Raw genomic sequence first — 115,343 nt, 5'->3', positions numbered from 1 at the left:
TTCGATCCAGCTCAGTATTCCGGTCCAGCCCGTCACTCGGAACTCGTTCGCCAGATGTCGCGAGTCCCGTGACGGACGCTTGGTCGGAGTGGGCCATGGCGTCAGTCACTGTTCACGACGTCGGCGAGCACGAGCGGCCGGGGTGCGGGAGCGGCCGCGCTGTAGGGCTCCAGTGCCTTGCGCAGCGAGGCGGGCACCTTGGCCGGACGGGTGTCGGTGTTGGGGCCGCGCATGCACGCGATCCGCTGCCGCCCCCGCGCGACCAGGTCCTCGAGCCCGTCGCGCAGTCGCACGTAGTCGAAGGCGAACCCGATCTGGGTCTGCGTGAGGTCCTCCAGGCGCATCCGGATCGACAGTTCGTCGAATGCGGTGATCTCCGCCAGGTACTCGCATTCGCACTTGAGAGTGAACAGCTTGAGATCGTCGCGGATCTCGTCGAGCACGTCGGGCGCGTGCTCGCGCAGGAACATCTCGCGGCACCGCCCCTGCCAGCTCAGGTAGTTGACGTAGTAGACGTTGCCGACGAGGTTGGTCTCCTCGAACCCGACGAGATGCCGGTATTCGTAGTACGGTCGCGTGATCATTTACCGCTCTCCTTCGACTCCGTCAGCATCGTGAAGACCACAGGTTGGGCGAGCCCGCGCAGCGTCGTGGGGAACGTCGCGATCCGGGCGGCACCCGAGCGCAGTACGACCCAACGGTCCGCCGTCGGCTCGGAGACCTCGACCAACCCGGCGCGCACGTGGCCGGTCTTGCGCAGGCATTCCTGCGCGCCCCAGATGCGCGTGGCGGCGATCGACAGGTCCTCGCCGCGCTCGCTGGCGACGAGTTCGGCCAGGGCGAATCCCTCCGCGCCGAGCAGGTCGGTCCACTCCTGCGCCGACCGCTCCACGGCCTCCTCGACGTCGCACCCGACTACCCGCTCCGCGGCCACCGCGAATGTCACGCCCGCACCGTGCGAGGAGGAGACCTCGATCCCTCCGTCGGCCTCGGGCCTGCCGTCCGGCCGGTAGCTGAGGGACGGCTCGCGGCCGAGCGCAAGGCCGAGCGCCCGTACGGTCCTCCCGCGCCGACCGGCCACGTCGCCGGTGGCCTCGCCGCCGTCCGGCCAGACGGCCGTGCGGAGCGCGGTCGGCAGCACCGTTGCGGACCGGCGCTCGAGGTACGGGCCCAGCAGCGCCGGCGTCCATGGTCCCGCGCCGTCCTGTTTGCGGACGGCCTGGAGCCGCAGTCCCTCCCAGCGTTCGACGAGCGCGCCCGCCGGGTCGCGGACGTCGAGGTCGTACACGTACGTGTCACCGTCGCGGGAGCGTTCGGCGGCGTGGAGCGTGACCCGATCGAGCGTGCGCATGCGGGCCGGATCGGCGAGGTGGAGGCGCTCTATGGCGGCGGGCAGCAAGGTCGCGTCGGGCACGCAGCACTGGATCGCGTGCATGAGCGCGTCGCGTGTGCCCGGGTCGGCGAGGACGAGGTTGGACGGCAGGAACCCGCCGAACCACGGCTTGGCCGCCGCGTTGGAGAGGTCGGCCACGCAGCGCTTCGCGGCCAGGTCTCGGTAGCCCAGGAGCCGCTGGAACCGGTCGCCCTGGAAGAGCACCGGGCCGTAGAGATCCTCCATCGGCGCTAGCGGCACCCGGACCGCCGCGGGCGCCGCCGGGGGCGCCGTGTCGTCCGGTGCTGGCACGTCGAAACGGAGGGTCGCCCGGAAGTGATCCGCCTGGAAGGTGGTCTCGTCGCTGCGGATCACCGCCTGCACGGTGCCCTCCTCGGTGACGAGTGCGGCGATCCGGATCGTGGTTTTCCCGTCGACGGGGACGACGATGGGACGGAGGAACTCAACATCCTCGAGCACCGGGGGGCCGGGTCGGCCGGTCAGCGCAGCGGCCGCCTCGGCCATGGCCTCCATGCCGAACACTGCCGGGAAGAGCAGATCGCCGTCGAGCAGGTGGTCGGCGAGGTAGAGGTCGTCGTCGGCGGAGAGGTCCGCGTCGACGACGAGCTCGACGCCGGGATAGTGCACGCGGGGCCGGTCGACGAAGCGCAGCAGCGGCAGCTCGCGCGGCTCGAGCGTGATGGTGGGCAGGCTCTCGGCGCGGCCCATGACCACGACCGAGGTGGGCGCATGCGGGTCGGCGAGCAGTCGCCGGAGGACGGCGACGCCTTCATCGGGCGGGATCGGCCGGATGCCCTCGCGCATCAGTGACTCCAGCACGCCGAGGCGCTCGCCCATGCCGGTGCCCGACCAGACTGACCACTCCAGTGCGAGGCAGCGGCAGTTCGGGTACTCGTCGCGGATCCGGTACGTGAGGTCGGTGAGCCAGTCGTTGGCCGTGGCGTAGTCCGCTTCACCGCGCAGTCCGGCTCGGCCGATGATGCTGCCGAAGGTGACCAGGAGCCGGAGCGTGGCCGGGTCCGTGGCGGCGAGCACGGTTTCCAACCCTGTGATCTTCGTCGCGAGTGTGCGCCGGAAGGAGGACTCGTCGAGGTTGGCGAGCGCGTGTGGCACGTTGCGGCCGGCGCCGTGCAGGATCGCCGTCACCGGCCCCAGCGTCCGGCGGACCTCATCGACCGCTGACTTGACCTCGTCCGCGGAGGTGATGTCGGCGCGCACGTACCGGTGACTCACGCCTGCGGCGGTCATGCGGGCCAGGTTCGCTGCGAGCTCCTGGTCGGCCTCCGGGGCGGAGCGGCCCATGAGCGCGATCGCCGTGCCGGTGGTACGCGCCAGGTCGAGCGCGCATTCGGCGGTGATGCCTTTGCCGCCGCCGGTCACCAGCAGCACGTCCTGCGCGCCGAGGGCGGGCGGCCCGCCGGGTCCGTGCCGCGCCGGCAGTGGGCGGAGCAGCGGGATGCGGCGTGTTCCGGCCTCGTCGTACACGGTCTCGCTGAAGCCCGCGGTCGCGGCGATGTCGGCGACGATGCGCGGCACGATCTGCGCCACACGCTCGGCCGGCATCGGCTCCGGCAGGGGCAGGGTGACCAGGGTCGTGGCGACGGTGGGGGCCTCGAGGTGGAGCGTCTTGGCGAGACCGGCCGCGCCCCGCCGGTCGCCGACGATGACGAAGCGTCCCGGCGCGCCGGGTGAGAGGGCGCCGCGCGCGGCGGCGAGCATCACTGGCACGTGGCTTTCGTCGCAGCCGTACGGCAGGCAGAGCAGCACCCCGCCACCGAGCCTGGCCTGCCGCAGCGCGGTGTGGAGGGCCGGCGCGAGGGGGTGCCTGTCGGCGGCGAACAGCTGCCAGTCACCGTCGGCCGGCGCAGTGACCGCCGGCCCGGGTTCGGCTGGGACGAGATCGACAGAGAACGCGCGCACCCAGGGGCCCGCGCCGGTGATGTCGGTCGTGGCGTGCTCGTCTCCGGCGCGCGCGGTCTCGCGCAGTTCATCGAGCATCTCGGCCAGTTGCGCCAGCGTCGACGTCGCGAACGCCGAGGTCGCCAGCGGCGTCGTCAGGCCGAGTTCCCGGGAGGCCTGGGTGACGATCTGCCCGACGGTGATCGAGCTGAGGTGGAGTTCGTCGATGGCGTTGCTCTGCGCGCTCACCGCCTCGAGAGGCAGCTCGGCCCGCTCAGCTGCGAGTCGCCGCAGGACGGCCAGCGTGTCGACGCCGTCTCCCGCTGTCGGCGCGTCGGGAACCTGCGCCACGGGAGCCTGCGCAGCGTCAGGTGCTGCGAGAACTGGCAGATCGAGACCCGGCAGATCGCTCTCCGGCGCCGATTCGCAGGGGCTGGCCAGGAAGCGCAACTTCTTGTCGAGCGGGAACGGCCGCGTGAAGCGGTCGCGGAAGAGCACATGGTGGCGGACGGGCGCGCCGAGCGCATACGCGATGCCCACCGCGTGCAGCAGTCCGGAGAGCGACATGCTGTCGGCCTCCAGCGACACCGCGGGCACACCGGGTGCGATCTCTCCGGCAAGGCTTCGCAGGATCCTGCCGGGCCCGACCTCGATGAGGAGGTCGACCTCTTCGGCCATCGCCCGGACCGCTTCAGTGAAACGCACCGGGTCGAGAACCTGACGGGTCAGCAGGGCGGATACTTCGGTCTCGGCCGGCAGGACGGCGCCGGTGACCGTGGAGACCACGGTCCGGGCGAGCGGTGCGAAGGACTCGCCCCGCAGATGGTCGCGGAACGCGGTGGCCGCCGGGGCGACGGCCTGTGAGTGGAACGCGTGGGAGACCGGAATCCCGGTTGCCGAGTAGCCCTGGCCGGCGGCGCGTTCGCAGACCCGCTTGACGGCGTCGGCCGGTCCGCTGACGACCGTCTGCCGGGGGCTGTTGTAACCGGCGATCACGACCGGCTCGCCGATGAGAAGTGGGACGACCGCCTCCGGTGGCGCGACGACGCTCGCCATGGCGCCGCCGCCGTCGCTCGCCTGCGCCATGATGCGGCCACGCGCCGCAGCCGCGCGGAGCAGGCCGGCCTCGTCCATCGCGCCCGCCCAGTGAAGTGCGGTCAGCTCGCCGAGGCTGTGGCCCGCGGCCGTGACGGCCTCGATGCCGAGGCTGGCCAGCACGCGCAGGCCCGCGACGGACGAGGTGACGATCCTCGGCTGGGCGTTCTCGGTGGCGACCAGGTCGGCGCTGGAGGGCATCGGCAGGGTGCGGTAGAGCTCGTCCACGTCGGCGAACCGCCGCCGCAGCGCTCCGCCGTCTCCGCGTCGGCCTGCTCCCTGCCCGGGGAAGAGGAATCCGATCCGCGGCGGCCGCGCGGAGGTGCCCAGGAAGACGCCGCGCGTGACGTCGAGGACGGATCGGGCCCCGTTGTCGAGCATCGTCAGCAGGGTGGCGAAGCGCTGGCCTGCCTCCTCGGGATCGCCGGCCACGATCGCGGCGCGGAGCGGACGGTCGCCCAGCTCGCGCTCGAGTGTGGCCGCGAGGTCGCCGAGTTCGGCGAAGGAGAGCCTGCCGCACAGCTCGGCCAGCTGCGCGACACGACCGCGCAGAGCCGAGAGATTCTCCGCGTCGACCAGGAGCAGCTCGACGTCCTGCCGGGACCGCGTCAGCGTCTCGACCGTCGGCCCGAGCCCGGCGTCGGGAGCGCGGTCGGCGTGCTCCACGACGACGTGTGCGTTGATGCCTCCGAACCCCATCGACGAGACGCCGGAGCGGACGGGGTAGCCGACCGGCCACGGCTCCGGCTCGAGCGGCACACGCAACGCGGGCCGCTCCCCCGTCAGCTCAGGGTGGGGGTCGAGGTGGCCGGTGGCCGGCGGGATGACCTCGTGGTGCACGGCGAGGATCGCCTTGATGAGGCCGGCGACGCCTGCAGCCGCCTTGGTGTGGCCGATGTTCCCCTTGATGGTGCTGATCGCCGCCGCCGGCGCCGCGGGGTCGGCGGCGCGGCGCGCCTCGCTGAACGCCCGCAGTTCGGTCGCGTCGCCGACGGCGGTGCCAGTGCCGTGGCCCTCGAGGTAGGCGACGGTCTCGATGCCGTATCCGGCGGCGTCGTAGGCGCGCCGCAGCGCGAGCCGGTGTCCGGCGGCTTCGGGCCGGGTGATGCCGCCCTTGCCGTCGGAGGAGTAGCCCCAGCCGGCGAGCGTGGCGTATCGGCGCAGGCCGCGCGCGACTGCGTCCTCGTCGCGCATGAGCACGAGCATGCCGCAGCCCTCGCCGGGCCAGAACCCGTTGGAGGCGCGGTCGTACACGCGCATCTCGCCGGTCGCCAGGGCGCCGGTCTTGGCGAAGCCGATGACCTCGAACGGGTCGATACTCAGGTCCACGCCGCCCGCGATGGCCACCTCAAGCTGGCCGGTCGCCAGGGCGTTGGCCGCGGTCGCCACCGAGAGCAGCGAGGAGGAGCAGGCGCCGTCGACGGTAAAGCCGCCGCCGTGGAGGTCAAAGTGGTTGCAGACGCGTCCCGCGATGGTGTTGGCGAGGCCGCCAGCCAGGGTGTCCTCATCGATAGGCGGGAAGGCGCTCTTGTAGCGCGTTTCGAGCCCGGCCAGGAACGTGCCGAGGGCGGCGTCGTCCCAGCCCTGCTCGCGCAGGGCGGCGCCGACCGTGCGGCGCACGTACGGCCAGCGCAGCCGCATGAGGTTGGCGCGGCTGAATTCACCGGTCAGGGTGTTGCCGATCACGACGCCGGTGGCCGACCGCGGCAGCCCTTCGGCGCCGGGGAAACCCGCGTCCTGCAGGGCGCGCGCCGCGGTGTCCAGTGCCAGCCAGTGGGTCATGTCCGTGGACCGGAAGGTGCTGCCTGCGACCCGGTACCGGATGCGGTCGAACTCGAAGCCCTCGAGGACGGCGGCCTTGCGCGTGTAGAAACGGTCGGGCGCCGCCGGGTCGGGTGAGTAGTAGTCGTCGAGGTTCATGCGCTCGTCCGGCAGCCGGCGGAACGCGCGCCGACCGGCGAGGACGTTCTGCCAGAGCTGCTCGGTCGAGTCCGCGTCGGGGTATCTACAGGCGATGCCGACCACGGCAATCCGGTGACCGCTCATGCCCGCATCGCCCCCGTCGTCTCCGGCACCCGAGCCGGCACCTCCCCGTTCACCGTCGTGGCGTCGGGCTTACGCCTGGACCGCAGGCGCTGGACGAAGGAGGCACCCCACCAGCCGAGGCCGCGGGCGGCGCAGACGATCGTGAGCGCGATGAAGAGGGTGTAGGTGATGTCGAGTTCCATCAGGATCCCGTAAACGAACGCGACGGAGCCGCCGAACATGAACTGGGCGCGCCCTGACATCGGCGTCGTGCCCGGGTCGGTGATCATGTAGTTGGTGAAGAGGACGAACGCGACGCCCGTCATCGAGCCCAGTGCGGAGAACAGCGCGACATCCCAGATGCCGTGCCGCACGAAGGCCTGGATGGCAAAGCCGCCCATCCAGCCGACGATCAGCGGCACCTTGCGGGTGAGCATGGTGTTGAGGACGGTGCCGGCCGTGGCGATGATGAGCGCGATCATCACCCGGAAGAACGTGTTCGCGTTCTCAGTGAATTGGTACGGCGGCGCAATGCTGACCCAGCTGAAGCAGACCAGGACCATCGTGATGCCGAAGTTGGACGGGTTCATGAAGTGCCGCATCCGCCCGTTGATGGGCGCCTGGAACGCGTGCTTGCCTGCGACGCCCACGAACACGCCGAAGATGACAGGCAGGATCTGGTTGTTGGCGTAGAGCAGCATATTGACGGCGAGGGCGGTGATGTGCGCCGGTAGGAGGAACTCGTACAGACCGCGCACTCCCCCGCCGAGGAACCGCGGACGCCGCTGGTACGCCCACGCGCTGATCAATTCGAACGTGATCTCGGTCGCGTAGCCCGTCAGCAGGGCGAAGACCGGCCACAGGTAGGGCTGCTCGAAGCCGAGCAGGGTGTAGCCGAACACGTTGAAGACGGTGATCGACATAGCGAAGTTGCGCAGCGCGAGATACCGCGGATCAGGCTTCGGCTTTACGGGCTTGGCCGTCGCGCTCGACGGAGCGGTGTCGGCCTGAGAGGGGTGCGCGACAGCGGTCATCGGCTCGAAACCTCCTGGGCGGTGTCGGTGAGCATGAGGGTGTGGACGCCGGGCTTGAGCTTCAGCGCCTGCTGGTGGAGGCCTCCGTCGACGTCACGCCACTGGAGGTCGACGGACACGGGGCCGCTGTACGAACCGATCCCGAAGTGGACATCGAAGCTGCGGAAACCGACGTGGCCGCCGCCGCCGTCGAGCTGGGAGATCTGGGTGCCCTGCGGCGTCGTGATCTTGACCTGGGCGCCGTACGCGGGCGTGCCGATGGCCGCGAGGCCCTTGCCGGCCTTGGCCGGATCGGTAGACGGACGGTAGAGCTTGAGCTCGAGCGAGTTGCCGCGCTCCGGCGCCCGGTTGGCGTAGAACGCCGGCGGTCCCCACTGCCGGGCCACGGCGAAGTCCAGGGTGCCGGTGCCGGTCGTGTCGCCGGTGGCGACAGCGCGGGTCGGGGTCGGCACCGCAAGGCCCAGCTCGGAACTGATGTTCACGTAGGTGCCGCTGGAGTTCTTGGCGTAGAAGGCGAGGGCCTCGTGGCCCGAGACATCGTCGCCGGGCTGGAAGTTGGGCCACATCGCCGGGTTGCTCAGCAGGACGTCGTTCTCGGTGGCCGCCTCCTGCAGCCAGTTCCACCGATTCTCGGTGCCTTTGATGAAGCCGGTTGTCTGGATCACGTCCTGTTCGCCGTCGTTTCGGAAGTCACCCGTCTTGACGTCCCAGCACCAGCCGGTCCACGCCAGGCCGTGCTGCTGGGCCTCCTGCGTGAACGGGGCGACGCCCTTGCTGAGCTGCTGCCTCATGTCGGCGTCGTTCGCGGCCTTGTTGATGAAGAGCAGGTTGCTCTCCTGCAGGCCCCAGGCGACGTTGATGTTGGGGACGTAGAAGTCGAACCTGGCATCGCCGTTCAAGTCGGCGAAGTCGACGCCCATGCCCTTGAAGGAGCCGTCTCCGACCACGAACGACTTGGGAGTCGTCCCCGTGCGCCGGCCCTTGGCCTCGCTGAATTTGATGTGGCCCGGGGTCGATTCGTTGTACAGGAGGTGGCCGTGGCCAAAGTCGTTGGCGATATAAGGTTCCGGCAGGCCGTCACCGGTGAGATCCGCCCCGGAGATCGCGAGCGTCCAGCCCGTCGATATCTCGAACGGGATCGCACCCTCCTCCTTGACGTAGTCGACGGTCGGGTGGGGGCCCGAGGTCGCGCCGTTCCAGCGCAGCACGTGGTCACCGCCGGCGTTGTCCCCGGACGAGAGGCTGTTGGTCATCGAAACGTTCTTCAGGCCGTTCGGGTCCAGCACGTCCGAATCGGGGAAGTAGTTGCCGATGATGATCGAGGGGTGCCCGCTGCCGTCGAGGTCCGCGACGTAAGCGGCGTCGGTGTTCCAGCGCGGGCCGTGGTACTTGCCGTCGGACGACTGCGAGGGCACGAGCTCCTGCCGCACGTACGCGCTCGGCGAGGGCGTCGTGGCGGTCGACTTCGGCAGGAACAGGATCGGGGTCCGTCCCCAGTACGTCACGAGGAAGCCGATACGGCCGTCGCCCGTAAAGTCGCCGGCCGCGCAGCCGGTCGGCGCCATCGTGTTGTCGTACGGCAGCGGCGCCGGGTTCAGCGTGAACGGCGTGAACCGGTCGGCCGCCGGCGCGGTGGGCGTGTACGTCACGATCACCGAGTTCGTCCGGGTGTCTACGATGCACATGCCGTTCGCGCGGCCGTGGCCGGTGACGTCGTTGATAGCGACGCTCGCCCCGACCGCCGAGATCCAGGAACGGATCTTCTGGTACGCCGGGTTCACCTCCCGGATCGTGTTCATGGGCTGGTCGTTGTAACCGGGCGGCAGCGCGATGGGCAGTTCCTGGAACTTGTACTGCGCGGCGGTCTGCGGACCGCCGGACACCGTGACCGCATTGCTTGCGCCGAAAAACAGCGACACGCCGACAACAAAGGCCAGCACTCCCGGCACCAGCCGACGAAGACGCTTACTCAGCCTCACTGCGCTCTCCTCTCGAAACAACGGTCATAAGGTGCGGGGCGTCTCCTCGGATGGGCAGCCGGACACGTGGCCCGAACACCACGCAGTCGGATAAGGCTGGGTGTGAGGCCTCGAATGTGTTCCGTCGCACGCGGTCCACGCCCGGCACGGCCCGCTCAGCCGATCCCGGTCGGCGAGGCCGCGCTCCGGGGGGCCTCGACGCCGTCGAGCTCGGCCGGTTCGTCCACGGAGGGCACGAGCGCCGGAACCGGCGTCACGAGCTCTCGGTGCGCATCGAGTGCCGGCGCGGCGTGGCGCCAGTCACTGTTGTCGGCGAAGAAGACGTCGCGCAGGGCGGAGAAGCTGCGCCGCCACCCTTCGCGCGCCTCGCCCAGCACGAAGGCCGCACCGTCACGTGCGTACGTCATCAGCGGGAAGGTGCAGTTGTCCCGGTACACCGGGTCGCCGTGCATCCGGTACCACGTGACGTGGCGGGCACCGGGGATCAGCGTGAACGTCGCCGTGGCGGTCTTCTTGGGGTCGCCGAAGCCCATGTAAGGCGGCAGGAAGTCGATCGCGCGGAACCGGGCGAAGATGCGCTCGCTCGCCTCCCGGTGGGTGATCTGGCCTGCGATCGCGGCGTCCATGTCTGCGCGCGAGGCCCGCGCCATGTCGACGACGCCCGGCAGGTGGCTGCCAAGCACGCCCATGCGGCTCGGCTCGGTGGTCTTCTCCAGGTACGAGCGGTCCTTCGTCTTGTGGTAGCGCATCAGCAGCGACAGCGGACCGAACGTGCCGAGGAGGCTCCCCATCACCCAGTTGCGGTTCCACGCGTTCCAGGTGTCGTAGCTCGCGAACGAGTCGTACGACCCTGACACGATCGTGTCGTAGTGGTCGAACCCGCGGTTGACCACGTCCTCCATGAACTTGAACCGTTCGACCGCGTAGTCGTTCTCCTCGACGGCTTTGAGCAGCGACTCGGCGATCAGGTCGACCGCAGCGATGAGCACCGACATGCCGCTCGAGTAGAGCGGGTCGATGAACGCGGCCGCGTGCGGGAGTTGGATCAGGCGGGGCGCGATCAGGTGCGGCGAGGAGTACTGGATGCGGCCCGACCTGACCCACGGCCGTGCGGCGTTCGCCTCGGCGAAGTGCCGTGCAATCGTCGGGTAGGCGGAGATGATCCGGCGGAACTCCTCCTCCGGCGTCCCCTGCGGCTCAGGGTGCTTGCGCCGGTCGAGCATCAGGCCCACGCTGGTCAGCGGGTTAGTGGCGTCGCGGTGGTTGCTGAACGGGATGACCCACATCCAGCCGCCGTCAAAGACGTGATGCATGGTGGACTGACCGAGCGGCGAGATCAGGCCGCGCCGACCCTTGGGGTCCAACAGCAGATCCGCGCTCTTGACGCCCATCATGTGGGTGTAGATGGTGCGTGTGTCAGTACGGAAGCGCGGCACTTCGTCGCGCATGCCGAGCTGGTCGGAGACCATCGACCGCATGCCCGAGGCGTCGATCAGGAGCTTGGCGCGGTACGTCTCGCCGGAGGCCGCGCGCAGTTCGACCTCGTCGTCCCCGAAGGTGATGTCGGAGATGCGCGTCTGGGAGCGGAACGTCGCCCCGTACTTGACCGAGAGCGCCGCGAGGAAGGCATCGGTGTCCTGGCGGAACAGATGCGAGTCAGGGCCGACGGGCGGTGTCAGCGTCCCGAACTGGTTGATCTCCTCGGGGCGGTTCTCCTCGCCGTCACGGTGATACATGAAGCCGAAGGAGCGCTTCACCCCGCAATTACTGCTCACGTGTTTGCGCAGCTTGTGGAACGTGCCGATCCACCCGATCTCCGGGACGCCGTATTTGTTGGCGACGATACGCAGGCGTAGGCCGGTCTCCGGAATCAATGACTCGCCGATGGTGAACCTCGGATGGCTCGCTCCCTCAAGCAGGAGAGTCGAGACTCCGTGCCGGGCGAGGATGCACGCGAGCATCGAGCCGCCGATTCCCGACCCGAGGATTGCCACTTCATATCGCTGAGTGCCCATGGGTTCCCCATAATCGCGGTGTCCGTGGATGAGTATCCGTGAGAGCGCCTGCCCGCCGTCACCAGGATGGCCCCCGGACCTGCGTGGGGGCTTCTCTTGCCTTGCCGTCGCTAAGGCCGCCGGCGCCGAAACAGCGCAATCCTGAAGATGCCGAGCCTCGCAAAACCGGTCGAGGGCAGGAACGGAGAAGCAGACCTTGCGAATGCGTTTGATATTCGCCATTGACGACCGCGCCGCGCGGTCGCTATGCGTCGTTCCAGGAAGAACACATGCCCAATGCCGTCACCGAACCCTCGGTGATTCCCGGCCCGGAACATCTCCGTTCGTTAACCCCGATCATGCATGAGGGCCCGTCAGTTTGCTGATGAGCCCTTTCGTTGAGAGCGGAGATTTCGGCTCGTGGGCAGGTTGATGGCCCGGCTCTCGTGCCGGGTGGGCGCCGGTTTCACAGCCCCGGGGTGATGTTGTGCTCGTAGCACGCCGGCACGGATCGGCACGCGGAACGGCCCGGCGCCCTCAGACGTCGGGGCGTTCGGCTACCGGCTTTCGGTGAGCGGGCCAAGCGGCGTCGGTGGCCAGCAGCTCGCCGGTGATCTCCTCCAGACTGCGGCGCTTGGTCGCGAGTCCCATCCACAGGACCAGGCAGCCGCCAGGAGCAGCGGCACCGCGCCGACGACCGCGGTCACCGCGATCGAGGGAACGGTCGTGGCAACGACGGTCGCGATGATCAGCACCCTCGCCGAGTTTGGTCATGCTGGCCGCGAGGCCCGAACCGCGCGAGCGCAGCGCGACGAATGACAGCGTCGCCGGCTTCATGACGTCGATCGTGATCGCGATGGCGCGGACCACGAGCGGCGCGACGTGTTGAGCGCGTATCGGGGCGTCGTCGACGGCTGTGACACGGATACGCCGCGCCGACTTCTTGATTCTCGTCCCCGCGCGGGCAACACGCCGTACAGCACCGCGACCAGTCCGACGGCGATGAGCACCAATTCTGTGATCACGGCGGCGTTTCCGGCTGCATCCCGGACATGTGGTTCTGCATGTCGCGCGCCGAAGTTCATCGGCAGGTGCAGCGCGGCACCCGCTGTGCACGCGAGCACGCCGAACCAGAACACCGCAGGGTGCTCGAACTCCCCCCGGGCACGCCCGAGCACCCTCAGCGCCATGAGCATTCCTCACTGCCAGTCGAACACTTCTGAGCAGACTAAGGACCGCGGCGGCCCGCGCCTTCTTCCAAATTGACCCGATCGCGAAAAGGAGCCGCGGTGTCCGTCAGTCCGCGATCCACGCCGCGTGCAGACCGTGCGGCACTCGCACCGGCAGACGCACGACCGCTGCCGGCTCTCCAGTGAAGTCGGCCGTGTCCAGAACCACCAGTTCGCTGCGGTCGTCCGCCGCGTCGTAAACGAAGCTCAGCAGCCAGCCGTCCGCCTCGGCGGCGTCGGGACGGCGCGGTACGAACACCGCCTCGCCTGTTTCGTGGCCCGGCCCGAACCGGTGGGTCTCCGTACGGCCGCCAATGAGGTCGTGACGGAGGAGTCCGGGGCCGGCGAGGTACCCGCCGCTCTCGCACGGGGACATGGCGACAGCGAAGCCGTACCGATTGTGTGAGCCCTTATATCTGTCGTCGATCCTGGGGAACTCCTCGACGTACTCTTCGAGCTGTTCCTCGACGACCGTGCCGCTGCGCGGGTCGACCGTCCACCGCCAGAGCGTGGGAGCCGACTCGCCCGGCCGGAGCGGCTCGCGGTCGAAGACCCGCGCGTGGCGGACGAGGTGGATGACAATCCGGTTCGCGCGCTCGTAGGCGTTGACCGGATGGAAGACGTAGCAGGGATCGACATTCATCCAGAGCACATCGGGCGCATCGGCCTCGCGCGGCAGCACACCGATCCTGGCCTCGTGATCCGGTCGCCACCTGTACGGGACGCGCGAGCCGCCGGCTGCGGCGGCCGGATCATAGGCGACGGGGAGGTCGTAGAAGATCGCGTAGCGTTCGGTCAGCGAGAAGGCGTGCATCATCGGCGGACTCTTCACCGCGATCGGCAGCGTTCTGCGTACCGTGCCGTCCGCGCCGATGACGAGGTAGAGGACGTACGGCGGCTCGTGATAGTAGGCGACCGCGAACATCTCCCCAGTGAGCGGATCGATCTCCGGGTGGGCGGAGAACCCGGCCGAGAGCGTCCCGTCGAAGTCGACGCGGGCCGCGGTGGCCAGATCGGGGTCGATCTGGATCGGCAGCACACCCCCGTCGCCCAGCGCGAGGATTCGGCCCGCGTGCCGGACGAGGTTGCCCCCGGCGTCGTCAGACAGGCCGTGGCGCGGTCCCGGCGCGGGCAGCTCTCCCAGATGGGCGCAGACCCGGTCGGTCCGGAGCCATCTGTTTCGGTACCACTCCGCGCGTCCGTCCCGGATACGGATCGCGTGCACCATGGGCGCCCCCTCGAACGCGTGGCGACGCGCGTCGGGCACACCCAGAGGATTCGGTCCGATGCGGGCGAACGTGCCGTTCAGCTCGGGCGGCAGTGTGCCCATCACCTCCGGCTGGAACACGGTGGCCTCACGGGAGACCGGCCGGTAGCCGCCTACCTGGGTATACGGTGCGCCGCCCATCCCGCCTCCGTTACACATCGGCGTTACGTAACATTGTTACACTCACCCTTCTGTGCGACCATGTCAAGAGTGAGCCCTCGACAAGCCGACCCTGAAGTGAGCGCGAACCTGATCCTGGCCGCGGCTCGCCTGCTGAGCGAGGAGGGACCGAGCGCACTGTCCACCCGGCGGCTCGCCGCTGCCGTGGGCACCTCCACCACCGCGGTGTACACCCACTTCGGCGGCATGGACGATCTGGTCAGGGCCATGGTGCACGAAGGCTTCCGGCGTCTGAACGACCGGATGACCGAGGTCGCGCAGACCGACGACCCCGTCGCCGACGTCGCGGCGCTCGGATACGCGTACCGCGCCAACGCGATCGAGCATCAGTACCTGTACTCGATCATGTTCGGCGGAGCGAGCCTCGGCGGCTTCGCACTCTCGGACGACGAACGACAGCACGGCCGCTACACGCTGCAGACGCTGGTGGGTGCCGTGGACAGATGCATGGCGGCGGGCCGGTTCTGCGCCGACGACCCGACTCGCGTGGCGCACCATATGTGGATCGGGGTCCACGGGCTCGTCACGCTGGAACTCGGCGGATACCTCATCGAGCCCTACGACGCCGACGCCTGCTTCCAGACAGTGGTATGCAGCATGCTCGTGGGCGCCGGCGACGACGGCGACAAAGCGGCGGCGTCGATGAAAGCCGCTGGCGCGCGCCGTGGTTGAGCGGTGCGCTCAGCCCGGTCGGTTGCCGTGCTTGCACTCGACTAGGCCGACGCACGTGCCGCGCAGAAACCGAAGTGTGCGGGCCGAGGCCCCCGGGTCCCGACCGGGTCGATGACGTCGCCAACCAGCCCGCGCACCGCCGCCTAGGGCAGGCCTGTTAACGGTTCGGGAGTCCCGCAGTGTGCCCCTACCTGCGGCAGCATGAAGTCCAGGTCCTCACAACATGCGTCCAGCACCGCGCCGTGCCGGCCTGCGGGCCACTACCTCGACCTGGGCGGAAGACGACGCTGTGTGGACACCTCGCCCATTCCTGAGATGCGATCCGCGGCGCCGAGCAGTTGCCGGTGTCTTCCAGCCGGGCAGTGGGAATCGGGCAAGCTCCCATTCCAGCTAGTAACTGGAGGGGCGGGGACGACGGTCGAGAGCAAAGAGCAGATCCAGCAGAAAGCCGGATGCTGCCGGCGGCGCGGAGACGGGCCGCGAGCGAAGGCCCGTCGCGGTCGTTCTTGACCGAGCAGTAGAGGGAGTTGGCGGAGGCATCGAGCCACTCGCCCGTCTCGTGGAAGGCTTCATCGGCACCGAGCCGCGCCTTGCCGGCCAGGATCTGCCCGATGCCTCCGCCGAGCCGGTCGAGCACGATCCGGGCGCAGGCGAGGACGTACCGTTCGAAACCAGGCATTCCGGCGGTGCGAAAAACACGGGGCGGCTCCGGACGTAGAGGTCGTGCAGCGCCCGCAGGATTACACGGCGGGGAGGGACGTACAGCTGGACGAAGCGGTGACGCTGACGCTGGAAGCACTGGAGATGACGGTCGGTAACCTCGCCGTCCCCACAGCGCACGCGGCCGCGTATTTCGCGCCAGGTGTATACGGATCTCGGCCGGACGGCCGTTCCGGCTCGCCGTCGGTGGCGTTCACTCTGCCTCCCTGCCACGACTGAACGAGCCCGAGTAATGGGTTCACCAAACGGAATCACTCCCTCTCCCTTTCCTCACCGAAGGCGTCGGCACCGTGGCTTGTGAAGGCAGCCCTGATTTCCTCACCGGAATCACATATTCGGATTGCCCGGCCACGCCATTAGCCACTTGCCATTTGCGGTGATCGAATTGGACAGCGGCCCGATACGACTGCCCGCCGGGGTGGACAACCGGTCGCGGGCGCAAAGGAAGAGGGCTCGCCACCACCGCCCGCCTCCGGCATCGAGGCCTCGGTCGGCCTCTCCAAGCGCAGCGGCGCTTGCACGCCGCTACGCGCATCCGGGGACGCTGCGCGCCGCACGGGGCGCAGCTCGCACAACGGCACCGCACACCGGCGGCCCGGGGCACCCCGACAGGTCTCCCGCTTCCCGGAGACCACCTTCGTCTCTCATGAAGTGGCTCCGGAGCCAGCTCGGCGAACCGCGCGTCCTGATCCAAGCGCGCCACGAGCCCGGCAGCAACTCGCGGTGCTCGCAAAACAATCTGACCAAATGTCACATAGGACACTCCGGTAAATCGCTTCACAAGAACCACCTGAATACCCCGACGGTGCAAATCCGATACAGGCAACTTCAAAGAAGTGTTGTCGCGCGTGACATGCGCATCATCGAACCGCATCTCAGAGGCTGCCCTGGATGGGATCAGCGGCCGATCACGGGGTAGCCGCATCGAGACAACGGGGGCTCCATATGGAGGTATCGAGACTGGCGGTCGAACGCGCGATAACGACGATGTGGGATCACTACAGTGAACCACTGTCCTTAGACGAGATTGCCGACACCGCCGTATTAAGCAAGTTCTACTTTTCGCGGGTTTTCCGCTCTCTCACGGGCACGTCGCCGGGGCGCTTCCTGACCGCGATCCGCCTCTACAGCGCGAAGAACTTGCTGCTGGAGACGTCGCAGAGCGTAACTGACATCTCCTATCAGGTGGGCTACAACAGCCTAGGAACGTTCACCACCCGGTTCACTCGGAGCGTCGGTGTCTCGCCGACCCGCTTCCGGTCGCTGTCACACAGCGGCCTGCCGCCACTTCCGCGCTTCGAGACGGACGCGGGCCGCCGATCCGGCGCGGTGCAGGGCACGGTGGTGCTGCCACCGAGCAGCACGCCGCTGCGCGTCTATGTCGGCGCATTCGGCAGCCCCATCGTCGAGGGGATGCCAGTCTCCTGCGACATCCTCGAGAGCCCCGCCTACGGCTGCCGAGTGCTGAAGTACCAACTGAGCGGAGTGCCCGTCGGTCAGTGGTACGTGCGCGCGGCCGCGGTGGCGGTGCGCTGGGTCGACGTCGACCCGCGCCCGTGGGCCCGCTATCCCCTCTTAGTGGGCGCGGGCAAGCCGATCGCCGTGCGGGCCGACCAGAACGTCAATCTCCGCATCCCGATGCGCGCCGTGGACAAGACCGACCTGCCGATCCTGCTGGCGTTACCAGAGCTCGACAACCGGCTCCTTCCCGAGCCGAACCCGGCGCCTCAGCGGGCCCCGGAGACCGCAGCGCGTTGACGCGGCGTCATGACGGCAACCAGAGAGTAGGCGCGCCAACCGGCGGGTTGACACGATCCCACTCAGATCTCCAGGTATCGATCCGCCCAGAGGAGAGAACGATGGCCAGTGGTTGGCGAGCGCTCAGAAGGCGGGTTCTGACGCCGAGCACGTCGGAGGCGAGTCTTTCGGTCCGTGGCTTCCACGTAAAGAGCCCGCCCGCGCGGCAGATGCTGGAGACGGTCGGCGAGACCTTCCTCACCGGGTACGCGTATGCCGCCGAGGCGCGCGTGCCGGCGGAGGCCGAGGAGCGTCTCGAGGAGTTGCCGTGGCAGTTCCGCGGTTTCGCCTACGAGGGCGCAGGCATGGGCTTCGCGATACGCGACGGCCTCCCGTTCGGAGGCCGCAACGTGAGCCGGTTCCTTGAGGGCAGGGCCAGGGACCATGTGTACATGGTCTACGTCGGGGTGGGCTGGGCCATGGCCCGACTGCCGCGGTTCCGATGGGCGAAGGTGTCCGCAGCCGCCGCTGATCCGCTGCTGCGCTGGCTCGTCCTCGACGGGTATGGATTCCACCAGGCCTACTTCCACACCGACCGGTACGTGCGCCGGCAGTATCAGGAGCCGAACTTCCCCTGGCCGGCGGGCGGCCCGTCCTCGTACGCGAGCCGGGTGATCGACCAGGGCATAGGGCGGGCGATCTGGTTTGTCGGCGGAGCCGACCCTGAGATGGCCGCCGACCTGATCGACGCGTTCGACGAAACCCGGCGGGCCGACCTCTACAGTGGCGCCGGCCTCGCCGCGACGTACGCGGGTGGGGTGGACAAGGAGGAACTGCAGGCCTTCATGCGGCGCGCCGGAAACCACATGCCGCAGGTCGCGCAGGGTGCTGTGTTCGCCGCAACCGCCCGGCTCCAGGCCGGCCTTGTGACGGCGAACACCAGGCTGGCGACCGACCTGCTCTGCGGCGTCACGCCGGCTCAAGCGGCCGACCTGGCCGACACCAGCCGCACCGAGCCTTTCGGCGACTCCGACGTCCCCACCTACGAACTCTGGCGGCAGCGCATCACCTTGGGGCTCGCCGAGCTCCGGCGGGCCGTTTCGTGACGACCATGAGGCCTGCGGTCAGGCGGGCCGGCCGTCGGATCCCGGGGCCGCCGCGTGCCTCCACACTCCCCATCCTCGCCAGGATGGTGCGGAGCCGTCTCGATGTCATGGCGTGGGCCGCCGCCGAGTACGGCGATGCTGTTCGTCTGCCTCTGGGCCCCAAGACGCTCTACTTCTTCAACCACCCCGACCACGCCAAGCACGTCCTGGCCGACAACGCCGAGAACTACACCAAGGGTCTCGGCATGATCCACGCCCGGCGCGCCCTCGGGGACGGCCTACTCACCAGCGACGGCGAGGTCTGGCGCGGGCAACGCAAGACGATCCAGCCGGTCTTCCAACCGAAACGGATTGCCGGCCAGCTCGGCGCCATCAGCGACGAGGCAGAGCGGCTGGCCGCGCGGCTCAGCACGCAGGTCGGCCAGGGCCCGGTGGACATGCGCGCCGAGATGACCGCGTTCACCCTCGGCGTGCTGGGGCGCACACTGATCGACGCTGACCTCGGCGAATTCGAGTCGCTCGGCGACTCGTTCGAGGCCGTCCAAAACCAGGCGATGTTCGACGCCATCACGCTGGGCACGGTGCCGCTGTGGCTTCCGCTGCCCCTGCAGATGCGCTTCCGGCGGGCGAGACGGGATTTGCAGCGCGTTGTCGACCGGCTGGCCGCCGATCGCGCCGCACGGCCCGCAGGCGACGATGTCGTCTCTCGGCTGATCGAGTCGGTCCGCCATGAACCCGACCGACGCGTCGGACGGGTACGTATGCGCGACGAGCTGGTCACCCTGCTGCTCGCCGGCCACGAGACCACGGCCAGCACACTGAGCTGGGCGTTCCATTTGCTCGACGAGCACCCGGAGGTGTGGGAGCGCCTGCACAACGAGGCCGTCGCGGTGTTCGGACACGGGCCGTTGACCATCGAGAGCATGCACGGGCTCACGTATACGACGCAGGTTCTCGACGAGGTCATCCGCCTCTATCCCCCGGTCTGGCTGCTGCCGCGCATCGCCCGCGCGGATGACGAGATCGGCGGATTCCCCGTCGGCGCCGGCTCCGACGTGCTGCTCTGCCCGTACCTGCTCCACCGGCACCCGTCGTTCTGGACGCAACCCACGCGCTTCGATCCGGAGCGGTTCACCCCCGCCGCGTCGGCGGGCAGGAACCGCTACTCCTACATCCCGTTCGGCGCGGGACCGAGGTTCTGCGTCGGCAACAGCCTCGGCATGATGGAGGCCACCGTCGTACTCGCCACGGTTGCACGCGATCTGCGTCTGACGAAGGTACCCGGATACCGGGTGGCCGGTGAGGCGATGCTGACCCTGCGCATCCGCGGCGGCTTGCCGATGACGGTGCGCGCGGTGACCTGACGGGGCTTCGCAGACACGGAACCGGCCGGAGCGGATCATCCGCTGCGGCCGGTTCGTGCCGTGCGGCTACGCGCGCAGCCAGTCCGCCGTACGCTCGCCGATCATGATCGAGGTGAGGTTTGTGTTCGCGCGGACGGTGTTGGGCATCACCGAGGCGTCGCAGACATACAGGGACTGGAGCCCATGCACCGCGCACCGCTCGTCGACGACGGTCGAGGGATCCTCCGCCGGCCCCATGCGCACCGTCCCCACCGGGTGGTAGGCGCTGTCGATGCTCGTCTTGACGTACTGCCGGATCATGTCGTCGTTGTCGATCACCGCCTCGCGCAGGACGACGAAGCCTTGCGCCAGCCCGCGGATGCCCGGATGGTTGGCCAGGCGCCACGAGGTGCGCACGCCCTCTACGAGCAGGTCGAGCTCCCGGCCGCCGTCTGCAAGGAAGTTCAGCTCGATCCGCGGCGGTGCCAGCGGGTCCGTGGAGGTCAGCGCGAGTGTTCCGCGGGAACGCGGCCGCTGCGACACGACCATGACGCCGAGGATCATCGTCGTTCCCGAGAGCATCTGGAGCTCAGGGAAGTGCGCCAGGTCGAAGTGGTTCACCATGTAGTACTGCAGGTCGTTCGTCTCGTCGGAGCCCGTCGCGGTGGTGCGCAGGATCTCCTGTAGGAACGGGCCCGACGGGTCGCAGACTCCGGGGCGCGGCGCGAGGAACGCGCCGGTCCGCTGGTGGTCGACGAGGTTCGCGCCGACGCCCGGCAGGTCGGCGCGGCTGTCGATGCCAAGCCGTCGCAGCTCCGCGGCGGGACCGATGCCGGATCGCATGAGGATCATCGGCGAGGCCACGGCGCCGGCCGCAAGGATCACACGCCGCGCGCTGATCGTCTCGTACGCGCTGCCGGCCACCGAGGCCGTGACGCCGACCGCGCGCGCCCCCTCGAACACGATCCGGTCGACGACCGTATGGGCCCTGATGTCCAGGTTGGGGCGGCCCCGTGCTGGCGTCAGGTAGGCCATCGCGGTGGTGACCCTGTCCACCCGGTCACGTCGGTTCGATGGGATCGGGCCGACGCCGGTCGCCTCGGGATGGTTGTGGTCCTTGGCCTCGGGGAAGCCCGCTTCGAGGCAGGCCTCGACGAAGGCGACCTGCCCCGGCACCAGCTCGTCCGCGCGCCAGCGGCGGATCGGGTAGGGGCCGCCCTGGCCGTGGTACTCGCCGCCGAAGTCGAGGTCGTCCTCCAGGCGTCGGAAGTACGGGAGCACCTCGCGCCAGGACCACGCCGGGTTTCCGGCCCGCGCCCACTCGTCGTAGTCCGCGGGAACACCGCGCAGCGCGACTGTGGCGCCGACGGCCGAGGAGCCGCCGGTCACCTTCCCGCGCGGAAAGCGGATCCTGCGCCCTTCGTGGATGTCCGCCTTGAACTCCCAGTCGTGGTCCTGAAAGGACATCGCGTTGCCGGTGCGGATGTCGTCAGGTGTCTCCTGCGACGTCAGATAGTCGGGGCCGGCCTCGATGAGAAGCACACGGCGCGACGCGTCCTCACTCAGTCGCGCGGCGAGCACGGCGCCAGCCGACCCGGCGCCGACGACGATGTCATCGTATTGAGGCGTCATTCATGATCCTCGCTGACATGGGCTGCGGGAAGCGCGACGCGACACGGGCACACGTCGCCAGGGACGCAGGTTCTGAATCCCTCTCGTCAAGCGTCGCGTCGGCGGCCTCGGCGGACTACTCCGGAGTTGCCCGGCACTGTTCGCCCGCGGGGCACGGAGCGAGAAGCGCCGGCGTGCCCGCGGCGTCACTCTGGTCTCGACAACGCCGCGAGCTCCGGTGCCGTGGCTCGAAGGAGGCTGCAGCATGTCAGAGAACCCATCGACGGCAACACGTCTTGAGGAGGCGCCGGTCGGGGTGAACGCCATGATCCCCAATACGGCGCGGATCATGGACTACCTGCTCGGCGGGACCGCGAACTTCGCGTCTGACCGCGCCGTCGGCGACAACGCGTTCGTCAACTGGCCGGGTGAGCCCGGCGGTGTCGAAGGAGTGCGCATCGACCTCCACGCGGCGCGCAACGCCCTCGGGCGCATCGTCGGATACCTCGCGGGCGAGTGCGGGATACGGCAGTTCCTTGACTTGGCCACCGGGCTGCCGACCATGGGCAACACGCACGAGGCCGCGCGCGCGGTCGCGCCCGGCTGCCGCGTCGTCTACGTCGACAACGAGCCCTCTGTGGCGTCCCACGGGCAACACCTGCTTGCCTCCGACCCGGACACCGTCTTCCTCGACGCGGACTTCCGCGATCCACAGGACATCCTGCGCAGGGCCGCCGCGACGCTCGACTTCTCCCAGCCCGTCGGGCTCATTCTGTTCGGCGTGCTCCATTTCATCGACGACGCCGACGGGCCCGAGCGGATCCTGGCCGAGCTGCTCGCCGCCGTTCCCTCCGGCAGCTATCTGGCGCTCTCCCACTTCGCCAAGGACGACGAGGACACGGCGTTGAACGCGATGCTGACTGAAATGGACAAGCAGACGGGCGATTCCGTGGTGCGCCGGACCCGATCCGATGTCTCGCGGTTCTTCGACGGCATGGATGTCGTGCCGCCCGGAGTGGTGGAGACGGAGCTCTGGCGGCCGCCGCAGGGCGCCTCGGGGCCCAAGCCGCTGCCCATGTGGTGCGGCCTCGCCCGCAAGCGGTGAGGGGCGGGCATGTCGGCACCGGAGATCTATGACGACATCATCGTGGGGGCAGGCAGTGCCGGCGCCGTGCTGGCCGCCCGCCTCAGCGAGGACCCCGGCCGGCGGGTGCTGCTGGTCGAGGCCGGGCGGCACTACGCCACGCAGGCGAGGACCCCGGACGACATCCTGGACGCCAACGCGATGTCGCTCGTGAAGCACAGCTGGGGGTTCACTACTCAGCTCACGCGCAACCGCCGCGTCATGTTTCCGCTCGGGAAGGTCACCGGCGGCTCCTCGGCCGTGGGCAATACGGTCGTGATCAGGGGAACGCCGCAGGACTACGACGAGTGGGCGCAGCACGGCAACCCGCTGTGGGGCTGGGAGCACGTACTCCCGGTTTTCCGCGCGCTCGAGGACGATCTGGACTTCGGCGACCGTGACGTCCACGGCCGCGGCGGGCCGGTGCCCGTCAGGAGGTGGCGCCCCGAGGAACTGACGGACGTTCAGCAGGCGTTCCTCGAGGTCTGTCTCGCTGCCGGCCACCCGTGGGCCGAGGACCACAACCACCCCGAGTCGACCGGCGTCGGACCGATCCCGTCGAATCGGCGCGATCCGCGGATCCGCGTGTCGACGGCGATGTCGTACCTCTGGCCGGCGAGCACGCGGGAGAATCTCACGATCCTGCCCCACGCCCTCGTCGACCGGGTCCTGTTCGAGGGAGAGCGCGCGGCGGGCGTGGTCCTGTTCGCAGACGGCGGCCCGTATCAGACGATCCGTGCGCGGAGGGTGATCCTGGCGGCCGGGGCGGTCGCATCGCCGGCGATCCTGCTCCGCTCGGGGATCGGGCCCGCGGAGGACCTGCGCGCGCTGGGCGTGCCCGTGCGGGCGGACCTGGCCGGCGTGGGTGCGGGGCTGACTGACCAGCCGCGCATCGGCGTGTTCATGACGCCCAAGCCGGGCTACGAGAACGAGGGCAAGTCGACCGGGCAGATCGTGACCCGCACGACCGACGACCGGTTCAACGACCAGTACTACGCGATGGTCAACCGCTTCGATCTCACGCTCCACTTTCCCGAATTGCGGCGGGTCGCCGGGGCCAGGGCGGTGTTCGGCGTGATGGTCGTGCTCCGTCGGCAGCACTCGCGCGGCCGGGTCACCCTCGCGTCGTCGAGCCCGTACGCTGCTCCCCGCGTCGACCTGGGGTATCTCTCCGACGAGCGCGACTACCGTCTGCTCGCGGAGGGCGTCAGGGGCTGCTGGGAGTTGGCGCGCTCACCGAAGATCTTCAACAAGGGTGAGCAGCTGGTCGGGCTGGACGAGCGCGTCATGGACGACGACGAGGCCCTGCGCGACTACATCGAGAGGGCTGTGGACAGCGCCTACAACCCGGTGGGCACCGTGCGCATGGGGCCGGCTGACGACCCGGGGGCGGTTGTCGATCAGCGCTGTGCGGTGTACGGGGTCGAGAACCTCCATGTTGTGGACGCGTCGATCATGCCCAGCATGGTTTGCGCCAACACGCACCTGAGCGTCGTCATGATCGGTGAACGGGCGGCCGCACTGTTGCGCGGCTCCGCGTGATTCGAAGCAGGACCGAACCTTTTGATTGCCACAGGAGGCGGGCAGATGTGCGGAATTACCGGCTGGGTGGCGTTCGACCGCGACCTCACGCGCGAGCGCAAGGTCCTGGATGCGATGACCGAGACCATGGAGTGCCGGGGTCCTGACGCCTGCGGCACGTGGGTCGACCGGCACGCCGCTCTCGGCCACCGGAGGCTGGCCGTGATCGATCTGGCCGGCGGGGTGCAGCCGATGACCGCACACACCGAACAGGGCGATGTGACGCTCGTCTACAGCGGCGAGGTCTACAACTTCGTCGAACTGCGCGAGGAGCTGACCCGGCAGGGAGAGCGCTTCACCACTTCCAGCGACACAGAAGTGGTCCTGCGCGGCTACCTGCGCTGGGGAGCGGCGCTGGCCGATCGGATCAACGGTATGTATGCGTTCGCCATCTGGGACGCGCGGGACCAGAAGCTCGTGATGATCCGCGACCGCATGGGGATCAAACCGTTCTACTACTACCGAACGCCCGACGGCGTCATCTTCGGTTCGGAGCAGAAGGCCATCCTGGCCAACCCGCTCGCCAAACGCGTGGTGGACGCAGATGGGCTGCGCGAGACACTGTCATACGCCTTTACGCCGGGACACGCGATCTGGACGGACATACGGCAAGTGGAGCCCGGCACCATGGTCACCGTCGACGACGCCGGCGTGCACGAGCGCACCTATTGGCGGATGGAGACCCGGCCGCACACCGACGACGTGGACACCTCCGTCGGTCGGGTTCGCGAACTCCTGGACGACATTGTGCGGCGGCAGCTCGTCGCCGACGTGCCACGCTGCGTGCTGCTGTCCGGCGGGCTCGACTCCGGCACGCTCACCGCGCTGGCCGCGGCCCATCTCGGCGGCGAGCGGGTGTCGACATTCGCGGTCGACTTCATGGGTCAGGCAGAGAACTTCAAGCCGGACGACCTGCGCGACACCCCGGACACACCGTTCATCCGCGACGTCGCCGAACATGTCGGCTCGGAGCACACCGACATCGTGCTCGACCCGAAGGCGCTGGCCGACCCCGACGTCCGCAAGGCCGCGCTCATCGCGCGGGACACGCCGATGGGGGTCGGCGACATGGACTTCTCGCTGTACCTGCTCTTCAAGTCGATTCGTGAGAAATCGACCGTCGCCCTGTCCGGCGAGGCGGCGGACGAGATATTCGGCGGGTACAAGCACATGCATATCCCCGCCATCCAGAGCGCACGCGCGTTTCCGTGGATAGCCGTCAGCGTGGGCCCGTTCGACAAGGACGCCACCGGGCTGAACCCGCAACTGGTGTCGCAACTGAAACTCGAAGAGTATCGGCTGGACAGGTACGAAAGCGCCGTCGGGGAAGTCGGGCGGCTCGACTCCGAGGACGACTTCGAGTACCGCATGCGGGTCATGATCTATCTGCACCTGACCCGCTTTATGCGGTACATGCTCGACCGCAAGGACCGAATGAGCATGGCAGTCGGACTGGAGGTCCGGGTGCCGTTCTGCGACTATCGGCTCGTCGAATACGTCTACAACGCGCCCTGGTCGTTGAAGACCTACGACGGCAGGGAGAAGAGCCTGCTGCGTGGAGCGATTAAAGAGATGCTTCCGGAGTCGGTCGCTTGGCGGCCGAAGAGCCCGTATCCGTCGACTCAGGATCCCTATTACAGCCGGGAGCTCCAGCTACAGGGCAAGGAATTGCTGACGCGCCGCGATCACGAAGTGTTCGAGTTGGTGGACCGGGGCTGGCTCAAGGCTGCGACGGAGCGCGACCCGGCCGCGATGGACCGGCTGACGCGGCTGGGCCTGGAGCGGGCCCTCGACCTCGACGTGTGGCTGGACGTCTACCACCCCGAACTCAGGCTTCCATAACGCCGGTCGACGCGATCGGCGAGGCGACCAGGGATGCTGCGCCGCGTCCGGAACCCGCCCCGGTCTTTGCGTAGCCGGCCCGCGACGGTCACCGGCCTGGAGTGCCCGGCAGGATGCCGATGACGGTGCGGTCAGTCGCGTGCGGGAAAGAAGCGAGCCCGGTGCAGCCGCCCGGTAGCCGGACGGCTGCACGGTCATGCGGATACCAGGCTCCGAGGAGACAGCGGAATCCTCGATACAAGCACAGCAGGGGCAGTGCGGGCTCGTTGGATTTCTGCGCCCGTTGTCCAGCACCGAGCACGCAGGCTGCGGTAGCCGAGGCCGCCGTACAGCGGCAGACCGTCATCAACCGGTTACGAACGGCTCACCACTCAAGTATGAGCACCAGCCCGCCAGGAGGCTCTGGCCGCAAGGAGAGCCTCCATGAGACCCGGGACTTGCATGTCCTGCGCTGTGCCCGGCAGCCCGAGCTGAGGAGATCGCGGTGTACCAGCAACATCTGCTTCCCTTCGCGGGCTCTCTCGGCTGGAGCGCTCTCATCGCCGCAATGCCGATCATCACGCTCCTTCTCTTGCTCGGCGTCTTCCGCACCAGAGCGTGGGTAGCCACGTTCAGTGGGCTCTCAGTGAGCCTGGCCATCGCATTGTTCGTGTACACCATGCCAGTCGGACAGACCGCCTTGGCGGCGAGCCAGGGCGTCGCCTTCGCGCTGTTCCCGCTGGCTTGGACCTTCACCACGGCGATCTGGATTTACCAGATGACCGTTGACAGCGGACACTTCCAGGTGCAGTGGCGTGCCCTCGTCCGGATCACTGATGACCGTAGGATCCAGGCCTTGCTTATCGCGTTCTGTTTCGGGTCGCTGCTGGAAGCACTCGCGGGACAGGGCACACCCGTTGCGATCACTACGGTGATGCTGCTGGCTGTCGGATTCAGCCCATTCCGGGCGGCGAGTACCGCACTGGTGGCCAACACGGTTCCGGCGGCCTTCGGGCCGCTGGGCCTGCCCATCACCACCCTTGCAAAAGTCACCGGACTGCCTGTGGACGACCTGGGCTCGATGGCTGGACGGCAGGTCCCCGTCATCGCACTCTTCGTTCCGCTGCTGTTAGTGGGCATCGTCGACGGGCGCCGGGGACTGGGCGAACGCTGGTGGCCCGCACTGGCCTGCGGACTAGCCTTCGCGCTCGCGCAGTTCGTCGCCTCGAATTACGTCTCGATGCCCCTGGCCGACATCGCCGCCGCACTGGCCGGCGCTGGCGCTGTGATCGTGACCGCCCGGATCAAAGTGACCTCCCCCGCATCGGTGCCGGTCATCGCCGGAGGAGCGGTCGACCTTCCACCCCCAGCGTTCACGGAGAGGCAGCGGCCGCCCCACGATCGCACGGCCGCTCTGCGCGCCTTCGCACCGTATCTGATCATCGTGATGACATTCACGCTGTCACAACTCCCGCCAGTAAAACGGGCGCTGGAGTTCGCCACCGTCGCGATCGACTGGCCGGGCCTGCACCTGCGCACCGCCTCGGGCGCCCCTTCCACCCTGTCGGTATTCAAGCTCAACTGGCTCTCCGCTCCGGGGAGCCTGCTCCTGGTGTCCGGCCTGCTGACCATGATGGTGCTCCGCATCCACCCGCGGGCGGCTTGCTCCGCCTATGTCCGTACCTTGGGCCAGTTGCGCGAGGCAGTCCTCTGCGTAACCGGGCTACTTGGGCTCTCCTTCGTCATGAACGCCAGCGGGCAAGCCGCCACACTGGGCACGTGGATGTCCGGTGCCGGCCCGTTCTTCGCGGTACTCGCACCGGTCCTGGGGTGGCTCGGCGTTGCCCTCACCGGCTCCGACACCTCATCCAACTCACTCTTCGGCGCACTTCAGGCCACCGCTGCACAGAACACCGGGCTCTCGCCAGTCCTGGTCACGGCCGCCAACGCCTCCGGAGGAGTGATCGGCAAGATGATCTCACTGCAGAACCTGACCATCGCTGCCGGCGCCGCAGGGCTGACCGGACGCGAAGGCGACCTGTTTCGCAAGATGCTGGGCTGGAGCGCTCTGCTGCTTATCGGAATGTGCCTACTCGTCGGTCTGCAATCCACAACCCTCCTGTCCTGGATGGTGCCGTGACCCTCGACGCGCCTGCGGCCCACAGCCACCGGCTGCCTTGACTACGGAGTGGAGGGACGCCGCGCCCGCTGGGCACCGACAGGCACAAGGTCGTTCTGCCGGACGTGACGGCCTACAGGAACGAACTCTTCGCGCGTTCCCGGCTGACTCCGACCTGCCAAGCGGCACGGCGTGGAGGCGTCTCTGACCGAGGACTGGGACGCGGCGCTCCGCAAGGCCGGCTTTGACTCGTCGGCGTCGACGGCGTGGCTCATCGAAGGGCTGCTCTGCTTCCTCACCGAGCAGGCCGGGGACGAGCTGCTGGCCACGGTCACCGCCGGTCCGCACCCGGCAGCCGGATGTTCCTGGACCACCTGCCGTAGAAGGCCCGGGAACTCCTCGAGGCTGTGGTGGCTTCGGGCGCGCAGTGGCTGTCAGTGCGGGACGACCTCGGTCTGTGGCTGGCCGGATCCGGCTGGCAGACGCGGGTGTACGCCGGCCGCGACCCACAGACCGGGTACGGCAGGCCCGTGGCCGAACCCCGGCTGCCGGCTGGTCTCGGGCGAACTGACCTGACCCGCGGCGGCCTGATCCGCCGGAAAACGCTGTGCCCCGTCCCGGTCGGCCGGGACGGGGCACAGTCATATCAGCCCGTGATTACGACTGGCCGGGCCCGACCGACGGGCTGTTGCTGTAGGCCGCGAGCAGCCACTTGCCGTCCTTCTTGGCAAGCACCCAGGTCGCGTACACCGTCCGCTCGGGCGGGGCCTCGCTCTCGCCGGGGATCAGAATGCCTGTTTCGCTGATGACCACGGCCGCGTCGTCGTTCAGGAGCCGGACGTCCAGCACCTTGTCGGACGACCGCGTGCCCTTCAGCGGCCCGTTGAAGGAGAACGCCATGGCGTCGCGGATGCCTTGGCGCGACTTCAGGTACGAGCCGGGCAGGACCGCAGTGGCGTCCTCGAAGTACTCGGCGACGAAGGCGTCCGGGTCGGCGTTGTTCCAGGCCTCGTAGACGCCCTTGACGACGTCGAGGATGGCGGCCTCTTCCAGCTTCTGCTCTTGCGTAGTCAAGATCCTTGCCTCGCTTCGTTCGTGTGTGCTTACGGATCACCGCGGTCGACGGCTCAGAGAACCGATCGCGGCCGGCCACGTGGAACGGGATCGTGTGCACCGGCGCTCTGTGGGAGAGGATTCGCGTCGCCGGTAGAGGAAGGCGCAGGCCTCGTCTCCTTTCTGCGTGAATCAGTCGTTGACCGCCGGAACGGCCGATTCCACAGGCTGGACGGCCGGGGCGGGGGCTGGGGTGAGAGCGCGGTGGCTCGGGTACGCCAGCGACGCGAAGATGCCGACCGCCGAGAACGCCGCACACAGCCCGAGCGCATGGCTGAAGTTGGTGATGAAGGTCTGTTGGGAGGTGTAGTTGCCCGTGTGGGCGAAGACAGTTGCGGTGAACGCGACCCCGAAGACGCCGCCCAGCTCGCGCAGCGTCGCGCTGGTACCCGAGGCGATGCCGGTCTCGTTCGGACCCACCGAGGTCATTACTCCGTTCGCAACGGTCGGGAAGACGATGCCGATGCCCACGCCGGCGACGAGCAGCCCTCCGATGACCTCGCCGAAGCTCACGCCGGGCTCGGCGACCATCGCCACCCATCCGAACCCGATCGCCTGCAGGGCCATGCCCACGGCCATGAACGGGCGGTTGCCGTACTTGTCGGCCATGGGGCCGACGACCGGGGCGATGAACATCGACACACCCGTCCAGGCGAGCAAGTGCAGGCCCGCCTCGAGCGGGGTGTCGCCGAGCCCGACCTGGAGGAACTGCGCCATCAGGAACAGCGCGCCGAACAGTGCCGCGTACATGAAGAAGGTGACCCAGCTCGCCGCGTTGAAGGCACGGTTGCGGAACAGGTCGAGGCGCACCATCGGCATGCGCCTGCGGCTCTCGACCACCAGGAACACTGCCACGACGGCCGCTCCGGCGATCAGCGAAAGGATGACCTGCGCGCTGCCCCAGCCGACGCTGCTGACCCGCACCAGCCCCCAGGCCAGGAGGAAGAAGCCGACGCAGGCCAGGGCCAGCCCGTAGAGGTCGAGGGGCTGGCGCGGACCGTAACTCTCTTTCAGCCGCGACAGCGAGAGCAGGCCTGCCGCCACACCGATGGGGACGTTGAACCAGAAGATCCAGTGCCAGCTGAGCCCGTTGACGACCGCACCGCCGAAGACCGGCCCGATGGCGACCGCGAAGCCCGAGACCGCGCCCCACATGCCGATAGCCGCGCCCCGTTTCTCGACCGGGAAGGCGTCGCTGATCAGCGTGAGCGAGATGGGCATGATGATGGCGGCGCCCAGCCCTTCGCCGGCGCGGGCCGCGATCAGCACGCCGACGTTCGGGGCGAGCGCTGCCATCGCCGACGTCAGCGCAAAGACGACGAGGCCGACTGCGAACACCCGAACGCGCCCGAAGCGGTCCGCCAGCGCGGCCGCGGGCAGTAGGAGGCAGGCGAAGGTGAGGACGTAGGCGTTGATGGTCCATGTGAGGTCGCCGAGGTTCGCGTTGAGGCTGGTGCGTAACGCCGGCAGGGCGGTGGTCACGACGAGGGCGTCCAGGGCGGCCATGAAGACGCCCACCGAGCTGAGGGCCAGCGTCCAGCCTTTGTGGGGTGCTGCTGCCCCGGATTCGGCGGATTGCATGGGTGTGCTCACTCCTTTTGGAGGCTCTGCGGCCTGCGGCGACAGCTATCAACCACACTACTTATTTGGATCAGCTGATTCAATTTTTGAACCGCCAGCCTAGGGGTGCCCCGGAGCGCGCACAACCTGTTCCACCCGACTGCAGCATGGAGAGGTGGAGCTTCACCTGCTGTTCAGCACCGAAATCTGCAGGCTTTGCTACTTGATCAGGGATCTGATCAAGCGCTCGTCGCCGCCGAGCGTCACACGCCCCGCGTCGACGGCGTCGTCGAGCGTTTCGTCACCGGTGATCAGCATCTTGAGGGTGCGGACGTCGGTCTGGACGACCGCGTCGGGCTCGTAGGCGGCGGCGCGGGCGACGTCCAACCCGGCGTCGCTGAAGCGCAGGATGAACCGATCGTCCCCGACGCGCATGTCGCAGGTGCCGGTCACCGGCGCCCCGGCAGCAAAGATGAACTTGGCCTGGGAGCGCAGGGACAGCAGGAGCGAATCCAGGGTCGAAGGGGCATGCCGATCCCAGAAGGGCGACTCCACCGCCCAGTTGCCCAGCGCGAACAGAACGGGCTCCAGGGACCGGCCCCAGTCGGTCAGCTCATACACGGGGCCGCTCACCGGGGCACCCGCGCGGTACTTGCGCAGCACACCGATTTCCTCAAGGTCGCGAAGTCGGATCGTGAGGATGTTCGAACTGGCGCCGCAGAGGGCGGTCCTGAGGTCGCTGAAGCGCTTCGGCCCGAGCAGCAGCTCACGCACCACCAGAAGGGCCCACCGCTCCCCCACGAGGTCCAGCGCGTGGGAAACCGGGCACCCTTCGCCGTAACTGCGCTTCTTGTTCATGCTTATACCATAACTCCGTTACGTTTTCGGGCCTTGGGGCGATCGGACCGGCGGCGGGAGTCTCCCCTCGTCACAGATCCCGCTGCTCGTGCACCAGTGATGCCCATGTCTCAGTGGGCTGATCCGGCCGCGGCGCCGACGACCTCGGCGAGGTAAGCGGCGGCCTTGTCGGGGTCCGTGAACCACTCGAGGAAGTCGTTGGGGTCGTCGAAGGCCTCGGTGTAGCGGTTCGCGATCGCGGGGAACTGGCTTGCGGCCCCTAGGAGCTCGAGCATGTGCGGGGGCGGCGGCTGGAGCATGATGTTCGTCCACTCGGTGGTCGCGCGCCCGTGCTGCGTCCAGAACGTCTCGAAGGCGCGCTCCATGAACGCGCCGTCGAAGGGCCGGTCTCCGTGCTCCAGGATGGCGTCGAGGTAGACGGCAGCGAACTTGGCGGCCATGTTCGACCCCTGCCCCGTGATGGGGTCGTTGGCCACGACGACGTCTCCGATGCCCAGCACGCGGCGGCCGGAGGGCAGCGTCGCGACCGGATGACGGACAACGGGGGCGAACCCGCCGCGCAGCGTGGCGCCCGCGTCGGTGAGTTCCAGTTTGCTGTACTGCTCGCGCGTCCACGGCACGTGCAGCTCGAGCAGCTCGACGAAGCGCTCCAGGTGCTGCTGGGGCGACTGGACGTCGCCGAACACGTCCAGCGGCCCGCCGGGTATGGCCTCGAAGAACAGGATGTGGCAGGGACCTGAGACGGTCAGCGCCGGCATCACGATCATCTCGCCCTTGCCCGGCAGCATGTGGAACTCCACTGTGTGGTCACCGGGATCGGCCGGATCGGGCTGGTAGCCGTTGACGTAGACGACCGAGAGCATCCGCTGCGGCGCCGCATACGGCGATCGGGACGCGTCGCGCTCGAACTGTTCGGCCAGTCCGTCCTTGCCGGCGGCGACGATGACGAGGTCGTACACGCCCGCCCACGTGTCGAGGTCCGCGGCAGTGGCGGTTTTGATGATCAGGTTGCCGCCGTTCTCCACGAACAGCCGCAGCCAGCGCGACATCTTGAGCCGCTGGTCGATGTCGGCGCCGGGCTTCTTCAGCGGGCTGGTCCAGTCGACGACCGGCGTGGGTCCCTCGGCGCCCACCATAAAGCGGGTGAAGGGGGTTCGGGGCGCCTGTCCGTCCCAGAAGTAAATTCCGAGATCGCGCTCGAACTTGAGCGTGCTGTCGAACTGAAACTGCGACGACATAATGTTGCCGTGCTCGATCTCGTCAGCCGTGCGCGCCGACATCACGGTCACGTCGTAGTCGTGCCGCTGCAGTCCGAGGGCGAGTTGCAGCCCAGACTGCCCGGCGCCGACGATCAGGACTTTGCGCATACCGAGCCACCCTCTCTCTTCTCGCGGTGACGCAAGGGTTCCTATTGGCGGTTCGTGTTCGTCTCAAGTGTCCTCATGCCGGGCGCAGCCGCCTTCTCTCGTTTTGCCCACAAGGGCCGCGACGGGAATTCGGTTATTCCGACGCGTGTCGGCTAGGGCGTCGGAAAGAACGTGCGGACGAACTTCTCCCAGGCCCGCTCCCCGAAGATCACGCGCTGTGGCCGCAGCAGCCGCACCGGTATGCCGAGGCGGTAGCGGATCCGCGGACGGCGCACAGTGATCGCCTTCTCGACGAGGGCGGCGACGTCGCCTGAGCGCAGCGACAGGCGGCCGCGGCCCTTCGGATGCTCGACCTCCCGGTAGGCGCCGTGCCAGACGACGAAGCGCTCCCAGAAATCGCCGTACGGATCATTGTCCGTGGAACCGGGAGCGAGCCCGAGGTCACCCACGGTGGTCGGGACGAACGCGCCAAGGATGGGCGAGGGCTCGATGACCACGACCTTGATGCCGAAGCGGCGCACCTCCAACCGGAGCGAGTCGCCGATCGCCTCGAGGGCGTGCTTGGTGGCCTCGTAGTAGCCGCGCCCTGGGGTCGCGAAAAGCCCGAAGATCGAGGACATGATGACGATGCGGCCCGATCCCTGCTCCCGCATGCCCGGCAGAACCAGTTGCGTCATCCGGGAGAGCCCGAAAACGTTCGTCTCGAACTGGCGGCGGACCTCCTCCATCGGGGTCTGCTCGATCGTGCCGTTGAGGCTGTACGCGGCGTTGTTGATCAGCACGCCGACCGCGCCGTGCTCGGCGGTGATCCGGTCGACGGCCGCGATCATCGACTCCTCGTCGGTCACGTCGACCCGCAGGGTGGTGATGCCCTCCTGCGCCAGGTCCTTGAGACCCTCCAGGCTCCGGCCGCTTGCGTAGACCGGCCATCCTGCACGGTGCAGCCGGAGCGCGAGGGCCCTGCCGGTACCCGACGAGAGCCCGCTCAGCGAGGAGACGCCGGTGATCAGAACCGCGCGGGACGGATTCATGGTCGGCCCCGCCTCAGTCGGCCGCGGCGGCCGCGGCCGATTCGGAGTCGTGCGGCAGTTCCTGCTGGGATATGCGGCTTCTGGTCACCGTGGTGCCGAGCCCGAGACCGTCCACCAGGCGGGTGATGAAGTTGAACAGCGCCGCGCAGAAGAACGCCTCGAGCAGTTCGTCGGTGGTCCAGCCGGCGTCCAACGCCACCTGCCAGTCCTTGTCGGTGATCCGGTAAGCGCTGTGGCTGAGCTTGGTCAGCAGGTGCAGCAGCACCCGGGTGCGCTCGTCCACCGGAAGGTCGTCGGGCGAGTCCGCGGCCTCGATCGCATGGGCCAGTTCCTCGCTACCACCGAAGACCTGCAGGAAGAAGTTGTGCGTGCCGACACAGTACGGGCACTGGTTCACTTTCGACGTCCAGGCGGAGATCAATTCCCTGGTCTGCCGGGGCAGCTTGCCGTGGTTGAAGACGCCGTCGTAGCCGGCGAGCATGGTCTCGAGCAGTTCCGGCTTGGACGAGACCAGCCGGAACATGTCGGGCACGAAGTCCAGCGAGGTGACTTCCTTGGCACGCTCGTAGAGCTCTGCCAGACGTCCGGTCGCGTCCGCCTCGTCGATCAGCGGAACGCGGACTCCCGAATTCCCATCCATCTGCACACCTTCCTTCTTATGAGCCAACCGAAGTGCGTGGCATGTTCCTTCGGCGGAGCACGGGCATCGCCTCCGCCTGGAAGTCGAGTTCCGGATCGAGGCCCTGCACGATTCCCTCGACCACCAGAAGCGAGAGCAGCGGGAACGCGAACTCGGGCACCGGATACAGTCCGAAACGCCGCTGGAGATCGAAGAGCCGTCCGGCGAACTTCGCCAGATTGAATTCACCGGACCGGGCCCCGGACGACTCTGTGACGAGTTCGGTGAGGCCCGCACGGAATCCGTCGAGATCGCAGCCCTCGGCGATACTCGCCGCGCTCTCGATGATGATCTCGGCGCAGAGCGGGCCGTTGCCCATGGCCATGTTGATGAAGAAGTCCGCGAACGAGGCGCGTACCGGGCCCGACAGCTTGATCACAAAACCAGCGTCGACGATGACCAGGGAGCCGTCGTTGTTGATGTAGAGGTTTCCTGGGATCAGGTCGCAGTGCACCAGTCCGTCCACGAAAAGCATCTCGTAGACCACCGACATGACCCGGCGCGCGGCGACCTTGCGTGCGTCCGCGGAGAGCGACTCCGGCGCCGTACGGGCCAGCCCTTCCACGTACTCCATCACCAGCACGTCCTCGGAACACAGCTCAGGCAGCGGTGCCGGGATCCGAATCCACTCGAACTCGCTCAGGTTCGCGCGCAGGTCGCCGAGTGCCACGCGCTCCGCCGTGAAGTCCAACTGGCGCAGGATCGCACCGCCCACCTGCGCGTGCATGACCTTGAAGGGCATTGACCGCAACTCTGGCAGCTGTTGCATGGCGCCCATGGCCAGCGCGGTCAGCCGGAAGTCCCGCCACATCACGCGGCTGATACCCGGCCTGCGCACCTTCACCGCCACCTGCCGGCCGTCGAGGGTGACGGCGCGGTGGACCGTCGCGATGCTCCCGGTGGCCACCGGCGTCGAGCTGAATTCGGCGAACGGCCATTCCCGACCCTGGTACGCACGGCGCAGAACGCCCTGCAGGCGGGCCCACCGAGGCGGAGGCGTCGCGTCCGCCAGCCGACCCAATTCCGCGCACACGTGCTCCGGCAGAAGATCTCGTCGCGTGCTGAGCAACTGGCCGATCTTGATGTACGACGGCCCGAGCGAGGTCAACAACGACGAGAGACGCTCGCCCGCTCGCGCCCACTGGCGCCGCCGCAGGCGCGCGCCGAGTGCAGCGGGCCCGAAGACCACGGCATAGCCGAACACGGTGCCACCGACCCGGACAACGCGAAGCGCCGTGCCAGGTAGTTCCGCGAGAAATCCAGCCGATCTCGCCATGTCTGTCCCTCCCGCCCACGCGATGGGCAACGTAAGCCGCACGGACAAGCGCGGCCCATCACGATCGCTGACGTAGGAAATCGTCGGCGTGCGAGGAGGTGAGCGACTACTCCGAGCGTGCCCTGCCCAGCACGCTCGTCGGCCCGTCCGCCGGTTTCGCGGCACGGCCGTAGCGCACGACGTCGGCGGCACATTCGAAGAACTGCGCCGCCTGCCGCCGCGCCACACTGGACCTCACGAACTGGCGGGCTTCACGCGACGGGAGGGCGGGAGGGTGATGGGAACGCGGTATCAGACACACCGGGCCATCGGGGCGACGAGGATCACGCCCGAAAAGTGGCGCGCGGCGCGCGCCGCGGTCGAGGACGTCGCCGACCGCTTCAGCGCCTTGGTCGAGTACGCGGATCCGCAGGCCATGGCGACGGCCGACTGGACCGTGATGGATACCGCGGCCCACGTCGCCGCCATCTCCTGGCTCAACACCTCCGCAGTGGTGTCTGATGACACGCCATTCCCGATGCCGGGAATGCGAAAGCAGATCGCCGCGACCACGGTCGACAACATCCACGCCGGCCTGAACTCGGCGCTCTTCCGCGCTTACCCGGAACGCGATCCCGGCGAGGTCGTGGGCAGGCTCCGTTCCTCGATCGACGAGATCCTGCGTCTGACCGCCACCGCGGACCCCACCAGGACCATAAGCTGGCTCGGCGGTTCGAAAGTCCCCCTCGCCGGCTTGGTGGCCCACCTGACCAACGAGCTGCTCCTGCACGGTCGCGACATCGCCCGCGCCGTCGACCTGCCTTGGCGTATTCCGCATGAGTACGCGGCGCAGTTCTTTGAGCTCTTTCTCATCGAGATCGCCCGCAACGGCGCCGGCCACATCCTGGACGACGACAGACCGGTGCACCAGGGTCGCATTGCAGTGGAATTCCGCTCTGACTACACAACTCCCGTCACGATGGTTCTGGATACCGGTGCAGTCTGGATCGAAGAGCCGAGCCGCGACAACGACGTGCGCGTCTACTTCAAGCCCGCCGCCCTGAGCCTCATGCTCTTCCACCGCATCCCCCGCGCCAAAGCAGCGATGACCGGCTCACTGCGTGTCTGGGGGCGGCGCCCCTGGCTCCTCGCCCCATTCCTCCGCAAGGTCCGCCTCCCGTAGGCCGTACTTGAGTAGCTGTTGTCGTGCCGGACTTGAGCGGTGTCTGTCGAGCGAGGGTTCCCGGTTGGGTGATCTTGCCGTGGCGGCGGCATGAGGGCAGGGTCTGCTGCGTAGCTCGTGGGTGTCGAATCCATGGAGTGTCAGGCAGCCCTGTTGTCTCCGTCTTCTGTGCTGGTGTCCGGGGGTCCAACTCGGCCGTTCTGTTGTGTGATTGCCTTGCGCACGTGTACGGCAGCGCTGGCCGACCGGCCCGACAGACGGCGGGCCGGTATCCGTCGGAACTGACCGACGCCGAAGGGGCCGGGCCGCGGAGCCGACCGCCGGGGGAATCGACTCGCGGCCGGTCAAAGCGGACGCCGTCGTCGGAGCGGACAGCCGCAGGTTAACGGCGGCAAGCAGTTCAGATCTCCGCGTGATCCTGTCGGGCAGAGGGGCCCGAGCCAGTGGAACCGGCCGGGCGGTGCAGGAGGTCGACGCGGTTCGAGGTGTGACGGCGAGGCCGGGACGGAGGCATGAGGTGCCGCTTGGCGAACAGGGCCAGCAGGCCGTAGCCCGCAAGTAGCAGCACAACAGTGAGAATCCATTCCTGGGACCCCCCTGGGCGGAAAACCCGGCCGGGAGTTCCCATGTCTACGGCCTTGACCTGCTGGCCGTTGTAGAGCGATCCGCGTCCGCTGCTGGAGAGGGTTACCCTCGTGTGCCAGACGGCGCCGTCGCGCGACCGGAACGTTCCCGACCAGCCGCAGCTCTCATGCCCGGGGTGGCTGACGCATTCGAGTCGGACCGCGGTGAAGGTTCCTGGTTTGCCGTCGGCCGTAGCGGCGAAGAGGGCCTTGCCAAGATTCGGTAGCGAAACGTACAGCAGCAGGCAGCCGGCCGCCAGGATCGCGAGGGAGGTGACCCGCGAAGGCCTTCGGCGGGTTGCAGTGGCGGCCACGGCTCGCTATGCCGGTTCCGCAGCGCAGGTGCAGCGCGGAGCAGAGGCTGCCTCCTTCGCCGGCCTACTGTGCAGGATCATGGCAACCAGCATCGGCATCGTCACCACCGCGTTATAGAACAGGTGAAGCTCCACTCGGGGTGCCACCAGTTGGATGATGCTCGTCGGGACCGCCCGCCCCGCCAGATACGCGCCTGTGAGTGCCTGGATCAGCAGCAACAGATGCTCGATGTGATGCCAGAACTGCACTCCGAGCGTGATGTTCCACCATGTGCGGGCGGTGCCGGTAAATCCAGGCCGTAGCAGCACGAAGCCAGCCAGCATGATCAGTGCGTAGCCATAGTGCATCCACTCCGAAGTGACCAGCCACGGAAAGGGAATGCCCAGCACACCGCGGGCTTGCGGTGCCGACCAGCCCCAGATGTAGATCTGGACCGCCTGGGCGACGTGCTCCGCCCAGTGGACGAGAACGATGATCAGGAACACACGCAATCCGGTGCGGTGAAGTCTGCTGTTGAGGGCACCGAAAGTGCGTGCCTGGTGGGCATGCGCGCTGGCCGTCATGCGTGATCCTCCAGTTCTGAGTCTGGGACGAAGCCATCACAGCAGCACCACGCAGGCAGGGGCTTCTTCGTGGGTGCGCAGTCGACTTCGGCGACCGTCGCTGGCCACGAGGAAAGATCGTCAACTTGCCTGGCACCGGGGCGACTTGTGTGGCAGGCAGACGCAAACAAGCGGCCGGCCGTCGCTCACCAGCTGCCCGCCCAACGTTTCACCAACGGGATGCTGCGACAGTTGCATCCCGATCACCCCGTCAGGCGGGACGCCGCTGCTGTCGTTCTGCCGGCACCGGAGTCGTGGTCGACACCTACGTTGCCCGAACCGGTGTTGCGGATGACCTCCACCCGCCCGGCCACAGGCGGCCGCCCGATCTGCTCTCGCTTCTTCGCATCCACGCTGATCGCCGGCTCACCGTCGGCATGGCGGTGCTGCTTGACCTGCTCGTTGATGTAACGGAACTGGGCATCTCCGTCGGGATGCTGGCTGCCCTCGACGGTCTTGACGTTCGCCTGCGGACTGAAGCCTTCCTGCCCGAGCAGCCAGCCCACCGTCGATACGGACACCGGTGCCCGAACACGACCGCAGAGCAACGGCCCGGCGCCCGCCTCGAGTTCTGCCACACCCCGGCGCCCGGTGGTCTCGCTGACCGCGGCAACTGCGTACGTACGCAGGTCGCCGTGCTCGAGCAGCCGGACCTCCGTCGCCAGAGGCAGACGTCTCTGCCACTCGTTCAGGTGCTGCAACAACACCGAACCCGCACCGGAGCTGGGAACAGGTCTCCTTCGGGGCCGTCATACTCCCCCGCGGCACGGCGCGGTCGCGGTTTTGATTGCCCCTGCCTGCCGCACGCCGCACCGTTCCGTGCGGCCCGGCGCCGCGAAGCAATGACCGGCACCCCCTTCAGGACTGGCAATTGCTCCCTGACGGCGAGGGCCGCCCAGTCGGGGGCAACCCCCATCCCCGGACGAGCGGCGCGTCTTCAGCAGGCCAGCGTGTGTCGCCGAGGACGTCGCGGCCGCTGGCATTCGGCTGCCGGACATTGTGGTCCTCGGCGACGTCGTGGGTTCGCGCTCAGCCGAACGACGCGATGAGCTCCAGCGTCCGCGCGTTCTCCTCGTCGGTTCCGAAGAGCGTCGCCATGAACTCGGTGGCGCCCGCGTCGGCGTACCGCCGCAGCTCGCGTTCCACGGTCGCCTCGTCGCCGGCGATCGCGACGTCGACCGCCGTGGCGACACCCTCGCGGTCGAGCATCGCCCGGTAACTCGGCTCGCCACCGGTGCCCACGGCCGCGTAGATGGTGCCCAGCAACTCGCGCCGCGCTGACGGGTCGTCGGACACGCAGACCGCCAGGCCGACCACGACGCGCGGCGCCGGACGTCCGGCCTCGCCAGCAGCACGGGTGATCGTCGGCACCACATGGTCGGCGATGGTGCGCGGCCCAGTGAATTGCGTGACGGTGCCGTCCGCCAGCTCGCCCGCCAGCCGCAACATCGCCGGACCGAGCGCAGCTACCATCAGCGACGGCGGCGTCGCAACGGGCACGTCGAGCGCACCGACGGCCGTCAGTGTCTCGCCGCGGTACTCGACGGGCTCACCGCGGAGCAGCGGCGCCAGGGCCGTGACGTACTCGCGCACGTGCCGCACCGGCTGGGCGTAGGAGTATCCGTAGATCCCCTCGATGGTCGCACGGTGGCTCGGACCGATGCCTAGCGTCAGCCGCCCGCCCGTCGCGCCCTGCACTGTGAGTGCCTGCCCTGCCAGCGCCAGCGGGTGCCGAGGGTAGGTCGGCACGACGGCGGTGCCCAGCTTGATGCCCGGCACCTCACGACCGGTGACGGCAAGCGTGGTCAGCGCGTCGCCCCCGAAGACCTGGGGCAGCCACGCCGTGCTCACGCCCGCCTTCACCGCCGCCCTGACCTGTCCGACCACGCCGTCAAGCGTCAGCCCGTGCGTGGTGACAAGCACACCACTCCGCATATCAGCGCTCCTATTCATCCCCAACTGCCGCTTCGGCTCACGCACTCCGCCTGCGATGCGTCAGATGTGTCGACGCAGTCCGGTCATGCACGTCGGCAGGATCCACCGACGGCCCTCGCTCACCGCACAGCGTGCGCGTCTGGGTGCTGGTTTTTTGCACTACATAGGAGCCTAGGCGCTCCATCGAGATAAGACTTCGTCGAGATTTCCGCATTCCACGTGGCGCTCGGCAGCACTGATGGGCTGGGATGGAGCTTCTTCGGCAGCCGATGCTTACCACCGAGGAGAGAATATTGCGTTGGTTTACTCAGGTTGAATTCGCAGTGTCCGGCGGGCATTGCCATCGCCAGATCAGCGGCTTCATGCTTCAGTTTCACCCCTGTAAGAGCGGCTACCGGTAGTTCGTCAAATCTGGGTGTTCCTCTCGGTGTCCCAGCAGAAGATGGTGCTGAAGATGGTCAAGGCCTTGGCTGCCTGGGCCCGAGGGGCGACGAGCTCTGAGGCCAAGCCAAACAAGGTGAAGTCGTGCATGGCGAAGCCCCAGGTACCGATGCCTGCGAGGTGATAGGAACCAGCACCATGTCCCAGGCCGCAGCCGGGTCGAAGCATCGACGTCGTCGACGAGGCGAGGGGTAGCGCCAGCGGTTTGGTTGAGAGCGACATGCGGCGACCAGATCAGCACCGCGAGCTGCACTTCGCCGTGACATAGGCCGTCTGGCTCCGGGCGGCCGGGCTCACGGTGCCTCTGATCAGCGCCCCACGCATTCCCTGCCTCACGCCCTCCCCAAAGTCGTAAACTGACGCATCGTCGCTTGATCGGGGGCCAGTCAGTCGTGGGTACTCAAGCTGTGGGGCCAAACTTGGTTGGGCGCACATACGTCCTAAAGGTAAGCGCTACCGACATACAGGAGCGCTCCACTACCTGCGGGATGGGCGGGGCCCTGAAAGTACGTCCGGACGTTGTCAGCCCAGAGTGGCAACGTCGAGGAGACTACAGCCGTCCTTTCCTTGGGCGGGTAGTTCGCGAGATCGCGTGCGCCTTGCACGGCGATCCACGAGTCGATACTTGGGAGGGAACACAAACCGCCATCCATGAAAAGCTGGCGGCTGTGGCCTTGCATCCCGCGACGCGCCCGTACGTCGAACACGCCATCGCGAATTACCTCGAAGCGCACGATGTCTTGGCGTCCGAAACTCCCAACCTGGAGTTTCGTTGTTTCGACCCAAAAGTCTTTCCCGAGCCCAACGGAACACTCACCGCTTGGGCCCCCCTGTACGAATCCCCAAACGGCGTAAGAGAAGTTCGGAAGCTCCGCCTAGGTAGTATCAGGGAGAAGCCACGGAGCCCGGACCGTTGGACTCTCGTAGCTGCGCACGTAGCTGGGCTCCTCCCTCCCCAAGGGGCAGTGTCGCGCATCCGAGTCGTAGAGATTGGGCTGAGTGACGCCTCACACCAAGTTCTTTTCGAAGCCACTCCTGAGGTAGTTCGGTCCCGCTTCACAGAACTCGCACTGCCTCACCTACTGAAGATCATCAGCGCTAACACCACACACCCCGGCACCTTCTGCAAGGACTGCAAAATTGCTGGCTGCTGCGGAGCGCTAGATAAGTGGGACGGCTTTTTGGGGCAAGCGACCCCCGGAGCAGCGACTCGATCCGTAAGTGCTAGGGATATTGAGGTCTACGAAACTTGCCCCACCCAATGGTTCCTTACACATTCGCAATTCTTGCCACGGGAGCCCACTTCCGGCCCCGCATCAAATCGCGGACGACTTGTTCATGAATGGATCGCGAGCGCGCACTCTAGAGCAAAAAAGTGCACCCCCGAAGAAGCTGGAGAGTTCCGCGACTCCAACACTTTCACTGGCAGCATGTCAGAGGAGGAGTACGGGGAAATTCAGCCCTTCCTCGCGCAACATGTACAGAACTGTCCCGTCGAAACGGGGAGTCAAATCATCTCGATCGAGGCACCGCTATACGGGTATGACGCTTCAGCCGATGTAGTGATCGCCAGCACACCTGACATGGTGTTCGTCGACGCTGACGGCTCTCTGGTAATTCGGGAAAGTAAGACGACTAACCGAGATATTCCCGAGGACGACGCCGAAGCATTTGATCGATTTTTCGCATCTGCTTGGCTTCTTAACCTTTTCGCCAGTGGATATAGAGGGCCTTACCAGAGCACCTCGGCCCGCCTCGAACTAGAGGTGATCTCAGCAGATGATGGCAAAGTCTTCACGTGGGACCTGAACGATTCAGGTGTTCTCCGCATGGCCAAGAAGGAGGTTCGCCAACGGGCCAAGGATTGGCACAGAGACACCACTTGGGAAGCCACTCCGGGAAAGCACTGCGCCTGGTGCCCAGTTAAGCGCTGGTGCCCAGAAGCCGACAGCGAAAACGTGGAGGAAGCCGATACATTGGAGTGAGTACCATAAAGTGAGGCACTCCGTGTTGGGCACCTCCACGGAGACGGGTGCGAAGGCTGCCTGGCGAGGCTACGCTTGTCCGGATACTCCCGTGCATGTGCGGGACGCAACGGGACAGCGAGGAGGGGGAGTTGGACGATCTGGAGCGCCCCTCCCCCAAGGCGATGGCCCATCGTCGACCGAACCTCCAGCCGCGGTCGAAGGTTCAGCCGTCGCGCCGCGAGGCGATAGAAAACCGTCCGAAGCGCTACGCTCCCGTGACCCTGGCCTGGTGCGACACCGGCACCCTGCTGTCTCTTGGCCGGCAGCCAGACACGCTCAACAAGGTGCGAGGGCTCTACGGTTCCACGCTGGTCGTCACCTACGCCGTGGCCCGGGAGATTCGGGCCATGGCGAATATTCGTGGTGCCCGGCGAACCCATGAGAACCGTGAGCGGTGCGAGAGCGCCGACTCGATCGCCGCGATGCTGGACGCCGGAGACATCCCGGAGCACCCCCTCCTCCTCACCGAGGAGACCGTCCGGATGATCGACCGCGTGCTCGGCCAGCTGGACGCATTCGAGGAGCGACAGAACTCCATCTTCGGCCGAACCGACGACGCGGTGCGTTCTTCTCAGAAACATACTGGCGAGGCGCACAGCATCGTGAGTGCCATGCTCACGGTCGGCCACGGCGCAAGCACCGTCCTTCTCACGAACGACAACGGCGCGATGCGCGTGGCGGAGCAAAATAACGTTGCTTGGAAGCACACGGGCCAGCTACTTGCGGAACTCGGGTGTCAAGACCCGCTCTTGACACCCGGAGAACTGCTTGCGGACTTCAACTACATGACGTCAAGCTTCGCGACTGTTCCCGCAGAGGTGCGACCGAGCAACGCCGAGTTCTTCACCTGTCACCGAGATGGCGACAGGTGCCCTCGCTGCGACGTCCAGCCTTAGGTGCCGACCAAGTCCCATCCGGCTGATCGCAGCTGATCCATCGCCGCTGCCTGGTCCCCATCAGCAATCACATCGGCTACTGCCCTCAGGGGGATCAACCCCGCAGCATAAGCATTCAGGGCTTGCTGTGTAAGACGGTCAGACGGGAAAGGATTTCCCTGGTTACCTTTGACCTCGAACCAGTTTTTCTCGTTACCAGAGATGCGCATTAGATCGGAGACTCTAGCTTCCCTGCAGGCCACAAAAGCAGGACTGATTGAAATGTCCTTAATGGTCTCCTGCAATGCATACATCGAGGCATCGCGACTGACGCCGTATGTAAGCATAAGATTGGTTACGAGTGAAGCCATCTGCTCAAATTGGGAGACTTTTCCACTTCTGCTGTAAGCGCACTGCACCGCTTCTTCAGGGAGCAGGAAGTTTCGCGCGAAGGAATCAGCAATGCGCTCAGCGCGCCTATCGTCATCTAGAACGGCACGGTCAATGACGATGTGCCCCGAGTCCCTTTGCAGAATGTGGCTCAGCTCGTGAGCGAGAGTGAATCGCTGCCGCGCCCAATTATCCTCGCAGTTGATGAGGACAACCCATGCCGAGAAACCATCCCAATCCTCAGGAACTGAGATGCCATGCACGTCTGTCGGGAGAGGACGATACTCCACGGGATAACCCAAGCTCTCAACGAGGGCCGTAAGGTCCTCGACCGGCTCCAGGTCGTCTATATCGAGGAAAGCCCGCAGGCGAGATGCGGTTTTTTCACCAGCTTCTCGATAGCTCCAAGATTTCGACGGAGCGAACTTAGGTAGAGGTATAACAGGTTCTTCGTGGCCCCAATCACGTGTCAGACGATCGACGGAAAGGAGCTTCGCGGCATGTGCAACATCGCTGCTGACATCGCGAATTCCCTCTAGTTGACCCAATCTGAAGCTAACTCCCATGGAAGGAGACTTTGCTTGCAGCAACGTGCTGGGCGGCACTTTGAAGAACGCACCAAGAGCGGTTGCCTCGTACAGGGAAGGCAACCGCGAACCTGTTACGAGGTCGTCCAAATCAGCCTTCGATCCGAGAAGCTCGATCAGTTGCGCAAGAGGTGCCTTCGCTTCGGAAATTAGGGACTGAAAAGTCGCGGCGAAGCGCTGTTCGAGCGTCTCACCCACTTTCATCACCGCCCCTTCTCATGTGCTGGCAACTCCCTGCGCAAGGCTCAGACATGGCCCATCTACCACTACCCAGTGTGGCAGATGTCTTGCGATCACACAGCGAGAGCAGCAGGACTGCCGCCCTTCGCCCCGTGCAAAGAACACTATCGCCAATCACTGACAGTCACTCTCTGTAACTTTTGTTGATGTGCATACATCGGTCGTGGCTGGCAGCACGTGCCAACTGCGTCGCTTCCCGGAGCGATGGTTAAGGCTCATTGCCATGGCTGCGTTGAGTAATCGTCCGTGAGGCTCACCCGCCCATGGCGGGCTCGCTGGCACTGAACCGCTCCGGGTCTGTTGGAGGCTCGATTCCCTGAGAGGATCGATGGCACGTCCGTCCCCCTACCCGCCCGAGCTTCGTGAGCGCGCAGTGCGCATGGTCGCGGAGATCCGCCCGAGCTACCCCACCGAGTGGGCCGCGATGAAAGCAGTCGCAACCAAGCTGGGGATCGGTGCGGCTGAGACGGTGCGGACATGGGTCCGCAAGGCCGAAGTCGACGCCGGGCAGCGGCCTGGCGTCACGTCCGAGGAGGCCGCGGAGATCAAGCGGCTGCGGGCCGAGAACGCCGCACTCCTGGCCACGCCTCCTGAGCCCGCTGCTGTGGCTGGTTGACATTGGCTGGGCGGGTGGTGGCCGTCGGATGACAAAGTCCTCGTCGTCAGGCTTGAGCAGGCGGGGACGGCCGCCCGCCCACTAGGGTCCAGACAGGTCAGGCCGATCTCGTTGAACCGGTGGATCACATCGCGGACGGTGTCTTCATCGGCCTGCACCAGCTGGGCGATCACCGGCCCCCGGTTCCCGCCGGCCGAAGCCAGCAGCATCATCGCCCGTCGGTAGCGCACCGAGTTGGTACTGCCCCGGCGCACTGTCTACTGCAGCTTCTGCCCCTCCTGGTCGGTCAGTCTGCGCACACAGACAGACTCGGCCACCGCGCCTCCAGCAGTCGGATCCGACATCCCCGCACATCCAACCGCCACGACCACCAACCCGGCGAACCAACGCGGTCACAGCACTAGCAAGCGGGCCAAGCTCGTCCTCGACGCCCTCGACATGGCGCTGTGGCGCGGCGACCGGGCCTGAACCCCCGCTGGACCGGGGCTGGTTCATCATTCGGACGCGGGCAGCCAGTACACGTCTTTCGCGTTCACCGCGCATCTCCTGGAGGCCGGCATCGACGCCTCGATCGGCACCGTCGGCGATGCTCTGGACAACGCGCTCATGGAATCCCAGATCGGCCTCTACAAGACAGAGCCGCCCGCTGGGCCTGCAGCGAAGCGCCAGCCCCACCGTGTATCTGATGGCTGTCTAGCTTAGAGATCTCGTCCGCGAGTCGTGCGTAGGACAGCAGGGTCTGCCACTCGATATCCACGCCCAGCTCAGCCAGGGCGTCCAGGATGTCGCCGAGATCCTTGGCGGCCGGTGCAGCGCGCGGCACGCACCACCCCATCTCCGCGATGAGGCTTCGGGCGTCTGTGAGACCGTTTGTGTCCCGCTTCGCGGGCGTCGCGGCCCCCTCCGCCTGTTTGTGCTCCTGGACAGCGGAACCTGCGTTCAGCACCTTCGCGATGACGTGATCGGGGTCATTCTGCTCCACGGTAATGGCGTCAAGGATCTCCTTGGTGGCACTGACAGATAGGCGACCAACGCCAATGAGCGCACGGATCAACCGGAGCCGGTGCAGATGGTGTTCGCCGTAGTCGGCCCAGGTGGCTGTGATCCGTTCGCCGGGAAGGAGGAGTCCGCTGCGCAGGTAGTACTTGATGGTCGCGATGGATACCGTGCTTCGCCGACTGAGCTCGGCCAGCCTCATGGCACCCACTCCATTCTCATTGGCCCGCCCACCGACGGTGCAAGACCATCACCGCATGCTCGGCTCGGTCCACGATGCAAGGACCTGTTGCAGGAGACGCTGCTGCGGGCGTGGCGGGCCTTGACGACCGGTACGAGGAGCAGGCGGCCGACTTGCAGACTCGGCTCTACCGGATCGCGACGAGCATCTGCCTCAACGCGCTCGGCACACGCGGCCCCACGCCGTTCCCATCCGGCCTGTCGCCCTCAGCGACGACCCCGGCGCCCCTGTCCACGGCGCCGTCAACGGGCAGCCTGCGCTCGCCGCCGCCTAGGTACGTGATGAGGACGGCGCGCCCCACCTGGCCACCCTGCAGGTGTCTACCGTGACCGCCGGGGGGCATCAGCACTGGGCACGATTTGACGCCTGTGACACCCATCTCTCCTTCTACGCATCCAGCCGGCCCTTAAGCTGCGCCGACGGATAGATGCCCTCCCAGACCTGGTGTTCGGAGGTAAACCCCATGGCCACCAGGCAGTTGATGAGCATCCCGTGCGCCATGAACGTCGTCGTCTCGTCGATGTCGGCGCCGAGCGGCAGATGCACCGTGTGCCACAGCCGCATCCATCCGCTGCGCACCGCCTCGCCGAGCTCGCGATCTCCGGCCTGCTCAGCAGCGGCCACGGTGACGTACGTCTGCATCTGCACCAGCAGCCGCTCGGGCTGCTCCGCGATGACCGTGGTGTACGCGTTTGCCATGGCGTGCAGGGCCTCTTCTCCCTCCAGCCCTCCGGCGGCCTCCTCGAGCGTGCGGATGGTGTCCTCCATGCACCGCTTGGCGGCCGCCAGAAAGATTGCCTTCGCGGATGACACTTTCGCGCCTCTCCTCTGCACTCATCCTGACCATGTGGCTTCGCTCTGACTGCCGCCGCTCGCGCCCGCTTCCTGCGCCTGCTCCATGAATTCATCCGCGCGGTGGGACAGGGCGGCTAACCGCGGCGCGTGATGATCGTTGGCCATGTCTTGAGGCGGGTCGGAACATTTCCGAATCCAACCTCCTGCTACATCCAGCATCTCGCCGCCGGTAATTTCACCCTGCGACTCCCCTACTGCGGATCCGGTCATCCGTTGCAACTTGCGTGCATGCTGTCGCCGGAGCCGGTTAGGTGCGACGCCGAACATTGCCGAGAATCGGGTCGTAAACGTAGTTACGCTACCATACCCCACCTGGTGAGTTATTTCTGTGACACTCAGCGTTGAGGACTCAAGCAGATATTTGGCCCGCTGCATACGCACAAGGGACAGAAATTTTATGGGAGACATCCCTACTTGACGCTGGAATACGCGACAGAAATGATAACTGCTCAACCCGGCGATTTCTGCGAGATATGCGAGTGAGAGTTTCTCTCCATAACGCTGCCGAATCACAACAAGTGCTCGCCCAATCGGCTCATCAATCTGATCCTTGAATGCGAATCCAAATACTTGCCCATTCGACCCCTCCCCCTCTCGACTTAAGCACTCAAGCCATGAGGCATCATCCGACATGGCCTGCCGCCCGCCTGGAAACTCGCTTAGTCGAGCTGGCAATTTTTCGTGGTCTCGATCGAGAGGCGGTTTCATGAGCGCTCCGCGCCGGCGACACATTCGATGGCTCGGCGTAGGGCATGCGTTCGCGCTGTTCCGGGCGGTGTCGCCATTGCTCCTCCAGACGCCAGCTACCGCGCCGAATACCGCGACGCGGTGGGCGCGCCGGCTGGGCGTGGTCACGCCCGGCCGGATGTGCCGAAGGTCCTGGCCCACCGCGCAGGTTGCGCCCCCTCAGGCCGGTCTCTTCGCTAACGGAAGCCTAGGCGCTTCATCGAGATACGGCTTCTTCGATATTGCCGTGCACCGCGATTACCTAGAACCTGGCGTGCATCGAGGTGAGGTCCCGCGCTGGCCTCCTGAGGGCACTCACCTAGTGTTACCCAGCCTGGTGCCGAAGACCAGCGGCTCGATAACGCACGCGCTGAACGCCTTTCGAGCGCGCGTTAGCCACCAGCGCACCGTCTTCTCTTTCCTTGCCCATCCCCGTGGGCGGCCAGAGGCGGCGCCTTAAGCCTGGCAAGGCAGGAGAAGGCATCGGGTCGCATGGTTGTCATAATGCAGAGACAGACCGTGTCAGTAATGGAATCTATAGTTCTAGCGGAATAGGCGGCTCCCAGGATACCTCCCGAAGCAGATAGATGACGGCCAGCGGCCGCAGGGAGTCCTGGTTCGGAAGAAGACTTTCCAGGAATCCTATGGGGCAACACGCGAGAAGTGCGAATAGGGCACCGCCCACCACTGTGGGAGCCAATGTGAGCCGCGGTCGGCGAGCCCACTTGTGTGAAGCAGGGGAAATCATGGCCGTTGCAGAAGACCGGGCCAGCACCGGTGCCCACTGGGATTCGAGCACCCGCTGGCCTTCTCGGGCAGTGCGTTCACGTGCACCTTCGGCGTGCCGGTACATCTGCCGATGCACCCGGCCGGCGCGGCAATGAGGTACTACCTCGACGGCATGGAGCCGGACCTGCCGATGACCCTCGGCACGGTACTGATCGGCGCAGGTCTGCTCGTGCTGCTGTACTGCCTTGTGCCCGCGCGGGAGCAAAGAGATCACCGCCGGGTCGACGGCTGTCCCGTCGACTGCCGTCTCCGCGGCCATCGCCGCAGCCCCGCTGCCGTTGGCGGCAGTAGCACTCCTGTGTGCCGGCTCGGAGACCAAGGCGCGTCGCCTCGAGGACATCAGCCACGACTTGAGGGCCAGCCGGTCCTCGGCTGCGACGCCAACACGACCCACGCTCGGTTCCACGAAGGGGTGATCGATGCTGATCTGCGTAACTGGTGGCACCGGCTTCGTCGGCGCCCACTCCGTCGCGGCCATTGCCCGCACCGGCGCACGGATGCGGCTGCTGGTCCGCAACCCGTCCACAGTGGACCAGGCGCTGCGCCCGCTGGGCGTGACCCCAGCCAGCCTGGAGGTGGTGGTCGGTGACGTCACCGACCGGATCGCTGTCGCCAAGGCAGTGGACGGAGTTGACGCGGTGCTGCATGCGGCAGCGGTGTACTCCTTCGACAGCAGGCGGCGTGCCGAGATACGCAGGACCAATGTGCGTGGCACGCAGCTAGTGCTGGGCTCCGCCCAGCGCGCCGGGGTGGACCCGATCGTCTATGTGTCCACCGTCGGCGCAATGTTCCCCACCGCCGACAGCGTGATCCGGGCAGACTCCCCGCTCGGCATGCCACGCGAGGCATACCTCGCAAGCAAGTCGGTTGCCGAGGCAATCGCCCGCCTGCACCAGGAAGAGGGAGCACCAGTGGTGATCACCTACCCGCCAGCGCTGCTCGGCCCACACGATCCGCGCCTGGGCGACCAGAACACCCGGCTGCAAAACGCCCTGCGCGGCTTGCTGCCCATCTGGCCAGGCGGCGGCTTTCCCGTGGGCGATGTCCGGGACACCGCCGAAGTTCTTGCTGCCCTGCTTGCCAAGCCGGCCGGGGTGCGGGAGCGGCACTTCGGCCCAAACCGCTATGTGACCACCCGTCAATATGTTCAGGCTCTCCGGCAGGCAACGGGCCGTGCACTCCCGGCGAAGTTCCTGCCGGCTCGCCCGATGCTGCCGTTCGGGATGCTCACCGACCTGCTGCAGCGAATCTGGCCCTGGCACATCCCTGCTGAGTACGGCGCCCTCTATACCTGTGCACACGCCACGCCCGTTGACGCGAATGCATCCACGTACGGCATCGCCCCACGGCCGATCGCCGACACCGTAGCCGACAGCGTTCGCTGGCTGTACGAGTCGGGGCATGTGTCGGCCCGACAGGCCGGCCTGGCGAGCAAAATCCTTGAGGAGCCCTAGGCATGACGGCGAATCAGCATCCCGACCCCTTCTTCAGCCTCGCCTACCGCTCCTGCCGCGAGAACATAGCCCGGCTGGCACGAGCACATCCCGAGAAATCGGAATGGCCGGTGCCCGCCTGCCCCGACTGGAGCGTGCGGGACGTGGTCGCACACCTGCTCCAGAACTGCCGGAGGGTCGTCGCAGAAGTGCCCGGTGACATCAGTCCACCTGTGGCTCCGCAGCCGAACACTCCTCTCGTGCACCTGCTCACCGCCTGGGAGGAGTTGGACGGGGTACTGGCCCAGGTACTGGAGCGCACCCCCTGGCTACGCCGCGGCATGCTGCTGCTGGATGCGTTCTCTCATGAGCTCGACATCCGCGGCGCCCTGGGCATACCCGTGCCTGACGACCATCCCGCTTTGGCTGACGCACTGGAACTGGCCACGATGGGCTTCACGATGTCGGTGAATGCGCATCGCCTCCCGGCGCTGCGCATCGAGACGCCCGACCAGAGATGGCTCGTCGGCGCGGGCGACCCTGCCGCGACTGTGCGCGGAGAGAGCCTGGAGGTGTTCCGTTCCCTTACCGGGAGGCGCACCATCCCGCAGATCCGCGGTCTTTCCTGGAGCTCGGCGCCCGAATCCTGGCTGCCTGCCTTCACATGGGGTCCCTTCACTCCACCGACTCAACCGATCGAGGCCAGTGCGGGAGCAGTGGAGCAAGGGCCTTGGTTCCTGCCGCCGTCCCTGAGCCTAAGAGGCGTTCTCTAGCGTGCAGCGAGGCCCCCGGATGCACCAGATTGCTTTGCCACCGCATTCCGGCCGAAGTGCCGCTCACGCCCCCTAGCACCGTCCACATAGGCAACGCTGGGGACGTGAGCAGCATCGTGGCCGGTCATAAGAACGTGCGCCATGCGCAGGGCGGGATCCGGAGCCGAATCACCGTGCTTATGAGGAGAGCGCAGGATCAGGCAGTACCCACGGGTCGAGACGTACACCCTGCGCGGCGACAACATGCCCCGGCTAGACCGCAGATGCCCGCCGATCCTCTTGTCTCTTCGCTGGAAGCCTTGCTCCAGAGGGGCAATTGCCCGGCTAGCAGAAGGAGAGGGTGCTGGCATGAACAGAATTGCCATCGTTGGCATGGCCTGCCGCTATCCGGATGCGGCATCTCCCCAGGAGCTGTGGGAGATTGCCGTCGACGGACCTCGTGCCTCCCGCTGGCTCCCCGATGTGCGTATGGGCCATTGGGACTGCATCAGCTCCGATCCGGCACTGCCAGACCCCTTCTACGCCCACGATGCGGCCGCTCTCGAAGGTTTCGCGTCCAACCGCACCCCCCACACGCCGGCAACCACCGCGTACCGGTCACCCGACTCCGCCTTCTGGCTCGCCCGCGACGCCCTGGGCCGCGCGTTTCTCGATGCGGACCTCCCAGCGGGCGAGGCGCTCGCGCGCAAGACCATCAGCGTGGTGATCGGCAGCACGCACAACGGCGAACCTTCCCGCGCCAACGAAGTGCGGCATCCTTGGCCCTACGCGCGACGGCTAGTGGTCGGCGCCCTCGAGGAGATGGGCTGGGACAACGTTCGCATCGCGGAATTCACAGCGCGCCTGGAGGCGCACTACCACAGGCGCTTCCCGCCCACCGGCCAGGACACCGTGGCCAGCGGCCTGTCCAACGCCGTCGCCGGACGCATCTGTAGCTACTACAACTTCAACGGCGGCGACTACAGCGTCGGTGAGGCCTGCTCCCCGTCCCTGATTCCCGTCACCACAGCTGGGTCCGTCCTGCTGAGCGGGGTCGCCGACGTGGTCGTTGCGGGCGGTATCAATCTGTCCATCGACCCTTTGGAGATCATCGAGTTCGCCAGGGCTGGGGCGCTCGTCAAGAACGAGATGCGCCTGTACGACCGCTACTCAAACGGGCTGTGGCGGGGCGAAGGCTGCGGCATGGTAGTCCTCATGCGTGAGGAGGACGCGATCGCCGCCGGCAACCGAATCTACGCGAGCATCGCGGGCTGGGGGATTTCTTACGACGACCAAGGCGACATCACCCGACCCGAGGTCAGCGGTCACCACCGCACATTGCAACATGCCTATGAGCAGGCGGGGTTCGGCATCGAAACCGTGCCTCTCTTCGAGGTCGACGGCACCGGGACCAGTGTCGGCGACAGCACCGAGTTGACGGCGCTGTCGCAGTCGCGGGCCGCCGCGGGAGCACACACGCCGTCCGCCGCCATCAGCTCCATCAAGGGAACGATCGGCCACACCAAGGCTGCGGCCGGGATCGCTGGTCTGATCAAGGCGGCCATGGCACTGGACGCACAAATACTTCCACCGGCCATGGGTTTTACGAATCCGGGCGAGCTGCTCACCGGCAAGCGGGCCAATTTGAGGGCGCTGCACGGAGCCGAGGCTTGGCCTGCCAAGGCACCGTTGCGAGCGGGAGTTTCCGCCATGGGTCTTGGCGGGATCAAGACGCACGTTGTACTTGAGAAGACCGAACCCAGGTAGCGCATGGCCCTCAGTCGAGGGTCCGGGGCGACCAGAGACATCCTCGGACCCACCGGGTGCTGCATCGCCGCCTGGACAGGGGCTGCGGAGTCGCAGGTGCCGGACGGTTTGCGGGGGGTGTTGTCAGTGGTGGCAGGCAGGATGACCGGCATGACGACACCAGCTGCAGTGATCGTGGATGCCGCCGCTTACGCGCAGGCGGTCGAGGACGCGGTGAAAGCGTCGGCCGCCTACTACCTGGGCGGTACCTCGGTGCTGGACGACGACGCCTACGACCGGCTGGTACGCGGCATCGCCGCCTGGGAGGCCGACCATGCCGACCAGGTGCTGCCCGGCTCGCCGATCGGGAAGGTCGCTGGCGGCGCCGTGGAGGGCGATGTCCCGCACACGGTGGCTATGCTGAGCCTGGACAACGTGTTCTCCCGGGAGGAGTTCACCGCCTGGACCGCCTCGCTGGCCCGCCGGATCGGCCATGACGTGGCGCAGTTCAGTGTCGAGCCGAAGCTGGACGGGCTCGCGATCGCCGCCCGCTACACCCACGGCCGGCGACGGGATGGCCGGGGAGGACGTCTCACACGCCATCGGCACGATCGTCGGCCTGCCGCAGGAGCTGGCGGATTCGGTCACGGTAGAGGTGCGCGGCGAAGTCTTGATGACCACCGCCCAGTTCGAGCACGCCAATGAGGTTCGTACCGCGCACGGCGGCCTGGTGTTCTCCAACCCGCGCAGCGCTGCGGCGGGCAGTCTGCGTGCCAGGGACCGCGCCTACACCGTACCGATGACGTTCTTCGGCACGGCCTGCAGAAGGCACGCGCCGCCGCGGTCCCTTGTAGCCGTCTGCCGGGCGTTGCCGGCATGCGCAGCCGAGTTCAGTCGACCGGGTCCGGCAGCCACTCACCTTTGCGCATCACCGTGCGGCCAGGAAACTCGTGAAATCCGTTCCATACCTGAATGCGGCGAGGGAGCAGCCGGATGTAGAGGTAGCCCGGCATCTTCCGTGGGTCATGAGAGACAGCGGCGTAGCGGTCGGCGACGTCCGTGTCGACCTCTGGAACCGGCACGAGACCATCGAGAACGGTATCGACCATCACCACATCGGACGTGGTGCCCACTGCCATGCGTGCCCACCCGGTCTCCCGGAGGTTTCGGACGGTTTTGCTGCTCGCGCCGGTTGCCGTGACAATGGCGTCGTTGTCGCCGACGAACGCCACCGGGATCAGATGCGGTCTGCGGCGCCCACATGTTGACAGCCACATCTGGGACTCCTGCTGAAGCCGCAGGCGGGCGGCAGCGAGGCGTTCGTCATGAGTACGGGGCGTTGGCATAACGGGGTTTCCTCCTGCGCAGCGGCCTGGCCGGCAGGCATGCGCCTTCTTTGCGTTGGGCGGTGGGCGGGGAGAGCGCCGCCGTGACCAACGAGCACCCCGACATCACGTCACCGGGCCTCCGGCCCCAGGAGGTGCCGTCGCAGACGCTGATCAAAGGCCCGGCCACCGTCCGGTCCGGCGCAATGCCGGACAGTTCGCGGGCGGCAGGTCTGCGTCACGCGGATGCGCGCGTACGTCACCGACGCCGAGGCTGGCACCGGCAACGGGGTTCGGGCGGCAGCCGAATCCCCCTATGCCTTGCGCAGGGTGTGTCCCCCGATCTGGCGACGTTGCCGCTGCTGCGTCGTGCCGGTCAGATCCGCCAGGAGCGGATGCGGTCGGCGGCATCGTACCCGTCGGCGCGGCCGGCGTCGATGTCGCGGGCGAGGTCGATCAGGGCGCCGTAGGGCGCATCGATGGCTTCGGCAGCGGCGTCCATATACGCCACGACGATCGCGGCGCCGTACAGGGCGTTGCGGGCGGGGAGCGGGCGCAGCCGGATGATGGCGTGCATGAGGGCGGCTGCGCGCCAGGCGTTGTCCACGGTGACGCCGACTTGTGGGGTGTTGACGCGGTGGCGGGCGCTGGCGGCCACGAGGTTGGAGAAATCGTGGACCTCGGGGTGCTTGGGCAGCACTTCCGCCTGGCGTTCCAGGAGCCAGCGGATGTCGATGTGGAGTTCCACGTCAGGCGGCCCGCTCCTGGTGTCCGGAGGCGTCCAGCCGGGCTGGGGTGTCGTCGGGGAAGGCGGCGTCGAATGCGTCCGCGTTGGCGGCGACGAAGGTGCGGAACACCGCTGCGGCGCGGTCCAGGCGGGGGTCGCGGACTGCGTTTCGCGCGGCCTCGGTGATGAGGGCGGTTACGGTGGTTCCCTCGGCTTCGGCCTGTTCTTGCAGCTGGGCGTGGAGCTCTTCAGGGACCCGGATTGTCACTGACTTCGACATACGCTGAGCGTACAGCAAGTTGTACAGCAGAGCAGGTGGATCAGGTGGAACCGGCTCCCGACCAGGTGGTGGTCGGTGGTTGTTCTCACTCGGTTTGGCAACCTCACTGGCCGCCAATCACACCTTTCTCGTGGAGCCCTTGAGGCGGCGCGCCATGGCGTGGGCCCGTTCGGTGGGGCGCTCCAGGAGGGGGCCGCACAAGGCATGGCATGGGGGTGCCGACGCATTCCAGGTCGATGGCGGTGCGGAACCGGGGTGCGCCGTGAGCAGCGCATGCTCGAACTGTGTCAGGGCGCCCGCGGTCGCGCCGAGGGCGAGCAGCGCGTCCGCCCCCTCGCCCGCGTCCTGACGGGACGCGGGCGCTGCCGGGGTCGGCCCCGGGGGTCCGGCATAGCGTTCACTTCCATTCATTGCAATGAATGAAGCAGGCGCTGTTGCATTAGGTTCAGAGTTGTTGCAACGATTTCTAGGCTTTTACCTGCACTGATTGCGAATGTGCGCAACTATTATGTTGCCTGATTATTGAATGCAACGTAGCGTTTCCTTCGTCAGAAACTGCGAGCCGAAGGATCACTCCATGAAGCAGTACGCCACCTCCGGCCCCGTCTCCGTTGTCCTCGACATCCCCGCCGGGCACATCCGCCTCGTCGCGGCGGAGCGGACCGAGGTCGGCTACGGCGACGGCGTCCTGCGGGTCAAGGCCGCGGCGGCGAAGAACCGCCTCCTCGGACCGTCCGGCTCCCTCGAGGTGACCATCCGCTGCCCGCCGGCTCCCACGGCGAGGCGAAGGCGTCCGGCGCCGAGTTCCGCGGCGCCGGACGCCTCGGCGACGTCGCCTTCGAGGGCGCTCGCCTCACCCTCCAAGCCGGCGGCATCACCGTCGGCGCCGGCTTCACCCTCCACGCCACCACCCAGCACGGCGACATCACGGCCCGCAGCCTGTAAGGCCCCTGACGCCCCGCCGGAAAGGAGCACGCCCATGACGTCGCCACGCGCGCGCCGGCCCGGGCCGGCGACGCCGGCCGGTCCCGGACCCCTCGCCTCGTTCCTGCGGTTCACGCTCTTCGGGGGCGGCGTCGGAGTCCTCTGCAGCTTCGCGGTACCGCTGCTGGCCCTGGCTATGCCCTGGGCGGTCTCGAACGCGGTCATCACCGCCGCCTCCACCCTGCTGTGCACCGAACTCCACGCCCGCTACACCTTCGCCCAAGGGCGCGGCGCCGGCTGGCGGGAGCACGGGCAGTCGGCGGGCTCGGCCGCCGCCGCCTACCTGGCGACCAGCATGGCCGTGTACGTCCTGCATCTGGTGCAGCCCTCCCCCGGCCTGCTGACCGAGCAGATCGTCTACCTCGGCGCCTCGGGCCTGGCCGGCACGGCCCGCTTCGCCGTCCTGCGCCTGTACGTCTTCGCCGCCCGCCGCGGCCGGACCACGCGGCGGCCCCTGACGCGGCAGGGGCCGGTGGCCGCGCCCGTCCTCGCGGCATAGGCCGTCCCCCCGGTGTGCGACAAGACGGTGACACAAGCCGCCAGGCCGATCGAACCGCCCACTGCAGCGAGTTGAGAACACTGGCGGCCCTGGCCATGATCCAGCGCGCGCCGGCGGGCTCGCCGTCCGCCCGGAGCCGAGCGGGATCTGCGCGGGAGGCAACCACGGGCCGCACAGCGTGAGTTCACCCGGCTCACCGGTCCGTGAGAGGCGGGTCCGCAGTCCGGGAGAGCGGCCGCAGCCGCGCGCCGGTGCGGGCCATGGGCTGCCCTCGGGAACTGGGCCACCGGCCCCGGCTCACCGGCCGTACAGGCATCGCCGACGGCTGAAAGCTGCGTCTGGCGCGACGTCACACCGCGCTGGGAACATGCCGGCAGGTCAGAGTCGTTGATCTCAGGTCCCGCTGCTGAAGACCGCGAACCGAGGAGTGCCTTGCCCGACACGTCATCCACCGCCGCCGTGTCCCCTCTCCCGCCGCTCACCGCCCAGGCAGAGCACCTGATCGAGCTCGGGGTGCACGAGCTCGCGGGGATACCCGCCGACGCACTGCGTACGTTCACCAAGGACGCCGGCAGTGCCGGCAGCGATGCCCTGCTCGCCGTCCACCCGGACCGCGCCCCCGCCTCCGTCCTCGCACCGCTGCTCCGCCACGACGGCAAGCCCGGCTTCGTCGTCACCGACATGCCCGACGTCGACCGCTTCGCCCCCCACGCCGTCGAGCTGCCCGACGCTCCCCTCTACCTCGTCACCGGCCTCGACCGCGGCGACCACCTGGCCAACTGGAGCCCCGACGAGGCCCTGCCCGCCCTGTCCAAGGAGGACCGCACCCCGCTGCTGCTCACCGAAGGCATCCACTGGGTGCTCCAGCAGCCGGCCGTCCTCGAACGCAACCGCTGCTTCATGACCATCGGCTCCCGGCTGCGCAAGGCGAACGGCACCCTGGACGCCCGCACCCCGGCGATCTGGATCAGCAACGGCACAGGGCGGGACGGATCGAAGCGGCGTAACGCCCCGAAGGTCGGCTGGTGCTGGTGGGGCAACCGCCACACCTGGCTGGGCTTCGCCTCCGCCACGAGCCGCAGGCACTAGCTTCCCCACCAGCAGGCGGCCCGCAGCCTGACGCCGCATCCGTCGGCGCCCCTCGCTTCGCTCGGCGAGCGGTCCGCGTTCGAAGCGGGCGTCAGGAGCCGTCGGCTGGATTGCGGTGTCCTCAGCGGACGCGGGGGGACGTGCGGCGGCTCAGCGGGCCTGGTTCGCCTCGCGGATGATCGCGTAGGCCTCGGCCACGGGATCCGGGCGCCCGGGCTCGTCGGGATTGACGACGAAGTGGATCTCTTTGACCCGTCCTTCGAAGACGTCGAGTGCCAGGGCGTTGAGGATCTTGCCGTTGCGGTCGCGGAAGACCGCACCGGGCCGGCCGTTGACCAGGCGCTCTTCCAGCGTGACGCCGACGTGCAGCAGCGCAGGAACGATCGCCGCGAGCAGCCGGGCCACGTTGTGGGCGCCGGCGGTGCAGGTGGGCCAGGGCAGTGGCTCGCGGCCACCGTCGCTGGCCAGGGCGATCGCGGCGACGAGCTGGCGGCAGGCGGCCTGCGAGCACCCTAGGGCCGATGCGATCTCGCGGATGCTGCACCCGAACGCCTCCCGCAGCACGAAGACCGCGCGCTCGAGCGGGGAGAGCCGCTCGAGCACCAGCAGGGCCGCCGTCAGCAACGAGTCGGCCAGCTCCACCGGCCGCTCGGGGTCCTGGCGAAAGCCACCCGGCAGCGGCTCGGCGGGCCATGGCCCGCCGTGCCCCTCCCGGCGCAGGCGGGCCGAGCGCAGGGCATCGGTACAGATCCGGGTGACCTCGGCCGCGAGATGGCCCTCGGTCGACGCGGGCCGCGTCGGGGTGGCGGCCCAGCGCAGCCAGGTCGCCTGGACGGCGTCGTCCGCCTCGCGCGCACTGCCCAGGATCCGGTGGGCGATCGCGAACAGCAGCGGCCGCAGCTCCTCGAACTCCTCGGTCCGTCTCACACCGGCTCCTCCTTGACATTCCTGCGGGCTCCCGCTCGCTCCCGGCCGCCGCTGGCGGCCGCAGTCATCCGGTCTGTGCCGGCCGCGCGGAAGGGGCTGCGCCGTCGCCCGGGCATCGCGCCCGCCCCCGGGGGGAGGCGGTCCGGACGGCTGTCCCACGCGGTGCGCAGGCAGTGGGGAAACGGGTCGTGGACGGCCGTCGCCCCGGTGCTCAAGGCGGGCGTGCCCGCCGTCGGGGGATGAGAGCGACGGGCACGCCCAGGGGGGACTTGCGGGCTCCACCCTAGGAGCGGCAGGCCGGCAAGTCCCGTACGTGCTGCGGAACTTCGAGCTCAGTTGCGGCACGGTTCCAGACCGGGCGGCCGCGTACCTGGGTGAGCAGGGTGTGCGGGCAGGCTGGGCCGACTGCGTGCGGGGTCAGTGGCTGCGTGGGGCGACCAGGCCGGATTCGTAGGCGTGGGCCACGAGTTGGGTGCGGCCGCGGGCGCGGAGTTTGGACTTGGCCCGTTCGATATGGGACTTCGCGGTCAGCGGGCTGATCACCATGTGGTCGGCGATCTGGCGGGTGGAAAGCCCCTGCGCGACCAGGGTGACGGCCTCGCGTTCCCGCCCGGTCAACTCGGCCAGGCCGGTTGCGGCGGGGATGCGGTGCGGCTGGGCGAAGAGCCGGTTGATCACTGTGCGGGTGACGCAGGGGGCGAGCAGGGCGTCGCCGCGCGCGATGACGCGTACGGCGTGCACGAGGTCGTCGGGCGCGATGTCCTTGACGAGGAATCCGGCGGCGCCGGCGCTCAGCGCGTCGAAGACGTCGTCGTCGAGGCCGTAGCTGGTCAGGATGACGACACGGACCCGGGCCAGGGCCGGGTCGGCGGCGATGCGGCGGGCCGCCTCGATGCCGTCGAGGACGGGCATCTGGATGTCGGTGAGGACGATGTCGGGCAGGTGCCTGCGTGCGAGTTCCAGGGTCTGCTGCCCGTGGGTGGCCTCGGCCACCACCTCGATGTCGTCCTCGGCGTCCAGGAGCGCGCCCAATCCGCTGCGCAGGAGCGGCTGATCGTCGGCGAGCAGGATGCGGATCATGCCGCGCAGTCCAGAGGCAGTCGGGCCCGGAGCAGTTCGGCCTCGAGGCCGGTGATGCGCTCGCCCGCACACCGAAGGCCGCAGCGGGCTGTCCCCGGCCGCTGCTCGAGGTCATGCCGGGTGCGTCTGAGTTCCTGCCCGGCTTTTTGCTCGCGCCCGGTCGCTTCGAGCAGGTCGTGCCGCTGCTCTTCGGCGTCGTGATGGCCGTGGCTGCCTGCGACCGCGTCCGTCACCCGTGCGCGGGTGTCGCTGTCCTGGCAGGGGAACGCGGTGAACACCGCCCGTTCGGCGATCGCCCTGACGTTCAGCCGGCCGTGTTCGCGGCGGAGTCGACTGATCGTCGTCCCGGCCTGGGCGGCCGTCCGGACCTGGCGTCCAGGGGCAGCGCTGTGCGCCGCGGGGGCACTGGTCGTCATGCTGCTTCACCTTCCGTCGTTGATGTGGCCGGCTCCTGGGCCCCCAGTGCGGTGGCCCTGTCCGACGCACATGCGGCGGGCCGCCCGGACGGGCAGTGGTGCGCAGTGGTGCCGGGGGTCAGATGGCGCCGGGGGCGTGTGCCGCCGGACCGCGGGGAGCGCGGGGGCGGCTCACCCAGCGGATCGTCTGGATCTGGCCGTCGAGGAAGTCGAACGCCAGGGCGCTGAGGACCGTGCCGTGGCGGTCGCGGAAGACTGCGCCGGGGCCGTGGTGCACCTGCTGCGGCTCCATGGTGACGCCGATACGGACCAGCGCGGGGGTCATCGCGGCCAGCACCCGGGCCACATACTCCGCGCCGACGATGAGCCCCGGCCAGCGCAGAGCCCTGCCGCCGCCGTCGCCCGCCCGCGACACGGTGGCGGCGAGCTGGTCGCAGGCCGCCTCCGAGCACCCCAGGGCTGATGCGATCTGCGACAGGTCGCACCCGAAGACTTCCCGCAGGACGAAGACCGCCCGCTCGAGCGGGGGCAGACGTTCCAGCAGCAGCACGGCCACCGCCGACAGCGACTGGGCCGGCTCCACCGGCTGATCCGGGTCCTGGCCGGCGCCGCTCATCAGCGGCTCGAACGGCCGCGGCCCGGCGGACGTGTCCCGCTGGACGCGGGCCGAGCCCAGCAAGCCGGCCGAGATCCGGGTGACCTCGCCCGACAGGAACGCCTTGCCCGGCACGGGCAGCGTGAGGGCAGCCTCGTAGCGCAGCCAGGCCTCGTGCACCGCGTCGTCGGCCGCGGCCTGGCTGCCCAGGATCCGGTGGGCGATCGAGAACAGCAGGGGCCGCAGCTCCTTGAACTCCTCATTCCGGCTCACCCACGCCCCTCCTTGAATCCAGGCCGCCGCGACGGACACCGCACCTCCCGGCAAGCGCTCCGGTCCGCCGTGCACGCCGCCGCCCGCGGCCGGCCGCACCAGGGCCTGTCCGGCCCGCCGCGGGGTATCCGCCTCGGCCACCACTCCCCCGCCCACGCATGCACCAGCCGGCCACGGCTTCGCGCGGCCGGCGCGCGGCGTACGGGAGCGAAGCCCGACAGGACGGGAACTTAGGCATGGGCAGGCAATGACGCCCGCCCGTCTCCCGGAGGGGGTGTGGGGCGAGCGAGCGCAGCATCGTGCAGAACCACCCTAGGGGCGGCACCACACCCCCTCCCGCAGCTCCTACGGAACCTCGAGTTCCCTCGGAGCGGAACTCGAGTTCACGCCGCCGACGGTTTGTTCGTCCGCATCCTCAACGGCCCCGTCAACGCGGCGTGGCCCGACCGTGTGGGAGCCGGTGAAAGACGGCGGGCGGCTTGCGAGGGGAGAAAGGGCTGCGTACAGATCGGTCTCCGCATCCGCAAAGACCGCGCATGACGCGGCAAAAAGCCGCTCACCACTGGCCGATGGCCGGCGCGCCTGTCTCGTGCTGCCGCCACATCCCGGTGAGGCGGGCAAGCCGCTGCGCGACGGCGAAGCCGTGCAGCGCCGCCACCCTTGCCGTCGCTGATCTCGAACGCCGTGGCGCCCACGATCCGGCCCCCGGGCACGACGAGCACGGCGGGCCGGCCGTTGACCTGCCCGAGGCGGATCGCGGGCGAGCCGCCGGCCAGGCGCCGCTTCGCGGGCGTAGGCCTAAAAGCGGACCGCATCATGGTGGCGGCCCGCTCGGAGCTCTCGTAGCGCCACAGCGTCCTGGACAGGCCCGCGCCGTCAAAGACCGCGGTCCCGTCGTCGGTGAGGAGCGCCACCAGAGGTTCGGTACGCCCCGAGGACGCGGCGGCAAGGAACTCCTCGAGGACCGTGCGCGCGGACGCCGGGTCCACCTCACCGCCGCCGCGGCGCGCGGCGGCGATCCGGCGCCGGGCCCGGGGGACGTACGGCCGGCTCGCCCACTGCGAGATGTCGAGGATTGCCCGTTCCACCGGGGAGAGCCGCTCCACCAGGGTCGAGGCCGCGAGCGTCACCGATGCGCGCTACTCGAAGGTGTCGGCCGGGCCGGGCATCGGATCGCCGTCGACAAGCGGCTCGGCATCCAGGCGCCGGCCGCGCGTTCCCGGCGCACCGGCGCCGAGCGGAGCCGGTCCAGGCACAGGGTGGTGACGGCTTGGGGCAGCCACGCCTGCGGCACCTTGATCCGTTCCCGGTCGGCGGCGTGCCGGTGCAGGGACGCGTCCCGTCTGCCCGGCTCGACGGCGTCGGCCGCCGAGCCGGGCAGACGGGACGCGAGCGAGGCCGGCCGCGGCCGGCCTCGAAGCGGTCAGCGACGGCGCTGTCCCTGCGGACGGCCTTATGCGGCGGCATTCCCGGGCGCGGCGGCAGCGGCCGGGGTGGCGGCGGCCGTCGTGGCGGCGGTCAGGCGGCGCTTGCGCTTGGGCATGCCGAAGGTCGGGTGCGCAACGCCCCACAGGCTGGCCTTGAGGACGCCCGTCTTGAACCGCGCGGCCTTGCGGCCGCCCATGAACCAGGACTTCGCCCGTACGTCGCCGTCGACCATCTGGAAAATCGCGTCGTGCCGGCCGAGGCTGATCTGGTTGCCGATGTAGGTCTTCTTGACGCTCGGAACCCGGCGTCCGGTCAGCCGTGCCACGATCGCGTCCGTCGCCTGCATGTTGGTATGTCCCGCCGAGGCGCAGGACATCGGCAGCGGCCGGCCGTTCGCGCCGATCGCGTACGCGCTGTCGCCCGCGGCGTAGACGTCCGGGTGCGACAGCGAGCGCATGGTGTCGTCGACGATGATCCGGCCGTCCTCGGTGACCTCAAGACCGGCGGCGGCCGCGAGGGGGTCGACGGCGAACCCGGCCGTCCACACGGTCGCGTCGGCCGGGAAGGAGGTGCCGTCGCCGCCGACCGCGTACCGCGCCTGGACGGCTTCGATGGTGGTGTGCTCGTGGACGGTGATGCCGAGGCGGTCGAAGGCTTCGTGCAGGTGGCGCCGGGCCCCCGGGCAGAGCCAGGCTCCCGGCTCGCCACGGGCGGCGAGCGCCACGCACAGACCGGGACGCGACTCGGCGATCTCGGTGGCGGTCTCGATGCCGGTCAGGCCCTCGCCGACGACCAGCACGGTGCCGCCGGGGCCCAGACTGTCCAGGCGGGCCCGCAGCCGCAGCGCGGAGGCCCGTCCCGCGACGTCGAAGGCGTGCTCGGCCACCCCGGGGACACCGTGGTCGGCGACCCGGCTGCCGAGCGTGTACAGCAGCGTGTCGTAGCCGAGCTCGCCGTCACCGTCCTCGCCGGTCACGGCGACGGTCCTGCGCTGCGGGTCCACCGCCCTGACGCGCGCCACGCGCAGCCGTACCCCGGTGCCCGCGAACACGTCGGCGAGCGGCACGGTCGCATGGTCCCGGCCCGCCGCGAGCTGGTGCAGGCGCATCCGCTCGACGAAGACCGGCGCAGCGTTGACGACGGTGATCTCCGTGTCGGCCGGCGAGAGGCGGCGGGCCAGGCTCCCGGCGGCGAAAGCCCCGGCGTAGCCGGCGCCGAGGACGAGGATGCGGTGCTTCATGGTGAGGCTCCTGTCTGAATCGCTTGCCCCCTTGAGCGGGACAGCGCAGCGATTCCTGACAGGAGCCGGGTATGAGGTGGGTCACACGGGCCGGTGCGGGTGGGGTTGGGAACTGCTGCCGGTGTACTGAGCGGGAGTGACTTTTGGTGAATGTGAGTGAGTGCCGGGGCCGGATGTGGCTGGCTGCCGCCCGGCGCCTGCGCGGGGACGGTCTTCCTTGCCTCGGGGTGCGTTCTCGGTCTCCGTTCGTCGGGAGGGGAACTGGAGTTCCTGGGTCGAATGGGTGACCTTTGCGGGTGGTGCTCGTTGACTGCCGTGACGGATCTTCGACCGGGCAGGGGTGAACGGGTGGGCGGGCTGCGGGAGCTGGCGGCGTCGTTCGTGGCGCCCGGTCCGGCCGGGGTGGCCATCCGGGACCGGCTGCGGGTGAGCGAGTCGGATGCGGCGGTGCTGGCCGAGGTCGGTGTCTTCCTTGGTTCGCTGGCTGCGGGTGATCTCGCGGAGCGGTCCCGGCAGGGGCTGGCGCACGATGCGGCCGGGTGGGCGGTGCGCAAGCGGGAGCTGACGGGGAAGTCATCGGCGCGCTGGGCGGGCAGCATCACCAGGGCCAGCCACGACCAGTGGGCGCTGGCGAGGCGCGGCCAGGCCGCCCACCTGACCTGGCTGCGCGGGCAGATCGCCGCCATCGAGGCCCGGCTGGCCCGCCCGCTGGGCGCCAAGGCGGACAAGCGGGAAGGGCTGGCCCGCGGGTATGCCTCCCGTGCCGAGTGGCATGCCAAGTCCCGCCGCCTGCACGCTTTGCAGGACCGGCTGGCGGTAGCGGAAGGGGACTGGGCGGCGAGCCGGGTGCGCGTGGTGCGCGGCGGCAAGCAACTCGCGAACACCCGTCACCACCTGCAGGCGGCGGGGCTGAGCGAACAGGACTGGCGGGCACGCTGGCAGGCGGCGCGGATGTTCCTGGCCGCGGACGGGGAGTCCGGCAAGCGGTTCGGCAACGAAACAATCCGCGTCACCGACACCGGACAGCTCTCCCTCAAGCTCCCAGTCGAGCTGGCCCACCGGGCCAACGCCCCGCACGGCCGGTACGTGCTCGACGCGACCGTACGGTTCCAGCATCGCGGGCAGGAGTGGCGCGACCGGATCACCGCGAACCGGGCGGTGGCCTACCGCCTCCACCACGACGTTCTCCGTGGCCGCTGGTATGTGACCGCCTCCTGGCAGCGCGCCGCCACCCCGGTCCTGCCGCTGCAGGCGGCGCTGGCCCGCGGGGTGGTGGGAGTGGACATGAACGACGACCACCTGGCCGCCTGGCACCTCGATGGGCACGGCAACCCGGTCGGGGAGCCACAGCGCTTCTTCTACGACCTCTCGGGCAGCGCGGACCACCGGGACGCCCAGATCCGGCATGCGCTGACCCGGCTGCTGCACCACACCCAACGCTGCGGGGCCACCGCGATCGCCATCGAGGACCTCGACTTCGCGACGGAGAAGGGCCGGGAGAAGCACGGCCGCAACAAGCGCTTCCGCCGCCTGCTCTCCCGCCTCCCCACCGCCAGACTCAAGGCCCGGCTGATCTCGATGGCCGCCGAACAGGACATCGCCGTCGTCGCGGTGGATCCGGCGTACACCAGTCGGTGGGGTGCCCAGCACTGGCAGAAACCCCTGACCACTCCAACGCGACAGATTTCCCGGCACGATGCGGCAAGCATCGCGGTCGGGCGACGCGCCCTCGGGCATCCGATCCGGCGACGGACGGCACCGCCCCACCCCGACCGGAGTGATCGCGGTGGGCATCGGACCGTCCAGGCCCGACCGGAGACCCGAAGGCGTGAGGAACCCCGCCCCCACCTGCCCGGACCACCCACCGGATGCGCGCCGCCCGGCGGTGGAGCGAAAGCGGGGAACCAGGGTGCCCAGCACCGTTCGGGGCACCCGGCTGAGCATGAGTCCTGGCACCAGGACTCACTCCCACTCAGTCTTTAGGAACGGTCCCCCGCGGGCGCGCCTGAGCCGTCCGGAAACAGGCAGCGGCATCACCCGCACGGTGAAGCGGACATCCGAACCAGGTCTTCGACCTGCACACACACCGATGATCCGGCGCGGATCCGGCCACGGTCCGGCCACCGGGAACGGCCGTCCGCGACCGTCGTTTCGGACCCGGCAACCGCCGGCCGGCGACCGGACCGGGAGAGCCCGGGCCCGCCAGGCTCCGGCCCGCACCTGCGGCAGCGCACACCCCGGGCCCGGTTTCGCGGCGCCCCGGGGTGCTGTTGCGGCCGGCTAGGCGGCCGGCCGTATGGCGAGCGCTGCCCCGCTCACCAACAGGCGGTGCCTGCCCCTTCGCTCCCGGCCCGGCGCCGGCCGGGAGCAGGGCGCGGACGGTGACCGGGGGTGTCCGCCGCTGCGGCGGGCGGGCCGTGTGCCGGCGCCCGCCCGCCGCAGTACGGTCAGTTCTTGACCTCGCCCTTGACGTGCCGCTGCACGAATTCGTAGGCCAGGTCGCCGAACTGCTCACCGAATTCGACGGACCGCTCGACCGTCTTGCGGAAGTGCACTCCGCCCCACACCCGGCTCGCGGCGCAGTCCTTGACGAACTCGGTCCAGGTGGGCCAGTAGATTTCGAGGTCGCGGGCGGGAGAGAGCCCCGGCTCCACCAGCGTCGAGCCGGCCTTGACGGTGAATCGCCAGTCCAGCTCGTCATCGCCGAAGAAGCGCCGCGCCGCCTGCGCCTCGGCGGAGCAGATGGTCGTGGAGCCGGACGGGTACTCGGCGTGGTCCCCCACGTTCAGGTAGGGCATCCACTCGTTGGCGGGAATGTCGTTGACCGTCCCCTGGCCGGGGCCGCCCCAGGCCGTCACCCGGCGGTTGCCGTACACGTGCCGGACCGCGCTGATCGGCCGCACGGCGTCGTACTTGATCTTCTGGTGCCAGGCGACGATCAGCGGTTCGAACGTCGACAGCAGGTGGGTGAGGAAGAAGTGAGCCCAGCCGTGCACGCCCAGCTCGCGGTTGTGGCGCCGCGCTATGAAGATCGTCGAGTGGCCGATGCCCCACACCTTGTTGTCCATGATCTCCGCCATCACCTTCTGCTCGTCGGTGAGATTGGCGGAGGCCTCCAGGATCTCGTCCACCGACTGCTTGTAGGCGCGGGGCCGGGTGTGGTCGATGTGCAGCGGCGGGGCGAGCTCGAACCGGCTCGGGTCCTTGAAGGAGTAGGGCTTGACCTTGCGTATCTGCGGGGTGATGAAGTTCTGGACGGTGAAGATGCCCATGTCACCCAAGCCCGCACCGAGGCGGCGGCGATGAGTGGTCACCTGCGGCTGCCAGCGTGAGGGGTTGACCAGTTCGAAGGCGGTGTTCACGGGCCGGTAGCCGGTGTAGTCCGCGTAGGGCCTGGGGTTGTACCGGCGGCCGCCCTCGGTGCCCAGCATGTTCATGCCGTCCCGCTTACGGGCCGCGATGACGCCCTTGCCGGCGAGGTTGCCGATGCCGACCGGACTGGTCGGGTTCTCCGACTCGTCGTCGGGGTTCAGGCCGAGCGTGGTCATCAGCTGCCGGATGGCCGGCACCCGCTCCGCCACCACGGCTTTGGCCACTTGGTACGTGGCGTGGATGAGGGCGATGTTCATGTTCCGGTTGGTGGCGGACTCGCTGGAGGGACGGCGGCCGACCCGGGTGTACACGCCGACGGCGGTCGGGTGGTACGGCGCCACCGCGTCGAACCAGGCGATCGTCGTCAGGTGGTTGACCCAGAGGAACATGGTCACGTCCATCGGGGCGAACACGGCCGCTGCGGGCGACTGGCCGGCGTTCTCGTCGCTGGGCTGGAAGAATTCGATGTAGTTGCCGGTATCGAAGTCGAAGTCGACGGGCGCCGCCGCCGCGGTGGACGAGCCGGCGGCTGCCGATGCGGTGGAACCCACGGTGGCCAGCGCCGCGACCGAGGCACCACCGATCAGCAGCGACCTGCGCTGCGGCGAGAAGCCGGGGACGGAAGAACGTCCGGACGTCGTCATGCGTTGTGTCCTTTTCTTCAAGAAGGAGAGGTCTACACGTCCAAGGCGAGGCCGCTGAGAACGGACCATGCCCTGGAGATCAAGCCGGGCCCCTTGCTGTCCCGGGCACCCCTCACCACATCGAGACAAGGCGGCCCCGAAGCGGCTGAGAGCACTGCGTCTTGCACCACACAGCGTTGATCAGGCCCGCTGCACGCGGACCCCGGACCGACTAGCTCCCTGCGACGTACTGATCCACGGCGTTCTGCGCTCTTCCTGAACCGGCCGGTGAACCGAAACCCACCAGCCGGCCACGTGCTCCCGCACCACTCGCAAGACCATACGAACCACGCGATGAACGACCAGCACACGGCACCGCGGGCGCCACACAGACGACGCTCCCCCTGCCGTCCGAGATGGCCAGCACCTCGACGTTCACGCGAACTCCCCCTGTCTCGTGCCCGAGCGGTCCGGTCACTCCGCAGGCGTCAACGGATGCCAGTCCGGCGGCCACAACACTAAAAACAGGACAGCCGGTCTGTCAATACCAAACCGCACGCCCCGTATTTATCGCCCCAGAGGCCGGGAGCATCACCGGCCACCGGGCACCAACACCCCTTGCCTTCCAGCAGAGTTCAAGTCAGTCGGAAGACGTCCTGCACGGAACGAGACCGGGGGGCACCGGGGCTGCCGGGCAGGTACCGGCTTGCCGGGTCCGGGGCGGCACTGTCCACCCGTGCCCGCTCGCCTCGCCCGGCTTCACGGCCTCGCCCTCACGGGCCCCGCCGCCACGATGACGCCGCCCCCGGCGTCCTCGAGCACACGTCCAGCGATCACATCGGCCGGCCCTGCCGCCCCCTGGACCGGGCATCCGGCACGCCCAGGCCCCAGCCACGGCCCTCGACGCCTTGGCCCACCAGGCCAGCTGCTCCTCCCACCGTCCCCCCGGCGCGTCCGGCTGCGTGGAGGGTGACCACGGCGGCCGGGCAAGCCCTGGGCGAGGGAGGGATACGCCGGGGAAGCCGCCCAGCACAGCCAGGCCTCCCGGACCGCTTCCTGCGCCTCGCTCTCGCTGCCCGGTATCCGGTGGACGCTCGCGATCAGCGGCGGACGCAGTTCCCCGGACTCCCCGGCCCGGCTCACACCGGCTCTCCTCCCTTGACATCCCGGTGCATCCCGGTGCATCCCGGTGCCGCAACGAAGCCACGCAGTTCCCCGCCGGACTCCTCCAGTCCCGCCAGGTCACGGGGGCACCCGCATCGGCCGCTGCCCGGCGCACACAGCCGGACCACGGCAACCACCCCGACGGCCCGCACACGTCGACGCACCCCGGGGGATGAGGGCGGGCGGGTGCGGATGCGGACGCGGAGAGGACACCCGAAGGCTCCATCCCCGGCAGGGGTGAGCCACATGTCCCGTACGGGCCAGGGGACTTGTGGCCGCCGGGCAGTCGCGGTCCAGCTCACACCGCCGCACCGGGGCTTTGCACGTCCTGCTGTTCCTGCTGGGCGGCGTACACCGCGAGGAAGACGGCCAGCCCCCGCACCCCGCCACCGCCCGGCCCCCACCCGGTGACCGGGACACTGCGCCCCCACCCCGTCGACAGCGCGCCGTGCGTGCGCAGCGCGGCAGCGGCCAACTCGCCGGCCGGGCTGTGGCAGTGGCCTGGATCGGCGCAGGTCATGGCAAGGGCCTCGGCCCAGGCCGCGGAGGCCATCTCGGCGTTGCACACGGGCAGCTTCGGGTTCGGCACGGCGGGACTCCTCGGCTTCATCGCCCGGTCGGCTCCGGTGATTTCCTGGTGCGGCAGTGGTGCAGGCGGTGCCGTGTGCGGCAGTGCCGCCTCACACCGGGGAAGCGGTTAATCGGCGCTGACGAAGGGGACCGGCTGCGGACGGAAGGGATCAGCGCCGGTGTCTGACGCAAGGCCCTGCGTCTGCGGGCCTGCTCGTCGGGGACCGGGCGCCGGCGCGCCGGGACAACGGCGAAGGGGTGGTGGCCGTCCGCCGTGACGGTCTGGCCGGGTTCACGGCGATCAGGTACGGCTATTTCTCCACCTGCCCCACATCCAGCGGGCGGCGTGACTCGGCCCGGTGGACGGGCACCGGCTGAAGCTGCCGGCCGGCCGGCAACATGCCGGTGGCGCGGGGGGCGGCCACCCCCAGGAGCGGACTTTCCGGCCCAGACGCCTTGCCGATCCGTGACTTCGAGTGGCCGATAACCACAAGCGCAGCCGCGATGAGCACCAGGTTCTTCAGAATGTACTGCCCCTCAACCGTGCCGATGGCATACCCCTTCCAGGTATGTTCCGGGAAGATGAACAGCGGAGTGAATGTTCCCGCCATATGCCCGAGCAGCACCACGATCGTCGGCCTGAGCGCCTTCCCGCTTATGAGCAGTATCCCGATAATCGATTCCAGCCCGCCGGTCAGAAGGGAAGCGGCTCCTCCTTCGATGATTCCGAACGTCAGCCGCTCTACGGTCTCCTCGACCAGTGATTCCGCTGGACTCATTCCCGGGAAAAGCTTAGGAGCTCCGAACCAAAGGAAGATAACCCCTATGGAGATCCGCAATGCAGCGATCCCGAACGAGGCGCCAAACCTCTCGAGAGAGCATACAATAATTCCATAGATGCGCATAACACCAGGCCTCCTTTCGCATGTATTCTGATTGACGCCCCCTGGGCGTGATCTGAACTGTTCGGTCGAAGATGCTGGATTTCTTCTGGGGAGAATCTGCGCAACGTCTGCGCTGTGGCACGGCAGGACGCGCCACGCGCCCGCTGGGGCGTGGCGCGTCCTGCCGTGCGCCCTATCCGGTGGTGCCGGCGGGTGCCCCGGCGTCCGCTCCGGGGTCGGATGCGAGCAGGAAATGCTGTACGCCGGGCTGCCACTGGTAGTACGACTGCAGTTTGTGGTACTCGCCGTTCGGCGACGCCGTGATGGCGTAGACGAACTGACGGTCGGCGGTGCTGTACGGGGCCTTTTCCACGAACTGCTTGATTTCTGGTTCGATCTGAACGGGGAGTGTCATCGGATCCGTCGTCATGGCGGCGTACGTGATCCGTTCGATCTTCGGGGAATCCCAGCTCAGAGTGGTGTAGATTCCGAACCCCTGCCCGCCGAGCTGCAGCATCCGCTCGCTCGGATCCGGCATTCCGATCTCGCGGAGAATCGACCGCATCCCGTCCGGCTCGAAGCATTCAGCGGGTATCCTGCCGAAGTACAGATTCACCGATCGGTGCGAGTAGTCGATCCCGATCAAGGTGACGATGTCGGCCAGGCCGTGCCTCGTGAAGAAGTCGAGGTTCTCGGACAGGCTGCGCGGCATCGACGGGAGGCCGGCAAGCTCGGACAGCGACTGAACGCCACCCGTAGGGAAGAAGGACCACGTCTTCTTGAATCCGCCGACGACACCGAAGTCAATACCGCAGCTGCCGATGGGGAAGTTCCGGTGGATTTCTCCCAGGAGAGATCCTACGGGGTGGCCCGTCTCCGCGATGAGACCGTTCGACAGGGCGACCGCATACGGGTCGAGCTCCTTGGGGAGCATCGTGAAGCGGCACTCGAAATCTCCTGCATTGCGTGCGCCGGTCGCTACCCTGAAAGCAATCACGGACTGCGCGAGCATATCCCCGTACGCGGTCATGATGGGCCAGACCTTGTCGCTCGAGCAGGTTACGTTCGCCAATCGAGCTGATTCCTCGATGACCGAGTAAAGGTCTGCCAACTCGGCGGATTCCGACATTCGTCCTCCACTATCGATCCGACGCCTGTTTTTGAATGGTGTTCTCTCGGGCCGGGGCCGATTCCTGCGGGCACCCGAGCCGTGCCGACGGCGCCCCCGGCCTGAGGCCGGGGGGCGCGGATTGAGGCCTGCGCGGGCGCAGCCGGTATCCGGGGCCTTCGCCGGTGTCCTGGTCCGCTGCGGCTGGACCCGATTTGGGCCGGGTACGGCGCACCGGGTTACGGGAAGGGTTTTTCACCAGTTCCTGCTCATGGCACGGCCGGGCGGGACAGTGCCACATGCCGCGGCTCCCGGGCGGTCTGGGCGAAAACGCCACCGCACGAGGATGTTGAACAAGGAAGAGAATCTGTGCCATACGCGGCACGGCTTCGGTCTCGCCGGTACAAGCCGGCGGCTACGGGCTCAATCCATGCCGCACAGAATTTGGGCAGGGAGAACTTGCTGAAATAGTGACATGGGTGACGCCTCCATGCCAAGAGCCCTCAAAGTGACCTGGGTCACTCGTCAAGCTCAAGCAGGGAGGCGCCTGAGAGCGACTCCGCCGGACCACGGCGGTTCGGCACGTCACAGCGTCATGCCGCGCTCCAGCACTGCCAGTGCCCGTTCGACGGTCTCCAGCAGGTCTCCCTCCTGGCCCCGGTTGACCCAGTCCAGCATCACTTGGGCGAGTGCGCCGACCATCGCGCCGACCACGACCCTGAGCTCCAGGTCGTCCTCCGACCGCCCGGTCCGCTCCGCCAGCGCCCGGCAAAGACGCTCGACGTTGTGGTCCATGCCCTCGTGCATCTGCGCCCGCAGCGCCGGAACCTGGCCGATGAGCTGCAGCCGCCGCAGCAGCAGCTCATCGGTGAGTTCCTGGGACAGCATGCGCATCGAGCCGACGATCGCCTCCCGCAGGGAGACCAGGGGCGGCTCCGCCGCCGGGCGCTCACGAAGGGTCTGGTCCAGCACCAGGGCGTCGGCCATGAGGACGATGTCCTCCTTGGTGGCGAAGTACCGGAAGACGGTACTCGGGGAGACCTCCGCGCCCTCCGCGATCTGCTCGACGGTGGTGCTGTCGTAGCCCTGCTCCGCGATGAGCCGGTAGGCCGACTCGCGGATGGCCTGGCGCGTGCGCACCTTCTTGCGTTCGCGCAGGCCGAGGCCGGCCTCGTCGGCTGCGGCTCCCCGCCCCTGGCCGGGGGCGGGATTCTTCGGGGACCGGGCGGCGCGGCGAGTTGCTGGGGAGGACATGGGCGCCATTGTCATCCACTGCTGTCCGCGGGGGCCAACTCCGCGGCGTCCGGCATCTCGTCCTCCTTCTTCTGCTGCGGCTGCTTGTGTTCCGGGAGCCGGGCCGCGACGAGCACGGCGATCAGCAGCGCTGCGATGCCGCAGATGAGCAGCACCGTGTTCATCCCGGAGACGTAGGCCTCGTTCGCCGACTCCGTCAGCTGGGGCAGGCTCAGCTGGTCGGCGACACCGTGCGCGGCGACCACCGACTCTTCGGCCCGGTCGGCGGCCGCCGCGGGCAGCCCGTCGGTGTCGATCCCGTCGATGAACCTGGTGCTCAGCACGCTGCCGAGGACCGCGACACCGATGGCACCGCCGACCTGGCGCAGGGTGGAGAGCAGCCCGGTGCCGCTGCCCGCACGGTCCTGGGGCAGCGCGCCGATCGCGCCGTCCATGGCCGGCACCATCGCGAAGCCGAAGCCGAAGCCGGTGATGGTGAGCCACAGGGCGGTGTAGCCGTAGCCGTCGGAGACGTCGGTGCGGCTGCCGAGCAGCATGGCGACGGCGAACAGCACCATGCCCAGGGTGATCAAGGGCCGGGAGCCGAACCGCTCCATCAGCTTCGGCGCCTGCTTCCCGACCACGATCAGCCCGATCATCAGCGGGGCGATCCGCAGCCCGGTGCCGAACGGGTCGTTGCCCATCACCGCCTGCAGGTACTGCGGCGTCACGAACAGCAGGCCGGTGACCACGAGGGTGGCCAGGACGGCCACGAGCGTGTTCCAGCCGAAGGCGCGGTCGCCCAGCAGACGAAGGTCGAGCATCGGGCGCTCGGCCCGGCGCTCGCGCAGCACCAGCCCGACGAGGAGCACCACGGAGCCGACCAGCGTCGCCACGACCAGCGCGTCACCCCAGCCCCGGGAGGGTGCCTCGATGACGCCGAACACCAGCGCGCCGAGGCCGAGGACACCCAGCGCCGTGCTGAACACGTCGACGCGCGGGGCCGACGGATCCCGGGTGTCGGGGATCAGCATGCAGACCGCGATACCGATGGCGACCAGCGGGATGTTGAGCACGAAGATCGAGCCCCACCAGAAGTTGTCGAGCAGCCAGCCGCCCAGCAGCGGACCGAGCGGCATGCCGATCGACGCCCCCGCCGTGACCGCGCCGATCGCCTTCGTCCGCTCCGCGCCCTCAAAGAGCGAGGGAATGACGGCGAGCGACAGCGGCATGATCAGCGCACCGCCGGCGCCCATCACCGTACGGGCAGCGATGACCATGGCCGAGCTGTCGGCGAACACGCCCATGCAACTGCCGATCATGAAGATCACCAGTCCGGTGACCAGCAGCTTGCGCCGGCCGAAACGGTCGCCTAACAGGCCCGCGGGAAGCATGCAGGCGGCAAAGACCACCGCGTACGAATCCACGATCCACTGCAGTTCACCCGTGCTCGCCCCGAGGTCCGCCGCCATCGTCGGCAGCGCGACGTTCATGATCGTCAGATCGAACCCCAGGACGAGCACGCTGACGACGATGCCGACGAGGGCCCACCGCTTCGCCTTCTGCGAATCCACCATCACCCCTCCAGAGAGAGTGTCTATCTTTAGGGAGTCGCCTACTTTTAGATAGGCGGCACTCTTTCGGTAGTGACTGTCACAATAGCGGCTGCGGCACCCGGGCGCCACCCTTCGTCACCTCTTCGCGGCCAAGGTCCGAGGGCTCCGGCACGCTGTGTGCAACGCGGCTGGCGGCAGCCGGTACGGGGTGCGGTGCTCGAAGGGCGTGCCTCGCGGAGCGTCGCCGGCCGCACGCCGGTCCCCAAGCACGCGACGGGGCGGCGGGCCGTATACCGGCACCCGCCGCCCCGACAAGGAGCCTCAGTGCTTGACGTCGCCCTTGATCTGCTTCTGCACGAACTCGTAGGCCAGATCGCCGAACTGCTCGCCGAAGACGACGGACCTCTCGATCGTCTTCTTGAAGTGCACGCCGCCCCACACCCGGCTGATGGCACAGTCCTTGACGAAATCGGTCCAGGTGGACCAGTACAGCTCCACGTCCTTGGCCGGGGAGATCCCCCGCTCCACCTCCGTCGAGCCGGCGGGAGCGACATGCCTCCAGTCCAGGACGTCGTCGTCGAAGAAGCGCCGTGTCGCCTGCGCCTCGGCGGAGCAGAGCGTCGTGGAGCCGGACGGGTACTCGGGGTGGTCCCCCACGTTCAGGTAGGGCATCCACTCGCTGCCGGGCATGTTGCGGACCGTTCCCACACCGGGTCCGCCCCAGGCGGTCAGCTTGCTGCGGCCGTACACGTGCCGGACCGCGCTGGACGGCCGCACGACGTCGTACTTGTTCTTCTGGTACCACGCGGCGATCAGCGCGTCGTAGATCGCCGTCGAGTTCGTCGCGAACAGGTGGACCCAGCCGTCCAGGTCCAGCTCGTGCGCGCTGGCCGCCGCCTTCCCCGACTGGCCGATGCCCAGCAGCTTGTTGTCGAAGAACTCCGCCTTCACCTTCTGCTCGTCGGTGAGATTGGCCTGCGCCTCCACGACCTCGTCCACCGAGCGCTTGTAGGCGCGCATGTTGGTGTGGTCGATGTGGTTGGGCGGGGCGAGCCGGTACTTGCCCGGGTCCTGGTAGGAGTGGGGCTTGACCAGTCTCATCTGCGGGGTGACGAACTGCTGGACGATGAACACGCCCTTGTCGCCCGCGCCCTCGCGCAGGTTGCGGCGGCGGTGGGGCCCGCTCTGCGGCTGCCAGCGGGAGGGGTGGACCAGCTTGTAGGCAGAGTTCACGGGCGCGTAGCCGGTGTAGTCCTCGTAGGGCCGGCCGTGGTACTCGCGGCCCTCGTCGCCGAGCATGTTCATGCCGTCGCGCTGGAAGTGCGCGACGACGGCCTTGCCGGCGAGGTTGCCGATGCCGACCGGGCTGGTCTTGTCCTGCGACTCGTCGCCGGGGTTCAGGCCGACCGCCTCGAACAGGGTCTGGAACTCCGGAAGCCGGTCCGGGATCAGGCCCTTGACCACCTGGTAGGTGGCGTGCAGGCCGGCGATGTTCTTGTTCCTGTTGGTGGCGGCCTCGCCGGCAGGACGGCGGCCGAGCCGGGAGTAGAAACCCACCGCGGTCGGGTGGTACGGCGCCACCGCGTCGAACCACCCGACCGACGTCGCATGGGTGAACCGCATCAGCAGGGTCACGTCCATGGGGGCGACGAGTTCCTCGAAGGTGTTCCGGTCGGACCTGGCGATCAGGTCCCGGATGAAGTTGCCGGACTCGAGGTCGAAGTCGATGGGCGCCGCTGCCGAGGCGGCGGACGCGCCGGCGGCTGCCGTTGCGGTGGAACCCACGGTGGCCAGCGCCGCGACCGAGGCACCACCGATCAGCAGCGACCTGCGCTGCGGCGAGAAGCCTGAGACGGAAGAACGTCCGGACGTCGTCATGCGTTGTGTCCTTGTCTTCAAGAAGGGGCGGTCTGCACGTCCAAGGCGACGCCGCTGAGGCAGGACATGCCTTGGAGATCGAGCCGGGTCCTTGCTGCCCCGGGCACCGGTCACCGCGTCGAGACACGCGGCCTCGAAGCGGTGGTCGGCGCTGTGGCCGCTCGTGCGCCACACACGTTGATCAGGCCCGCTGCACACGGGCCCCGGACCGGCTAGCTCCCCGCGGCGTACTGATCCACGGCGTCATGCCCGCGTCCCGTACCGGCCGGGAATTGGAAACCCCCGGCCGGGCCGCTCACTCCCGCACCCCCCGCAGGACAACGCGACGCACGCGGCGAACGACCTGCACACGGCACAACAGACGCCACGGAGACGACGCTCCCCCTGCCGTCCAAGGTGCCCAGTGCCCCGACGTCCACGCGAACTCCCCTGCCCTGTATCCGAGTTGGCCCGGTCATTCCGCGGCACATCAGCGGATGCCAGTCCGGCGGCGACAACACTAAAAACAGCGCAAGCGGTCTGTCAATACAAAACCGCGCGCCCCGTATTTCTCCGCCGTGGAAACCAGGCACAACACCAGGCCACCGGCCCCCCACACCCCGCGCTCCCAGCAATATTCGAGCGTTCCCGGAGCCGTCCTCCACAGATCCCGGGACCGGGCGAGAGGCAGTAATGCCGTCGCGCAGGGGTCAATAAACAGGGCCTCGGTCGGTTTTAATTCGGGCCCGCCCGCCATCCGCCCCGGGCCGTGCCGGCAGGTCCGGGGGCGGCCGCGCCGCCGGATCCCGGTCCGCCCCAACGGTCCGGGACCCCGAGAAGGTCCGGGGTGCCGCCCCGGACTCAGACACTCATCGGCCGGCGAGCCCTCTAGAACTCCTGCTTGTGGATCGCCGACAGAACCTTCCGGTGCAGTGGCGAGAGCTGGTAGTACGACGCGACATCAAGGCATTCTCCATCGGGCGTCCATTTGACACCCAGGAGGTTCACCCGACCGCCCGGGTAGGTATACGGGGCGTTCTTTGCGAACTTCTGGATTCCCGGCTCGACGTGCACGGGAAGTGTCGACGGGTCCACGCCGCGGGCCGGCGGCGGGGCGAAGCAGAACCGCACGATCCTCGAAGAATCCCAGCCGAGGGTCACATTGACCCTGAACGCACCCCGAGCGAACTCCAGCATCCGTTCGTCCGGATCCGGCAGGCCGGTTTCACGAAGCATCGACAGGATGTTCTGCGGTCCGCGGCATTCATCCGAGAGCCGGGTGAAGTACAGATTGATGGTGTTGCGCCGGTAGTCGAACGCGATCATCGCCACGTCATTCAGTCCATGACGGGCGAAGAAACCGAGATTGCCGGCCACGGCGGGCGGCATGGACGGGATGTCGGCAAGTTTTGACACCGCCTGCAGGTCATGAGGAAAGTGCGCATAGATCTTCTTGAAGCCGCCGGCGACTCCACAGTCGATCATGAACTCGTTGACAGGGCACCGCTGCTGGACTTCCGAGAGCAGGGCCCCCACGGGATGGCCGGTCTCCGCGACAAAGCCCTTCGCCAGAGCGAGGGCGTACGGATCGCCGACCTCTGCAGGCACGTTGATGGTGTAGTCGAGCTCCCCTGCGTGGCGCTCGCCGGTCTGCACGGTGAGCGCCACCCCGGCCTGCGCCAGTGCCTCCCCGTCAGGAAAGTACGCGGTCAGGATCGGCACGACCTTCTCCCGTGAGCAGGCGGCCCCCACCAGCCGGGCTGATTCCTCGATGGCCGAGTACACCTCGTCGACCACGGTGACTGCAGACATTCGTCCTCCAAGTGTCGATCCAACGCTCTGCTGCTGAACTCAGCCGGCACAGGGCCTTCGCACGTGCCGTGTGACCGCGGGTTCCGGCGGGGCCCGGCAGGGGTGAGGCCGCGTCGCCGGTCATCGACGACGGGTGGGTGAACGGTCCGCGCCGGCTGATGCGTCGGGGCCGGCCGGCGGCCCACCGCAGACGCCGCCGGACGCGGTGTCCGCCGGCGATGCCCCAGCGCTGGTCCGGGGGCGCTCATTGGGCTGCCGCACGGCGGTCTCGGGTCGGGCCAGGCGTGCGGAAACAGTGACACGGTGGCCATCTCGCGCCAAGGGCACCGGAGGTGCGGCCCCTTCACGCGCGAGGGAACGTCGAGCCCGCCTCCAGCGGCAATCCGCCCGGCTCCTGCCGGGCGGCATACCCCGCGCTGCGGCCGAGGCGAAAGCCGTGGGCGGTCCCTTTTCGGTGTCCTGGAGAACTACCGCGGCTGAGGGACCATGAGAAGCCGGCGGGGATGAAGCGTGGTCTCCGCCGCTTTACGGATCCGGCTGCCGGCCTCGACGGTCAGCTGCCATTCCTGCACCACCGCACCCAGGAGGATTTCAAGTTCTTTCCAGGCGAACGATTCCCCGATGCACCCTTTCGCACCCGTCCCGAAAGGGATGTACGAGGCTTCGTCCGCGGCCGGCCGCGTCGAGAGCCACCGGTCGGGATCGAACCGGTGCGGGTCCGGGTAACGGACGGGATCTCTGTGCAGCAGATACGAACTGAACAGCACGTGGGTGCCCTCGGGGAATGAACGCTCACCCAGCCTGACCGCCGTAAGGGCCCGCCGGCAGGTGATCCACACCGGCGGGTAGAGCCGCAGCACCTCCATCAGGAACCGGAGGGTGTAACTGGCCGGCCCCCGCCCATGAGCCGGTGCGACGCCTCCGCCTCCCGCCTGCGCCATGTCCTTGAGGACCTTCTCCTCGATCAGGGGTTCCTCGGACATCACATACAGCGCCCAGGACATCACCGATGCCGTGGTGACCGTGGCCGCCGTCAGCAGCATGACCGCCTCGGCGCAGACCTGCTCCGCGGTCAGCGGGGGGGTGCCGTCCTTTGCGGAGTCCGACACAAGTGCCGACAGATAGTCCGTCCCGGAGCCCGGCGAGCGCAGCGGGCCGGCTATGCAGGAGGCGAGCAGTGCGCGGACGTCCTCCCGTGCCCGCCCAAGCCGCTCGGACGACCTCTGCCGCTGTGCCCGCGCGGCCGCCTTTCCATGGAGCGGCCTCCTGATCATTTCCCAGGACAGCGCGGCAAGACGCTCACCGAGAACCGCCGACCTGTCCGGCGGCAGGCCGTGGAGAAGAGTGCTCAGGGCGATTCCGGCGGAAACCCGGCACATCTCGGCCTGGATGTTCACGGCCTGCCCGGGACGCCACGAGGTCACCGCGGCACGGGCGATCTCCCGCATGACCGGGGCGTAGTCGGCGACCGCCGCGGTCCGCAGGTGCGGATGGGCCAGTCGCCGGTAGTGCCGGTGGACGGACTCGTCCTGCGCGAGGAGCCCCGCCCTGCTGAGGTTCCTGGCCTTCTGGAAGAGTTCGCCCTTTCCGTAGTTCTTGCTGTCCTTGACCAGGATGCGGTGGACCAGGGCCGGGTCCGTGACGAACTCCGCGCGGGCGCCGTCCACCGTCACCGTGCGGATCGAGTGGCCCCGCAGGAGATGCTCCAGCCGGCTGAAGTGAAAGACTGCCGATTCCATGTGACGGCCCGGGCTACGCGGCGTCTGCGGCAGGGTCGGCCGACGGCATCAGATCCAGTCGGCTGCGCGGCTGGAACCGGTAGTACGACTGGAGTTTGTAGTACTCCTCGCCGGACTTCGTCATGGCCGCGTAGACCATCTTGGGGTGGTCCACGCCGTACGGGACGCTCTTCACGAATCGTTCGATCTTCGGGCCGAGCCGGGCGGGCAGCGACAGCGGATCCTGGGTCTTCACGCTGAAGGCGATCCGCTCGATCTTTGAAGTGTCCCAGTTCAGCGTGGCATAGAACCCGAATGCCTTCTCGCAGAACGTGAGCATCTGTTCGCTCGGATCCGGGATTCCTATGTCCCGGTGCATCGACAGGAGGGCCTGCGGTTCGCGGAGTTCGCCCGGGAACTCGGTGAAGTACAGATTGACTGTCCTGCTGTGGTAGTCGATCCCTATCACGTCGACCCTGTCGTCCAGGCCGCGGTCGGCGAAGAAGCCGGCATTGTCGGCCAGGCTGCGGGGCATCGACGGAATGCCGCAGAGCTTCGGAAGGCTCTGATACTCGCTCTCCGGGAAGTACACCCAGATTTTCCTGAATCCGCCCACGACCCCGAAGTCGACGCCGTAGAGGTCGACAGGGCATCGCTGCTCGATGTCCGAGACCAGCAGCTCCACGGGATGCCCGGTCTCGGTGATCAGGCCGCACGACCGGGCGCGGACATACGGATCGACGTGCGTGGGCACCGTGAAACGGCAGTCGAACTCTCCTTCATGGCGCTTGTCGGTCGCCACCCGGAAAGCAATCAGAGCCTGCGGGAGTACATCCTCGTACGCGGTCAGGACGGGCCAGATCTTGTCACGCGAGCACGTCACGCCGAGGAGCCCGGCCGATTCTTCGACGTCCGCATAGAGATCTGCCAGTTGCGCGGTTCCCGACATTCTTCCTCCAAGCGTCGATCTCGGCGTCTGGTGCAGGCTCAGGTGTTCCGGTAGGCGCCGCGCACGGCCATGTCTGTCAGTTCGTGGCGCCACACCGGGGCGACGGGCGCGTCGGCGAGGGCCGCGCAGCCCCGCTCGACGAGGCCGGCGATGTGCTTCTCGACGTGCTCGGGAACACCGGTGTCCAGCAGGCGGCGGCGCACCTCGTCGGGGCTGTGTCCCCCTTGCGTGATCAGACAGCGGATGCGCTCGTCGCGCTGCATGGCCCACCCCAGCAGCAGCGTCATCTTGTGCCGGCGGAAGTCGAGGCCGGCGGGCTTGCCGGTCTGCGCGGCGTCCCCGAAGGCGTCCAGCAGGTCGTCACGGAGCTGGAATGCTTCGCCCACCGCCTCGCCGTACGCGGCGAAGGCGGCAGCGAGGTCGGGCCGGCCCGCCGCGCTCGCCCCCATGACCAGCGGCCGGTGAATGGTGTAACGGCCGGTCTTGATCAGGGCGATCAGCCGGGAGAGCCGGGGATCGACCGAGAACTCGGCGGCCGCGGCGATGTCCAGGTACTGGCCGATGGTCACGTCGGAGCGCAGCCGGTGCCACTGCGCGAGCAGTGCCGGCGGCGCCTGGGACACCAGCTCGTCCGAGTAGACGAGCGCGAGGTCGCCGACGAGGATGGCCACGCCCTCGCCGAACCGGCGTGACTCGCCCTGCCAGCCCCGGCTCTGGTGCCGCTGGGAGAAGACCGTGTGCACGGTCGGCTTTCCGCGCCGCCGGCCGGAGTCGTCCAGGACGTCGTCGTGGACGAGGGCGGAGACGTGCAGCATCTCCAGGCCCGCGGCCGCCGCCACGATCCCGGGATCGCCCGGATCACCGCCGGCGGCGAGATGGCCGGTGATGCAGAAGGCGGGCCTGATCCGCTTGCCGCCCGCGGCGACCAGATCGGACAGCGCGTCGACCGCGACCACCGCCCGTTCATCCACCTCGGCGTAGCGGGCGCGCTCGGCGGAGAGAAACGAGCTCAGCCGCTGCTCCACCCGCTGCAGCAGGTCATCGGTGATGCTGCGCACGCAGGCAGCCGGCTCCTGACCGGTGCCGGGCCAGGAGGTCACCTCGGTCACTGAATATCTCCTTGGGCAGGAGGAATGAGCACGTGAGGCGGAGTGCGGAGTGCGGCGCATGAGTGAGCCCGGCCGGGCAGGACGTGCCGGCCGGGCAGGCCCCGGGCTCTGCACCGCGGCCCGGCTCACGCCGGCTTCAGCGGGGTGAGCAACGATCGGCAGCGAGCCGGCAGTGGCGCACCGGCCGGCCGGCTGCGCCGTGTCCGCGACGCCGCCGCGGCCGGCCGGGTCGGCGCACGGGTCGCGCGGGTGCGCACCCGCGCGGGTCCGGTTCCGTGCCCTTTGCACACCGTCGTTGCACCGGGCCCTCCCTCCCCCATGGCAGCGGCAGCCGGGCCGGATGGCCGGCCTGGGAACACCGCTCAGCAGCACGCCGGCGGTCCCGAGGCCGGCCCGGCAGCAGAATCCGGCGGCGTCCTTGGGTGTCCGCCTACGCCGCCTCGGACCGGCAGGTGGCTGCGTGGCGGGTCACGCCCGCCGCTCCCGCTCCTGTTCGAGCCGGCGGGCCAGGGCGAGCCGCTGCACCTTCAAGGTGGCGGTCCGCGGCAGTTCGGCCTGCGGGATCTGGACGGGGTCGGCCAGCTGGGGGAAACCGGCGACGGCCGCGCGCCAGCGGCCCCGGTCCAGCGGCTGGTCGTCGACGGTGCAGATCACCGGGACCGCCTCGCCGCCCGGGCCCTGCACCACGACCAGCTCGCTCAGTTCGCTCAGCTCGCCCAGCACCACGTCCTCGATCTCCAGGGAGCTGCGCACCCCGGGGATCATGTCGACCTCCCGGTCGAGCATGTGCAGACAGCCGAACCGGGTGCGGTAGCCGACGTCGCCGGTGCGCCACCACTGGCCGTTGCGGTTGGCGTCGTAGCGGTCCTGCTCGGCGAAGTAGGTCTTGGCGATGCCGTCCCAGGCGACCTCGATGAAGCCGGGGCTCTGCTCGGACGGCGCCCTGCCGTCCCGGCTCACCACGCGGATCCTCGCGGCGCCGTGCGGCATGGCCCAGCCGACGCAGCGCCCGTTGGCCTTGTGGGCGGAGTGGCGGAAGTAGGCGCGGCCGACGGCCGGACCGACCTCGCTCTGCCCGTAGATCTGGAAGAACAGCGCCCCGCGCCGGTCGGAGGCCTTCAGCAGCCGGCTCATCGTCCCGGGGTGGATCGCGTCGAAGGTGCTGCTGAAGACCTTCACCGACCCGAACGGCGCTCGCGGGTCCTCGGCCAGCCCCTCCCACTCCATCAGCGAGTTGGGCAGCGCCTCGATGAAGGCCGGCCGGTGCTCGATGAGCTGCTCGGCGACGTCGGCGGGGTCCGACTCCCGCATGAGCAGGACCGGGTACTGCTTGAGCAGGGCCAGGGACATCGCCGCGACCATCCGCGAGTGCACGAAGGGCACGTGGATCGCGACGGTCTCCTTCTTCCGCATCAGGGACAGCAGCCGCCACTGCGGTACCAGGCGGATGCCCTGGGTGCGGGGCGTGTGCACCACGAGCTTGGGAATCCCGGTGGTGCCGGAGGTGTGGGTGATCACGGCGGCCTCGTCGATCGGCCGGACCACCGGCCTGACCCGCGGCGCCCCGGCGAGCTCGGCGAGCGGCAGGGCCCCCGGCCGGTGGCCGCTGGAGGAGATCACCCGCTGGGTGATCTCCTCCAGCGGCACCTCGGCGAGGACGTCGAGCTTGGCCGCGTCGGTGAGCAGGGTCGGCCGGCCGACCCGCTCGAGCAGGACGGCGACGGTCGCGGCGTCCAGGGCCGGCGACAGGTTCACCACGACCGCGCCGATGCGGGACACCGCGGCGGCGAGCATCCAGTGGTCGGCATTGGCCCTCTTGTAGAGCACGACGCGCTCGTCGGGCCGGACACCGGCCGCCCACAGGCGGCCCGCCAGGTCGTCCACGTGCTCGGCGTACTGAGCCACCGTCAGGCGCCGCCCCGCCTCGGGCAGGACGTCCAGGTCGTGGTCCAGGCTGATCGGTGTCGAGGGGTTCACGGCCGCGGCCATCTCCGGCAGCAGGCCGATGTGCAGACCGCGCTTCTGTATCGATTTGTAGGCTGTGGAGCCCTTCATGGGGACTGTCTCCTTCGGGGGCACGTCGCGAGGTCAACGGCGCACGGTGCTCGATGCGGGGCAAGGGGGGCGTACGGACGGCTCGTCAAAACTGCCTGGAACAACGGCCCGCCCCTGTGCCGCAGGGGCCTAGGCGGCGCGGCCGACGGGCCGTGCGTGGGTGCGCACCGCGGTACGCAGCACCTCCACGACCCGTTCGACCTGGTCCATGGTCAGCTCGGCGTGCATGGGTATGCCGAGATTGCGCCGGAAGAGATCCGCCGAGACCGGGCACACCTGCTGGGCCCCGAACGCGGGCTGCAGGTGGCTGGCCCAGGTGCCGTGCAGGCAGCCGATTCCCTGGGCCCGCAGGTCGGTGGCGACCGCCGCGCGGTCCACGCCCGGATCCAGCGTCACCAGGTAGGACTGCCAGGCGTGGGTACGGTCCGCCGGTACGTGCGGCACCGTCAGGAGTTCCTCGCCGGCGAAGAGTTCGGCGTAGCGCGCGGCGACGGCGCGCCGGCGCTCCAGCAGTTCCTCGATCCGGCCGAGCTGCACCTCAAGGATCGCCGCGGCGATGTCGGACAGCTTGAAGTTGTAGCCGATCTCGGTGAACTGAGGGATCGGCAGGCCGATGACCTGCGCCTGGTCGTAGATGCTGCCGATGCCGAAGGAGGAGAGCTGCCGCGTGTGCGCCCCGATGGCCGGGTCGGTGGCGATCAGGGCGCCGCCCTCCCCGCTGGTGGCTCCCTTGCGTCCGTGGAAGGACAGGCAGGCCACCTCGGCCAGCGCGCCCGCCTCACGCCCCTGGTAGGTGGCGCCCACCGCGCAGGCGGCGTCCTCGACGAGGAACAGCCCGTGGCGGTCGGCGATCGCCTGCAGCTGCGTGTAGTCCGCGGGCAGTCCCACCGTGTCGACGGCGATGATGCCCACCGTGCGCGCCGAGACCAGATCCGCGACCGCCTCGGGGTCCACGGTGCCGGTGTCGGCGCGTACGTCGGCGAAGACCGGCGTGGCGCCCACGTACCGCACCGCATGGGCGGGTGCCGGGAACGTGTAGTCGGCGACGATCACTTCGTCGCCCGGCTTGACGCCGAACGCGAGCATCGCCAGGTGCAGTGCGGCGCCGCAGTTGCTGACCGCGACCGCGTCACCGGCACCGTAACGTTCCTTCAGCCGGGCCTCGAGAGCCTTGCCCTTGGGGCCCTGGCCGGCCGGCCAGCCGGAGGCGAACACCTCGGCGACGGCGGCCAGTTCCTGCTCCCCCAGGCTTGCGTGCACCAGGGAAATCTTGTCCATGTCGCTCATCTCCGTTGCGCTCCGCGCTCCGTTGCCGACGGGGAATCGAGAAGAGGGGGCGGGTCGAAGCGCAGCGGCGTGATCTGACTGACGTCATAGCGCCGGCGCATCTCCTCGATGGCCTCTGCGTCCGGCGGCCCGCCGGCCGACCAGATCTCGGCGATCTCGTCGAAGTAGAGCTCGTGAATGGGTGAGGGGAAGCACTGGAACAGCATGCGCGCCGGCTGGTCCGAGGCGTTCCTGAACGCGTGCGGCGTTCCCGGGGGAACGAACATGCTGGCCCCCTCGGTGGCCCGGACGACCCGGTCCCCCTCGGGCGACTCCCACTCGTGCCAGCTCTCCTGCGTGCGCGTGATGGGCTCGAAGGCCAGCAGTTGCAGCTCCCCCTCAAGGACGTAGAAGAACTCCTGCGCATCGCTGTGGACATGGGCCCCGACATCGAACCCGGGCGGCACCACCACCTCGAAGATCGATATGGAGGAGCCGTGCGCCTCGGTGGCCTTGAAGGTCACTTCCTGCGCCTTGGTGATCAGCTTTCGCCCCTGACCGGGCGGGAGAATGAGACCAGTCATACAGGGCTCAGTCCAATTCGCCCGGTGCGTCGACGCTCCAGCGGCCCAGCGCCATCTCGGCGGTGATGCCGGGACCGAAACCCGCGATCAGACCGGTGGCGTCGGGGGCCGGGGGGTCCTCTTCGAACAGCCTGCGTGCCGCGTCGAACACGACCGCGCTGGCGATGTTGCCGTATTCGGTCAGGGTCGACCAGCTGTGACGGAACACCGTGCGGTCGACCTCGAGGAACTTGGCGAGGTCGTCCAGGATCCGCGGGCCGCCGGCGTGGACGATGTAGAAGTCGAGGTTGCCGGCGTCCCAGCTGTGGTCCTTGGCGAACTCCCGCAGCACCGGGGCCAGCGGCTCCATCGTGCCGGGCACCCGCCGGTCCAGCTGGAAGTGGAAGCCGGTGTCGCGCACCGCGTAGGAGATCCAGTCCTCGGTGTTGGGAATGAGGTAGGAGGCGTTGCGCTCCAGTTCGATGCCGACGCCGCCGCTGCCGCGCACCACGGCGGCCGCGACCGCGTCGCCGAACAGCCCGTCGGACAGCAGCGAGCCGATGTCGTCGGCGTCGGGCTGGTAGCACAGCGAGCACAGCTCGCAACTGACGATCAGGACGTTGCTTCCCGGGTGGGCCGCGCAGAAGTCGTGGGCGCGGTTGACCGCCGCGCCGCCTGCCGCGCACCCCAGCTGGGCGATGGGTATCTGCCGGGTGTCGTAGCGCAGTCCCATCCTGTTGATCAGCCATGCGGTCAGCGACGGCATCAGGAACCCGGTGCACGACACGTAGATGATGGCGTCGATGTCACGGGCCGCCACATCGGCGTTCTCAAGGGCCTGTTCGATGACCGGGGGGCACCACTTCTTGGATTCGGCCTCGTAGATGCGGTTGCGTTCGGTCAGCCCCGGGTGGCGCAGTGTCTGCTCGATGGGCTGCACGATATGCCGCTTCAGCACCCCCGTGTTCCGGATCAGCCGGAGCGCCAGAGGAAGCTGCGGCTTTCCTGCATGAGCTTGTTGGGCGAACTCCAGCGTCTCTTCCATCGTGATGACGTGTTCCGGCGCGCTCACCGCGGGCTTGCATAGCCTTGGCATATCTGGGGTCTCATTTCTCGAGAGTCTGCCTTCTGTGCGTGCAGAATCCGCGCACAGCTTCCGAAGCGGTTCTCGTCAGGTCGTTACGGCGGAGGCGGGTGCGGGGCGGCCGCGGGCAGGCCGCACCGCACAGAACGTGCCGACCACCGCGATCACTTGGGCAACAGGCGCGGCACAGGGCATGCCGGATCAGCGCCGGCGGCGCTTGCGCACTGAGGCAAAGCCGCAGGGCGCAAAGCGCCACGGCGCGTTGAGGATGTGATGCGAGAGGGAACCTGTGCCGCCACCTGGCACGGACGTCGGTCTCACCCGTACGAAACGGTGACTACGATGCTCAATCCACTGCCCCAGAACAGTTTTTGGGCAGGGAGGGCGTGCTGGAATAGTGACACGGGCGCACTCTCCGCGCCAAGACCGCCCCAAAGTGACGTGGGTCACGCCGAGTTGGGCTCAAGTGGCGCACAAGTCGATTTCTCCTGCGCCACCGGTGCCCTGCCGGTTCTGTAGCGCCCGGTTGAGAGCATCGCCGTTAGCCATGCAACGACTGGACGCGGAGGGCGCATGTCTCAGCAAGCCGAGGAAGCCGCCGCCGGACGTAAGCGATCCCCCGGGGCGCCGTCCCCGGCGACGGGACGCGATACGGCCGGCGGGGGCCCGGCGCTGCGCCGGACCGGTCTCCTCGTCACGTTCATCCTCGGCGCCCTCGCCGCGGTGCCGCCGATGTCGATGGACATGTACCTCCCGGCCCTCCCGGAGGTCACCCGCACCCTGGGCTCGACCGCCACGACCGTCCAGCTGACCCTCACCGCGTGCCTGGCCGGCATGGCGCTCGGGCAGCTGGTGGTCGGCCCGATGAGCGACAGGTGGGGACGGCGCAGGCCTTTGCTGGCCGGACTGCTCGTCTATATCGTCGCCGCCACGATGTGCGCCTTCGCGCCCACCGCCGAGGTGCTCATCGCCTTCAGGCTGCTGCAGGGCCTGGCGGGGGCGGCCGGGATCGTCATCGCCCGGGCCGTCGTACGCGACCTCTACGACGGCCTGGCCATGGCCCGGTTCTTCTCCACGCTGCTGCTGATATCCAGCATCGCCCCGATCGTCGCGCCCGTCATCGGCGGACAGGTCCTGCACGTCACCAACTGGCGCGGCATCTTCCTCGTCCTCGCCGTGATCGGCATCGCGCTCACCCTGCTCGTCTGGCGCCGGCTGCCGGAGACCCTGCCCGCGGAGCGGCGGCAGAGCGGCGGGGTACGCGCGGCCCTGTGGATCATGCACGGGCTGTGCGCCGACCGGATCTTCACCGGGTACCTGCTGACCAACGGCTTCGCCTACGGAGCGCTGTTCTCCTACATCGCCGCCTCACCGTTCGTGATCCAGGACATCTACGGGGCGTCCCCGCAGACCTTCTCGCTGCTCTTCGGCCTCAACTCGCTCGGCCTGATGATCGTCGGCCAGATCAACGGCAAGATCCTCGTCGGCCGGGTCCGCCTGGACAAGACGCTCGGGTGCGGACTGGCGCTGCTCACCCTCGCCGGGGCGGCGCTGCTGCTGGTGACGCAGGGCGCCTTCGGCACCGCGGGGGCGGTGCCGATCGCCGCCTGCCTCTTCGTCATGATCTCCTCGCTGGGCCTGATCCTGCCCAACACCAACGCGCTCGCGCTGATGCGCACCCCGCACGCCGCGGGGTCCGCCTCCGCGCTGGTCGGCACGTCGTGCTTCCTCATGGGAGCGATCGCCTCCTCACTCGTGGGGATCGCGGGCAAGCAGACGGCGGTGCCGATGGCCTTGGTCCAACTGGGCAGCGCACTGGCCGCGTTGGTCTGCTTCCTGGCGGTGTGCCGCCCCTGGCAGAACCGGGCCGCGGTGAAGGCACCGCACTGACCGCCGCTGCGCGGGCGTGACCTTGACCGCCTGCCGGAGCACGGGTGCTCCGGCAGGCGGCCTTGTGACGGGACCGGGCACGGTGACCGCGGATGCCGCACGGCCCGGCGCCCTGTCGTGTCCGCCGGCCGCGGCCCCGGCGACGCAGGGCGGCAGTGCGGGACGGCGGGTGCGCCTGGACGACGGCGTCGCCGAGGCCGGCGGGCGTTGGCTGCGCTGGGCGGGGTGCAGCTGTGCGTGGGGTGGCTGCCCCGGGGGTGGGTCGCGCAGCCCGGCGCTGACGGGGTGCCGCCTGCGCCCACCCGTGCCGCCCCAGGCGGCACGCATGCCCGCAGCTTGGGCGGGACGGTGCGGCCGGCCCCGCACGGGGCGCCGCGGTGGCAGCCGGGTGCGGTGGAGGGTCGCACGGCACCGGATCCGCCGCCGCAAGCCCTAGGCACCACCCCCGACGCCCCAGCCCCCGGCCCCTTCCGGCGCCCCGGCGCGCGCCCACGCGTGTGCCCGGTCAGCCCGCCGTGTTGCGTTCCGGTGGCAGGATCAGGGTGGGTTCCAGGACGACGCGGGTGGCGGGCTCGTCGCCGGCCGGCGTCAGCGCGGGCCTCACGCCGCGCTGCTGGCGCCACCCGGCCTGGGCGGCCACCACGGCGACGTAGGGGATGACGACCCCGCCGACGAGGGCGCAGACGCCGACGGCGGGCCAGCGGTTCCAGGTGAGGGCCATCAGGACCACACAGGCGGTGCGCACCAGCATCGCCACGATGTAGCGGCGCTGGCGCACGCGCAGATCCTGCGTCAGGCCGGTGCGTGCCCGGGTGATGGATGCGGCGCGGGGTCCGTCCCGGCGCCATGGGGTGGGGCTCATCGGGCCTCCGTGGATGCTGGGGCATGGGCCGCCGGGACGAGGGCAACCGGCGGGGCCGGCGGTGAAACGACGGCGGCGCGGGTGACCGTCCCCTGATCACCCGCGCCGCCGTATCCGGCCCGGTCCTGTGCGTCGCAGACCGGGTCAGTGCGGTTCCTGGTCCGGCTCCCGCTCCTCGCCGGCGGCCTGCCTGCCGGTGTCCAGGGGCCCGCCTGCCGACGGGCCGTGTCCGTTGGACGAGCCGTGTCCGTTGGACGGGCCATGTCCGCCCGGCGAGTGGCCGGAGTGTTCCAGGGCGTGCCGCATGTCCTGCGGTGTCGGCTGCGGGATCTGGTTGCCGTACAGCCAGCGGCTGAGCCGGTGGCGCAGCATCTCCTTGCGGGCCTGCGGGTTGGGCACGCCGCCGTTCTCCGGTGCGGGGGCCGGCACTGTCTCGCGCACCTCCTTGGACAGCAGGGTGTAGGCCTGGGGGCGGTCGAGGGGCGCGTGGACCTCGACGAACTCGCCGTGCGGCAGCCTTCTGATCTTTCCGGTCTCGCGGCCGTGCAGGAGCTTGTCGCGGTCGCGGCGTTGCAGGCCGAGGCAGATCCGCCGGGTGAGGACGTAGGTCAGTGCCGGGACGACGAAGAATCCGATCCGCACCGCCCAGGTGATCTGGTTCAGGGACAGATGGAAGCGTTCGGCCAGGACGTCGTTGGCGCCGCCGAAGAACAGCACCAGGTAGAGGGCGACGAAGGCGCAGCCGAACGCGGTGCGGGTGGGGTGGTCGCGGGGGCGGTCCAGGAGGTGGTGTTCGCGTCTGTCGCCGGTGACCCAGGCTTCCAGGAACGGCCACAGGGCGATCACCGCCATCATGACGGTGGGCAGGATGACGGCCGGCAGCAGGACGCCCATGTTGACGGTGTAGCCGCCCGGGACGACGAACTCCCAGGCGGGCATGGCCCGCAGGGCGCCCTCGAGGAAGCCCATGTACCAGTCGGGCTGGGAGCCCTGGGAGATCTGGTCGGCGCGGTAGGGGCCGTAGGTCCACACGGGGTTGATCTGGGCGATGCCGGCCATCAGCGCGAGCACGCCGAACACGAGGAAGAAGAACCCGCCGGCCTTGCCCGCGTACACCGGCATCAGGGGCTGGCCGACGACGTTCTTCTCGGTGCGGCCCGGTCCCCGGAACTGGGTGTGCTTGTGGTAGAAGACGTAGATCAGGTGGACGGTGACCAGGGCGACGATGATGCCCGGGATCAGCAGGATGTGGAAGCTGTAGAACCGGGGAATGATGTCGTGTCCCGGGTATTCGCCGCCGAACAGGAACAGCGTCAGATAGGTCCCGACCACCGGGATGGCGAGCGTGACGCCTTCGGCGATGCGCAGACCGGTGCCCGAGAGCAGGTCGTCGGGGAGCGAGTACCCGACGAAGCCCTCCAGGGTGACCAGCACGAGCAGCGTGAAGCCGATCAGCCAGTTGGCCTCGCGCGGCCTGCGGAACGATCCGGTCAGGAAGTGCCGCAGCGTGTGGATGCACAGCGCACCGATCATGACCAGCGCCGACCAGTGGTGCAGCTGGCGGATGAACAGGCCGCCGCGCACGTCGAAGCTGATGCGCAGGGTGGAGGCGTAGGCCTGGGACATCGGGATGCCGTGCAGCGCTTCGTGTGACCCGTGGTAGACGGTCTCGGTCATGCTCGGGTCGAAGAACATGGTGAGCCAGGTACCGGTGAGAAGCAGGACGATGAAGCTGTAGAGCGCTATCTCGCCGAACATGAACGACCAGTGGTCGGGAAAGACCTTGCGGATCAGGAACCGGAAGTTGTAGATCCCGAGCCGCGAGTCCGTCCAGTCGGCGATGCGCTCGCCCGCCGGCGGTGTGGTGCGCCCCGTGTGCGGCGCCCTTTCGGTCGTGCTCATACCCGCGCGCCCTCCCCCCGCCGCTCGGCCGTCACAGGCACACCCCGTCCGGCCGGTGAACGGCCGGGGGCGGGGGCGGCCTGCGCGGCGTCAGCGGGCCCGTGCCCTGGAGCGGGTGAAACGCTATCCACGGGCGACCGGGCCGAACAACCGCGCTCAAGTCATACTCAAGTGGCAACTCAAGTGATTCTTGAGCGAGTTGTGGGACGTGCGAGGACGAGTCGGCCTTCCCGGTAGGCAACAGGCCCGGTTTTTCAGCCCGTTGGGTGGTGGGCGATCGCTCGTGGCCGCTCAAGTGAGCTGCTGCGTCGGACAGTTGCCTCACCTCTGCCATGCGGCGAGCGTATGACCGTGCTTTATCGGCCCGCGACGGCGCCGACGCGCCACAGGCTCAAAAGCGGCGTACGCGCGGCGTGCTCACGGCCGCTGCCGGCCGGCCGGCGGCGGGGGCGGGCGTGGCCGGGGTGGCGGGACGGCGCGGGCGTGCCTGGGGGCCGTGGGTGACGCTGGACGGCGTCGCGGGCGGCGTGTCACGGCGGGGGCGCAGCGCCGCCCGCAGCGCGCGCGGGCGCAGGGCGGCGGGCGGGGCGAGGCTCTGCTGCAGGTGGAGCAGCAGGGCCGCCGCGTGCGGGTCGGTGGTCGCGGCGGCCGCGAGCCGGGACGCGTAGCGCCGGCCGAGCCGGGCGCGCAGGGTGGCCGGCGGGTCCTGGCCGGTGTCCGCCGGGCCCAGGGTGCGGGCGCTCGCCTGCCAGGCGGGGGCGAGGCGGTGGGCCAGGGCCCGGCGCAGGCGGTGGCTGATGCCGACCGCGGTGCCGTGCGCGGCGAGCAGGTGGTCCAGGACGAGAGCGCCCTGCACGGCGAGGGTCATGCCGTGGCCGTGGGCCGGGTCCAGGGTGGCGAGGGCGTCGCCGACCACGAGGAACTGGTCGGGCCAGCGGCGCAGCTTCTCGTAGTGGCGCCAGCGCTGCCCGGTGCGGCTGCAGCCGTAGACGGGGCCGAGTGGGGTGGCCGCCTCGATGAGGTCGCGCAGCAGCGGGTGGCGCAGGTTGCCTGCGGCGCGCACCAGTGCCGCGTGGCTGGTGGGCGGCGGTGTGCCGTCGCCGGTGCTCAGCGACACCGACCAGCGGCCGCCTTCGACGGGGTGCAGCATGCCCTGGCGCGGGTCGCCGGGCGCGGCCATGAGCACCAGGCTGGTGAAGTCGGCGACGTGGCCGACCGGCGCCGCGAACAGGGTGGTGGCGTACGCGGTCCCGGCGCCGGCCACGGATTCGGCGGGCGGGTCGTAGCCGAGCTCGGCGAGCCATTGCGGGGCGCGGGAGCCTTGTCCGGAGGCGTCCACCACGAACTCGGCCGGCAGCAGGCGCCGGGGCGTCCAGCCGCCCGGGGCCGTGCGGTCCCGGCCGCGTGCCCAGACGCCGGTGACGGTGTCCTGGCGGCCGCCCTGCAGGGCGACGACCTCGTGCTGCGGCAGGAAGGTCACCCTGGGGTCGGCGCGCAGCCGGGCGCGTATGGCCGCGTCGATGAGGTCGCGGCCGGCGCTGTACATCGACAGGCCCGCGTCGAAGCGGGGCAGCCAGCCGGCCGGGCCGAGCAGCAGCATGTCCTTCGGGATGCGGACGTGGACGGCTCCGGCGCGGGTGAGGTCACCGCGGATGCCGGGGAACAGTTCCTCCAGGCCCTGGTGGGCGGCGGTCATGAGGCTGTGGGTGTGCCGTGCCTGGGGTACGCCGCGGCGGCGGCCCGCTCCGGTGGGCAGCCAGTCGCGCTCGATCACGGTGACGTGGTCCATGAAGTTGGCCAGGGCCCGCGCCGCGGTGAGCCCCGCCAGGCTCGAGCCGATCACCACGGCGTGGCCGTGGCCGCCGCCCCCGCCGACCACACGTGCGTCCCGTTTCAACTCGGCCGCCTCCCCTGTGTGTTGTGGTTGCATCATGCGGCGCGGGGCGGTCCGCGCGGCCGGGTTCGGCGGCGCCTCGAGCGGCCTTCGAGGCGGCCGCGAGGAGGACTCGAGCGGGGGCGCCGGGCACGGTGCCGCACGGGCGGGCGCCTTTGGGGCGGGCGACCAGGGCGGACGGGCCCGCGCCCGCCCGTGCTCCACGTCGGGCAGGCACCGGCCGGGCCGGTGCGTACGACGCCGGCCGCCGTGGGCAGCGGCCGGTGCCCTCGGCACAGCCGGCCCGCGGGCCCTCACAGCCCGCCCGCCCCCAGGCGTTCGGCGTGCACCGGCCGGCGGCCCGGTGCACGCCGGACGCCTGCGGGCCGGCCGCCGGTCAGGGCGCCGGGGGCCGGGCCGTGCCCGGTGCGCCCAGTGCCCGGTCCACCAGCGGGCCGGCGGCGCCCGTGTAGCCGGCCGGGTCGAGCAGGGCGGCCGCCTCCTCGCGGCTGAGCACTCCGGCCAGCTGCGGCAGGCCGGCCAGCACGTCGGCCAGCGGCAGGCCGGTGCGGGAGGCGAGCATCGAGGCCTGGGTGAGCAGTTCCCTGGCGGCCGTCTTGCCCAGGCGCGGCGCCAGGACGGCCGAGACGCGCTCGGAGACGAGCTGCCCGCCGGTCGCCGCGAGGTTGGCGCGCATCCGCTGCGGGTGGACGGTGAGCCCCCGGGCGAGTTCGACGGCCGTGTGCGCGGCGCCGCCGGTCAGCCGCAGGGCCTCGCGCAGCGGCTGCCACTCGGCGTGCCACATCCCGGCCGAGCGCTCGTCCTCGGTGGGCAGACACTGCATCAGTACGGTGGCCAGGGCGGGCACTTGCAGGCCGGCCGAGCGGATCAGGGTCGCGAGCACGGGGTTGCGCTTGTGCGGCATCGCCGACGAGGCGCCCCGTCCGGCGACCTGGGGCTCGGCCACCTCACCGACCTCGGTACGGGTGAGCACCAGCACATCCGCGGCGATCTTGCCAAGAGCCCCGGCCGTGTGGGCGAGTGCGGCCCCCAGGTCGGCGACGGGGGTGCGCAGGGCGTGCCAGGGCAGGACGGGGGCGGCCAGGCCCGTCTCGTCGGCGAAGGCGGCGCCCAGGTCGTCGAGGACGGCCGCGGGGTCCGCGTCCGCTCCCGCGTACTGCAGATAGCCGGCCAGGGTTCCGGCCGCGCCGCCGAGCGCCACCGGTAGCCCGCCGTGGGCGATGCGTTCGAGGCGCTCGGCGGCGTCCAGGACCAGCCGGTGCCAGCCGGCCGCCTTGAGGCCGAAGGTGGTGGGCACGGCGTGCAGGGCCAGGGTGCGGCCCGCCATCACGGTGTCCCGGTGCGCGGCCGCGAGGCCGGCCAGCGCGGCGGCCACGGCCCGCAGGTCCGCGACGATCAGACGCAGCGCCCGCGCGGCCACCAGCATCGCCCCGGTGTCGAAGACGTCCTGGCTGGTCGAGCCGCGGTGCACATACTCGGCGGCCTGCTCGGACCGCTCGGCGACCACCGCGGTCAGCGCCTTGACCAGGCCCACCACCGGGTTCGCGGTCTCCCGCGCGGCCAGCGCCAGTTCGCGGACGTCCAGCAGCTCGGCGCGGGCGGCGGCCGTGATGACGCGGGCCGCGTGGGCGGGCACCGTGCCGCAGCGGGCCTGGGCGCGGGCCAGGGCCGCCTCCGCGTCGAGCATCGCCTGCAGCCAGGCGCTGTCGCCCACGGCCGCCTCGACGGGGGTGCCCGCCCGCACCGGTGAGAGCAGCCCGGCGTCCAGATGGGCGGACAGCGTTCCGGTCCGCGCGGATGCGTGCACCACGCTCATGCGCCTGCCTTCACGCTCGGGGCCGCGATGGCGGCCAGGGCCGCACGGTCTGCAGGAGAGATGCCCAACTGCTCTGGCTGCTCCGACTGTTCTGACTGCTCTGCCTGTTCTGGCTGCTCTGGCTGTTGTGGCTGCTCTGGCTGCTGTGACTGTTGTGGCTGTTCGGAGACGACAGGAAGCCCGGGCAGGGCGAGGACGGCCGCGGCGATGGCGTCGGAGTCCTCGAGGGTGACCGAGCCGACGCCGGGCCTGATGCCCGCGGCGGTCACCCAGTGCACGGACTCGGTGGGCACCCCGTAGGCGAAGCGCCGCGGATGCGGGACGCCCCGGGCGTCGATCAGGTGGTAGGGCCGCTCGGACACGGCCAGGCCACCGGTCTCGTAGTCCGTGCCGCCCGCGGCGCCGGCGCCGGGGATGCGGTACGGGCGGCACTGCCCGGTGCGCAGCAGCTCGCTCATCAGCGGGTCCGCGGTGCGCCGCAGGTCGATCTCGGGCAGGCGGGCCTCGATGAGGACGGTGGCCCGCACGGCCACGTCCGGTATCTCGCTCGACGTCCCGGTGAAGCAGGGGCCGAGCGGGTCGTGCGGGTCGGCGGTGACGCGCAGGCCGGGTCCGGTCACGTCGAGGATGCCGGCGTCCATGAGCGCGGCCATCTCCTCGATGCGCAAGGCCGGGGGGCCGATGGACAGATAGGCGTTGAGCGGTGTGTACCAGCCGTCGAGGTCGTCGCGGTGGGAGGCGGCGGTCAGGCCGGCGTGGTCGATGGCGAGCCGCAGCTCGTTGCGCAGGTCCCGCAGGACGTCGAGGGCGGCCTTGACCGGTCCGCTGACGTTGCCCTGGCGGGCCAGGCGGACATCGTCGTCGAGATGGCCGCGCAGCCAGCCGCGGAAGGCGGCCTGGTCACTAAAGACGCGGCTGCCGTAGGGGCGTGCGATGCGCTGCCAGTCCCAGCGGTCGGCGGCCTTGATCCCGGCCGCGTCCAGGAGCGCGTCCTCCTCCCGGCCCGGTTCGGCCTCCAGGTAGTCCTCGGTGAAGTCGTCGATGAGGTCGGGCAGTTCGCCGCGGGCCGCGAGCAGGGCCGCGTAGTAGACACCGCACACCTCCTTGGAGATGAGCGGCCACAGGTCGGCGGCGAAGTCGATGGCCGCGCTGTCGGGGGTCCGGGCGCGCAGCGCCTTGATGTAGTCGGCGGTCAGCAGCCGCGGGTAGTAGCGGCCGTGGGCGCCCTTCTCGTTCTCGCCGCGCGCCTGGTAGGGCACACCGCGCCGCGAACCCGCGTACAGGCGCGGCTCGCGGCCCGAGGGCCGGTAGACCAGCCGGCCGCCCGTGCGGGTGAAGACGCCGCCCCGGCCGTGGGTGAACAGGGCCAGGTAGTCGAAGAAGTTGAGCCCGAGTCCGCGCAGCAGCACCGGCTCGCCGGGCCGGATGCCCGACAGGTCCGCGTCGGCCGGGTTGGACGGGGCCAGGTAGGTCAGCCCGCTCGCTTCGGCGTATTCGGTCAGCTCCCGCTCGGTGTCCGAGGGCTGCACCGGTACGTGGCCCTGGGCCAGGACGACCGCGGACAGGCCGGTCAGCCGGGTGCCGTCCTCGAGGACGACGCTCTGCCATCCCGCCCGCCCGCCGCGGGCGGCGTCGTCCTCGAGGGCGACGGCGCGCACCGGGTGCGTGCGCACCCTCACGTGCGCGGCGGCGTTCGCGACGACCTGCTGGAACGCCCAGGTCAGATAGCAGCCGTACAGGGCACGGGTGGGGTAGGTGTCGGGGCTCAGCCGGCGTGCCTCGGCAAGGACGCCGTCGTCGTAGCCGGCCTGCGGGGTGGCCTCCAGGGTGTGCGAGACCAGGGCCTTGGCCCACTCGTACAGGCTCGGCCCCTCGTCCAGCGGGCCGTCGATGCGGACGCTGGCGTCGGTGTAGACCGTGACCTGGCAGGACACGGTGTTCATCAGCAGGTGCCGGGACTGCGTAGGGCGCCACACCCGTCCCGAACCCGGTGGATCCGGGTCGACGACGTGCACGGTGACGGTGTCCCAGCGGGGCGACTTGCGTTCCTGCGCGCAGAGCCGTTCCAGTACGGAAAGGCCCCGCGGTCCTGCGCCGACGAGGCAGACCTCCAAGTGCGCCGATACCGGATCGTCCAGGGCATACTGACCGGCCGCCGTCACGGGCGGCCCTGAGGTGCGTCCGACGCTGACTGCGCGTTCGCCTCCATGCGTACCGTCCACAGTGCCTCCTTCCTCCGCCACGGTGGAGGCAGGCGCTCAACCAGGGCTTGGACCCGGATGGAGACCGGCTTGAGGAGCGGGGCCGGCGTCCTGGGGGCGGTCCCGATTCCACCTCCGCCGGGCCGCGAACGGGGCTGTATCGGGACTCCAGCACCGGTTTGTACGTTCGTCGAAAAGCATCACCGGACCTTCCTCGGGCCACCGTCACGCCGACGTGATCGGGACGTGGGAAGGGACCTTGAGTTCCCTTGCGGCCGCGATCGGCTGCGCATGCGGGACTACACACGCCGGAATCACTGAAAGCCGTTCCGGCAGGGCGGAAAACGGAGGGCGAGCCGCCCCCTGAAGGAGATTCAATGGTTCACCCGTGCCTCAGAAAACACACCCATGAAAGCAGCGCCGCCACCGGGTACTTTCTCTGCGCCCCGTGTATCAGCCAGACGGAACGCAACCTGCGCACCATCCCCGGGCTCCACCAGGAGTGCCTGCACCAGGTATCGACGACATCCCGGCGGGGCAACCCCACGAAAGTGTCGGGCAGCCGCAGGCGGGATCATCTGAACTTCTCGGTGCTCGACGCCCGGTACAACATCCTCGCCACGCTCGAGTCCTGGTCGGAAATGGTCGCCGAAAAACTCTCGACCGCCGCCCCGGAGCGTTCCGCACCCCAGTTGGCCCGGTTTCTGGCACGGCACCTTCAGTGGCTCGCATCCCAGCCTCCCGCGGCCGACTTCGCCGACGAGATCGAGGGCCTCGTCGCTGAATTACGCAGCACGGTGGACCCCGACCCCACCAGCCTCCACACACTGATCCGCACGTGCGTGATGGAGAACTGCGGCGGGACGATCAGCGCCCTTTCGAAGAGCAGCAGGAATGCGCGGAGCAGGAACATCGAGTGCTCCGCCGGGCATTCATGGGAAATGCATGAATGGCTGAACCTGAGGAAGCTCATGGAGCAGCAGCGAAAGGGTGCCGACGCATGAGGAAACCGCCGCGTCACCGGCTCGTTCCCACGAATGTGGCAGCGCTCGCCGTGGGGGTGTCCGAGGCGACCATCCGGAAGTGGGTGAGCCGCGGGAAGATCACTCGCTACGGCGCACCGCACTGCCCCTCGGAGTTCGACATCGAGGAGCTCACCCAGATCGCCCAGCGACGTCACCCCGAGCCCGCCGCAGCGGGCGCGCGCCGCCCGGTGACGGCTCGGCACTGAAAACACCCCCGGCCCGGACGCCACCGGGCCGGGCAGCCGCGTATTTCCGGCCGCCGGAATTCAGCAACTGCCAAAAGCACACCCGCTTTCCGCGGTCTCGATCCGAACGAAAGAGGGCCGGGCATGGACCGGAGCCGGCACCGGCGAAAGCACCGCCGGGGCAGTGACTTCTTTTCGGTGATCCCCCGCGAAACCCCCGCATGCGAGCCCACCCCACCCGAAGTGACCCACGTCACTTTCTGGCGGTCTTGGCGGGCGGGCGGCACCGTGTCACTATCAACGCACGTCCCCCCTGCCCGAAAACTGTTACGGGGCGGTGGATTGGGTGACGTGTCCGCGCGTGAGCACCAGCGGGACCGGGCCCCTGAGCGTACGGCACCGGCTTTCTTCCGAAAAAGCCGTCGATGCCTCCTCACCTCACCACGTTTCACCTCACCACGTTCCGTGCTGCGCGCCGCGGCTGCCTCCGCGTGCGGCCCGGTGAGCGTGCTGATCCCTGCAACTCCTGATGCAAGGAATGACGTCCCGCTGCATTCCTTCCGAGAAATCTGGACGATGCGATCTCAATGCAGAAACAACAAGGGGAGCTGAGTGCGTTGACTCTACCGACCTCAGTGGAGGGGGTATCGGAAAACCATCGGGCTCGCTCCGTCGGCACCGGCCGCGCCCACGCCAAGGCCGTCCTTTTGGGTGAGCACGCGGTCGTGTACGGGACCGCGGCGCTCGCTCTGCCGGTTCCGCAGCTCACGGCCACGGCGAGCGCCGGCTGGTCCTCCCACGCCTCTGGCGCGCGGGGCGAGTTGTCGTTCACGATGACCGGCTCCGCGTCAAGGGCGGTGGTGACGCAGGCCTCCGACGGGCTGCGGCGGCTGGCCGCCGCCTTCACCGCCCGCATGGGCGTGGCGGGCCGGCCCCACCTCGACGTGATCCTCGACGGCGCCATCCCGCCCGGCCGCGGGCTCGGCTCCAGCGCCGCGAACTCGCGGGCGATCGTCCTGGCCCTGGCCGATCTCTTCGGCCGGGGCGTGAGCGAGAGCGCGGCGTTCGACCTGGTGCAGACGGCCGAGAACGTGACGCACGGCCGGGCCAGCGGCGTCGATGCCATGACCGTCGGCGCCGCCGCCCCGCTGCGGTTCCAGGCGGGCCGGGCACGGGAGTTGAGCATCGGCTGCGACGGCCTGTTCATCATCGCCGACAGCGGCACCGCGGGCAGCACCAAGGAAGCGGTCGAACTGCTGCGGGCGGGATTCGAGCGCCGGGCAGGAGCGCGGGAGCGGTTCCTGCGCCGCGCCGCGCAGCTCGTCGAGGAGGCCGAGCAGGCTCTCGCCGCGGGCGAGGCGGCCGAACTGGGCCTGCGGCTCACCGGCTACCACGAGCTGCTGCGGGCGGCCGGCCTCAGCACCGGCCGGATCGACGCGATGGTCAAGGCCGCGCTCACCGCGGGCAGCCTCGGCGCCAAGATCACCGGGGGCGGGCTGGGCGGCTGCGTCCTGGCCCTGACCCAGCCGGAGCAGGCCAGGCAGGTCGCCCGGCAGCTGCACGACGCCGGCGCCGTCCAGACGTGGGTCGTGCCGCTGAGGAGGCTCGCCGACCATGCGCACTGAACAGCCGGCCACGCTGAAGCCGCCGCAGGAACAGGGTGCCGCACCGGCGGCCACGGCCGTCGCGCACCCGAACATCGCGCTGATCAAGTACTGGGGCAAGCGCGACGAGCAGCTGTTCCTGCCCCAAACCGACAGCCTGTCGATGACGTTGGACATCTTCCCCACGACCACCCGCGTCCGGCTCGCCCCCGAGGCGGAGCAGGACGCGGTCACCCTCGGCGGCCGGCCCGCGACGGGTGAGGCCGAGCGGCGCATCGTCGCGTTCCTGGACCTGGTGCGCGAGCGCGCCGGGCTGAGCCGGCGGGCCGTCGTCGACACCGAGAACACCGTCCCCACCGGGGCCGGGCTCGCCTCCTCGGCCAGCGGGTTCGCCGCTCTGGCCGTCGCCGCCGCCGCCGCGTACGGGCTCACCCTCGACGCCACCGCGCTCTCGCGCCTGGCCCGGCGCGGGTCCGGGTCGGCCTCGCGGTCCATCTTCGGCGACTTCGCCGTCTGGCACGCCGGGACGGCCACCGGCACGGCCACCGAGGCGGACCTGAGCTCGTACGCCGAACCGGTGCCTGCCGCCGGCCTCGACCCGGCGCTGGTCATCGCGGTGGTCAACGCCGGCCCCAAGGCCATCTCCAGCCGTGCGGCGATGCGCCAGACCGTCGACACCTCCCCGCTGTACGAGCCGTGGGCCCGCTCCAGCACCGGCGACCTGGCCGACATGCGGGCGGCGCTGAGCCGCGGCGACCTGGAGGCGGTCGGGGAGATCGCGGAGCGCAACGCGCTCGGGATGCACGCGACCATGCTGGCGGCGCGCCCGGCGGTGCGCTACCTGTCGCCTGCCACGCTCACCGTGCTGGACAGCGTGGGGCAGCTCCGGCGGGACGGTGTCGCGGCCTACGCGACGATGGACGCCGGGCCGAACGTCAAGGTGCTGTGCCGGCGCGCGGATGCGGAGAAGGTGGCCGCGGTGGTGCGCGGCGCCGCCCCGCAAGGTTCGGTGCACATCGCCGGGCCGGGGCCCGGTGCCCGCCTGCTGAACGAGGGCGGATGATGACGGGCCGGCGACCGGTCGTGCGGCGCGCGCCGGGCAAGCTGTTCGTCGCGGGCGAGTACGCGGTGGTGGAGCCCGGCAACCCGGCGATCCTGGTGGCGGTCGACCGCTACCTGACCGTCACCGTGTCCGGCCGGGCCCACTCCGGCGTCGTGATCTCCTCCGACCTCGGCCCGCGCGCGGTGCGCTGGCAATGGCGCGCCGGCCGGCTCGACGTGCACGGCGAAGAAAAAGAAGACGACGCCCGGCGTGGGCGTGGCGCGCTGGCCCATGTGGTGTCCGCGATCGAGACCGTGGGCGCGCTGCTGGCCGAACGCGGCCTGCCCATGCCCGCGTTGAGCGTCTCGGTCCACAGCGACCTGCACGAGGCGGGACGGAAGTACGGCCTGGGCTCGAGCGGCGCGGTGACCGTGGCGAGTGTGGCGGCCGTGGCGTCGTACTGCGGTCTTGCCCTCTCGCGCGAGGCCCGGTTCAAGCTGGCCCTGCTCGCCACGGCCCGGCTCGACCCGAAGGGCTCCGGCGGTGATCTCGCCGCCGGCACCTGGGGCGGCTGGATCGCGTATCAGGCACCCGACCGGGACGCGGTGCTCGACCTGGCCCGCCGCCGGGGCATCGAGGAAGCGCTCGCCGCCCCCTGGCCGCATTTCGCCGTCCGCCGGCTGCCGCCCCCCAGCGGCCTGTGCCTGGAGGTCGGCTGGAGCGGAAAACCGGCCTCCACCGCGTCCCTGGTGTCCGGCCTGCACCAGCTCACCTGGCGGGGCAGCGCCTTGCACCGCACGTTCATCCAGACCACCACCGACCTGGTGCGCGCCGCGATCGGCGCGCTCGAGGCCGGCGACGGTGCGGGCCTGCTGCACCAGATCCGGCGGGCCCGCCACGAGCTGGCCCGCCTCGACGACGAGGTCGGCCTCGGCATCTTCACCACCGAACTGACGGCACTGTGCGACGCCGCCGAGGGCGTCGGCGGTGCGGCCAAGCCCTCAGGGGCAGGCGGCGGCGACTGCGGCATCGCCCTGCTGGACGCCGGCGCCCCCAACGACATCGCGCACGTACACAGGCGGTGGGCCGCGGCCGGGGTGCTGCCCCTGCCGGTGCGTCCCGCCCTGGAAGGGAACGAGGAATGAGCGCTTCACGCAAGGACGACCACGTCCGGCTCGCCATGGAGCAGCAGCACGCGCACAGCGGACGCAACCAGTTCGACGAGGTGTCGTTCGTCCACCACGCCCTGGCCGGCATCGACCGGCCGGACGTGTCGTTGGCGACGACCTTCGCCGGCATCACCTGGCAGGCGCCGCTCTACATCAACGCGATGACCGGCGGCAGCGCCCAGACCGGCGCCATCAACCGGGACCTGGCCACCGCCGCCCGCGAGACCGGCGTGGCCATCGCGTCCGGTTCCATGCACGCCTACTTCAAGGACCCCTCCTGCGCGGACACCTTCCGGGTCCTGCGCAAGGAGAACCCGCACGGGTTCGTCATCGCCAACGTCAACGCCACCTGCTCGGTCGACAACGCGCGGCGCGCCATCGACCTGATCGAGGCGAACGCCCTGCAGATCCACCTCAACACCGCCCAGGAGACACCGATGCCGGAAGGCGACCGGTCGTTCGGGTCCTGGGCGGCGCAGATCGAGAAGATCGCCGGACACGTCGACGTCCCCGTGATCGTCAAGGAGGTCGGCAACGGCCTGAGCCGCGAGACGGTCCTCGCGCTGCCGGGCCTGGGCGTGCGGGTCGCGGATGTCAGCGGCCGCGGCGGCACGGACTTCGCCCGCATCGAGAACGGCCGGCGCGAACTCGCCGACTACGCCTACCTGCACGACTGGGGGCAGTCCACCGTCGCCTGTCTGCTGGACGCGCAGGACGCCGGTCTCCCCGTGCTGGCCTCCGGCGGGGTCCGCAACCCGCTCGACGTGGCCCGCGCCCTGGCCCTGGGCGCCCGCGCCGTCGGCTCCTCCGGCGGATTCCTGCGCACCCTGATCGACGGCGACGTCGCCGCGCTCGTCACGCAGATCTCGACCTGGCTCGACCAGCTCGCCGCCCTGCAGACCATGCTCGGCGCGCGCACGCCGGCCGACCTGTCCCGCTGCGATCTGCTGGTCCGCGGCGAGCTGAGGAACTTCTGCCTCGACCGGGGCATCGACACCCGGCGGCTCGCCCAGCGGTCCAGCTCCATCGACGCCCTTACCGAGATGACGGGAAGCACACCATGACTGAAGCACACGCGATCGCCGGGGTCCCGATGCGGTGGGTGGGGCCCCTTCGCGTCTCGGGCAACGTCGCCGACACCGAGATCCAGGTTCCGCTGGCCACCTACGAGTCGCCGCTGTGGCCGTCGGTGGGCCGGGGGGCGAAGGTGTCCCGGCTGGCCGAGAAGGGCATCGTCGCCACCCTCGTCGATGAGCGGATGACGCGTTCGGTGCTGGTCGAGGCGCGTGACGCGCAGACCGCGCTGACGGCCGCGCGGATGATCGAGGCCCGCATCGACGAGCTGCGCGACGTGGTGCGCGGGTGCAGCCGGTTCGCCCAGCTGATCGGCATCCGGCACGAGATCAACGCCCACCTGCTGTTCATCCGGTTCGAGTTCTCCACCGGCGACGCCTCCGGGCACAACATGGCCACCCTCGCCTCCGACGCGCTGCTGGCGCACCTGCTGCAGACCGTCCCGGGCATCTCCTACGGATCGATCTCCGGCAACTACTGCACGGACAAGAAAGCCACCGCGATCAACGGCATCCTCGGCCGCGGCAAGAACGTGGTCACCGAACTGCTCGTACCGCGCCAGGTGGTGGCCGGCGTCCTGCACACGAGTGCCGCGAAGATCGTCGAGCTGAACATCCGCAAGAACCTGCTGGGGACCCTGCTGGCCGGCGGTATCCGCTCGGCCAACGCCCACTACGCGAACATGCTGCTCGCGTTCTACCTGGCCACCGGCCAGGACGCGGCCAACATCATCGAAGGCTCCCAGGGCGTCGTCATGGCCGAGGACCGCGACGGCGACCTCTACTTCGCCTGCACCCTGCCCAACCTGATCGTCGGCACGGTCGGCAACGGCAAGGGCCTGGCCTTCGTGGAGACGAACCTGACCCGGCTCGGCTGCCGGGCCGACGCCGCGCCCGGCGAGAACGCCCGCCGGCTCGCCGTCCTCGCCGCGGCCACCGTGCTGTGCGGTGAACTCTCGCTGCTCGCGGCCCAGACGAACCCCGGTGAACTCATGCGCGCACACGTGGCGCTGGAACGCGACAACACGACCGTAAAGGTAGGTGCATAGGCATGTCCCTCTCCATCGGAATACACGACCTGTCGTTCGCGACAGCCGAGTTCGTCCTGCCGCACACGGCACTGGCCGCCTACAACGGCACCGAGATCGGCAAATACCATGTGGGCATCGGCCAGGAGTCGATGAGCATCCCGGCCGCCGACGAGGACATCGTGACCATGGGGGCGGCGGCCGCCGCGCCCATCATCGCCCGGCACGGCAGCGACCGGATCCGCACGGTCGTGTTCGCCACCGAGTCCTCCATCGACCAGGCGAAGTCGGCCGGTGTGTACGTCCATTCCCTGCTCCAGCTGCCGTCGGCCACCCGCGTCGTCGAGCTGAAGCAGGCCTGCTACGGGGCGACGGCGGCCCTCCAGTTCGCCATCGGCCTGGTACAGCGCGACCCCGCCCAGCAGGTCCTCGTGATCGCCAGCGACGTCTCCAAGTACGAGCTGGACAGCCCCGGTGAGGCCACCCAGGGCGCGGCGGCGGTGGCCATGCTGGTCAGCCTGGATCCCGCCCTGCTGCGCATCGAGGACCCCTCGGGCCTGTTCACCGCCGACGTCATGGACTTCTGGCGGCCCAACTACCGCAACGAGGCACTGGTCGACGGCCACGAGTCCATCAACGCCTATCTCCAGGCGGTGGAGGGCACCTGGAAGGACTACACGGAGCAGGGCGGCCGCACGCTGGAGGAGTTCGCCGCGTTCTGCTACCACCAGCCGTTCACCAAGATGGCCTACAAGGCCCACCGCCACCTGCTGAACTACTGCGGCTACGACACCGACAAGAACGACATCGCGCGCGCCATCGCACAGACCACGGCCTACAACACCGTGATCGGCAACAGCTACACCGCGTCGGTGTACCTCGCGCTGGCCGCGCTGCTCGACCAGGCCGGCGACCTGACCGGCAAGTCCGTCGGCATGTTCAGCTACGGCTCCGGCAGCGTCGCCGAGTTCTTCGCCGCCACCGTGGTCGCCGGCTACCGCACGCACCTGCGCACCGAGCACAACCGCGAGACGATCGCCCGGCGCAGGCCCGTCGACTACACCGGCTACCGCGCGCTGCACGAGCGGTCCTTCCCGACCGACGGCGGCCACCACGCCACCGAGGCGCAGACCACCGGACCCTTCCGGCTGGCCGGGCTCAGCGGCCACAAGCGCCTCTACGAGACGCGCTAGCGGCGTCTTCCGCACCCGTGCGTTGCGTGGGCAGCCTGCGTCGGCTGCCCCCGTGACGGGTCAGTCATGGCCGCCTACCCGCCGGCCTTTCACACCTTGTGTTCACAGACCCATGGAAGGGAGGGCACGCGCATGAGGGATGTCAAGAACCTCGGTTCGGGTGCCGACGGGCCGGACCGGATCGTCGGCGCCATCGATGTCAGGATTCTCGGTACGGGCGCCTACGTGCCGGAAAGGATCGTCTCCAACGACGAAGTCGGTGCGCCGGCCGGGGTGGACGACGCCTGGATCACCCGTAAGACCGCGATCCGCGAGCGGCGTTGGGCCGCCGGCGGGCAGGCCACGTCGGATCTGGCGACGGCCGCGGCGCATGCCGCGATGGAGTCGGCCGGCATCACCGCCGAGCAGTTGTCCGTGATCGCGGTCGCCACGTCCACGCCGGACCGGCCCCAGCCGCCCACGGCGGCCTATGTCCAGCAAAACCTCGGCGCGTCCGGCACCGCGGCGTTCGACGTCAACGCGGTGTGTTCCGGCACCGTGTTCGCGCTCTCCGCGGTCGGCAGCGTGATCCTGCGGCGGGGCGGCTATGCGCTGGTCATCGGCGCGGACGTGTACTCGCGCATCCTGAACCCGGCCGACCGCAGGACGGTCGTGCTGTTCGGGGACGGCGCCGGCGCGATGGTCCTCGGCACGACAGAGACGGGCCCGCTCGTCCGGCATGTCGCGCTGCACACGTTCGGTGACCTCTCCAGCCTGATCCAGGTGCCCGCGGGCGGCAGCCGGCTGCCCCTGGACCAGGCCGGACTCGACGCGGGAGCGCAGTACTTCGCGATGGACGGGCGGGAAGTGCGCCGCTTCGTCGTGGAGCAACTGCCGCAGCTGGTCAAGGGCTTCCTCCACGAGGCCGGTGTCGAGCCCGCCGACATCAGCCACTTCATCCCGCACCAGGCCAACGGCGTCATGCTCGACGAAGTCGTCGAGGACCTGGCCATGCCCCGCGCCACCCTGCACCGCACGCTGACGCACTACGGCAACACGGGAGCCGCCTCCATCCCGATCACCCTGGACGCGGCCGCCCGCGCCGGCGCCTTCCGCCCGGGCGAGCTGATCCTCCTGGCCGGCTTCGGCGGTGGCATGGCGGCGAGTTTCGCGCTGGTCGAATGGTGAAAGGGCCCTGGAAAACGGCTCAAGAGACAGTTGCACGGGCGCCCGGCGGCCTTTGTTGCGTCCTATTCTCCTCTCGTCGTGCTCCCTTCGGTGCCGGCACCTCCACATGCGCAACGGATCCCTGCTTCGGCATAAAGGAAGTGGCACATGATAGGCAATCTGAAGCCCCTGGAGATCGTTCTGATCATTGCTCTCATCGCGCTGCTTTTCGGCGCGAAGAAGCTCCCGGAAATGGCCCGGTCGCTCGGCAAGTCCGCTCGCATTCTCAGGAGTGAGGCCAAGGCGATGAAGAAGGACGACGAGGCGACGGCGGACCCGCACCATCCGGCACAGGCCGCGCCTCGCACCCTGAAGGCCGCGCCCAGGGACGTGACGGGCTCGGTTGCGGTGACCGAGCCGCACCGCACCGTCCACAGCTGACGCCGACCGACGGCCGCCGCACGAGAGTGAGGAACGCGGGGTGCTCACCACTGCCCGCAAGCAGAAGAACGCCGGGGGGCGGATGCCTCTCGCGGAGCACCTGCGTGAGCTGCGCAACCGGCTGCTGACGTCCCTCCTGGCGGTCCTGGTCGTCACGGTCGTCGCCGCTGTCTTCTACCAGGAACTGATCGACTTCCTGCTGAGGCCGATCCTTGACTCCGTGGGCTGTGTGGACGGCTCGCTGCGGCAGGCGAACGGCGAGCCGTGCGCCGACATGACGATCAACGGCCTCATCGCGCCCTTCTCGATCGCGCTCAAGGTCTCGCTCATGTCCGGCGTGGTCCTGGCATCGCCGATCTGGCTGTACCAGCTGTGGGCCTTCCTGGCTCCCGGCCTGCACACCCGCGAGAGGACGTACGCGCTGACCTTCGTCGGCGCCGGTGTGCCGTTGTTCCTCGGCGGTGCCGTGCTCGCCTACGTGATTCTTCCGCAGACCGCGACCGTCCTTTTGGGCTTCACCCCCCAGGACACCAAGAATCTCCTCCCGGTCGACGACTACCTCGACCTGATCACCCGCATGGTGATCGTCTTCGGGCTCGCCTTCGAGCTGCCGCTGCTGCTCGTGCTGCTCAACATCACCGGAGCGCTGACCGGGAAGCGGCTGGCCGGCTGGTGGCGCGGCATGCTCATGGGCATCGCCCTGTTCTCCGCGTTCGCCACGCCGACCGGTGACCCGCTGACCATGCTGTCGCTGGCCGCCCCGATCGCGCTCCTGTGCGTCATCGCGCTGGTCATCTGCCTGCTCAACGACAGACGCCGCGCCCGCAGCGACCCCGACGCCGGCCTCGGCGACGACGAAGCGTCCCCCCTCGGCCCGGGCCCGCAGGACGTGGGCGCGGCCGAGCCGGTCGGTGCCGCACCGCACGTCACCGCGCAGGCCGGCCCGGACCAGGGGCGGCGGCTGACCGCTCACGGCGACGTCACCTGACGGGCCGCAGCGGTGCCGAGCAGCTCCCAGCGCGCAGACGAGCCAGGCGGCCCCGGGGCCCGGGCGGCCCCGGGGGTCACGCCGTCCGCCCCGGCCGCCCTGCCACGACCTGTCACGACCTGTACCGCCGGGTTCGCCGTGCTGCGTCCCGCGGTCTTCGCGGCCGGGCGAAGACGGCGGCCCGCCCGAGCACGCAGACCTCACGGGCACGAAGCGCGTGAAGGCCGCTTTGGCCGCCTGGAGAGTCGAAGCGTGCTGTGCGCCGTGCGCGCAAGCCGGTCCACCGCCCCTGACACGAAGGTTGCAGCCATGTCGCTTGTCCTTGACACCACCGCCCAGAACCTCCTGTTCCGCGAGGCCCGGACCGCGAACACGTTCACCGACGAGCCGGTGACCGAGCAGCAGATCCAGGCGATCTACGACCTGGTCAAGTACGGTCCGACCGCCTACAACCAGACCCCGCTGCGCATCACCCTGGTCCGCTCCGCCGAGGCCCGCGGCCGCCTGGTGGAGCACATGGCCAAGGCCAACCGCGCGAAGACCGCCACCGCCCCGCTGGTCGCGGTCCTGGCCGTGGACAACGAGTTCCACGAGGAACTGCCCAAGCTGCTCCCCCGCCTGCCGCAGGTCAAGGACCTGCTCTACGCCGAGCGCCCGGTCCGCGAGCGGTCCGCCCTGGTCAACGGCGCCCTGCAGGCCGCGTACTTCATCATGGGCGTCCGCGCCGCCGGCCTGGCCGCCGGCCCGATGACCGGTTTCGACTTCGCCGGCGTCCAAAAGGACTTCCTGGACGACGACCACAGCCCGCTGATGATCGTCAACATCGGCAAGCCGGGCCCGGACGCCTGGTTGCCGCGCTCCCCGCGGCTGGACATCGGCGAGGTCATCACCACCGTCTGACCGGCCGGCCCCGGCGGCGGTCAACTGCCGTCGGGGACACGCCCTTCGGCGGGGTACGCCGGCCACAGCTCACGGGCGAGCTGCCGCTCCGTCGCAGAGAGCGGCAGGTCCGCGCGCACGCGCTCGGGGTGGGCGGGCGGCGGCCCGTGCCGGGCGTGCGCGAAGGGATCCTGCGTGTACGCGGCAAAAGAGTATTCGCCCGCCGCGTGATAGGCCTCGATGCTGGCGTACATGGCCCCGAAGGTCACCAGGGATCGCCACAGCGGGCGCAGGCAATGGTCCACCACCGCCTGCCGGCCGCGACGCAACAACCGTTTCATGACCGCTCCCTGTACCTTCGCTCGCGGCTGTCTTTGCAGGCTGTCAAGGTCCACTCGCACATCGGTCGAGGATGCCCGGGCCGCAGCAGCGGGCCGCGCCGCGCGAGCCGTCCCGGCACGTCAGTCGATGCCGCGCACGACGTGGGGCTCCCAGGTGTCGTCCTCGTCGATTCCGGCCAGCAGGAGCGGCGGCACGTGCGGCAGGGAAAGATCCCTGCGCTCGTTGGGCATCCTGCTGCCCTCCTCTTCGGTGTCGTACATCTGATCCTCCTGTCCGGCCGGCTCACGTGGGGCAGCGGCCGGGCCTGTAGGGCCCTCGGCCGTGACGCCGGCGCAGCAGGCCTGCTCCTGGGGCCCGGCGGCGGGGCGCACACCGGGCGTACGCCGCGGCCGCGTGGGCCCCGAGGGCCGCACCTGTGGGGCAGCGGTGGGCCGTACCTGCGGGGCAGTGCCTAAGACTCCCGACGGGGCCGCCCATGCATCAGCCACCCTGCACAACGTCGCACGAGAAACGCTCGAGGAACGGTGGGGAAACGGCGGGCGGGCACCGCCTCGCCGGCCACCGGGCGCACCGCGGGTGCGGCTGCCCCGCATGCCGCGGCGGCAGGGCACGCGGTGCTCGGGCCCGGCCCTCCTGCGGGGTGCGCTACGCGCCGTCGGCGTCCAAGGGCCAGCCGGTGGCGGCGTTCAGGGCTGCGGCCAGTTCGCGGGCCCGCTCCCACTCGTCTGCCGTCGCACCGGCGAGTACCACCCGCGGCGGGCGGTGGCCGTCCGCCGCGATGCGCCGGGCGATGTCACAGGCGCGGGCACCGGCTCCGGAGAATCCGCCGAGCAGCAGAAAGGGGCCCTGGCCGAGCGCGGTGAGGGCGCCCGGTGCGCCGCCCGGGCCGGCGTCGGCGGGGAGCACCAGCAGTTCCTGGGGGCCCTCATAGGCGTGGGCCAGCAGGTCGTAGCAGGTGAGGGGGGCGCCCGGCGGCGGTATCAGGCAGATCGTTCCCGCCTGGTCCTGGCGCGCCGCGCGCAGGGTGATCCAGGGGGTGTCCTGGCCGTCGTGGAGGGCGTCGGCCATGAGGGGGGCGGTGCTGGACTCGAGGAGCTGCAGGGCTTCGTCGACGGTGGTGGACTCGTCTGCCCACAGGGGAAGTTCCCGCAGCAGCAGGACGCTGTGCGCCAGCAGTTCGCCGGCCGCCTCCTCCCCGAGCTGGGCCCGGTCGTGGACCTCCGTGAGGACCAGGCCGCCCGCGCTGTCGTGGTGGGCCAGCAGCCCGACGGGGAGTACGGAGTGGGCGGGCAGGATGCCCGGGAACTCGGCCCCCAGGCCGTGGGCGGCGAGTTCGGTCTCCAGGCCCTGCACCGGATGGGGCGGGTCCTCGAAGGCGATGACGGTGTCGGCGTGGGCGCTGCTGTGGCTCCAGGCGCGGATCCAGTCGGCGGGTACCCATTCGTATGCGGACATCTCCAGGGCGCGGTCGCGCAGTTGTTGCAGCAGGTGCGGCACCGGGCCCGCCGGGTCCACCTCGACGGTCATGGGCAGCGGGTTGCGCAGCGGCCCCGGTATCCGGGCCGCGCCGTCCAGCGGTATGCCGCGCCCCGACACGGTCACCGCGAAACAGACGGGGGCCGCTTGGGTGGCGCCGGAGGCCCAGTAGATCAGCATGGCCCAGACGGCCTGCAGCACGCTGCTCTCGGCGGTGCCCCAGGTGCCGGCCCAGCGGGCGAGGCGGGCGGTGTCGGCGGGGTCCAGGCGCAGCCGGGCACGGCCGGCGCCGGTCAGGCCGGTGGCGGCGGGCCGGCCGGGCCGTGAGGCCGCGCCGTCGGGGGGTGCGCTGCGCGCCCAGAACCCGCGGGCGGGCTCCGGGTTCTGGGCCGCGACCCAGGCCGTGTAGTCGCGCAGGTCGGGGCGGCGCTCACCGCCGGGCAGGGTGCCGCCGGCGAGGTAGGCGCGGTAGAACTCGCGCAGCAACAGGTGCGCGCTCCAGGTGTCGAGCAGGGCCCGGTGGTAGCTGACCAGGATCCGGGTGGGGGCGGGGGTGGTGTCGGGCGGGGTGTGCTGCGCGTCCAGCAGGGTCAGGCGCAGCAGTGCGGGGCAGTGCAGGTCGAAACCGCGCAGCCGGTCCCGCTCGAGGAAGGGGTGCCAGTCGTCGTCGCTGACGGCCCGGCGGGTGATCTCGGGCACGACCCGGTCGTGCACCACGAGCAGCGGTTCGCCGCCGCCGGTGAACGCGGTGCGCAGCACCGTCTCGCAGTCGAACACCGACTGCCAGGCCGCGGCGAAGCGGGCGGCGTCGAGCGGGCCGTGCCAGAGCCATACGAGCTGTTCGACATGGCGTCCGGTGCCGGGCCGTCCCGCGCCGCCGGTGTACAGCGCCGACTGCTGGGGGGTGGCCCGCAGGACGAGCGGAGCCGGGGCGGCGGGCGCGTCGGCGAGCTCTCCCAGCAGTTCTCGCAGCAGGTCCTTGAGGGCGGCCACCGTCGTGTCGGTGACGCCGTGCGCCGGGGCGGTGGCCCAGTCGAGAGTGATGTGCAGCCGGCCGTGGGCGACCTGGGCGCGGACCTCGATGGGGTGTGCGGGCCGGCCCGGTGTGCTGCCGTGCGCGGGCCGGGCGAAGCCGGGCAGCAGTTCGCCGGGGCCGGGCACGCTCAGACACGTGGGGGCGGGCGGCAGTTCACGCAGCCGGCGCCGCAGCAGCGGATCGGGGCCCCACTCGCGGCAGGCTCCGAAGCCGGCGCCGCCGGGGGCGCCGCCCGCGCAGTCGGCCAGGGGGCCGGCCAGCGCGGTGAGCTGGCCAAGGGCGTCGAGGCCGGGGTCCGGTGTGAGATGGACCGGGTAGGGGTCGGCGAGCCGGCCCACGTGCTCGCGCAGGCCGGGCCGGCCGCTGCGGGGGTCGCCGCGCAGGTCGAAGCTGACCTCGTCGGATCCCTGCCAGCGGGCCAGGGCGAGCGCGAACACGCCGGTCAGCACCTGTGCGGGGGTCAGCGCGAGCCGCCGGGCCAGGACCTGGACGATCCGCTCGGTGCGGTCCTGGTCCAGGACGAACCCGGTGTGGCGGACCTGGCCGGGCCCGGCGCCCGGCCCGGCCGGCGGGGCGGACTGGGCGGGCGGGGCGGGCGGGGCGGGCCGGTGGGAGTCGCCCGTCCGCAGCCTGCGCCCGGCGACCAGGCTCCAGTGCCGCGCCTCGGCGGGGTCATGGGCCAGCTCCCGCAGTTCGCCGACCCAGTCGGCCAGGTGGCCGGGCCGGCGCCGGGGCCGCGCCGGACGTCCGGCGCCGGCCGCGTCGAGGGCGGCGCTCAGGTCGTCGAGCAGGACGGGCCAGGACGCGGCGTCCACGGCGAGCTCATGCACGACCAGGGCAAGCCGGTCGGCGCGCGGTCCGGCCGGACGGCGGTCCCGGGCGAGCAGCGCCCGCAGCTGGAGGCCGGCGCGCACGTCGAGGGTGCGGCCGGTGAAGTCCACCGCCGCACCGAAGCCGGCCTCGTCGGTGAACTCCCTCTCCACCAGCGGATCCGGCCGGCCGGCCGGCCCGTTGCCGGCCCGGGTGGTGAGCCAGCCGTCCGCGGCGAGGCGGGAGCGCAGCTGAGGGTGGGCGGCCAGGACGGCGCCCAGGGCCTCGCGCAGCGCGCCCGCGTCCGGTGCGGCGTCCGTTTCGAGCAGCACCGTCTCATAACGGTGCGCCCCGCCGGATGCGAGGAGGGCGCGCTGGGCGGTGGTCAGCGGGTGGTCGGCGGCGGGCGGCGGCTCGGTGAGCCGGTCGGCGATGCGGCCCGAGACGAGGGCGGCGGGCCCTGCCTCCGCCGCCCACAACCGCAGCGTGTGGTGGTCGGGGCCGTGCCGCAGCAGCTGGTGCCGCGGCACGGGCCGCTCCCGGCCGTCGGCGATGAGTTCGCCCAGGATGTGGTCCAGGGCGGCACGGTCGAGCGGCCCGCGCAGCTCGAGGTCCCACCGGCTCGCCTGCGGGGCGGGGCCGGGGTCGACGAGCACGGAGATCGGCGCGTGGGGGCAACGGTGAACAGTCATGGTGGCCGGGGTGTGCGGTCCGTCGCGGGGCCGGGTACCCTTCTCTCCTTTCTGCGGGCGCTGAACGGGCAGGCAGGCTCCTAGAACGGCCCGGCCGCCGTGCCCGCCGTGCCCGGGGCGGCGGCACTGTGGAAGGTCACGCGCAGGCCCGAGGCGGGGTGGCAGGGGTGGATGCGGCGCGGGCGGCGCCAGGCGGCGTATACGTGGGCCGGGCCGTACTGCCTCTGCCTCATGACGGCCTCCTGGCCTGCCTGACGTCCACAACGGTCGGGTTCAGCACGCTAGTTGCCGCACCGCCCCGGCGTCCGTTTTCCCAAGCGGGTGTGCAGCGGGGGCCGAGCGGTGCCCCAGCCGGCAGGGCCGGTGCACCCACCCGCCGGGGCGGGGGCGGGCCGACGCCTGCCCCGGCCCGTCGGGCGTTGCCTCACGAGGGCCGGGGCAGGGGACGTGGACGTTCAGGGGGCGGCTACGGTGAGGGGGGCCTGGGCCTGCGGGCCGGCTCGCTCTCGGGGCCGTTCACCGCGTCGGCGACGTCTGCCGCTTCTTTGCGCAGGTCGAAGCTGTTGCGGATCTCCTTTAGCCCCAGTTCGTCGCTGCCCAGCTGCTTGCGGATGAACGTTTTGGGATTCAGGTCCTCGAAGGTGACGTCCTTGAACTCGGGGCCGAGTTCCTCGCGGATGTCCTGCTGGGCCTGGTCCGAGAAGGCACGGACCTTCCGGATGATCCTGGCCGCGTCCTGGATTACCTTCGGCAGCTTGTCCGGGCCGAAGATGAGCACGGCAAGAATCGCGAGCATCACCAGCTCAAGCGCGCCTATGTCATTGAACATTGCAGCTCCTCGCCGTGTCCGGGCAAAAAGCCACGGTACGGGGTAGCCGAGGAGGCACTGCTTTCTTTCCGCCGCGGCTCGACTGCATTCCAAGTATTCCCGCAGCACATCGCGGTCGTCGCCGTTCGCAGGGCTGCTTTGGGGCGCGGCCGCCCGCCCCTCGTCGCCGTCACAGCATGCGGACGGCGCTTTCCGCATGCTGCTTGGCCAGGGTCAGCAGGGCCAGGCAGTTCTGGCCGAGCGCCTGGCGCACATGCCAGCGGGCGTGTGCCAGGCCCGCGTCCTCGCCCAGCACGGCGGCGATGTTCTCCTCGCGCAGCACGACGCTGTGCTGCGCGAGGACGGTCACCCCCGTCTCGTCCGGGACGACGGACCATTCGCCGGTGTGTGCCTTCAGCAGGGGGGAGGCCGCGGTCTCCTTGTAGATGATGCGGCCCGCGTGCGGGAAGCAGATCCGCACCGAGTCGGCGCTGTGCGCACCGGACTCGGTCAGCGTCTTCACTTGCATGCGCTGCACTCCGGGCGCGTCCTCGGTCAGGTCGACCCGGGTGACGTGCGGGACCAGCTGGGGCCAGGCCTCGGCCCGGTAGAGAAAGTCGTAGACCAGTTCGGCCGGGCCGTGGATGCGCACCGAGTCCTCGAAGGACAGGACCAGTTCGTCCAGGCGCGTCCACCGCTCGGCGAAGGCCTTCACGTCGGCGAGCTGGGCGCGGCTGTTCGCGCCGGTGGCGCGCTGCGCCCACGCCACGTCGTCGGGCCGGTCCCCGGTGACGCTGAAGTCGTACCGCAGCTCCAGCTCGCTGCGGTGCGGGCCTTGGGAACGCACGTTCAAGGTGCCGCCCAGCGAGTTGAACGGCGACGCGGGCAGTTC

The 115,343-nt window shown here is 69.4% G+C and carries 87 protein-coding genes and 10 pseudogenes (1 of these 97 cut by a window edge); 35 read left to right on the top strand and 62 right to left on the bottom strand.

Annotated elements, in window-relative coordinates; genetic code table 11:
* Positions 1–101: 101 nt before the first annotated feature.
* The 8 genes from OG828_RS48565 to OG828_RS48530 form a co-directional block, all read right to left on the bottom strand.
* Entirely contained in the window at positions 102–584 is a 483-nt protein-coding gene (locus OG828_RS48565) for an acyl-CoA thioesterase (protein WP_328499722.1), read from the bottom strand.
* The gene (locus tag OG828_RS48560; protein ID WP_328499723.1) at positions 581–6,433 is read right to left on the bottom strand and encodes a type I polyketide synthase; all 5,853 of its coding nucleotides are present in this window, start codon (positions 6,431–6,433) and stop codon (positions 581–583) included. Before OG828_RS48560 ends, OG828_RS48565 begins: the two co-directional genes overlap by 4 nt.
* Complete coding sequence (locus tag OG828_RS48555) at positions 6,430–7,446, bottom strand: enediyne biosynthesis protein (protein ID WP_328499724.1); 1,017 nt, start codon at positions 7,444–7,446, stop codon at positions 6,430–6,432. The genes OG828_RS48560 and OG828_RS48555 overlap by 4 nt, the downstream gene beginning before the upstream one ends.
* Positions 7,443–9,425, bottom strand: coding sequence for a CRTAC1 family protein (locus OG828_RS48550; protein ID WP_328499725.1), 1,983 nt, complete (start codon positions 9,423–9,425; stop codon positions 7,443–7,445). Before OG828_RS48550 ends, OG828_RS48555 begins: the two co-directional genes overlap by 4 nt.
* A 155-nt stretch (positions 9,426–9,580) precedes the next feature.
* Positions 9,581–11,440, bottom strand: a complete 1,860-nt coding sequence (locus OG828_RS48545) for an NAD(P)/FAD-dependent oxidoreductase (RefSeq protein WP_328499726.1) — start codon at positions 11,438–11,440, stop codon at positions 9,581–9,583.
* A 516-nt stretch (positions 11,441–11,956) separates the two neighbouring features.
* Positions 11,957–12,256: a hypothetical protein gene (locus tag OG828_RS48540; RefSeq protein ID WP_328499727.1), complete on the bottom strand. Its 300-nt coding sequence runs from the start codon at positions 12,254–12,256 to the stop codon at positions 11,957–11,959.
* A complete protein-coding gene (locus OG828_RS48535; protein WP_328499728.1) occupies positions 12,253–12,609 on the bottom strand; it encodes a hypothetical protein in 357 nt (118 codons plus the stop codon). The genes OG828_RS48540 and OG828_RS48535 overlap by 4 nt, the downstream gene beginning before the upstream one ends.
* 106 nt (positions 12,610–12,715) lie before the next feature.
* Positions 12,716–14,056 carry a carotenoid oxygenase family protein gene (locus tag OG828_RS48530; protein WP_328499729.1) on the bottom strand — a complete coding sequence of 447 codons (1,341 nt, stop codon included), beginning with the start codon at positions 14,054–14,056 and terminating at the stop codon, positions 12,716–12,718.
* 69 nt (positions 14,057–14,125) lie between these two features.
* Here OG828_RS48530 and OG828_RS48525 point away from each other — a divergent pair, with 69 nt between their 5' ends.
* Positions 14,126–14,767, top strand: coding sequence for a TetR/AcrR family transcriptional regulator (locus OG828_RS48525; protein ID WP_328499730.1), 642 nt, complete (start codon positions 14,126–14,128; stop codon positions 14,765–14,767).
* Between the two features lie 143 nt (positions 14,768–14,910).
* On the opposite strand, the pseudogene OG828_RS48520 reads toward OG828_RS48525, so the two are convergent.
* A pseudogene (locus OG828_RS48520) lies at positions 14,911–15,461 on the bottom strand (hypothetical protein); the annotation flags it as partial.
* 971 nt (positions 15,462–16,432) lie between these two features.
* On the opposite strand from OG828_RS48520, the gene OG828_RS48515 reads away from it, so the two are divergent.
* The 3 genes from OG828_RS48515 (at position 16,433) to OG828_RS48505 (ending at position 19,694) form a co-directional block, all read left to right on the top strand.
* On the top strand, positions 16,433–17,245 hold the full coding sequence (locus tag OG828_RS48515) for a helix-turn-helix transcriptional regulator (protein WP_328499731.1): 813 nt from the start codon (positions 16,433–16,435) through the stop codon (positions 17,243–17,245).
* Positions 17,246–17,346: 101 nt separating this feature from the next.
* Entirely contained in the window at positions 17,347–18,330 is a 984-nt protein-coding gene (locus OG828_RS48510) for a DUF1702 family protein (protein ID WP_328499732.1), read from the top strand.
* Between the two features lie 83 nt (positions 18,331–18,413).
* Entirely contained in the window at positions 18,414–19,694 is a 1,281-nt protein-coding gene (locus tag OG828_RS48505; protein WP_328499733.1) for a cytochrome P450, read from the top strand.
* A 66-nt stretch (positions 19,695–19,760) separates the two neighbouring features.
* Here OG828_RS48505 and OG828_RS48500 read toward each other — a convergent pair whose 3' ends face one another.
* The gene (locus OG828_RS48500) at positions 19,761–21,305 is read right to left on the bottom strand and encodes a GMC family oxidoreductase (RefSeq protein WP_328499734.1); all 1,545 of its coding nucleotides are present in this window, start codon (positions 21,303–21,305) and stop codon (positions 19,761–19,763) included.
* A 244-nt stretch (positions 21,306–21,549) separates the two neighbouring features.
* Here OG828_RS48500 and OG828_RS48495 point away from each other — a divergent pair, with 244 nt between their 5' ends.
* The 5 genes and pseudogenes from OG828_RS48495 to OG828_RS49840 form a co-directional block, all read left to right on the top strand.
* Positions 21,550–22,389, top strand: coding sequence for an SAM-dependent methyltransferase (locus OG828_RS48495; RefSeq protein ID WP_328499735.1), 840 nt, complete (start codon positions 21,550–21,552; stop codon positions 22,387–22,389).
* A 9-nt stretch (positions 22,390–22,398) separates the two neighbouring features.
* Positions 22,399–23,949, top strand: a complete 1,551-nt coding sequence (locus OG828_RS48490) for a GMC family oxidoreductase (protein WP_328499736.1) — start codon at positions 22,399–22,401, stop codon at positions 23,947–23,949.
* A 45-nt stretch (positions 23,950–23,994) separates the two neighbouring features.
* Entirely contained in the window at positions 23,995–25,830 is a 1,836-nt protein-coding gene (gene asnB, locus OG828_RS48485) for an asparagine synthase (glutamine-hydrolyzing) (RefSeq protein ID WP_328499737.1), read from the top strand.
* A 484-nt stretch (positions 25,831–26,314) separates the two neighbouring features.
* Complete coding sequence (locus tag OG828_RS48480) at positions 26,315–27,949, top strand: L-lactate permease (RefSeq protein ID WP_328499738.1); 1,635 nt, start codon at positions 26,315–26,317, stop codon at positions 27,947–27,949.
* Between the two features lie 165 nt (positions 27,950–28,114).
* Positions 28,115–28,504, top strand: a pseudogene (locus OG828_RS49840) (class I SAM-dependent methyltransferase); the annotation flags it as partial.
* 81 nt (positions 28,505–28,585) lie between these two features.
* Here the strand turns inward: OG828_RS49840 and OG828_RS48475 are convergent.
* The 7 genes from OG828_RS48475 to OG828_RS48445 all read right to left on the bottom strand — a co-directional run bounded on the left by OG828_RS48475 (position 28,586) and on the right by OG828_RS48445 (position 35,854).
* A complete protein-coding gene (locus tag OG828_RS48475; protein WP_328499739.1) occupies positions 28,586–29,002 on the bottom strand; it encodes an SgcJ/EcaC family oxidoreductase in 417 nt (138 codons plus the stop codon).
* 171 nt (positions 29,003–29,173) lie between these two features.
* Entirely contained in the window at positions 29,174–30,622 is a 1,449-nt protein-coding gene (locus tag OG828_RS48470; RefSeq protein ID WP_328499740.1) for an MFS transporter, read from the bottom strand.
* 198 nt (positions 30,623–30,820) lie between these two features.
* Positions 30,821–31,459, bottom strand: coding sequence for a winged helix-turn-helix transcriptional regulator (locus OG828_RS48465; RefSeq protein ID WP_328499741.1), 639 nt, complete (start codon positions 31,457–31,459; stop codon positions 30,821–30,823).
* 110 nt (positions 31,460–31,569) lie between these two features.
* Complete coding sequence (locus OG828_RS48460; RefSeq protein WP_328499742.1) at positions 31,570–32,826, bottom strand: styrene monooxygenase/indole monooxygenase family protein; 1,257 nt, start codon at positions 32,824–32,826, stop codon at positions 31,570–31,572.
* Between the two features lie 152 nt (positions 32,827–32,978).
* A complete protein-coding gene (locus OG828_RS48455; protein ID WP_328499743.1) occupies positions 32,979–33,857 on the bottom strand; it encodes an SDR family NAD(P)-dependent oxidoreductase in 879 nt (292 codons plus the stop codon).
* Between the two features lie 13 nt (positions 33,858–33,870).
* Positions 33,871–34,497, bottom strand: a complete 627-nt coding sequence (locus OG828_RS48450; RefSeq protein WP_328499744.1) for a carboxymuconolactone decarboxylase family protein — start codon at positions 34,495–34,497, stop codon at positions 33,871–33,873.
* 16 nt (positions 34,498–34,513) lie between these two features.
* Positions 34,514–35,854 carry an ABC1 kinase family protein gene (locus OG828_RS48445; RefSeq protein WP_328504774.1) on the bottom strand — a complete coding sequence of 447 codons (1,341 nt, stop codon included), beginning with the start codon at positions 35,852–35,854 and terminating at the stop codon, positions 34,514–34,516.
* A gap of 235 nt (positions 35,855–36,089) precedes the next feature.
* Here OG828_RS48445 and OG828_RS48440 point away from each other — a divergent pair, with 235 nt between their 5' ends.
* Positions 36,090–36,974, top strand: coding sequence for a maleylpyruvate isomerase N-terminal domain-containing protein (locus OG828_RS48440; protein ID WP_328499745.1), 885 nt, complete (start codon positions 36,090–36,092; stop codon positions 36,972–36,974).
* A 943-nt stretch (positions 36,975–37,917) separates the two neighbouring features.
* On the opposite strand, the gene OG828_RS48435 is transcribed toward OG828_RS48440, so the two are convergent.
* From OG828_RS48435 to OG828_RS48420, 4 genes and pseudogenes are all read right to left on the bottom strand, one after another.
* Positions 37,918–38,475: a hypothetical protein gene (locus tag OG828_RS48435; protein WP_328499746.1), complete on the bottom strand. Its 558-nt coding sequence runs from the start codon at positions 38,473–38,475 to the stop codon at positions 37,918–37,920.
* Positions 38,476–38,756: 281 nt separating this feature from the next.
* Positions 38,757–39,267: pseudogene (locus tag OG828_RS48430) on the bottom strand (ISAzo13-like element transposase-related protein); the annotation flags it as partial.
* Positions 39,268–39,543: 276 nt separating this feature from the next.
* Positions 39,544–40,449 carry an LLM class F420-dependent oxidoreductase gene (locus OG828_RS48425; protein WP_328499747.1) on the bottom strand — a complete coding sequence of 302 codons (906 nt, stop codon included), beginning with the start codon at positions 40,447–40,449 and terminating at the stop codon, positions 39,544–39,546.
* Between the two features lie 405 nt (positions 40,450–40,854).
* Positions 40,855–41,112, bottom strand: a complete 258-nt coding sequence (locus tag OG828_RS48420) for a hypothetical protein (protein WP_328499748.1) — start codon at positions 41,110–41,112, stop codon at positions 40,855–40,857.
* 266 nt (positions 41,113–41,378) lie between these two features.
* On the opposite strand from OG828_RS48420, the gene OG828_RS48415 reads away from it, so the two are divergent.
* Together OG828_RS48415 and OG828_RS48410 are read left to right on the top strand one after the other, a co-directional pair.
* Entirely contained in the window at positions 41,379–42,875 is a 1,497-nt protein-coding gene (locus OG828_RS48415) for a PD-(D/E)XK nuclease family protein (RefSeq protein WP_328499749.1), read from the top strand.
* A 131-nt stretch (positions 42,876–43,006) separates the two neighbouring features.
* On the top strand, positions 43,007–43,813 hold the full coding sequence (locus tag OG828_RS48410) for a hypothetical protein (RefSeq protein WP_328499750.1): 807 nt from the start codon (positions 43,007–43,009) through the stop codon (positions 43,811–43,813).
* Here the strand turns inward: OG828_RS48410 and OG828_RS48405 are convergent.
* The gene (locus tag OG828_RS48405) at positions 43,810–44,973 is read right to left on the bottom strand and encodes an ImmA/IrrE family metallo-endopeptidase (RefSeq protein WP_328499751.1); all 1,164 of its coding nucleotides are present in this window, start codon (positions 44,971–44,973) and stop codon (positions 43,810–43,812) included. The two genes, OG828_RS48410 and OG828_RS48405, sit on opposite strands and share 4 nt — an antisense overlap.
* A 364-nt stretch (positions 44,974–45,337) precedes the next feature.
* On the opposite strand from OG828_RS48405, the pseudogene OG828_RS48400 reads away from it, so the two are divergent.
* A pseudogene (locus OG828_RS48400) lies at positions 45,338–45,586 on the top strand (transposase); the annotation flags it as partial.
* Positions 45,587–45,605: 19 nt separating this feature from the next.
* Here the strand turns inward: OG828_RS48400 and OG828_RS48395 are convergent.
* A pseudogene (locus OG828_RS48395) lies at positions 45,606–45,942 on the bottom strand (helix-turn-helix domain-containing protein); the annotation flags it as partial.
* A gap of 166 nt (positions 45,943–46,108) precedes the next feature.
* On the opposite strand from OG828_RS48395, the pseudogene OG828_RS48390 reads away from it, so the two are divergent.
* Positions 46,109–46,264, top strand: a pseudogene (locus OG828_RS48390) (IS3 family transposase); the annotation flags it as partial.
* On the opposite strand, the gene OG828_RS48385 reads toward OG828_RS48390, so the two are convergent.
* The 3 genes and pseudogenes from OG828_RS48385 to OG828_RS48375 form a co-directional block, all read right to left on the bottom strand.
* A complete protein-coding gene (locus tag OG828_RS48385; protein WP_328499752.1) occupies positions 46,230–46,823 on the bottom strand; it encodes a MerR family transcriptional regulator in 594 nt (197 codons plus the stop codon). The pseudogene OG828_RS48390 and the gene OG828_RS48385 overlap by 35 nt on opposite strands.
* A 426-nt stretch (positions 46,824–47,249) precedes the next feature.
* Positions 47,250–47,663, bottom strand: a pseudogene (locus tag OG828_RS48380) (TetR family transcriptional regulator); the annotation flags it as partial.
* Between the two features lie 33 nt (positions 47,664–47,696).
* Positions 47,697–48,425: an AraC family transcriptional regulator gene (locus OG828_RS48375; RefSeq protein ID WP_328499753.1), complete on the bottom strand. Its 729-nt coding sequence runs from the start codon at positions 48,423–48,425 to the stop codon at positions 47,697–47,699.
* 1,226 nt (positions 48,426–49,651) lie between these two features.
* Between OG828_RS48375 and OG828_RS48370 the strand changes: the two genes are divergently transcribed.
* The 4 genes and pseudogenes from OG828_RS48370 to OG828_RS48355 all read left to right on the top strand — a co-directional run.
* On the top strand, positions 49,652–50,686 hold the full coding sequence (locus tag OG828_RS48370; protein ID WP_328499754.1) for an NAD-dependent epimerase/dehydratase family protein: 1,035 nt from the start codon (positions 49,652–49,654) through the stop codon (positions 50,684–50,686).
* A 2-nt stretch (positions 50,687–50,688) separates the two neighbouring features.
* A complete protein-coding gene (locus OG828_RS48365; protein ID WP_328499755.1) occupies positions 50,689–51,438 on the top strand; it encodes a maleylpyruvate isomerase family mycothiol-dependent enzyme in 750 nt (249 codons plus the stop codon).
* 348 nt (positions 51,439–51,786) lie between these two features.
* The gene (locus OG828_RS48360) at positions 51,787–53,184 is read left to right on the top strand and encodes a beta-ketoacyl [acyl carrier protein] synthase domain-containing protein (protein ID WP_328499756.1); all 1,398 of its coding nucleotides are present in this window, start codon (positions 51,787–51,789) and stop codon (positions 53,182–53,184) included.
* Between the two features lie 141 nt (positions 53,185–53,325).
* A pseudogene (locus OG828_RS48355) lies at positions 53,326–53,977 on the top strand (NAD-dependent DNA ligase LigA); the annotation flags it as partial.
* A 76-nt stretch (positions 53,978–54,053) separates the two neighbouring features.
* Here the strand turns inward: OG828_RS48355 and OG828_RS48350 are convergent.
* The 4 genes from OG828_RS48350 to OG828_RS48335 form a co-directional block, all read right to left on the bottom strand.
* Positions 54,054–54,509 carry a pyridoxamine 5'-phosphate oxidase family protein gene (locus OG828_RS48350; RefSeq protein WP_328504775.1) on the bottom strand — a complete coding sequence of 152 codons (456 nt, stop codon included), beginning with the start codon at positions 54,507–54,509 and terminating at the stop codon, positions 54,054–54,056.
* 355 nt (positions 54,510–54,864) lie between these two features.
* Positions 54,865–55,236, bottom strand: a complete 372-nt coding sequence (locus OG828_RS48345; protein ID WP_328499757.1) for a toxin Doc — start codon at positions 55,234–55,236, stop codon at positions 54,865–54,867.
* A 1-nt stretch (position 55,237) separates the two neighbouring features.
* Complete coding sequence (locus tag OG828_RS48340) at positions 55,238–55,495, bottom strand: YlcI/YnfO family protein (protein WP_328499758.1); 258 nt, start codon at positions 55,493–55,495, stop codon at positions 55,238–55,240.
* A gap of 117 nt (positions 55,496–55,612) precedes the next feature.
* A complete protein-coding gene (locus OG828_RS48335; RefSeq protein WP_328499759.1) occupies positions 55,613–55,906 on the bottom strand; it encodes a hypothetical protein in 294 nt (97 codons plus the stop codon).
* A 166-nt stretch (positions 55,907–56,072) separates the two neighbouring features.
* Between OG828_RS48335 and OG828_RS49835 the strand changes: the two are divergent.
* The 3 genes and pseudogenes from OG828_RS49835 to OG828_RS48320 all read left to right on the top strand — a co-directional run.
* A pseudogene (locus OG828_RS49835) lies at positions 56,073–56,425 on the top strand (hypothetical protein); the annotation flags it as partial.
* 49 nt (positions 56,426–56,474) lie between these two features.
* Positions 56,475–56,978: a GtrA family protein gene (locus OG828_RS48325; RefSeq protein ID WP_328349240.1), complete on the top strand. Its 504-nt coding sequence runs from the start codon at positions 56,475–56,477 to the stop codon at positions 56,976–56,978.
* A 432-nt stretch (positions 56,979–57,410) separates the two neighbouring features.
* Positions 57,411–58,067, top strand: coding sequence for a DUF5701 family protein (locus OG828_RS48320; RefSeq protein WP_328349241.1), 657 nt, complete (start codon positions 57,411–57,413; stop codon positions 58,065–58,067).
* A gap of 150 nt (positions 58,068–58,217) precedes the next feature.
* Here the strand turns inward: OG828_RS48320 and OG828_RS48315 are convergent, their stop codons facing one another.
* The 6 genes from OG828_RS48315 to OG828_RS48290 all read right to left on the bottom strand — a co-directional run bounded on the left by OG828_RS48315 (position 58,218) and on the right by OG828_RS48290 (position 64,026).
* Positions 58,218–58,994: a sigma factor-like helix-turn-helix DNA-binding protein gene (locus tag OG828_RS48315; protein WP_328499761.1), complete on the bottom strand. Its 777-nt coding sequence runs from the start codon at positions 58,992–58,994 to the stop codon at positions 58,218–58,220.
* A 417-nt stretch (positions 58,995–59,411) separates the two neighbouring features.
* Positions 59,412–60,074 (bottom strand): response regulator transcription factor, encoded by a 663-nt coding sequence (locus OG828_RS48310; protein WP_328499762.1) that lies wholly within the window; start codon positions 60,072–60,074, stop codon positions 59,412–59,414.
* The gene (locus OG828_RS48305) at positions 60,071–60,490 is read right to left on the bottom strand and encodes a hypothetical protein (protein ID WP_328499763.1); all 420 of its coding nucleotides are present in this window, start codon (positions 60,488–60,490) and stop codon (positions 60,071–60,073) included. The genes OG828_RS48310 and OG828_RS48305 overlap by 4 nt, the downstream gene beginning before the upstream one ends.
* Positions 60,491–60,608: 118 nt before the next feature.
* Positions 60,609–61,358 (bottom strand): sigma factor-like helix-turn-helix DNA-binding protein, encoded by a 750-nt coding sequence (locus OG828_RS48300; RefSeq protein ID WP_328499764.1) that lies wholly within the window; start codon positions 61,356–61,358, stop codon positions 60,609–60,611.
* 383 nt (positions 61,359–61,741) lie between these two features.
* The gene (locus OG828_RS49830; RefSeq protein ID WP_443062359.1) at positions 61,742–62,488 is read right to left on the bottom strand and encodes a hypothetical protein; all 747 of its coding nucleotides are present in this window, start codon (positions 62,486–62,488) and stop codon (positions 61,742–61,744) included.
* Between the two features lie 323 nt (positions 62,489–62,811).
* The gene (locus tag OG828_RS48290; protein ID WP_328499765.1) at positions 62,812–64,026 is read right to left on the bottom strand and encodes an NAD(P)/FAD-dependent oxidoreductase; all 1,215 of its coding nucleotides are present in this window, start codon (positions 64,024–64,026) and stop codon (positions 62,812–62,814) included.
* A 315-nt stretch (positions 64,027–64,341) separates the two neighbouring features.
* On the opposite strand from OG828_RS48290, the gene OG828_RS48285 reads away from it, so the two are divergent.
* The gene (locus OG828_RS48285; RefSeq protein WP_328499766.1) at positions 64,342–66,009 is read left to right on the top strand and encodes a transposase; all 1,668 of its coding nucleotides are present in this window, start codon (positions 64,342–64,344) and stop codon (positions 66,007–66,009) included.
* 464 nt (positions 66,010–66,473) lie between these two features.
* Here OG828_RS48285 and OG828_RS48280 read toward each other — a convergent pair whose 3' ends face one another.
* The 15 genes from OG828_RS48280 to OG828_RS48210 all read right to left on the bottom strand — a co-directional run bounded on the left by OG828_RS48280 (position 66,474) and on the right by OG828_RS48210 (position 86,961).
* Positions 66,474–68,042 (bottom strand): DUF6851 domain-containing protein, encoded by a 1,569-nt coding sequence (locus tag OG828_RS48280; RefSeq protein ID WP_328349247.1) that lies wholly within the window; start codon positions 68,040–68,042, stop codon positions 66,474–66,476.
* Between the two features lie 1,441 nt (positions 68,043–69,483).
* On the bottom strand, positions 69,484–69,774 hold the full coding sequence (locus tag OG828_RS48275; protein WP_328499767.1) for a hypothetical protein: 291 nt from the start codon (positions 69,772–69,774) through the stop codon (positions 69,484–69,486).
* A gap of 292 nt (positions 69,775–70,066) precedes the next feature.
* Positions 70,067–70,660 (bottom strand): DoxX family protein, encoded by a 594-nt coding sequence (locus OG828_RS48270; RefSeq protein ID WP_328499768.1) that lies wholly within the window; start codon positions 70,658–70,660, stop codon positions 70,067–70,069.
* 172 nt (positions 70,661–70,832) lie between these two features.
* Positions 70,833–71,768: an aromatic prenyltransferase gene (locus OG828_RS48265; RefSeq protein ID WP_328499769.1), complete on the bottom strand. Its 936-nt coding sequence runs from the start codon at positions 71,766–71,768 to the stop codon at positions 70,833–70,835.
* 564 nt (positions 71,769–72,332) lie between these two features.
* Entirely contained in the window at positions 72,333–73,001 is a 669-nt protein-coding gene (locus OG828_RS48260) for a TetR/AcrR family transcriptional regulator (RefSeq protein ID WP_328349252.1), read from the bottom strand.
* An 11-nt stretch (positions 73,002–73,012) separates the two neighbouring features.
* Positions 73,013–74,557, bottom strand: a complete 1,545-nt coding sequence (locus tag OG828_RS48255) for an MFS transporter (protein WP_328436294.1) — start codon at positions 74,555–74,557, stop codon at positions 73,013–73,015.
* A gap of 300 nt (positions 74,558–74,857) precedes the next feature.
* Positions 74,858–76,414, bottom strand: a complete 1,557-nt coding sequence (locus OG828_RS48250) for a vanadium-dependent haloperoxidase (protein ID WP_328499770.1) — start codon at positions 76,412–76,414, stop codon at positions 74,858–74,860.
* 867 nt (positions 76,415–77,281) lie between these two features.
* Positions 77,282–78,205: an aromatic prenyltransferase gene (locus tag OG828_RS48245; RefSeq protein ID WP_328436296.1), complete on the bottom strand. Its 924-nt coding sequence runs from the start codon at positions 78,203–78,205 to the stop codon at positions 77,282–77,284.
* A 467-nt stretch (positions 78,206–78,672) separates the two neighbouring features.
* Complete coding sequence (locus OG828_RS48240; protein WP_328499771.1) at positions 78,673–79,944, bottom strand: cytochrome P450; 1,272 nt, start codon at positions 79,942–79,944, stop codon at positions 78,673–78,675.
* A gap of 13 nt (positions 79,945–79,957) precedes the next feature.
* On the bottom strand, positions 79,958–80,872 hold the full coding sequence (locus OG828_RS48235; protein ID WP_328499772.1) for an aromatic prenyltransferase: 915 nt from the start codon (positions 80,870–80,872) through the stop codon (positions 79,958–79,960).
* A gap of 38 nt (positions 80,873–80,910) precedes the next feature.
* Positions 80,911–81,981, bottom strand: coding sequence for a polyprenyl synthetase family protein (locus tag OG828_RS48230; RefSeq protein ID WP_328499773.1), 1,071 nt, complete (start codon positions 81,979–81,981; stop codon positions 80,911–80,913).
* Between the two features lie 468 nt (positions 81,982–82,449).
* Positions 82,450–84,036: a class I adenylate-forming enzyme family protein gene (locus OG828_RS48225; RefSeq protein ID WP_328436299.1), complete on the bottom strand. Its 1,587-nt coding sequence runs from the start codon at positions 84,034–84,036 to the stop codon at positions 82,450–82,452.
* A gap of 129 nt (positions 84,037–84,165) precedes the next feature.
* Positions 84,166–85,314, bottom strand: a complete 1,149-nt coding sequence (locus OG828_RS48220) for a DegT/DnrJ/EryC1/StrS family aminotransferase (RefSeq protein ID WP_328349260.1) — start codon at positions 85,312–85,314, stop codon at positions 84,166–84,168.
* 5 nt (positions 85,315–85,319) lie between these two features.
* On the bottom strand, positions 85,320–85,886 hold the full coding sequence (locus OG828_RS48215; protein WP_328349261.1) for a cupin domain-containing protein: 567 nt from the start codon (positions 85,884–85,886) through the stop codon (positions 85,320–85,322).
* 7 nt (positions 85,887–85,893) lie between these two features.
* Positions 85,894–86,961 carry a type III polyketide synthase gene (locus OG828_RS48210; protein WP_328349262.1) on the bottom strand — a complete coding sequence of 356 codons (1,068 nt, stop codon included), beginning with the start codon at positions 86,959–86,961 and terminating at the stop codon, positions 85,894–85,896.
* A 561-nt stretch (positions 86,962–87,522) separates the two neighbouring features.
* Between OG828_RS48210 and OG828_RS48205 the strand changes: the two genes are divergently transcribed.
* Positions 87,523–88,839: a multidrug effflux MFS transporter gene (locus tag OG828_RS48205; protein ID WP_328436301.1), complete on the top strand. Its 1,317-nt coding sequence runs from the start codon at positions 87,523–87,525 to the stop codon at positions 88,837–88,839.
* Positions 88,840–89,344: 505 nt separating this feature from the next.
* On the opposite strand, the gene OG828_RS48200 is transcribed toward OG828_RS48205, so the two are convergent.
* The 5 genes from OG828_RS48200 to OG828_RS48180 all read right to left on the bottom strand — a co-directional run bounded on the left by OG828_RS48200 (position 89,345) and on the right by OG828_RS48180 (position 97,475).
* Positions 89,345–89,701, bottom strand: a complete 357-nt coding sequence (locus OG828_RS48200; protein WP_328349264.1) for a DUF3099 domain-containing protein — start codon at positions 89,699–89,701, stop codon at positions 89,345–89,347.
* Positions 89,702–89,845: 144 nt separating this feature from the next.
* Complete coding sequence (gene qcrB, locus OG828_RS48195) at positions 89,846–91,603, bottom strand: cytochrome bc1 complex cytochrome b subunit (RefSeq protein ID WP_328499774.1); 1,758 nt, start codon at positions 91,601–91,603, stop codon at positions 89,846–89,848.
* 391 nt (positions 91,604–91,994) lie between these two features.
* Complete coding sequence (locus OG828_RS48190; protein WP_328499775.1) at positions 91,995–93,500, bottom strand: FAD-dependent oxidoreductase; 1,506 nt, start codon at positions 93,498–93,500, stop codon at positions 91,995–91,997.
* A 373-nt stretch (positions 93,501–93,873) separates the two neighbouring features.
* Complete coding sequence (gene pcaB / locus OG828_RS48185; RefSeq protein ID WP_328349267.1) at positions 93,874–95,313, bottom strand: 3-carboxy-cis,cis-muconate cycloisomerase; 1,440 nt, start codon at positions 95,311–95,313, stop codon at positions 93,874–93,876.
* The gene (locus OG828_RS48180) at positions 95,310–97,475 is read right to left on the bottom strand and encodes an FAD/NAD(P)-binding protein (protein ID WP_328504776.1); all 2,166 of its coding nucleotides are present in this window, start codon (positions 97,473–97,475) and stop codon (positions 95,310–95,312) included. The genes pcaB and OG828_RS48180 overlap by 4 nt, the downstream gene beginning before the upstream one ends.
* Positions 97,476–97,891: 416 nt before the next feature.
* Here OG828_RS48180 and OG828_RS48175 point away from each other — a divergent pair, with 416 nt between their 5' ends.
* The 12 genes from OG828_RS48175 (at position 97,892) to OG828_RS48120 (ending at position 109,308) form a co-directional block, all read left to right on the top strand.
* Complete coding sequence (locus tag OG828_RS48175; protein WP_328499776.1) at positions 97,892–98,518, top strand: hypothetical protein; 627 nt, start codon at positions 97,892–97,894, stop codon at positions 98,516–98,518.
* Entirely contained in the window at positions 98,515–98,745 is a 231-nt protein-coding gene (locus OG828_RS48170) for a hypothetical protein (protein ID WP_328349269.1), read from the top strand. Before OG828_RS48175 ends, OG828_RS48170 begins: the two co-directional genes overlap by 4 nt.
* A gap of 566 nt (positions 98,746–99,311) precedes the next feature.
* Positions 99,312–100,349 (top strand): mevalonate kinase, encoded by a 1,038-nt coding sequence (gene mvk, locus OG828_RS48165; RefSeq protein ID WP_328349270.1) that lies wholly within the window; start codon positions 99,312–99,314, stop codon positions 100,347–100,349.
* Complete coding sequence (mvaD, locus tag OG828_RS48160) at positions 100,339–101,391, top strand: diphosphomevalonate decarboxylase (RefSeq protein ID WP_328499777.1); 1,053 nt, start codon at positions 100,339–100,341, stop codon at positions 101,389–101,391. Before mvk ends, mvaD begins: the two co-directional genes overlap by 11 nt.
* Entirely contained in the window at positions 101,388–102,515 is a 1,128-nt protein-coding gene (locus OG828_RS48155; RefSeq protein ID WP_328499778.1) for a phosphomevalonate kinase, read from the top strand. Before mvaD ends, OG828_RS48155 begins: the two co-directional genes overlap by 4 nt.
* Entirely contained in the window at positions 102,512–103,603 is a 1,092-nt protein-coding gene (fni, locus tag OG828_RS48150) for a type 2 isopentenyl-diphosphate Delta-isomerase (protein ID WP_328499779.1), read from the top strand. The genes OG828_RS48155 and fni overlap by 4 nt, the downstream gene beginning before the upstream one ends.
* Positions 103,600–104,661 carry a hydroxymethylglutaryl-CoA reductase gene (locus OG828_RS48145; RefSeq protein WP_328436312.1) on the top strand — a complete coding sequence of 354 codons (1,062 nt, stop codon included), beginning with the start codon at positions 103,600–103,602 and terminating at the stop codon, positions 104,659–104,661. The genes fni and OG828_RS48145 overlap by 4 nt, the downstream gene beginning before the upstream one ends.
* A gap of 2 nt (positions 104,662–104,663) precedes the next feature.
* Positions 104,664–105,833, top strand: coding sequence for a hydroxymethylglutaryl-CoA synthase (locus OG828_RS48140; RefSeq protein ID WP_328349275.1), 1,170 nt, complete (start codon positions 104,664–104,666; stop codon positions 105,831–105,833).
* Between the two features lie 132 nt (positions 105,834–105,965).
* The gene (locus OG828_RS48135; RefSeq protein ID WP_328349276.1) at positions 105,966–107,000 is read left to right on the top strand and encodes a 3-oxoacyl-ACP synthase III family protein; all 1,035 of its coding nucleotides are present in this window, start codon (positions 105,966–105,968) and stop codon (positions 106,998–107,000) included.
* Positions 107,001–107,147: 147 nt separating this feature from the next.
* Positions 107,148–107,420 carry a Sec-independent protein translocase subunit TatA gene (tatA, locus tag OG828_RS48130; protein WP_328499780.1) on the top strand — a complete coding sequence of 91 codons (273 nt, stop codon included), beginning with the start codon at positions 107,148–107,150 and terminating at the stop codon, positions 107,418–107,420.
* Positions 107,421–107,460: 40 nt separating this feature from the next.
* Positions 107,461–108,408 carry a twin-arginine translocase subunit TatC gene (gene tatC / locus OG828_RS48125; protein ID WP_328499781.1) on the top strand — a complete coding sequence of 316 codons (948 nt, stop codon included), beginning with the start codon at positions 107,461–107,463 and terminating at the stop codon, positions 108,406–108,408.
* Positions 108,409–108,717: 309 nt separating this feature from the next.
* Positions 108,718–109,308 (top strand): malonic semialdehyde reductase, encoded by a 591-nt coding sequence (locus OG828_RS48120; RefSeq protein WP_328349279.1) that lies wholly within the window; start codon positions 108,718–108,720, stop codon positions 109,306–109,308.
* Positions 109,309–109,328: 20 nt separating this feature from the next.
* On the opposite strand, the gene OG828_RS48115 is transcribed toward OG828_RS48120, so the two are convergent.
* From OG828_RS48115 to OG828_RS48090, 6 genes and pseudogenes are all read right to left on the bottom strand, one after another.
* The gene (locus OG828_RS48115; RefSeq protein ID WP_328349280.1) at positions 109,329–109,628 is read right to left on the bottom strand and encodes a DUF6059 family protein; all 300 of its coding nucleotides are present in this window, start codon (positions 109,626–109,628) and stop codon (positions 109,329–109,331) included.
* Between the two features lie 120 nt (positions 109,629–109,748).
* The gene (locus tag OG828_RS48110; protein WP_328349281.1) at positions 109,749–109,889 is read right to left on the bottom strand and encodes a hypothetical protein; all 141 of its coding nucleotides are present in this window, start codon (positions 109,887–109,889) and stop codon (positions 109,749–109,751) included.
* A 385-nt stretch (positions 109,890–110,274) separates the two neighbouring features.
* Positions 110,275–113,643 (bottom strand): condensation domain-containing protein, encoded by a 3,369-nt coding sequence (locus OG828_RS48105; RefSeq protein ID WP_328504765.1) that lies wholly within the window; start codon positions 113,641–113,643, stop codon positions 110,275–110,277.
* 80 nt (positions 113,644–113,723) lie between these two features.
* Positions 113,724–113,876 carry a hypothetical protein gene (locus OG828_RS48100; protein ID WP_328499784.1) on the bottom strand — a complete coding sequence of 51 codons (153 nt, stop codon included), beginning with the start codon at positions 113,874–113,876 and terminating at the stop codon, positions 113,724–113,726.
* A gap of 266 nt (positions 113,877–114,142) precedes the next feature.
* Positions 114,143–114,472: pseudogene (locus OG828_RS48095) on the bottom strand (sec-independent translocase); the annotation flags it as partial.
* A gap of 169 nt (positions 114,473–114,641) precedes the next feature.
* Positions 114,642–115,343, bottom strand: partial view of an aromatase/cyclase gene (locus OG828_RS48090; protein ID WP_328436319.1) — the 3' portion only. 252 nt of this gene lie beyond the right edge of the window; the window shows 702 of its 954 coding nt (coding positions 253–954); its start codon lies beyond the right edge, outside the window; its stop codon occupies positions 114,642–114,644.

Source organism: Streptomyces sp. NBC_00457, assembly GCF_036014015.1.
In the GTDB taxonomy this organism is placed as follows: domain Bacteria; phylum Actinomycetota; class Actinomycetes; order Streptomycetales; family Streptomycetaceae; genus Streptomyces.
This window is presented reverse-complemented; position numbering and strand designations above follow the sequence as displayed.

Bases quoted from the DNA above. Each gene is read 5' to 3' on its own strand.
- OG828_RS48205 (WP_328436301.1), top strand. From the start codon at position 87,523: ATGTCTCAGCAAGCCGAGGAAGCCGCCGCCGGACGTAAGCGATCCCCC.
- OG828_RS48225 (WP_328436299.1), bottom strand. From the start codon at position 84,036: ATGAAGGGCTCCACAGCCTACAAATCGATACAGAAGCGCGGTCTGCAC.
- OG828_RS48415 (WP_328499749.1), top strand. From the start codon at position 41,379: ATGGGCGGGGCCCTGAAAGTACGTCCGGACGTTGTCAGCCCAGAGTGG.
- OG828_RS48280 (WP_328349247.1), bottom strand. From the start codon at position 68,042: ATGACGACGTCCGGACGTTCTTCCGTCCCCGGCTTCTCGCCGCAGCGC.
- OG828_RS48255 (WP_328436294.1), bottom strand. From the start codon at position 74,557: ATGGTGGATTCGCAGAAGGCGAAGCGGTGGGCCCTCGTCGGCATCGTC.
- OG828_RS48310 (WP_328499762.1), bottom strand. From the start codon at position 60,074: ATGATCCGCATCCTGCTCGCCGACGATCAGCCGCTCCTGCGCAGCGGA.
- OG828_RS48120 (WP_328349279.1), top strand. From the start codon at position 108,718: ATGTCGCTTGTCCTTGACACCACCGCCCAGAACCTCCTGTTCCGCGAG.
- OG828_RS48145 (WP_328436312.1), top strand. From the start codon at position 103,600: ATGACTGAAGCACACGCGATCGCCGGGGTCCCGATGCGGTGGGTGGGG.
- OG828_RS48100 (WP_328499784.1), bottom strand. From the start codon at position 113,876: ATGAGGCAGAGGCAGTACGGCCCGGCCCACGTATACGCCGCCTGGCGC.
- OG828_RS48340 (WP_328499758.1), bottom strand. From the start codon at position 55,495: ATGTCGAAGTCAGTGACAATCCGGGTCCCTGAAGAGCTCCACGCCCAG.
- OG828_RS48405 (WP_328499751.1), bottom strand. From the start codon at position 44,973: ATGAAAGTGGGTGAGACGCTCGAACAGCGCTTCGCCGCGACTTTTCAG.
- OG828_RS48220 (WP_328349260.1), bottom strand. From the start codon at position 85,314: ATGGACAAGATTTCCCTGGTGCACGCAAGCCTGGGGGAGCAGGAACTG.
- OG828_RS48470 (WP_328499740.1), bottom strand. From the start codon at position 30,622: ATGCAATCCGCCGAATCCGGGGCAGCAGCACCCCACAAAGGCTGGACG.
- OG828_RS48170 (WP_328349269.1), top strand. From the start codon at position 98,515: ATGAGGAAACCGCCGCGTCACCGGCTCGTTCCCACGAATGTGGCAGCG.
- OG828_RS48200 (WP_328349264.1), bottom strand. From the start codon at position 89,701: ATGAGCCCCACCCCATGGCGCCGGGACGGACCCCGCGCCGCATCCATC.
- OG828_RS48110 (WP_328349281.1), bottom strand. From the start codon at position 109,889: ATGTACGACACCGAAGAGGAGGGCAGCAGGATGCCCAACGAGCGCAGG.
- OG828_RS48210 (WP_328349262.1), bottom strand. From the start codon at position 86,961: ATGCCAAGGCTATGCAAGCCCGCGGTGAGCGCGCCGGAACACGTCATC.
- OG828_RS48565 (WP_328499722.1), bottom strand. From the start codon at position 584: ATGATCACGCGACCGTACTACGAATACCGGCATCTCGTCGGGTTCGAG.
- OG828_RS48500 (WP_328499734.1), bottom strand. From the start codon at position 21,305: ATGACGCCTCAATACGATGACATCGTCGTCGGCGCCGGGTCGGCTGGC.
- OG828_RS48545 (WP_328499726.1), bottom strand. From the start codon at position 11,440: ATGGGCACTCAGCGATATGAAGTGGCAATCCTCGGGTCGGGAATCGGC.
- OG828_RS48365 (WP_328499755.1), top strand. From the start codon at position 50,689: ATGACGGCGAATCAGCATCCCGACCCCTTCTTCAGCCTCGCCTACCGC.
- OG828_RS48490 (WP_328499736.1), top strand. From the start codon at position 22,399: ATGTCGGCACCGGAGATCTATGACGACATCATCGTGGGGGCAGGCAGT.
- OG828_RS48370 (WP_328499754.1), top strand. From the start codon at position 49,652: ATGCTGATCTGCGTAACTGGTGGCACCGGCTTCGTCGGCGCCCACTCC.
- OG828_RS48420 (WP_328499748.1), bottom strand. From the start codon at position 41,112: ATGTCGCTCTCAACCAAACCGCTGGCGCTACCCCTCGCCTCGTCGACG.
- qcrB (WP_328499774.1), bottom strand. From the start codon at position 91,603: ATGAGCACGACCGAAAGGGCGCCGCACACGGGGCGCACCACACCGCCG.
- OG828_RS48515 (WP_328499731.1), top strand. From the start codon at position 16,433: ATGGAGGTATCGAGACTGGCGGTCGAACGCGCGATAACGACGATGTGG.
- OG828_RS48460 (WP_328499742.1), bottom strand. From the start codon at position 32,826: ATGCGCAAAGTCCTGATCGTCGGCGCCGGGCAGTCTGGGCTGCAACTC.
- OG828_RS48155 (WP_328499778.1), top strand. From the start codon at position 101,388: ATGATGACGGGCCGGCGACCGGTCGTGCGGCGCGCGCCGGGCAAGCTG.
- OG828_RS48495 (WP_328499735.1), top strand. From the start codon at position 21,550: ATGTCAGAGAACCCATCGACGGCAACACGTCTTGAGGAGGCGCCGGTC.
- pcaB (WP_328349267.1), bottom strand. From the start codon at position 95,313: ATGAGCGTGGTGCACGCATCCGCGCGGACCGGAACGCTGTCCGCCCAT.
- tatA (WP_328499780.1), top strand. From the start codon at position 107,148: ATGATAGGCAATCTGAAGCCCCTGGAGATCGTTCTGATCATTGCTCTC.
- OG828_RS48105 (WP_328504765.1), bottom strand. From the start codon at position 113,643: ATGACTGTTCACCGTTGCCCCCACGCGCCGATCTCCGTGCTCGTCGAC.
- OG828_RS48425 (WP_328499747.1), bottom strand. From the start codon at position 40,449: ATGCGGAGTGGTGTGCTTGTCACCACGCACGGGCTGACGCTTGACGGC.
- OG828_RS48325 (WP_328349240.1), top strand. From the start codon at position 56,475: ATGACGTCGCCACGCGCGCGCCGGCCCGGGCCGGCGACGCCGGCCGGT.
- OG828_RS48555 (WP_328499724.1), bottom strand. From the start codon at position 7,446: ATGACCGCTGTCGCGCACCCCTCTCAGGCCGACACCGCTCCGTCGAGC.
- OG828_RS48260 (WP_328349252.1), bottom strand. From the start codon at position 73,001: ATGTCCTCCCCAGCAACTCGCCGCGCCGCCCGGTCCCCGAAGAATCCC.
- OG828_RS48510 (WP_328499732.1), top strand. From the start codon at position 17,347: ATGGCCAGTGGTTGGCGAGCGCTCAGAAGGCGGGTTCTGACGCCGAGC.
- OG828_RS48450 (WP_328499744.1), bottom strand. From the start codon at position 34,497: ATGGATGGGAATTCGGGAGTCCGCGTTCCGCTGATCGACGAGGCGGAC.
- fni (WP_328499779.1), top strand. From the start codon at position 102,512: ATGAGCGCTTCACGCAAGGACGACCACGTCCGGCTCGCCATGGAGCAG.
- OG828_RS48505 (WP_328499733.1), top strand. From the start codon at position 18,414: ATGGTGCGGAGCCGTCTCGATGTCATGGCGTGGGCCGCCGCCGAGTAC.
- OG828_RS48540 (WP_328499727.1), bottom strand. From the start codon at position 12,256: ATGAAGCCGGCGACGCTGTCATTCGTCGCGCTGCGCTCGCGCGGTTCG.
- OG828_RS48435 (WP_328499746.1), bottom strand. From the start codon at position 38,475: ATGACGGCCAGCGCGCATGCCCACCAGGCACGCACTTTCGGTGCCCTC.
- OG828_RS48465 (WP_328499741.1), bottom strand. From the start codon at position 31,459: ATGAACAAGAAGCGCAGTTACGGCGAAGGGTGCCCGGTTTCCCACGCG.
- OG828_RS48440 (WP_328499745.1), top strand. From the start codon at position 36,090: ATGGGAACGCGGTATCAGACACACCGGGCCATCGGGGCGACGAGGATC.
- OG828_RS48140 (WP_328349275.1), top strand. From the start codon at position 104,664: ATGTCCCTCTCCATCGGAATACACGACCTGTCGTTCGCGACAGCCGAG.
- OG828_RS48250 (WP_328499770.1), bottom strand. From the start codon at position 76,414: ATGACGACGTCCGGACGTTCTTCCGTCTCAGGCTTCTCGCCGCAGCGC.
- mvk (WP_328349270.1), top strand. From the start codon at position 99,312: ATGCAGAAACAACAAGGGGAGCTGAGTGCGTTGACTCTACCGACCTCA.
- OG828_RS48535 (WP_328499728.1), bottom strand. From the start codon at position 12,609: ATGGCGCTGAGGGTGCTCGGGCGTGCCCGGGGGGAGTTCGAGCACCCT.
- OG828_RS48335 (WP_328499759.1), bottom strand. From the start codon at position 55,906: ATGAATGGAAGTGAACGCTATGCCGGACCCCCGGGGCCGACCCCGGCA.
- OG828_RS48265 (WP_328499769.1), bottom strand. From the start codon at position 71,768: ATGTCGGAATCCGCCGAGTTGGCAGACCTTTACTCGGTCATCGAGGAA.
- OG828_RS48375 (WP_328499753.1), bottom strand. From the start codon at position 48,425: ATGAAACCGCCTCTCGATCGAGACCACGAAAAATTGCCAGCTCGACTA.
- OG828_RS48115 (WP_328349280.1), bottom strand. From the start codon at position 109,628: ATGAAACGGTTGTTGCGTCGCGGCCGGCAGGCGGTGGTGGACCATTGC.
- OG828_RS48270 (WP_328499768.1), bottom strand. From the start codon at position 70,660: ATGCGCATCTATGGAATTATTGTATGCTCTCTCGAGAGGTTTGGCGCC.
- OG828_RS48290 (WP_328499765.1), bottom strand. From the start codon at position 64,026: ATGAAGCACCGCATCCTCGTCCTCGGCGCCGGCTACGCCGGGGCTTTC.
- OG828_RS48175 (WP_328499776.1), top strand. From the start codon at position 97,892: ATGGTTCACCCGTGCCTCAGAAAACACACCCATGAAAGCAGCGCCGCC.
- OG828_RS48350 (WP_328504775.1), bottom strand. From the start codon at position 54,509: ATGCCAACGCCCCGTACTCATGACGAACGCCTCGCTGCCGCCCGCCTG.
- OG828_RS48385 (WP_328499752.1), bottom strand. From the start codon at position 46,823: ATGAGGCTGGCCGAGCTCAGTCGGCGAAGCACGGTATCCATCGCGACC.
- OG828_RS48530 (WP_328499729.1), bottom strand. From the start codon at position 14,056: ATGGGCGGCGCACCGTATACCCAGGTAGGCGGCTACCGGCCGGTCTCC.
- mvaD (WP_328499777.1), top strand. From the start codon at position 100,339: ATGCGCACTGAACAGCCGGCCACGCTGAAGCCGCCGCAGGAACAGGGT.
- OG828_RS48360 (WP_328499756.1), top strand. From the start codon at position 51,787: ATGAACAGAATTGCCATCGTTGGCATGGCCTGCCGCTATCCGGATGCG.
- OG828_RS48455 (WP_328499743.1), bottom strand. From the start codon at position 33,857: ATGAATCCGTCCCGCGCGGTTCTGATCACCGGCGTCTCCTCGCTGAGC.
- asnB (WP_328499737.1), top strand. From the start codon at position 23,995: ATGTGCGGAATTACCGGCTGGGTGGCGTTCGACCGCGACCTCACGCGC.
- OG828_RS48305 (WP_328499763.1), bottom strand. From the start codon at position 60,490: ATGACGACCAGTGCCCCCGCGGCGCACAGCGCTGCCCCTGGACGCCAG.
- OG828_RS48135 (WP_328349276.1), top strand. From the start codon at position 105,966: ATGAGGGATGTCAAGAACCTCGGTTCGGGTGCCGACGGGCCGGACCGG.
- OG828_RS48245 (WP_328436296.1), bottom strand. From the start codon at position 78,205: ATGTCTGCAGTCACCGTGGTCGACGAGGTGTACTCGGCCATCGAGGAA.
- OG828_RS48235 (WP_328499772.1), bottom strand. From the start codon at position 80,872: ATGTCGGGAACCGCGCAACTGGCAGATCTCTATGCGGACGTCGAAGAA.
- OG828_RS48560 (WP_328499723.1), bottom strand. From the start codon at position 6,433: ATGAGCGGTCACCGGATTGCCGTGGTCGGCATCGCCTGTAGATACCCC.
- OG828_RS48215 (WP_328349261.1), bottom strand. From the start codon at position 85,886: ATGACTGGTCTCATTCTCCCGCCCGGTCAGGGGCGAAAGCTGATCACC.
- OG828_RS48240 (WP_328499771.1), bottom strand. From the start codon at position 79,944: ATGGAATCGGCAGTCTTTCACTTCAGCCGGCTGGAGCATCTCCTGCGG.